The sequence below is a fragment of the Microbulbifer zhoushanensis genome (assembly GCF_021729055.1).
Classification (GTDB): domain Bacteria; phylum Pseudomonadota; class Gammaproteobacteria; order Pseudomonadales; family Cellvibrionaceae; genus Microbulbifer; species Microbulbifer zhoushanensis.
In genome coordinates, this window is record NZ_JAJSAO010000004.1 from 288,358 (window position 1) to 403,700 (window position 115,343).

The window sequence follows — 115,343 nt, forward strand, 5'->3', positions numbered from 1 at the left end:
TATCCAGGGCGCCGGCGCCGCCGAGGCCCTGGTCAATGCCGGCTACAGCGTGGCCATCCTCGAGCAGTCGGGCATTGCCGCGGCCACCTCTTCCCGTTCATCCAAGCTGATTCACGGCGGCCTGCGCTACCTGGAGACCGGGCAGCTGCGGCTGGTGCGGGAATGCCTGCGCGAACGCCAGTGGCTGCTGGACCACAAACCGCACCTGGTCCATATGGTGCCCTTCTACCTGCCGGTCTACCGGCATAGCAAACGCCCCCCGTGGCAGATTCGCCTGGGACTGACGCTATACTCCCTGCTGGCCGGCGTTACCCGCGAGTACGCACGCTTCCGCAAGGTTCCCCGCGATGAGTGGCATACATTACAGGGCCTGGACCAGGAAGACCTGCTGGCGGTCTACCGTTACTTCGATGCCCAGACGGACGACGCCGCCCTGACCCATGAAGTTATCAATTCCGCCCTGCATGGTGGCGCGCGCCTGATCTGCCCCGCCAGCCTGGTGGGGGCGGAGCTTACCGACCACGGGCTGCTGGTGGACTATGTAGCCGATGGGCAGCTCAGCACCCTGCATACCCGTGCCCTGGTGAACTGCAGCGGACCCTGGGTGGCCTCCACCAATGAACGCTGCTCACCGGCGGCGCCCCTGCCGCGACTGGATCTGGTGGCGGGTACCCATATCGAGCTGCCGATTATCCTCGGCGACAGCATCTTTTATGTGGAGGCAGAGGACGGCCGCGCCATTTTCATCATGCCCTGGCGCGGCAGAACCCTGGTAGGTACTACCGAGCGCAGTTATCACGGCGACCCCCGCGACGTCGGCCCCACCGTGGAGGAGGAGCGCTACCTGCTCCACACGCTGCAGCGTTACTTCCCGCGCACCCGCAACCTGTTACTGAGCGATATCTGCGATAGCTGGGCTGGCCTGCGGGTGCTGCCGCAAACCGAGGCCAGTCCGTTTTCGCGCACCCGTGAGGTATTGATCACCGGAAATGACAGCCGCCACCCGCGCATTCTCGCCGTGGCCGGCGGCAAGCTGACCAGCTACCGTGCCACCGCACGCAAGATCCTGCGCAAACTGCAGCCGACCCTGGATGGCGGGCCCGGTGGCGGCGGGCCACTGCGAGCAGTCAATGACCCCCTCGGCGCCTCCGAGAAGGAACGCAACCTCTGAACAGCTGCCCGGGCGACCGGTTTATGGATTGGCGTCCCCATCCCCTATAATGCGCCGTTTTACTACGCCACAAACCGACACGCTGTTTTATGTCCGCAAGCTTTACCCACCGCTTCTGTACCGCGCCCCTGCTCGACTGGAGCGATCGCCACTGCCGCTATATGTGGCGGCTGCTGAGCAAGCGCGCGGTGGTGTACAGCGAAATGGTCACCACCGGGGCCATCATCCACGGCGACCAGCCCCGTCACCTGCAGTTTGACCCGGCAGAGCAGCCGGTGGCCCTGCAGCTGGGTGGCAGTGACCCGGCGGAGCTGGCCCAGTGCGCACGCATAGCCGAAGAGTGGGGCTATGACGAAATCAACCTGAACTGCGGCTGCCCCAGCGACCGGGTGCAATCCGGCCGTTTCGGCGCCTGCCTGATGGCGGAGCCGGAAGTGGTGGCCGAGGGCCTGGCAGCCATGCGTGCGGCAGTATCGGTACCGGTAACGGTCAAGCACCGCATCGGCATCGACGATATGGAGGAATACTCCGGCCTGACCCGCTTTGTAGAGGCCCAGGCGGCGGTGGGGGTCACTACCTTTATCGTCCATGCCCGCAAGGCATGGCTGAAGGGCCTGAGCCCGAAGGAGAACCGCGAGATACCGCCGCTCAAGCACGAGATGGTCTACCAGTTGAAGCGGGACTACCCGCAACTGGAGATCGTCCTCAATGGCGGTATCAACACCATCGACGAGTGCCTGGAGCACCTGCAGCATGTGGACGGTGTAATGCTGGGCCGCGCCGCCTACCAGACCCCCAACCTGCTGGCGGAGGTGGACAGCGCACTGTTCGGGGAAGCACCCGGTCCCGGTCCGGTGGAAGTGGTGCAGCAGATGCTGCCCTATATCGAGCGCGAACTCACCGCCGGCCACCGGCTCAATCATATTACCCGCCACATGCTGGGCCTGTTCCAGGGGTTGCCGGGGGCCAGGCGCTTCCGCCGCCACCTGAGCGAGAACGCCCACAAGAAAGGGGCGGGGGTGGACGTGGTGGAACAGGCCCTGTCTCTGGTCACCCAGGCCGCCTGAGTAGCATCGGGCGCGGCGACGGGGGTTGCCGAGCGCACCTTTCCCTTCCATGATGGTAATCCGCTTTTTTACGTGCCGGGCGTCAATGGATACGGACACCGGGAGCAGCGGCAGCAGGAACCAGGTACAGGAATCAGGTAATTCAGGGAGCCCCGTCATGAACAAGCTCGAACAACTCAGGCAACGCAGCCAGGTGGTGGCCGATACCGGCGACATCGAGGCCATCCGCCGCTACCGTCCCCACGATGCCACCACCAATCCCTCGCTACTGTACAAGGCGGCACAACTGCCGCAGTACCAGGGCTATATCGATGAGGCCCTGCAATGGGCGGACCGCCAAACCGGCGATCGGGAAAAGCTCGCGGCGATGAAACTGGCGGTCAGCGTCGGCCGGGAGATCCTGGACCTGGTGCCCGGCGTGGTCTCCACCGAGGTGGATGCGCGCCTGTCGTTCGATACCCGCGCGTCGGTGGAATACGCACGCCGCCTGATCGCCCTATACGAGCAGGCCGGCGTGGAGCGCGAACGGGTGCTGATCAAGGTCGCCTCCACCTGGGAGGGCATTGCCGCCGCGTCGGTGCTGGAGCGCGAGGGCATCCACTGCAACCTCACCCTGCTGTTCAGTTTCGCCCAGGCGGTAGCCTGCGCCGAAGCCGGTGTCACGCTGATTTCCCCGTTTGTCGGGCGCATCCTGGACTGGCACAAGGCCAAAAGCGGGCTTGAGCACATCCCCGCCGACGAGGATCCCGGGGTGGCATCAGTGCGCAGCATCTACCATTACTACAAGTCGCGGGGCTACCAGACGGTGGTGATGGGTGCCAGCTTCCGCAACACCGGGGAGATCGAGGCGCTAGCCGGCTGCGACCGGCTCACTATCAGCCCACAGCTGCTCGATGAACTGGAACAGGACAACGGCGAGTTGGCCGCCGGCCTGGAGGCCGGTACTGCGGGCGAGGCGCGCCCGGCTGAGCCACTGAACGAAGCGGAATTCCGTTTCCAGCTGAACAGTGATGCCATGGCCACCGAGAAACTGGCCGACGGTATCCGCAATTTCGTACACGACCAGGAGCAACTGGAAGCCATGCTGGCCCGGCAGGTGACCACGGGAGAGAAAAACCGGAATGCTGCGACAAATACGTAAACTCTTCGAGCAGATCGGCAGCGGCGAGGATGTCGAGGTCAACAATGACCGGGATGTGCGCATGATCAGCGCCGCACTGCTGGCCGAGGTGGCCACCGTGGACCAGAAGCTGGACGATCGCGAGCAGGCGACACTGGTGCGCCTGCTGCAGGAGCACTACCGGCTCGATGAGGCGGAGGCAACTGAGATGGTCGAGCACGCCCTGTCCCACCGCGAGCAGGCGACCTCCCTGTATGAGTTCACCCAGGTGGTAAACGACCAGTTTGATGAACGCAACAAGTACCTGCTGGTACGCCAGATGTGGGAAGTGGCGTTTTCCGACGATGTGATCGAGGCATTCGAGGAGCACCTGATCCGACGCGTGGCGGAGCTTATCTACCTGCCCCACGGGCTTTTCACCCGCGCGCGGGCCGAGGCCCGGGAAATGCGCCGCGGGGAGGCCTGACCCCGCTACAACCTACCGCCCGCCGATGCCGATGCCGGTCGCGGCCAGCGGCCGCTCCTGCGGCAATCGCCGCGGTGAAGGGGGATGGGCCGGGCGAACAAAAGGTTCGCCCCTACAACCGGTTTCCATAACCCCTTCCCCTGTAAGAGCGGCCCATGGCCGCGAATGCGGTGAGTGCCGGCATGATGCTAATGGGCCAGAGCCGGGCGAACACAAAGCTCACCCCTACAACCGGTTTCCACAACCCTCGCCCCCGTAGGAGCGGCCGCTGGCCGCGAATTTGGGGATCTAAACAGTTTTTGGGCTGGGGGGAGGCGATTAAGAAGGGGAACGGTATCAGTGCATGCGCGCCGAGGGCTTGCGCGTCGGTTCGCACTCGCGCTCCAGGGTATGCACCAGGTCGCGGAAGGTTTCCGCGTTCTGTTCATTCAGGCTCATCAGCACCCGGTGGGCTTCCAGCACTTTCTCACGCGCCGCGCATTCGTCGGGTGTATTGCACTGGAGGGGCTGGGGGTTACTGCCGTAATCGCGCTGCTCGTCGCTGACCTCGATCAGCGCATCGAATCCCATGGCATCGAGGAGGTGGCGAATGCCCGGATCGGCGCTCAGCGCCAGCGGCTTCTCGCAGCCCCGCTCCAGGGCACGGATCGCGACCTTGGCCATCAGGCCGAGGGTGGTGCTGTCGACACCCCTGGCGCCATGCAGGTCGAACACCACATCATTGAAATCATCGTGTGAGAACATCTTGTCGATGAAGGTATCGAAAGATGTGCACAGATTCAGTCGCACGTCGCCAACCAGCTTGATGACGTAAACACCCTCGTGGGCGCCGACCATAATTTGCCCGGACTGCATAGCAACCTCTGGCACGCCGGTCAGGAGACACAAAACAACTGTTCCGGCGGCGAAAGTTTATCGACAGAGCACCGGTGGCAACGCTTTTTCATCGCGCTGCAACCACAGTGCAACTTTGATGCATAAATCGAGCGGAGCTTACTCCTGCGTACAGGCACTGACAAGCTTTGGCCGCCAGCATCACGGACTTACCGGTCACAGCAGGCCGGGCTGGCAGGCTTCAGCCCTGGCGGACTGTCAGTATAGTGACGTCGTCGGGCAGTTCCTCGGACGTATCCACGTGCAGGGCCGCACACAGGGAATCCAGGTCACCCCGGCTCTCGTCTATCTTCTGCAACAGTTGTGCCTCCCGCTGCAGCAGGTCCCCCTGCAACAGCTCCAGCACGCCGTCGGAGCAGGCCACCAGCCGCCAGCTGGTCGGCAGGCTGGCATGCAGCACCTGCCAGTTGCCCTGCTCGAACAGGCCCAGGGGCCGTCCCTTACCCGGCAACCACTCTGCCCCGGAGGATGTTACCAGGGCGGGCATCGGCACCTGCCCGGCCACCGCGTAATGCAGCTGGCGTGCCCGGCTGTCCACCACCCCCACGAACATGCTGGCATGCTTGTCGAGCCGCGTGGAGAGCAACTCGCGATTGATCAGCTGGAGGATATCGATGAGATCGGAATCCAGGGATTCCAGGCTGGAAAAGAGTGGCCGCTCACGCAGCAGGTGCATGATGCTGTGCTTGATCAGGGCCGTGACCAGTGCGGATGACACCCCGTGCCCGGAGACATCCACCAGGTAAAAGGCCACAAAGCGCTCGCCGAACAGGCCGTAGTCAATGAAATCGCCACTCAGGTAGAGGGAGGGCACCAGCCGGTAGGCGGCCTCGATATTACCCGGGTACTGAAACGGGGTGCGGGGCAACAGGTGTTGCTGCAACAGCCGCCCTGCCTCCTGGTCCCGCTGCAGCACCTCCACGTGTTCGTGCAGCTCGCGATTGCGCTCCTCGAGCTGCTCCCGGTATTCGCGATTCTGTCGCTCCAGGGCCTCGGACTCAGTGATGCGGGTTACCGCATGCTGGATTACCGCCTCGTCCTCGATGGGCTTCAGGAGGTAATCACTGGCCCCGAGGCGCAGGGCCTCGACCACGTCACTGACCCCACTGTTGGAGGCGATTACCACTACTGCGGCATCGGGGGCCCGGTGCTTGATTTTGCGCAGGACTTCCAGGCCGCCCATATCCGGGAGATGCAGGTCGGTGACGACCAGGCGGTAGAGCCCGGGGGCAAACCGACTGATGCCCTCCAGGCCGGTTTCCGCCGCATCCACCTCAAAGCCCAGGCGCGCGAGGCTGCGCCGCACGAATTCGCGCGACACCCCGTCGGACTCAATCAGTAACAGACGCTGGCGGTCAGGCATGAATCTGGGAGGTTCAGCGTCCCCCACTGGTTGGATTTAACTGTCGAAGACATCGGCTTCGGTTGCGGCATCGCCACTGCTCCCGGTGGTACCGCTCTCTGAATCAGGCGCAGGTGCGACCGGCTGCTCGTCGGCGCCGGCATCCTCACCGCCATCACCGAAGGGATCACCGCCAAAAGGATCACTCTCACCGGTGGCAGTATCGGCGTCAGCCTCAGCACCACCGCCAAACGGGTCATCATCTCCGCCGAACGAATCAGCATCATCGCCGAAATCGTCTTCAACATCACCGTCCCGGATCAGGAAGTCACGGCGCTGCAGGTAGGCGTCGCGCAACAACACATAGCGGTCTCCCTGCAGGAGTGATTCGGTCTTCAGCAGGCTGGCACGGGTCTGGATAAGGTCGGTAAACTGGAGGCTATAGCGCGTCTGGCTGTGGTCAATGTAATTCAGGGGATCGGTATAGTAATCCACTGCCATACCCGGCACGCCTCGCACCGTCGAGGGGCCAAAGAATGGCAGCACCAGGTAAGGACCGGAAGGCACGCCCCAGACTGCCAGGGTCTGGTCGAAGTCCTCGCCGTCAGTGGGTTCCAGGCCCACATGCTCGGCGACATCGAACAGCCCGGCCACGCCAACAGTGGAGTTGATCAGGAAGCGGCCGGCACCGTTACCCGCCTCGCCCCACTTCCACTGCAGCACGCTGTTGAAGGAATTGGTGATTTCGAACAGGTTGCCGAAAAAGTTGCTGACACCATGCTGCATGAAAATAGGGGTTACCTGGCGATAGGTTACCGCCATCGGCTTCAAGACCCAGCGATCCGCGGTGTCATTGAAACGGAACACGGCCCGGTTGAATCCCTCCCACGGATCGCGCTCGCCCGGCTCCTCACCCTCTTCACTGGAGAACTCTTCCGCCGGGTCAAAGCCGTACTCATCCTCGAGGCTATAATCACCTGAGTCGCCTGTTTCCTCCGCTGCGGGACTGCTGCCCTCCCCGCCTTCGGCAAAGGGATCGGCGTCGTCCGGGTCGGCTGCCCCTGCATCGGGGGCAGGGGACTCGGCGGGAGGGGAAGCGGGTGCCGGACCTGAGGTCTCACTACCGGACTCGGCTGCCCCGCCCTGCGGCTGCTCTGCAACCGGGGCCGCGCCGCCGTCTGCGAAGGGGTCTTCCTGGGCTGCCTGCACCAGCATTGGGCTGGCTGCCAGCAATGTTGCCAGCAACCATGGTGATTTTACTGTGCGTCCAAGCAAGCCACTGCTCCTCGTTATAGGTTCACCCTGAAGTTGCGCGAATTCTACCGCCCCCCGGGAATGCGGGCCACCCTTGGCAGCATAGCACCTGCCCCCGCTACGGTTTCGGTCAAAGATAAGGCAGTATCGGGCAAGCGCCAGGGACACCCTGCCCGGGCTATCGACGGGGCTCCAGCCCCGCGATCACTCCGGCCTGCAGCAGCTGCTGCAACAGGGACTGGCCGAAATCCACCACCGCCCCGGTGTCCCCGTGGTTCATTTCCACGGCGAGGTCTTCGAGCAGTGCCCGGCCGGTTTGGTTCCCCGCCTGCGCCAATTGCAATAATCGCGCGGTTACTGCGTTGATTTCCATGAAGCCCACCTCATCTTCGCGATTGCGATAAACCAGCAGGAAAGTGGGGTTGTCCGGTGGTTCACTGGGCTGGAAGGTGGGGCCGATCATATGCACGGGAAAGCGGTAACTGAGGCTCCAGGCGACCGGGGAGACCACCGGCACCTGCGCCAGCACATCACCCTCGAGCTCAAGCCCCGGTGGGGGCTCCGCCGGATTCACGTCCAGCGCCAGCTCGACCCACTCGTAATGCGCCAGCTCCAGCAGGAAGGGCGGGTCAGACTCCTGCGCAACGTGCTCTTCCTGCAGGTACTGCAGGAATTCCTCACTGATCTGCAGGAAGTAGGGACTCCGAGAGGCGTGCCGGTGGACGAACTCCCGCACCATCGTGTGCCACGCGTCGTCAGTGTAGATACTGCGCAGCACCGGGAACCCGCTGGCGATAAAGGATTCGATATTGTTGTAAATAAGGTCACGGTAAATGGCCATGCGGCGGTCTTCGATATCCGCCGGAGGCTCGTTGACCAACGGGTTGCGCAGATGCGCCGCGAACTGACGCTGCTCACGGGCAAAATGTGCTTCGTGCGGGCCGCGGCCAGCCCCTCCGGGGCGTTTTTCATCGCTGCGCATAAACCACCTCACCAGGCGAGCCGGCAATGCCCCGGGCGCCGGAAGCAGTTTTGGCCGCACGGGCCTGGAGTTCGCGGACATGCGCCACCTCTCCCACCAGCTCCGGCAGTGGCGGGATATTGAAGTCCCGCTCCAGTAATGTGGGGAAAACGCCAAAATGGGCGTAGGCCTGCTCCAGTAGCTCCCACACCGGGTCGATTACCGGCGCACCGTGCGTGTCTACCTTGAGATCATCCGCCTCGTTGAAATGGCCGGCCACATGCGCATAGCGGATACGCTCGGCAGGCAGCCCGCGCAGGAACTCTGCCGGGTCGTAGCTGTGATTGATGGCATTCACGTAGATATTGTTGACGTCCAGCAGCAGGTCGCAGTCGGCCTCCTCGAGGACGGCATTGAGGAATTCCAGCTCGGTCATTTCCCGGGCCGGTGCCGCGTAATAGGAGACATTCTCCATCGCGATTCGCTGTTCGAGCACATCCTGCACCCGGCGGATACGTCCGGCCACATAGTGCACGGCGTCCTCGGTAAAGGGGATCGGTAGCAGGTCGTAGAGGTGACCGTGGTCGGAGCAGTAGCTGAGGTGCTCGCTGTAGCAGCGGATACCGTGCTCGCGGATAAACTGCCTGACGGATCTCACCAGCTCCAGGTCCAGCGGGGACGGTGAGCCGATGGACAATGAGAGACCGTGAATCACAAACGGGTAACGCTCAGTGTACTCGCGGAACCAGCGGCCATAACGACCGCCAACATTTATCCAGTTCTCCGGCGCCACCTCCAGGAAGTCCACCGCACTGGCAGGCATATCCTCTCCCATCATGGAGCGGCGCAACCCCAGCCCGGCACCCCGGACGGGATATTCAACGGTCTTGGTCGTATTCATGTTCTTACTTCTGCTGTCGCCAGCAGTGAGAGTGGCAGGGGAGGGCTATACCCCACCCCCGCCTGGGAACAATGCGGAGATTAGCCGCCGCACTTACCCTCACCACATTTACCTTCCTTTTTCTTGCCTTCTTCGCCGCACTTCCCTTCGCCGCACTTACCTTCTTTTTTCTTGCCTTCTTCGCCGCACTTACCTTCGCCGCACTTACCTTCTTTTTTCTTGCCTTCTTCGCCGCACTTACCTTCTTTGTTCTTCTCGTCACCGTGCTCACTCAGCATGGCCAGGTTGTAACCGGAAGAAAGCTCTTCAGCGGCGAATGGGTTGGCATTGCCAACGCCCGCAGAAACGTTCATGGACGCCGAGGCGATAAACGCCGCACCTACTGCGGCAGCAAGCGGCAGATTCTTCTTAGTCATAACAACTCTCCTTTTAATACCCTAACTTGTAGCAGTTTACGCCGACGGCGCTTTGCCGGCCGCCTGCCGGGATTATAACCACCAATCCCATCGGACGGTCACGCATTGAGACCAGCCGTATCCCATCAGCGTTCAACACATCCGGGTACGTTTTCCTGCGTCTCGTGGATTCAGTCGCGCCATACTGCTGTTTATTACACACGTGAGCACGCTATTTCCAGCTGCCGTGTGCGCCAGGGCAGGTTTCCCCGGCAAACGCGGTCACATCCGGGCGATCAAGCGGGGTTAGCCGGGAACGGGAGCAGGGAAGAACAGATAAAGAAAAGCCGGTCCGCGCACTGCACGCAGCGGACCGGCCACCGGAATCCCGGTTTAGCGGATGGACAGTACATGAAAAAGAACCCACGGAAGCCGCGTGCCCACGATTGAGAGCGGCCACCCTCCCTGGCTAGCACGCTCTCAGGACCCCGACGGCCGTTTCCGTCACCCCTGTATACGCCGGTCAGAGCGAGATGGATTGATCGATTTCACTCCAGAGCTTGTTCAGTCGCTTGCTGGATACCGGCAACAGTGTTTTCAGCGACTGGGCGAACAGGGAGACGCGGAATTCCTCCAGCATCCAGCGATACCGGGCCAGCTGCGGCTCCGCGGCCACGATGCGTGGCGAGTGCTTCTCGACCTGCGCCAGGAACGGTTCGGCGGCCTTGTGCCACTCCGCCTGCAGGCGCCGGTCGCGATTGGGGTCCAGCGCGGCCTTTTCCAGCCGCAGTTCGATGCCCTTGAGGTAGCGGGGATACTGGCGCAACCACTCCAGCGGGGTATCAAACAGGCAGCCGCGATAGAACAATCGCTGCAACTGCTGCTGGATATCACCCACCGCCATCGCCACCGCCAGGTTTTTCTGTTGCTTGATCTGCTTGCGCAGGGGCACCAGCTGGCCCAGCGCCTTCACCAGCAGGTCGGCAATTTCCTGCGCCACCCCCACCAACTCGCCGCTGCGCTCCAGTGCCTCCAGGAAGCCCGCCTCGGTGCGGGGCCATTCCTCGCCGGGCCAGAACAATTCACGCGCCGCTGCCATCAGGATATCGTCGGCCACCTCTTCGCGGCGTCCCAGGTCGGCCGCGCTGAGGCCCAGCTCCTTGCCGCGCAGCAGTTCCTTGCGCAGGTACTTGACCGGCTCGGGCAGGTGCAGCAGCGCCAGGCGGCAGGTGCCGGCCCGGGACAATCGCCAGGCCTCGCGGGGATTGTCGAGCAATTTCAGGGATACGCTGTCACGCTCTTCCACCAGCGCCGGGTAGGCACGCACCTTCAGGCCGCCCTGCTCCAGGGTGTGGGTTTCTGGCAGGTCGCCGAAGTCCCAGCGGGTAATTCCGTCACGCTCGAAGTCATCCCCGGCGGTGGCCAGTTCGCGCTGTACCCGGTCCCTGTAACGCGCCTGCAGGGTGGGCAGGTCACGGTCCTGGTCGATCAGCTCGCCGTCCTCATCCAGCACCTGGATGTTGAAACGGTAGAAATCCTCCAGCGACTGCTCGGCAGACTCCCAGGCCTCGGCTGGCAGTTCAATGGTCGTCTGGCGGTGCAACTCATGCGCCAGTGCCTGCCACAGGGGTGTGTCACCGGCCTGCATCCTCAACAACGCGCGATCGACGGCGGCGGGCACAGGTACAAAGTACTTGCGCCACTGCTTGGGCAGCGCCTTCACCAGCGCGATACATTTGTCCCGCAGCAGCCCCGGCACCAGCCAGCTCAGCCGCGCCGCCGGCACCTGGTGCAGGGCGCCCACCGGCACCTGCACACTGACACCGTCATCCGCGGCACCGGGCTCAAAGTGATAGCCGAGCGGGAACTCGATTCCCCCCGCGCGCAGTTGATCCGGGAACTGCGCCTCTCCCACATGATCGGCGCTCTGCTGCATAAGGAGTTCGCGGGGGATAAACAGGAGTTCGGGGTCCTCTTCCTCCGCCTTCTTACGCCAGTGCTCAAAGCCGGCCAGGTTGACGATTTCCGCCGGGAGACGCTCATCGAAGAACTGGAACACCACTTCGTCGTCCACCAGGATGTCCCGGCGCCGCGACTTGGCCTCCAGGTCTCCCAGCTCCTCCAGCAATTCCAGGTAGTGACGGAAGAAGCGGCCCCGGCCACGGCGGTTTTTGTCGTAGCGCTGCTCCACCAGTGCCTGGCGGATAAAAACCTCGCGCGCGGTCTGTGGGTCAAGTTTGCCGTAATGGATCCGGCGTTTTTCCACCAGCACCAGGCCGTACAGCGAAATCTTCTCGTAGGCCATCACCTGTCCGGCGCGGGTGTCGTAGTGCGGCTCAAAATAGTGGCGCTTCACCAGGTGCTCGGCTGCCGCCAGCACCCAGTCGGGCTCTATCTTGGCCACCGTATGGGCGAACAGGCGGCTGGTCTCCAGCAGTTGCCCGGACACCACCCAGCGCGGTGGTTTCTTGTACTGGCCGGAGCCCGGGAAAATGTGGAAGCGCCGGTTGCGACAGCCAATGAATTCCTTGTTCTCGTCGCGCACGCCGATATTGCCCAGCATCCCCGGCAGGATTGCCCGGTGCACGGCCTCGTAGGTGGCGGGCTCGCGATTCTCCTTCAGTTTCAGCTCGCGGCTGGCCACTCGCAGCTGGTGGTGGATATCCCGCCACTCGCGCATGCGCAGCCACGACAGGAAGTTCTTCTGGCACCACTTGCGCAGCTGGTTCTGGCTGAGTTCCTGCCGCTGTGCCTCGAAGCCGTCCCACAACTGTACGAAGGACAGGAAATCGGATTTCTCATGGCGCCACTGCCGGTGCTTCTCGTCTGCAGCCTGGCGTTTTTCCGCCGGCCGCTCCCGCGGGTCCTGCACCGCCAGCGCGCTGACGATCACCATCAGTTCGCGCAGGCAGCCCTGCTCGCCCGCCGCCAGCAGCATGCGGCCCAGCTGCGGGTCCAGCGGCAGGCGCGACAATGCCCGACCGAGCGGCTTTACCCGCCCGCGGCTGTCCACCGCCTGCAGCTCCTCCAGCAGTTTGTAGCCGTCGTTGATCAGGCGCGCATCGGGCGGGTCGACAAAGGGAAAGTTGTGGATATCGCCGATGCGCATCTGCAGCATCTGCAGGATTACCGCCGCCAGGTTGGTACGCAGGATCTCGGCATCGGTGAATTCAGGCCGCTGCTCAAAATCACGCTCTTCATACAGGCGCACACAGACACCGGCACTCACCCGGCCACAGCGGCCGGCACGCTGGTTGGCGCTGGCCTGGGAGATGGCCTCCACCGGCAGGCGCTGGATCTTGCTGCGGTAGCTGTAGCGGCTGATACGCGCCGTCCCCGGATCGATCACATAGCGGATGCCAGGCACGGTAATGGAAGTCTCTGCCACGTTGGTGGCCAGCACGATGCGGCGGCCCTTGTGCCCGTGAAAGACCCGGTTCTGCTCGGCAAGGCTCAGGCGCGCATACAGCGGCAGTACTTCCAGCTGGGGAATATGGGCATCCCGCAGCGCCCTGGCACACTCGCGGATTTCCCGTTCGCCGCTCATGAACACCAGGATATCGCCACCACGGCGACTGCTGCCCTTCTCGTCGTGCAGCAGCTCCTCCACCGCCGCAATCACCTGCTCGGACAGATCGGCGTCGCTGTCCGCTGGTGGCCGGTAATGAATCTCCACCGGATAGGTGCGACCGGACACCTCGATGATCGGTGCATCATCAAAATGTTGTGAAAACTTCTCCAGGTCGATGGTGGCGGAAGTGATGATCAGCTTCAGGTCCGGCCGTTTCGGCAGGATGGTCTTGAGGTAGCCCAGCAGGAAATCGATATTGAGGCTGCGCTCGTGGGCCTCGTCGATGATCAGGGTGTCGTACTTGTTCAGCAGCGGATCCCGCTGGATTTCCGCCAGCAGGATACCGTCGGTCATCAACTTGACGTGGGTGTGCTCGTCACTGTGATCGGTAAAGCGCACCTGGTAGCCCACCGAGTGCCCCAGCGGTTGCTGTAGCTCCTCGGCGATACGGTTGGCCACGGTGCGCGCGGCGATGCGCCGCGGCTGGGTATGGCCGATCTGTCCGTAAACGCCGCGGCCGAGTTCCAGGCAGATCTTGGGCAGCTGGGTGGTCTTGCCGGAGCCAGTCTCACCGGCCACCACCACCACCTGGTTTTCCGCAATCAACTTGGCGATCTCTTCGCGCCGCGCCACCACCGGCAGCTCTTCCGGCCAGCTGACAGTAGGCAGCTTGTCCCGCCGGGCGGCCGCCAGCGCCCGGGATGCCCCCAGATCTCTCTCCAGCTGGGCCAGCATCCGGTCCGCCGGCTTGCCCTCCCGCAGCCGCCGGCGCGCGCTGTCCAGGCCCTTGCGCAGGCGATGGCGATCGCGCCCCATGCACTCGGCGACGCGGGGCTCGAACTCTTCGCTCAGGACTTTCAGGGCGGCGGTGTCTTCGGTGTGACTCATAATCCGGGGACTGACTGCAAACGGGCGATTATACCTGCTGGGCCGTGACAGACTAAATGACCGGCGCGAGCCCACCGAAGACAAGCAGGTCCACGCACCTGCGCCAGGATACGGCGGGCGACGGTCTGAGCGGTCAGGACGACCGCGAAGACCAGCAGGTGAATGCGGCACAGGGATGTGCCGCCCGCCGGCAAAGCCGGCGCGAGCCCGACGGAGACAAGCAGGTCCACGCACCTGCGCCAGGATACGGCGGGCGACGGTCTGAGCGGTCAGGACGACCGCGAAGACCAGCAGGTGAATGCGGCACAGGGATGTGCCGCCCGCCGGCAAAGCCGGCGCGAGCCCGACGGAGACAAGCAGGTCCACGCACCTGCGCCAGGATACGGCGGGCGACGGTCTGAGCGGTCAGGACGACCGCGAAGACCAGTAGGTAAAAAATGGCGCTGAACTATACTCAAGGCAACACCGTCCCCGGATACCCAGTCCGGGCGACACCTTTTCCTATGCCCGGGACTTGCCAGAGGTACCTTCATGCAAGATCTCAAGCCAAAACCGCCCTCCTCCGCCGGGGAGATGCTCGGCCACCCCAAGGGGCTGTTCCTGCTGTTCGGCACCGAGATGTGGGAACGGCTCAGCTATTACGGCATGCGCGGTATCTTCGTCTTTTACCTGACTTCCGCTGCCGCCGCGGCGGCCTTTGGCTGGGAACAGCTGTCAGATACCGAACTGCAGTCCCAGGCCCTGAGTTACCTGGGCTGGTACGCGATGCTGGTGTACCTGACACCGATCATCGGCGGCTGGATGGCGGACAACAAATGGGGCCAGCGCCGCTGCATCATGTTTGGCGGCACGCTGATGATGCTGGGCCAGTTCGCCCTGGGTTTCCCCCATGGCTGGCTGCCGGACGGCACCGAGATCTATATGCTCTGGCTGGGCCTGGCCCTGCTGATCGTGGGCAACGGCTTCTTCAAGCCGAATATCTCCACCATGGTGGGTGACCTCTACGACGAGGGTGACCACCGGCGCGATACCGCTTTCACCATTTTCTATATGGGGATCAACCTGGGCTCGATCCTCGGCTACCTGGTAATCGGCTGGATCGGCGAGAAGGTGAATTACCAGCTGGCGTTCTTCACTGCCGGTATCGGCATGTTGCTGGGCCTGTTGCTGCAGATGTTCCAGGCAAAAAAATTCCTCGGGGATATCGGCGTAGAGCCCTCGGCCAAGCTGGGACTGAAGCAGGACACGGTCGACAAGCACAAACCACTGACGCCGGAAGAGCGCGATCGCATCAAGGTGATACTGATCCTGGGTGTATTCACGGTAATCTTCTGGGCCGGCTTCGAGCAGGCGGCGGGCTCTATGAACCTGTTCGCCAAGTACAACACCGACCTGAACGTGATGGGCTTCGAGATCCCGGCCAGCTGGCTGCAGATGGTGAACCCGCTGTTTATCATTATCCTGGCGCCGGTAATGGCCAGCCTGTGGGTGGGACTCGGGGCGCGCGAGCCCAGCTCCCCGGCCAAGTTCAGTATGGGCCTGGTGTTCCTGGGGCTGGGCTTTGTCTCCATGTGCGGCGCGGCGCTGCAGATCGGCGATTCCGAAACCATCAAGGCGAGCATCTGGTGGCTGGTATTCGCCTATATCTTCCACACCATCGGTGAGCTGAGCCTGTCACCGATCGGCCTCTCCATGGTCACCAAACTATCACCACTGCGCTACCTGTCACTGATGATGGGGCTGTGGTTCGCCTTTATTGGCGTGGCCAACAAGGGCGCCGCTGAAATCGGTAAGCTGGTGGGGGAATCGGGCCCACTGGCCACCTTCGGCGGCGTCGCCATTGCCGCGATTGCAGCGGGGATCATCCTGTTCCTGATCCGCAACCGACTGGTGGACTGGATGCACGGCGCCGAGGAGGAGCACACGAAAATTGGCCCCACCACCCAGGAAGAGATCGGCATCACCGCCGACCACGAGGGGGCGCCTCGGCGGCACTTCAAGGAATGATTTGAGGGGATTGCCGGGCCGCTCCCCTGCAGGAGCGTCCCATGGCCGCGATGGACTGTACGGGCCCGGGTTCAACGCCCCTTGACCAGGCGCCCGATAGCACGGTCCAGGCCCTCCAGGGTCATGGGAAACATGCGCCCTTCCACCAGCTGCCGGGTCATGCCGATACTGGGTGTGTATTGCCAGTATTCCTCACCCACCGGGTTAAGCCATACCAGGTTGCTCCAGGTATCCGTCACCCGCTCCATCCAGGCAGCACCGGGCTCCTCGTTCATGTGCTCGACACTGCCGTAGCGGTGGGTGATCTCATACGGCGCCATGGAGGCATCGCCGACAAAGATCACCTTATAGTCATTGCCGTAGGTGCGCAGCACCTCGAGCAGCGGTGTGGTCTCCTGGTAGCGGCGCTGGTTGTCCTTCCACACATGCTCGTAAATGAAGTTGTGGAAATAGAAATACTCCAGGTGCTTGAACTCCGAGCGACAGGCCGAGAACAGCTCCTCGCAGGATTTCACGTAGGGATCCATGGAGCCGCCCACATCAAAGAAGATCAGCACCTTGATGGCGTTGTGGCGCTCCGGCACCATCTTGATGTCCAGCAGGCCGGCATTGCGGGCCGTGGAGGAAATGGTGTCATCCAGGTCCAGCTCCTCGGCGGCGCCGGTACGGGCGAACTTGCGCAGCTTGCGCAAAGCCACCTGGATGTTGCGGGTGCCCAGGGACACGCTGTCATCCAGGTTGCGGAACTGGCGCTTCTGCCACACCTTGGCCGCCGACCGGTTGCGGCTGTTGCCGCCCACCCGGACACCCTCGGGATTATAACCACTGTTGCCAAACGGGCTGGTACCGCCGGTACCGATCCATTTGTTGCCACCACTGTGGCGCTCTTTCTGTTCCTCGAGGCGCTTCTGGAACTCTTCCAGCAGCTTTTCCAACCCACCCAGGCTCTCGATTTTTGCCTTTTCTTCCTCGCTCAGCTGCTTGAGGAACTCGGCCCGCACCCACTCTTCCGGAATCATCTGTTCCAGCAGGTCATCCAGGGTTTCCAGGTCCTGGAAATAGGCATCGAAGGCCCGGTCGAACTTGTCGAAATGCTTTTCGTCTTTCACCAGGCAGGTGCGCGCGAGGAAATAGAATTCCTCCAGGTCGGCAAACACCAGCCGCTGCTGGAGCGCTTCCAGCAGGGCCAGCAGCTCGGTGATGGACGCCGGCAGTTTATAGCGGCGCAGGTTGAGGAAAAATCCAATCAGCATGGGAAAGCGTCAACTCAGCGGTTTTCGCGGCGCGCCATAAAGGCGAGGCGCTCGAGCATATGCACATCCTGCTCGTTCTTCAGCAGTGCGCCATAAAGCGGCGGGATGGCGCTGGTGCTGTCGCGGTTCTTGAGTACTTCCTCGGGGATGTCGTCGGCCATCAATAGCTTCAGCCAGTCGATCAGCTCGGAAGTGGAGGGCTTTTTCTTCAGGCCCGGGACCTCACGCAGCTGGAAAAAGATATCCATTGCCTCTTTCACCAGCTGCTGCTTGATGTCCGGGTAATGCACATCGACGATCCGGTGCATGGTATCCCGGTCCGGGAAGCTGATGTAGTGGAAGAAGCAGCGGCGCAGGAAAGCGTCGGGCAGCTCTTTTTCATTGTTGGAAGTGATAATCACGATCGGGCGCTGTTTCGCGCGGACAGTTTCGCCGGTCTCGTAGACAAAGAACTCCATCCGATCCAGTTCCACCAGCAGGTCATTGGGAAACTCGATATCGGCCTTGTCGATTTCGTCGATCAGCAGCACCACGCGCTCGTCGGAGTCGAATGCCTCCCAAAGTTTGCCGCGCTTGATGTAGTTGGCGATGTCGTGCACCCGGTCCACCCCCAGCTGGGAGTCCCGCAACCGCGACACAGCATCGTACTCGTACAGGCCCTGCTGGGCCTTGGTGGTCGATTTGATATGCCACTGGATCAGTTTCAGGCCCAGGCTCTGCGCCACCTCCTCTGCCAGCAGGGTCTTGCCGGTACCCGGCTCGCCCTTGATCAGCAGGGGGCGCTGCAGGGTGACCGCTGCGTTCACCGCCAGTTGCAGGTCGTCGGTGGCGACGTAATTGTCGGTGCCGGTAAATTTCATGGTGACTCCCATCGCGAAAAAACAGAGATGGGCAGCATGGTAAGGGATGGCAACGGGAGATCAATGACAATTCAGCATGGATCGCTTGCCCGGACTTCGCAGTATCCGGGCGGTGGGTTCAGGAATGGACGGTCACTCGCCCACACGCTCATCGGCAACGGCCTGGGCACTGCGCCGGCGTACCACCTGGCGGCCCTTGTCGGTGATATACCAGCGGATACCCAGGTGGCTGTGGATCTTGCCCACCATCTCCAGCACCAGCAGGCTGTTCAGGGCCCGGGCAGCGGAGTTGGTCTCCATGCCCCCCTCCTGCACCATGCCGCCCAGGGAGCGGAACACGCACTCGCCGGTGTTGAGCAGTTTCAGCACATGCAGGGCGTTCTCGTCTAGCTTGCGGATCTCGTTGAAATCCAGGGTCGGCCCCTGGTCGGGGTCGCCCTCGATCTCATGCTCCAGCAGCGGCATCATCTCCAGCTGCATGGCGCGCAATTCCTGCTCGAGGTTCTCCACCCGGGCCCGAGCGATACTGGCGTCCCGCAGCTGGCGGCGCGCGGCGTTGAACACGAACATGCGTGAGGCGATGGCCGCAAGCAGGCAGTAGCCGGTAAACAGCAACAGGCGCGACGGATCCCCCTGGATCTCGATCAGCAGGTCGCTCTGGGTAAACTTGAGGAAGATGGGCACCATCAATGCGCCGCACAGGCCCATGATCAGGCAGCGCGCCAGGCCGGCCGGGTCCTCCTCGGTGAACAGCATCTGGTAGTAATTCACCAGGCCACCGAGAATACCGGAGACCAGCATGACAGCACTCAGAATTAGCAGATGATCGAGCATCCGGGTTCCTCTGCCGGGCAGGGCCGGAAACCCCTGTACTCCCGCAGGCCCGGGAGGCTGTATGGAAGGGGGTGGATTCCCGGGTACCAGGCCACATTCTTGTAGTCACCGGGCCCCGCTTCGCTGCGGGGCCAGCCCTATAGATATAGCAGCTGTCCGCCGGGCGCGGACAGCACCAAGAGGAATTACGCGCCTTTGCTCGACCGGGCGCAGCCAGGCGGTACTGTCACTGGTTGCTGTAGTAGGGATCGTCCTCAAACTCGCGGCGCTTTTCCCGGCGGTGGCGCAGGATCAACGTCACCAGCCCCCACAGGGACACCAGTGCCAGCGCTCCGCCGGTGGCGAACACCAGGTTGGCGGTCACTTCCGGGGCCGGCCCCTCCTCCTCGAACAGCAGCTGGTAGGCAAACATCGGCAGTACCGGCAGCGGCGCCGAGTCCGGCGTGCGGCCGACGGTGGGAACCAGCAGCGCGGCAGCCGCCACCAGCAGCAGGGCGCGCCGCGGCCAGGACCAGCGCCAATTGCGCATAAACCACCAGCCCGCCAGTAACAGTACCAGGGTCCCGCCTGCGTAAATCATCCAGGCAATTCGAAACTCTTCCGCCATAGTGTCCAGTTCTTGGTTATGTTGTTCTAAACGGGATCGTCACCCACCCAGGTGACGATATGTTCCTCGAAGTCATCCGGGTGCACCAGCTCCTCGCTGATTACACAGCCGCGCACCGAGATACCGGCCTCGTGCACCGATTCGGCACGGCCCGATACCAGGGGATGCCAGTCTTCCAGCGGGCGCCCCTCCGACAGGGCGCGGTAGGCACAGGTGCGCGGCAGCCAGTGGAAATCCGCCAGGTCGCTGGCGCGCAACTGGATACAGTCCGGCACCCGCTGCTTGCGATTCGGGTAGTCGCCACACTGGCAACTGTGCGTATCCAGCAGGCGGCAGGCGATGCTGGTGCTGTAAATCTCGCCGGTCTCCTCGTCCTCGAGCCGGTGCAGGCAGCAGCGCCCGCAGCCATCGCAGAGCGACTCCCACTCGCTGTCGCTCATCTGCTCGAGCGACTTGCGCTGCCAGAAGGGTTGCCCGCTCACGGCTCAGCGCTGCAACTTGCTGTTCTGCGCCGAGATCGCACGCATCTCATCATCGACCACCGGCGGCATCTGCAGGTAGAAACCGCGCTCGCGGATCTCTTCCAGCACCCGCGCCGCGTCGGCCCGCGCCAGTGGCTTTTCCGGCGTGAGCAGCAGGGTCACCACATGCTCGGGCTTGCCGAACAGCTGCAGCAGCTTTTCCGGCACCCGCGCGATCCCCTCACGCTTCTCCACGTAAAGATACATTTCCTCTTCCCGCGGGCTGCGGTAAATATCACAAACTGTCTTCACTCTGGTACTTACCCTACTTTCTCGCCACGCAGCGCCCGCAACTCCTGCAACAGGGGCTGACCAATGACATCGCTGCGCCAACCTTCCAGGCGTCCCTCGAGAGAGGGCCTGTCAGCCTGCACCAGCGTTTCCAGTTCTTTCTTGCGCACCAGGATCTCTGCCGGCAGGTGGTACTCCTCGGCCACCTCCCGCACCCGGCGACGCAACTGCTTGAGGCATTCACCCTCGCGCCGGTCCAGCGGGCGGGGCAATGCCGGCGGGACGTCATCACGCCCGGCTGCGCGCTCGATGACCTGCAGCAGGATATCGCCATATTCCCGCAACGTCTTGCCCTCGAGCCCCGGCTGCGCCATGGCGGCGGCATGCGCCGGCAGCTGCTCGGCCAGGTTCATGCAAATGCTCTCTTTCAGCAGGTGGTTGCGCGGCATATCCCGCAGGCGGGCCTCGCGCTCGCGCCAGGCGCAGAGATCCTGCAGGGCGGCCAGCTGCGAGCCGCGCAGGCGCCAGGCACCCTTCACGCGCTGGTAATAGAGTTCCGGCGGCTGCGGGTTGCGCGCCGCGCGGACCAGCGCCGCGCAGTCCTCCTGCAACCACTCTAGCCGCCCCTGCTCCTGCAGGCGTTTCCGCAACAGCGCGTAAACCGGCGGCAGCCAGGCAACATCCAGGGCGGCATAGTTCTTTTGGGCCTCGCTCAGGGGGCGCTGCAGCCAGTCGGAACGGGTTTCACTCTTGGGCAGCTCCACGTTCAGGAGCTCGTTGACCGTAGCGGCATAGCCCAGCCCCGCGGCCATACCGGTCATGGCCGCAGCAACCTGGGTATCGAATATCGGCTCGGGTATCGCCCCCAGTAACCGCTCGAGGGTTTCCAGGTCTTCACTGCAGGAGTGCATGATCTTCGTGACACGGCTATCCAGCACCAGCTCGCGCAGCGGTTCCAGGTCATCGATCGCCAGGTTGTCGATCAGGTAGGCATGCTCACCATCCCCCACCTGGACCAGTGCCGGCTGTGGATAGAAGGTGCGGCTGCGCATAAATTCGGTGTCGAGTGCCACGGCTTTCTGCCCGCGCCACTTTTCACACAGCTGCGCCAGCTGCGCGCTGTCATCCACCCAGACGGGTGTGGTGTCCACATTCAGCATCGGGACCTCAGTTACCGGAGAAAAACGCCGTACGGCTGTTGAAAGCGTGTGCGAGGGTGCCGCCATCGATGTATTCCAGCTCACCGCCGATAGGTACACCGTGGGCAATGCGGGTGACCGCTATACCCCGGTCCCGTGCCCGCTCGGCAATAAACTGGGCCGTGGCCTCGCCCTCGACGGTAGGGTTGGTGGCGACGATCAGCTCCTGCACCGGCTCGCGGTCGAGCCGCTGCTCCAGCAGGTCGATGCCCAGGTCCGCCGGGCCCACGCCATCGATGGGGGAGAGGTGGCCGTGCAGGACGAAGTAGCGCCCGTGGTAGTTGCCCGCCTGCTCGATTGCGAGCACATCGGCCGGGGTCTCCACCACGCACAGCGAACTGTCATCGCGCCGGGTGCTGGCACAGAGGGCACAGCGTTCCTGCTCGGTGAGGGTACGGCACTGCGTGCAGCGCCCGACCTTCTCCACCGCCTGTTCCAGGGTCCGCGCCAACAGGCCGGCCGCATCCCGGTCACGCTCCAGCAGGTACATGGCCATGCGCTGGGCAGACTTGGGGCCGACACCGGGCAGGCAACGCAGTGCGCGGATCAGCTCTTCAATCAGGGGACTAAACATAAGTGCCGCAGGCCATCAAAAGGGGAACTTGAAGCCTTCCGGCAGGTTCATACCAGAGGCCAGGCCACCCAGCTGCTCTTTCTGCAGTTTCTGCGCCTGCTCTTCCGCCCGGCGCACCGCGTCGTTCACGGCCGCTGCCAGCAGGTCCTCGAGCATCTCTTTGTCTTCACCCATCAGGTCGGGATCGATCTCGACCCCGGTGCAGTCGTGGCGACCGTTCATGGTGACTTTCACCATCCCGGCTCCGGCCTCGCCGACCACGCGCAGCTCGTTGAGCTGCTCCTGCATCTTCTGCATTTTCTCCTGCATGTCGGCCTGCATTTTCTGGGCCTGCTGCATCAAATCGCCCAAACCTTTCATTGTCTCACTCACTCTCTTTCAGATATTCGACCGACTCGGCCACCAGTTCGGCGCCGAGTTCTTCCTGCAGTTCCCGCACCAGCGGGTCCTGCGCCAGGGCGTCGCGGGCCGCTGCCGCGCGCGCCTCGCGAGTGGCCTGCACCAGTCGCGCAGGGGTGGTGCCATGTACCTGGCCCACCTGGATATGCACATTGACCGGCTGCTGAACAAAGTCACCGATGACATCCGCCAGGCGACGCTGGTGCACCTCGTCATACAGACTGCTGTAGGACTCATCGAGGGTAAAAGACAGTATATTGTCCTGCCGCCCCACCAGTTCCAGGTGCATGGCAATTGAATGCAGTATGCCGGTAATCCCCAGCTGCGGGTACAGCGCCGGCCAGTTACCCGGAGTCAGGGCTTCCAGGCGGGCCCGCGGCGCGGCCGGTGCGGGCTCCGGTTCCGGTGCCGCCGGCTGCGCCTCAACCCCGGCCACCGGGGTGGATTCCACCGCGGCTACCTGCTGGCGCAACTGCTCGCGCAACGCCGCGCGCTGCTCCGTCGCGCCGCCCGCCGCTGCGGCCCCTGAATCGTGGCCATCCTGGACGGGCCCACCAGGGCCGGCCTGTCCCGCCGCCGGGGCTGGCTGGGGATTTCCGGCTGGCCCGGGGGGCTCTGCCCGCTGAGGGCTCCCTACCCGCTGAGGGCTCTCCACCCGCTGAGGGCTCTCCACCCGCTGAGGGCTCTCAACCGGCTGAGGGCTCTCGACCGGCTGATGATTATCCGCCCGCTGGGTACTGTTTATATTGCCTCGCTGGGGATTCCCCACACTCCCGGGCTGGTGGCTCTCCATCTCCTGGGGCTGATGGCTCTCCATCCCATGGGGCTGATGGCTCTCTACGCCCACAGGCTGCTGGCTCTGCATAGCCGCAGGCTGGGGACCCTGCGTGGCTACGCGCTGAGGGCTCTCTACCGGCCCGGGCTGCGGGACTTCCTCCCAGGGCGGTGTGCTGTCAGTAGCGGCGGCCGCTTCAGGTACAGGCGCGGGTGGAGTGCTCGCCGCTTGAGGGAAAGCGCCAGCCGGCTGCGGGCCGCTGCTGGCCTGCTGCGCAGGAGTAGCCGGGCTGGAAGGCTCTTCCGCCCAGGTGGGCCCTGCATGATCGGGCGCACCAGCGGGCATGGACGCTGTTCCGGGAGCCGCGGTTTCGGGTTGCGTTTGTACGGGAGAAGTGCCGGCTTCAGCCGGCGCCGGGTCCTGTTGCGGCTTTTTTACGCCGGGATCTCCCGCAGCGGGCTGGTTGCCGGCATCCGCTTCCAGCCGGGCGCTGGGAATATCCGCCACGCCCTGGGGCCGGAAAGCCAGCATCCGCAGTAGGGCCATCTCGAATCCACTGCGCGGGTCTGGCGCCAGCGGCAGGTCCCGCCGGGCAAGCAGGGCCATCTGGTAATACAGCTGTACGTTTTCAGGGGCCAGTCGCGCGGCATGCTGCTGCAGGCGCTCCCCGTCCCCCAGGGTGTTGTCCACCGACTGCGGCAGGACCTGGGCCACAGCGATACGGTGCAGGTTGTTGGCCAGTTCCGCCAGGGCGGCGCTGTAGTCAGGCGCCTGCCCGGCGAGTTCCTCTACCGCCGCGAACAGGGCCGGGGCACTCTCATCGGCCAGGGCTTCCAGCAGCTTCCATACCAGCCCGGTATCGATGCTGCCCAGCATGGCGCGGACCTCGGCCTCGGCCACCTTGCCGCCGCCAAAGGCGATTGCCTGATCGGTCAGGCTCATGGCATCGCGCATACTACCATCCGCAGCACGCCCGAGGTGCCACAGGGCCCCCTGCTCGAACGGCACCATTTCCTGCTCAAGCACGAAACGCAGGTGCTCCACCACCCGCTCGGGGCTCATGTTCTTGAGGTTAAACTGCAAACAGCGCGACAGGACAGTCACCGGCAGTTTCTGCGGATCGGTGGTAGCCAGCAGGAATTTGACGTGGGGCGGGGGCTCCTCCAGCGTCTTCAACAGGGCGTTGAATGAGCTGTTGGAAAGCATATGTACCTCGTCGATCAGGTACACCTTGTAGCGGCCCCGGGTGGGAGCGTACTGCACATTCTCCAGCAGCTCGCGGGTGTCCTCCACCTTGGTGCGCGAAGCCGCATCCACTTCAATCAGGTCGACAAAGCGGCCCTCGGCGATTTCCGTACAGGCCGCGCACTGGCCGCAGGGCTCGGAGCTGACCCCGCTTTCACAGTTCAGGCACTTGGCCAGGATGCGGGCAATGGTGGTCTTGCCCACCCCCCGGGTACCGGCGAACAGGTAGGCATGGTGCAGCCGACCGTTATCCAGGGCGTTGATCAGGGCCTGCAGCACGTGCTCCTGCCCCACCATCTCCCGGAACAACCGCGGCCGCCACTTGCGAGCCAGTACTTGATAACTCATCCGCTCTCCAGCGCTCCCGGCGCCCTGTGAATTCATTCGGTCTACGCGCCCACGGCGCGGGCCCCATTATAACGGGATCACCGCCAAGTAATAGCGTCGCCACGCCGTGGCCAACCGGATGTCCCGGGCAGGGGCAGGGATTTCCCCCGGCCCCCTCGTCGCCGGGGAGAGGCCTGTGATATAACTGTGCGCCAGCTCGCAACACAACAAAATCACAACGAGCGCAGTCAGGAATCCCACTTATCGATGAATAAAAGTCGGAAAACGCTTCTCGAAAAGCTGTTTGCCGAACACGGCCAGGCGCTGGTGCGCTTTGTGACTAGGATCGTCAGGAATACTGAGGATGCCGAGGACATTGCCCAGCACGCCTACCTGCGCCTGCAAAAGCTCAGCGACGAGAAAGAGCTGGATAACCCCCGGGCGTACCTCTACCAGATCGCCAACAACCTGGCTGTAGACCAGCTGCGCCGTGGCCGCCTGCACATGGACTATGTCAGCCAGCAGACTCCGGCCGAGGGGGAAGCACTGCCTGACGACCACGCCGATCACCAGTCCCCGGAACGGGTCCTTGCCGCCCGACAGCAACTGCAGTCCATCTACGAGGCAATGGACAGCCTGCCACTGAAATGCCGGCAGGCGTTCCTGCTGCACCGCACGCGCGGACTCTCTTATAACGAGATTGCCAGGGAAATGAATACCTCGGTGAGCAGCGTCGAAAAGTACATCCTCCAGGCACTCAAGGCCTGCCGTCGCAAAGTCACCCCACCCTGACAGCAGCCTGCACCCGGGCGACTACACTTTTCCCCGCCCCTGCAACAGTACATCCGGGAAACTGTCAGGGAACCTTCACGATCCACCGTTAACATGCGCCAGCCAGCAGATTTGCGGGGATTTGACCGGCAACAGTGGAGGGCGTTCACGAGAAAAAGTTCTCTCCACGCTGCCCCGGAGGGGCTAGCCGAGACCTGGCGCACAACGTTTGTGCGCAGTGCGCTAATTTTTTTACAAAAACTCTTGAGGGATCCCCCTGGTCGGTCGTCTCATCTCAAGAGCTGGTCATCTGAACACAAAAAACAGGCCCAGCAGCACAGAAAACGCTAATATTGAGCGCAACTGCTAACAGTTATTGCGCGAAGCAGCGCCCAGGCGCGGAAAAACGCGCCAACAGTGCACATTATCGATAGAATGCGCCGTTTTGGGGCGCCCGGCAAGGCGCCCGGCTTCAGCGACGCAAACCGCCAACAGGCATAACAGGATTTGGACTTAAACAGGTTAAACAGTGGTGAACTCAGCGGGCGGACAGATCAATCCCAGCGAAGAGCAGCTCGACCAGGCATGTGCCTGGATCGCGCGCCTGCGCTCGGACGCCGTTTCCGCGGCCGACCGGCGCGAGTTTGCCAGCTGGATCGGCGGCTCTGCGGCTAATCGCCGGGCCTTCGATGAAATGTCCGGTCTCTGGGGCGACCTTGGTGCTCTCGGCCATATGCCGATCGACCAGCTGTTTCCGGAAAGCCTGCCCACGGTATCGACCCGCCCGGCCCCGGAAGGTCGCCGCAAAGCCAGCGCGGACAACGGTGGCTGGGGATGGGCGCAGTGGCTCAGCGGTGGTGGCCTGGTCGCGGCCTGCCTGGTGGTGACCCTCTGGGTCGGCAACCAGTGGCTGGCCGAGGACGCCGTGAACCAGCAGGTGTACACCACTGTGGTTGGCGAAACCCGAACCGTAACCCTGACTGACGGCACCCGGGTGCAACTGAATACCAACTCTGAACTCCAGGTAAGCTACAGCCGCGAAGAGCGCCGCACCACCCTGTTGCGCGGCGAGGCGTTCTTCGATGTAGAGCGCCAGACCGCACGCCCGTTTACCGTGGCAGCCGGCAAGGCGAAGATCCGCGTACTGGGCACAGAATTCAATGTTGAGCGCAACCCGGACAATACCCGGGTTTCCGTCACCGGCGGGGTGGTCTCGGTGAGCGAGTCCAGCAGCGCCAGCGGCCTGCGTCCCGAGTCCGTCAAACTGGTAAAAAACCAGAAAGTCAGTGTTTCGGGCAGCGGCCTGGGCCAGGTAAGCGCAACTTCCGCCGACGAGGCCCTGGACTGGACCCGCGGCGTGCTGGTGTTTGACCGAACCCCCCTGGAAGAGGCTCTCGAGGAGCTGAATCGTTACCTGCCAATACCCGCTGCGGCCGACGCCAGCGTGCGTGAGCGCAAGCTATCCGGCACTTTCGAGCTGTCCGACCCCGATAACACCCTGAAAGCCATAGCCGCGGCCCTGGACCTCCAGGAGGATCGCAGCAATCCAGACCTGACTCTCTTGTCTCCCAAGCCTAACTAAGTTATAAAACTGCCCGGGCGGACAAATATTAAACAGCCTCCCCGCTGAGTCCCGCCGTTCACCGATAAATCCAGATAAGAAACAGCGGCATATCCGGCCAGGCCGGCCGCCGTTGGTGCGAAACGGGCAAGCAGATTGATTAGACGGCTCTGGGCCACACTGTCACTGGCGACTCTTGCAGCGCTTCCGGCGTCTGCTGGTGCTGCCTGCCCGACTTCCGGGATCCAGCTACCCGCCGGCAAGCTCTCCAGTGCCCTGATCACCCTGGGCCAGCAATGTAAGATTTCCGTGCTGGTGCACGCTTCTGCAGTAAACGGCTATACGGTGCCGAAGCAGGAGCTCCCTGCGAAAGATGGGGATTTCGTCGCGGCACTGGAGCAGCTACTGGGCGGCTCCCCCTTCGATTACCGCCGTATCGGCCCGGCGGCCGTGGCCGTGGTGGCACGGGCAGCGCCGGTCGAGCAGTCCTCCGGCGACCAGCCACCATCGCCCACGGAGGAGATTACGGTAACCGGTCGCAGCCTCACCGGCACCCACTTGCGGCACAAGCGGCTGAGCAGCTACGCCCCCATCGATATCCTTGCGCAGCCGGAGCTCGAGATCACCGGCGCACAGACGATTTCAGAACTGCTGAAATTCCTGCCGGCGGTTTCCGGCAACTCCACCAGCACCTCGGTCAGTAACGGCGGCGATGGCACCGCCAATGTAACCCTGCGCGGACTGCCCGCCAGCAACACGCTGGTGCTGATCAATGGCCGGCGGATTGTGAGCAACGGCTTTGGCGGTGAGACCGCCGACCTGAACACCATCCCCCTCTCTGCCGTGGACCGGATTGAAATCCTGAAAGATGGCGCCTCCGCTGTTTATGGCTCAGACGCCATCGCCGGCGTAGTCAATATCATCCTGCGCCGCGACTTCGAGGGCCTGTCGCTCAACACCTATTACGGCGCCGCCGAGCAGGGCGACCAGGAGACCACATCGAACCACCTGACCTGGGGCCAGGCATTCGAGAACGGCCACCTGATGTTCAGCCTCGCCCATTACCAGCAGGGCGAACTGAAAAGCCGTGATCGTATACTGTCCGCCACTGCGGACAACCGTGACCGGGGCGGCACAGACTTGCGCTCGGCAGCCTCGCCCAACGGTTTTATCGGCCTCGCTGGTGGGAATATCGTCACCACCACCAGTGATGGTGAATATCGCCAGTGGACCCAGGAAGATCGCTACGATTACAGTGAGTTCACCACCGCAGTAGTGCCATCTGAGCGCTGGTCCGCTTATACCGCAGGGGAGCTGGTCCTGCAGGACAACAGCACCCTGTTCGCCGAAATCATGGGCGTACAGACCCAGGCCGAAACGGTTTTTGCCCCGACGCCCGTTTTCACCCGCTTCGATAATGGCGACCTGGAAATCAGCGCCGACAATATTTACAACCCGTTCGGTGAACCTCTTACCGATGTGCGCAAACGGGTACTGGAGCTGGGCCCGCGCGAGCAGGAGAACCGCACCGACACCTGGCGGGCGAACACCGGCCTCAAGGGCTCCTGGGACAGCTGGCAGTGGGAACTGGCCGTAGGGCTTCACTACACCAGGGCCGAGGAATCCCTCAGCAACCTGATTGACCCCCAGCGCCTGTCCGCCGGACTCAAGGGGGCGAGCTGCACTGACAACCAGGATTGTGTTCCGGTCAACCTCCTGGGCCCCAGCGGCAGCATCGACGGCAGCCAACTGGACTTCATCCGCGCGCAAAGCCGCGTTACCGGTGAAACCGAAATGATGTCGCTGACCTACATCACCGACGGCATCCTCGCCAGTTACAACCAGGGCGACATCCCTGCCGCCGCGGGTATAGAACTTCGCAGCGAAGCCATTGATTTCCGCTCCAGCGATGCCGGCGGGCTGTCAAAAATTGGCGGCATCGCCGCCGGTGCCGCCGAGGGCAGCCGCTTGGTGGCCGAGGCATTTACCGAAATATCGGTTCCGCTGCTGCACGAGCAACTCTGGTTTGATGCTGCCCTGCGGGTATCTGATTACAACGATTTTGGCAGCACTGCCAACCCTAAAATGGCGCTGCGCTGGAAGGCCATTCCATCCCTGATGATCCGCGGCACCTATGCCACCGGTTTTCGCGCGCCCAATCTTGTGGATATGAACCAGACCGGTTACCAGAGCCAGGAGTTCCTTTTCGATCCCTGCAGCCGGGCGGACGCAGACACCCTGCCCGGCTGTACCGGCGTGTCTGACAGTTCGCGCATCCAGTTCCTGACCGAGTTCGGCGGCAACAGTGAGCTGCAGCCTGAGACCTCCGACAACCGCACCATCGGTATCGTCTGGACACCGGAAGTCGTGGAGGGCTTCGCTGCGACACTCGACCTGTTCGACATCCGCCAGAATGATGTTATCGATACCAGCCCGCAGTACCTGATCGACCAGAACGCCAATCGGGGCCTGTTCACGAACCGGGTGCTGCGCGACGCGCAGGGGGATATCACCAAGATCATCGCCACCCGCCTCAATATCGGGGCGCGCGAGGTCCGCGGACTCGACCTGGCCCTGCGTTATGAAAAGTCCTCCGAGAAACTCGGCCAGTTGCGCTGGTCGTTCAACGCCAGCCACCTGCAACGGTACCTGAACCAGGCCGCCCCCGGGGCGGAAACCGAGGACCTCACCGGGACTTTCGTGGATCCCGCCAGCGGTGGCGCCGGCTCCCTTCCAGAATGGAAAGCCAACACCGGCATCTACTGGAAACGCAAGCGCTGGGAAGGCGGCTATACCATCCATTACGTGGATGCGCTGGAGGAAACCTTTACCCGCGGTACCACTGCTGTAACACGAAAGATCGACAGCTGGACCAGCCACGACATGCAGGTGGCCTATGCGGTGCCGCGCGGTTTCCGCGTGGCGCTGGGAATTGACAACCTTTTCGACCGCGCCCCGCCTTTTGCCGCCACCGCCTTCAACGATAATCACGACGGTCGCACCTACGACCTGAGCGGTCGTTACTGGTATACCACCCTCTCCTACAGCCTGTAATGGCACCCAACCGGGTCATCCTCAAATGATGAACCTGCGGCCTTAAATCCTGCCTGTGGCATTTTATTTATCGATCTGCCGCGCCTTCGGCGTACGAATGTTCGAAGCAAACTTTCCATGTAGAAAAAATGTTCTAGTGTTTTAGCAAGCCTCTGTTGATAGAAGTTTGCAGTTGTCATGGAGGGCACTGCCGAATTCGGCGTTTAGAACCGGTATCAGGAGAGGTATACCATGGACAGATCCCGTCTATCCCGGGCAATCAAGGGCGCAATCGCAGCCACCGCCGTATCTACAAGCTTTTTTGCCACTTTGTCGTTTGCTCAGGAAGTGGAGGAAGTTGTCGTTACCGGTACACGCATCCAGCGTGCCACCGATGCCACCAGCGCCACCCCAATCAGCGTTTTCGACGCCGCGGCACTGGAAGCATCCGGCCAGACAACGCTGGAGGATTTCCTGCAGGAAGTTCCATCAATGACCGGCGGCCAGCTGGGCTCCTCGGTCAACAACGGCAACCCCGGCCTCGCCACTGTTTCATTGCGCGGCCTGGGCTCTTCCCGGACACTGATCCTGCTGAACGGTCGGCGCCTCAGCTCATCCGGCCCCTCCACCGGCGTGGTGGACCTGAATACCATCCCCACCACTGCGATCGAACGCGTGGAAATCCTGCGGGATGGTGCATCCACCATCTACGGTTCTGACGCCATCGCCGGCGTGGTCAACATCATCACCAAAAAGAATTTCGAGGGCGCAGAAGCGTTTTTTGATGCGGGCACCTCCCAGGAAAACGATGGCCAGGAATACCTTGCCGCCTGGACGTTTGGCGCGGCCTCGGAAGACGGCGATGGCAACGTAATGCTGAACATCCAGTACACGCGGCGCCATGATATTTTCCAGGGCGACCGCAAGTTCTCCGATTGCCCGCTGTTTGAGAGCGGCGGCTCAGTGCTTTGCGGTGGCAGCAGCTATACCGTGCCCCCCCGGTTCTTCAGTGAGAGCTTCCCCGGCGGCCCCATCCTCGATGCCAATACCGGACAGATCCGGCCCTTTAACCCGGCCGGGGACGCGTTCAACTACGCGGAAGTCAGTTACCTGATTACCCCGCAGGAAGTGGTTACCTTCTACGGTTTCGGTGACAAGGAACTTTGGGACTGGGAAAACTTCACAACGTTTGGCACCTTCGGCGAGCTCCTCTATGCGAACCGGCAATCTGACCAGCTACTGGCCCCGGAAGGCACCTTCTTCCAGCCCACGGCGCCGGCCACCAACCCCGGCAACCCAACCGGAGAGGACGCCATCATCCTCCGCCGGCTGGTGGAAACCGGCGGACGCTCTTTCAACCAGGACCTGAGCATGTGGCGGGGCGTGGTTGGTTTCGACGGCGAAATCTGCAATGAGTGGACCTGGGATATTTCCTACAACTACGCCCGCTGGGTCGACTCGCAGATCGATCGCGGCCGCTCTAACCCGGGACGCTTTACCACCCTTCTGGATCCGGCCCTCTGTGCGGCCGACGAGGACTGCGCTGCGGCGGTGGACGAAGCCGGGGTAACCGCCTGGGACCCCTTCCGGCCGGGCACCTTTACCCAACCGCTGCAGGACTACGCACTGGTGGTCAATTCGCCGGTGGAAAAAGCCACCCTCAACAGCCTGCAGGCCAACCTGGTCGGCGACTTCTATGACTGGTCGATCCCCTGGGCCAGCGAGGCCCCCGCCTGGGCCGTGGGCTATGAGCGGCGCCGGGAGCGCACCGAAGTCACCGTCGACGGCGCCGCGTCACTGGGACAGATCTACTTTGTCAGTGGTGTGGACTGGGGCGGCGCATATGACGTGGATGAATTCTACGGTGAGGTGCGCCTGCCCATTATGGACGGCCGTGACTGGGTAGACCTGCTGGCGGCCGAACTGTCGTTCCGCTACTCCGATTATGACACCATCGGCAGCGACACCACCTGGGCCGGTGTACTCGAATATGCGCCCATAGAGCAGCTCCGCTTCCGCGGCACCTATGCCGAGGGCTTCCGCGCGCCGGGCCTCGATGACCTGTTCCTCCCTCCGACGCAGTCGGCAGAAACCTATACCGACCCCTGTGTGAACTGGGGCGGCAGCAATAACGCCAACGTGCGGGCGAACTGCGCCGCCGATGGTTTGCCCCCCACTTTCGAGCTGGGCAACTCCCAGGCAACCGGTCTCTTTGGTGGTAATGAGGACCTGAAAGCGGAGGAATCTGAGAGCTGGACCCTGGGTATCGTATGGACGCCGACCTTCGTCGAGGATCTGAGTTTCTCCGTCGACTACTTCGATATCTCGGTGGACAACGCTATCGGCACGTTCAACACCAATACCATCGTCAGCAACTGCTACACCAGCCCGAACTTCAGCTCGCCCTCCTGTGACCTGATCACCGGCGCCGGTGCCGTGGGCCTGTCCTCGCTACCCACCAGCCCCCGTCGCGACCAGAGCGGCACCATTGCCGGCCAGCTGTTGAATGCCCAGAACATCTCGACCTTCGAGACCTCGGGTGTCGATTTGGGTGCTGAGTACAGCCAGGACCTGGGCCCGGGTGTCTTTACCTTTACCGGTAATGCCACCTGGCTGGACGAGTGGAAGTTCCAGGCCAGTGAGTTTGAGCCGGAGGTAGACCTGGCGGGTTACTACGGGGTTGACCCGGTCACCACCCGGATCGCAGCCTTCCCGGAATGGAAGTTGTACACCAGCTTCGGTTACGAGTATGACTGTTGGTCCACCAATGTGATCGTACGCATGGAAGGTGCGGTCGATGATATCGACCCGCGGGACGTTGACCTGGCCACCCGGGTGGACGAAACCTGGTATACCGACTTCAACTTCCGTTACTTCCGCTGGGAGAACGTGACCCTGTCCGGCGGTATCCGCAATGTCTGGAACCAGCAGCCGCCCTATGTCACCAACTACGATGACATGAACACGCTGCCGCTCAACTACGACACCGTGGGCCGCTTCTTCTATGGCCGCGTAGCTTTCTCCTTCTGACATGCCCCTCCTGCCCCGCCCAAAAGGGCGGGGCAGCCTTCCTCCCTTCGCCACAACCCCCCTTACCTGTCCTAACGATATTTATGATCATAATTTGATCATCATGTCTATTTGTTGTTCGCGACCCTACGTCCCCAAGCTGTCATTAAGCTTTTTCGGGAAAAAAATGAATTTTTTTTGAGGGGTCTGGCGTATGGATCGTCTTAATCAACGTTGGGAGAGAGGTGGCCACTTGGGGGTAGCCACTTCTACAAATCGCCTTCACAGGCAGAAGTACACATAAATCCAACGATTTAAGAGAGGATGTACAATGAAAAAGAACCTCCTGTCCGCCGCTGTGAAAGGGGCCATTGGCCTGACCGCAGCCGCAGTTATGGTTCCTGTAATGCCCGCCTTTGCCCAGAGTGGCGACGCCGCCCTGGTAGAAGAGGTTGTAGTAACTGGCTCACGCATCAAGCGCACAAATTTTGACCAGTCCGCCCAGGTTGTCAGCATGGATCGCACTGACATCGAGGCCACTGGCAGCCTGATGATTTCCGATACCCTGCGCGCAACTCCGCTGAACTCCCTGGGTTCTTTCAACGAGCGCTCCGGTAGCTCCGCACAGTCCAACGCTACCGTTGACCTGCGCGGCCTGGGTTCCCAGCGCAGCCTGGTAATGATCAACGGCCGCCGCATGCCGGGTTCCCCGAACCTGGGCGCTGCTTCCGTTAACCTGAACATGATTCCGATGACCGCCGTTGAGCGCATCGATATCCTGGCCGACGGCGCCTCCGCTGTATACGGTTCCGACGCCGTTGCCGGCGTTGTCAACATGGTAATGCGTGAAAACTTCGAAGGCCTGGAATTCACCACCCGCCGCGGTGAGCGTTCCAATGATGACGGCATCGAGGAATCCTTCGGCTTTATCTCCGGCATCACCAGCGATCGCGGTAACGTGACTTTCGCTGCCGAGTACAACCGTCGTGACCCGATCTTCGACGCCGACCGCGAGTACACCGCTGCCTGGATCCGCGACAATGGCGACGGCCGCCTGGACGCCTACCTGGATACCGATGGCTACTCCTACTACGGCAAGACCATCGAGATCTACGATCCGAACACCGAGTACTACGACATCCAGGCTGCGACCAGCTGCTCCAGCGACTCCACTTTCATGGAGACCGGTGCGGCCGCCTTCGGTGAAGCTGACGGCACCCTGTGTACCTACCCGTACGCCAACATCTCCGCCAACAAGGCCGAGCTGAGCCGCGTCAACACCTTCCTGAGCGCCAACTACGATATTTCCGAGAACGTTGAGTTCTTCTCCAATATCCTGTTCTCCAAGGTAGATTCCTTCGGCCGCTACGCGCCGCCGGCTGCCCCGTGGAACGACATGCCGGCTGACTACGCCGACGTACCGTTCGACGTCGACAGCCTGCTGGCCGACGGCTCAATCACCGAAGACTACGAAGTGAACGGTTACTACCGCTGGACCAACATCGGCCCGCGCGACAACTACGTGACCGACACCCAGTACGACTTCACTGCCGGCTTCCGTGGCGACCTGCCCAACGGCATGAGCTACGAGACCTACGCACAGAAAGGCCGCTACGAGTCCAAGGAAAATGGTAAGTACTACCTGTCTTACCCGGGCCTGGACTACGTCCTGAACAACGGCATCGATCCGTTCTCCCCGGAAGGTGCGGCCGCCATGAAGGCCACCACCTCCCAGGACAACTTCACTGCCCTGTCCAAGGTCTACGGCCACCTGCAGTTTGACGCTGGTGACTGGTTCGGCGCAGGCGAGACCATCGTCCTGAGTGGTGCCGAAGCCTACAAAATCGAGTACGCCAACCAGTACGATGCCGCCTCCGAGGCCGGCCTGGTGGGCGGTAGCTCCGGCAACTCCGCTGCCGGTGAGCGCGACGTAGCTGCGGTATTCGCCGAGGCCATCATCCCGGTTACCGACCAGATCGAGATGAACGCTGCCGTTCGTTACGATGACTACAGCGACTTCGGTTCCAATGTGGCACCGTCCCTGTCAGCCACCTACAACGTGACCGACACCCTGAGCCTGCGTGCCCGCGCCGGTAAAGGCTTCCGCGCACCGGCCCTGGACGAGCTGTACGGCCCGTCTGCCTTCTCTGCAGAAGACGCCACTGATCCTGATTCCGGCCTGTCGCGCCAGTGGGACACCTACTACTCCACCAACGAAGACCTGGATGCGGAAACCTCCACGTCCCTGTCTATCGGCGGTAACTGGGAGTTCGTCAGTGGGTGGACCCTGGATGTGGGCGTCTGGAATGTAGAAGTTGAAGACGTGATCCTGCAGCCGTCTGCTCAGGAAATCTTCTGGGCTCGCGCTGGCGGTGTCGATCTGGACCCGTCTACCGGGATCTACATTAGTGGTACTGGCGCCCAGACCGAAGTATTCTCCCAGACCACCAACGCGGGTATCCTGGACGTCTCTGGTGTCGACGTGAAGCTGGACGGTGGCTTTGACACCGAGTTCGGTATGATTACCGTGGGCGGCCTGGTAAGCCAGCAGCTGTCTTACGAGAAAGACGCTTACTACCTGGGCCCGGTTCAGGACGTATCCACCTTCAACCTGTACCCGGATATGCGCGGCCAGTTCATGCTGGGCTGGAGCATGGGCATGCATGCAGTTGACCTGACTATGGACTACATCGCCGCTCATGATGAGTTCACTCAGGTCTCTGGTAGCGGCGCCCTGTCCAAGACCGGCGAGGACCTGGACGACTGGACTACCCTGAACCTGTCCTACCGTCTGGACACCGAGTCTCTCGGCTCCATCAAGGTTGGCGCACGTAACCTGACCAACGAAGATCCGGTACTGGATAAAGATGGCAAGTACGCGCGTGACCACTACAACCTGTATGATGGCACCGGTCGCATGGTTTACGCCGAGTACACCATGAGCTTCTAAGAAGCGACAAAATTCTTGAGGTAACTCGAGAAAAGGAAAGGGCCAACTCTGTTGGCCCTTTTTTTTGGTTAAGAGGTAATCAATGGCTGATCAATGGGATCAATTCTGGCGCCAGGGCTTTATCACCACATTTGGTGGCGCCATGGAAAGCAACTATATCGGTGAGCTGCGCCAGCTGTGGGAATCGCTGTTTGCGACCATGAAGCCGGGCAGCCAGGTACTGGATCTCGCCACAGGCAATGGGGCACTGGCATGCATCGCGGTGGAGACATTCCGGGATAAGGGCATCGATGCCCGGGTGGTCGCTGCCGACAAGGCCGTGATCCCTGCACAGATCAGCGCGCCCAGGCCGATCCTGGCCCTGCGCGAGTGCGTTTCCTTTCACAGCAATATGCCCTGCGAACAACTGGCATTCGCCGACGCCAGCTTTGACCTGGTGACCTCCCAGTACGGTATCGAATACAGCGACTGGCAGTACTCCCTGCCCGAGGTGTACCGAGTATTGAAACCTGGCATGAGTGCTCACTTCGTCTGCCATACGACAGATTCCTCACTACTGGAAAACTCCAGGCGTGAAATTGGCATCTACAAGTCTGCGCTTCAGCAGTACCAGATTTTCGACGCGGCCATGGAATTCTGTAAAAACTTTTCGCACAGTGCCCCCAAACAAGCGGCTGACAGATCACAAGAGCTGAACCGGGTCATCAACGGGTTTCGGGAGGTCCATGGCGGTGACGAGCTCGGCAGTATTCTGATTGCTGACATCTCAAACCACTTGAAACAACTGAAAACCGCACCCGCGCAAAAGATCACCGACGAGCTTGAAGGCAGGAAAAGTGAATATGATTCAGCATTGCGACGGCTCATGGACATGGAGTCGGCGGCCCTGGCTGAAACGGATTTCGATATCATAAAAGACCTCGCCTACAAAGCCGGCTTTTCCTCGTTTGAAGAACAGCAAATTTTCCAACAGGGAAAAAAGCTCGGAACCCACCTGCACCTCACCCGCTAAGGCTTCGACAGGGAGGATACAGATTGCGCCCCGACGAAAAATCGGTACCGGCGAATCCGCGGCACAAAATCTTAAATGACACAAAATAATTTATCGGCACGAAAGACAGGAAAGGGATGATATGCACCCACTTTCTGGCAGCCAAAACAGAAGGCAACCCCGCCCCTTAACAGTCACCACTCATGCTGACGGGTGGCTGTACCCATACCGGCGCAAACCGAATAGTAATTCGGTAAAAATCAGGATGGCGTAAAAAACTTCTTTCTGTCATTTCGATTCACTCAATCCTGACACTGCAAACTCCCCCACCTGCCAGAAAATACCGGTCAATTATTTTTAACCTGTCGTTAATGCATATTTAACAGCACTTTACAGTCAATTCTCTTTGAGGCTACGTAATTCCTGCACGTCATACTCTTGTTGGGAGGGAAGCGGCCGCTTGGGGGTAGCCGCTTCTGCATCGCCATTTCTGGCAAACACCAATAAATCCAACGATCAAGAGAGGATTTACAATGAAAAAGAACCTCCTGTCCGTCGCTGTAAAGGGAGCCATTGGCTTCACTGCAGCCGCAGTCATGGTTCCCGCGATGCCTGCCTTTGCGCAGGATGACGCAACTGTCGTGGAAGAAGTTGTCGTCACCGGTTCGCGGATCAAGCGCTCCGATCTCGAGTCCGTAACGCCGCTGACTTCCATCGGCGCCGAGGAATTCAAGATCTCCGGTAACCTGAACGTAGAGCAGAAGCTCGCTGAACTGCCGCAGACCCTGCCCAGCTTCGGTCCCAGCTCCAACAACCCGGGTGACGGTACTGCCCGTGTCGACCTGCGCGGTCTCGGTTCCAGCCGCACTGTAGTGCTGGTTAACGGTCGCCGCTACATCCCGGCCACCCAGACCGGTGTGGTCGACCTGAACACCATCCCGGGCACCCTGATCAAGAGCGTTGACGTGGTAACCGGTGGTGCTTCCGCCGTATACGGTTCCGACGCCCTGGCCGGTGTTGTCAACTTCCAGATGATTGACGACTTCGAAGGCGTCCAGATCACTTCCCTGCACGACGTCACCGCTGATGGCGACGGCGCCAAAAACAACATCGACCTGACAATCGGCGGCAACTTCGCTGATGGCCGTGGTAATGCCACCGTCTACGCGTCCTGGTCTGACCGTGAAGCTGTTTTCCAGGGCGACCGCGATTTCACCAATGTCGCACTGGGCGAGAGCGACACCAACGGTGACGGCTTCGCCGACACGCTGGTACCGGGCGGCTCTTCTGGTGTTCCCGGCACAAATGTTTTTGACACCGGCACCACTTTTAATGCCGATGGCACATCTCGCGCATTCACGCGCCCGGATGACCTTTTCAACTACGCGCCTGACAACTACCTGCAGCTGCCGCAGGAGCGTTTCCTGATCTCCTCCTTCACGCACTACGATATCAACGACAAGGTTACCGCTTACGGCGAGATGGCCTTCTCCCATAACGAAGTGCCCCAGGAGCTGGCTCCGACCCCGGCGTTCACTACCATTTCTGTGAACCCGAACACGCCGTTCTTTGACGCTGCCTACCAGCAGACCCTGCAGCAGATGAACATCGACGCAGGCCTGGATCCCAGCACTCCGGTTGACCTGTTCGTCGGTCGCCGCATGGTTGAAAACGGCTCCCGTCAGTCCCTGGACACCCGCGATGCCTTCCGCGTACTGGCAGGCTTCCGTGGTGACATCAACGAGGACTGGTCATTTGACACCTACTACAGCCTCGCCAATCTGGAAAACACCAACCTGCTGAATAACGACGTAGCAGCTTCCCGTTTCCGCCAGGCGATTCTTGTGAACGATGCCGGTACTGCGTGTCAGGACACTTCCAACGGTTGTGTGCCGCTGAACATCTGGGGCCCGGGTAACATCTCCCAGGAAGCTATCGACTTCATCAATGTCGGCGCTACCAACAAGACCAGCATCACCCAGGAAGTAATGTCCGCAAGCCTGTCAGGCGTGCTGGCTACTATCCCGACTGCCGACGAGCCCGTCGCAGTTGTGTTCGGCCTGGAACATCGTGATGACGAGTCAACCTACCGTCCGGACTCCTTCCTGTCCTCTGGCGACGTACTGGGCTTTAACGCAGGTAAAGAAACCGTTGGTGGCTACAGCGCCAGCGAGGTCTTCTCCGAGGTAAACGTACCTCTGATCGCCGGCAAGCCGGGTGTAGAAAGCCTGAACGTCTGGGCTGCAGCGCGTTACTCTGACTACTCCAACATCGGCGGTGTAAGTTCATACGCTACTGCACTGAACTACGCTCCGATCGAAATGGTGAAGTTCCGCGCTGGCTTCCAGCAGGCTGTACGTGCGCCGAACGTCTCCGAGCTGTTCCTGGGCGAATCCAACGGCTTCCCGCCGGCTGACGACCCCTGTGCCGCAGGCAAAGGCAGCAGCTCAACCGATACCGCCCTGTGTGAAGCCACTGGCGCTGTCGCAGGATCCTTCGCCCAGGCTAACACCCAGATCGAAGGTATCTTCGGTGGTAACCCGGACCTGCAGGAAGAGACCTCCAACACCGTTACCTTTGGTGCGGTTGTCCAGCCGATGGATGGCCTGGATATCGCTGTTGACTACTACAACATCGAAATCGAAGACGCCATTGACGTACTGGGCGGCGGTGTGAGCAATACCCTGAATCTCTGCTACAACGAGATCAAGGATATTAACTCTGAGTACTGCCAGGCCATTACTCGTCGCGCTGACGGCAACGTCGATTTTGTCCGTGCCTTGAATGCCAACATTGGTAAAATCGAGACCACCGGCGTCGACTTCAACGTCAACTATGGCACTGACCTCGACTTTGGCTTTGACGGTGGCTCCTACCTGACAGTTGCTTTCAACAGCACCTACCTGATGGACTTCGATGTCACTCCGGTTGCTGACCAGCCTGACCAAGTCAACGAGTGTGCTGGTTTCTACGGCACCACCTGTGGCTCTCCGCGTCAGGACTTCAACTGGAACAGCCGTATCACCTGGAGCAGCGGTCCTCTGACCCTGTCCGCACTGGTACGCTACATCGGCGCGACTGATGATGATGCTCTGTCCACCAATACCGGGCCGAACACCATCGAAGTTACCAACGGCAACATTGAAGACCTGATGGATGCAGGCTCTTCGTTCGACAGCATCGCTGTTGGCGACGTCGTTACCAACCCGTTTGATGCGCGCAACCAGCTGGTAGTGGAGTCTCTGGACGAGCAGTACTACCTCGACCTCACTGTCGGCTATGCATTCAACGAGAACCTGGACTTGAACCTCGGCATCAAGAACGCCCTGGACACCGAGCCCAACGCTCTCGGCGATGCACAGGAGCAGGCGAATACCTTCCCGTCGACTTACGACATGTTGGGACCGCGCTACTTCCTGAGCGCCAGCTACAAGTTTGACTAAGTCTGGCTTGTAAGCTCTAGAGGTAAGGAAACGGCGGGCTTTGCCCGCCGTTTCTCTTTTACGCCCCATATGGTATTGATGTACGCCATGAAGACGATCAAAGCCAATCCCCAGACCCTCAGCCAGCTCTACCAGCTGATCAACAGCAACCAGGCCGCACGCGCCCTGCCCCTCCTGGACCAGCTGGCGATACGGAACCCGCGTGATACTAACGTCCTGCACCTGACAGCCCTGGCCCATGCGGCAATGGCAGATCACCAACGGGCCATTGCGAGCTTTGAGCGAGCCCTGGAGATTGATTTTCGCCAACCTGAAGTGCACAACAACTTTGCCAACTTCCTGAAAAGTACCGGGGATATAGCGAGGGCCCGGCAGCATTACCAGCATGCCACCGAATCAGCCCCGCGCTTTGAGGACGGCTGGCGCAATCTCGCTATTCTCGAGTACGAACAGGGCAACCTCGAGGATGCCCAGCGGCTCGCCCGTAAAGCCGATGAACTGGCGCCAAAGCGACCGGCCACCCTGACACTACTGGGTAATATCGAGCGCAAACGTGAACACCACGACGCGGCACTGGGTTACTTTGACAGCGCCCTGTCAGTGAAGCCGGAACACCTGACCGCGCTGTACGGCAAGGCCCAGGTCTATTCAGCACTCGAACAGGGTGAACGCGCCCTGCCGCTACTGGAAAAGGCTCTGCAGCTACAACCACGCTCCCCGGAGATTCGGTACAGCCGGGCAATGGCTCTGCTCAGCCAGAACCAATACTCCCGGGCAGAGGAAGCGCTGTCCGAGCTTCTCACCGACACCCCCCTGTACCTTGATGCACACCGCACCCTGAACGAAATTTTCTGGCAACAGGGCAAGCACTCGGAATTTGGCCAGAGCTACCGAAAAATTCCCACTCAACTGCGGTCGGATATCCGCGTCGCCATGGCGCAGGTTGAGGACCTCCTGGCAGCTGGACGAGTGGAAGAAGCGGAGCAACAGCTGGAGGCCGGCTGGAAAAGCTCTGATGACCCACGCATCGTTTTCCTGCGCGGGCGCATCACCGAGGCACAGGGTAACAGCAGTGACGCCTTGCCGTTTTTCGAACGCGCTTATACGGGCTTTCCGGAAATCAGCGTCGCCAAACAGTTTTTTATTTCTCTCATACGCGCCTGCCAGTTTGAGCGGGCCGAATCAGAAATCGGCCGCTACCTGCAGCAGTCGCCCGACGATCAACTGCTATGGGCCCTGCGCGGCACCTGCTGGAAGATGCTCGGCGACGATCGTTACCGTTGGCTGACCCGGGATAATGCCTTCATCCAGCCCTTCGAAATCCCAACACCCAGGGGGTTTAGCAGCCGTACCGAGTTTCTTGCCCAACTGCGAGAAACCCTGCTAAGCATGCACAATTTGCGGGCACAACCGCTGAACCAGTCAGTGCGCGCTGGCATCCAGACACCTGGTCGCCTGCTGCACAAACACGACCCGGTGATCCAGGCTCTTCGAAACAGCCTTACCGAAGTGGTCAGTAGCTATATTGCGGGAATGCCCGCAGAGGACGACCACCCGCTAATGCGGCGCAGATCATCGCAATTCCGGTTCTCGGGCTCATGGTCAGTGCTCCTCAGGGGCAGCGGCCACCATGTCAGCCATGTGCATCCGCAGGGCTGGATCAGTTCGGCCTTTTACGTCAGCGTGCCGTCCGCTTCCGAAAATAGAGGCAGCGCCCTCCAGGGAGGGGATATTGTCTTCGGGCAGTCTCCTTACGAACTTGGTGATGCCGACATGGTTGAGGAGCGAATCACTCCGGAAGCGGGTATGCTGGTGCTCTTCCCATCTTTCACCTGGCACGGCACTGTGCCACTGCCAGCAACGGAAAAGGGGGAACGGCTTACGGCGCCCTTCGACGCTGTTCCCGCCTGAATGCAGCGGCATCCGTTGCTCCATCGCGGCCCGGCAGAGTAGCTTCATTCGTTTTATCGGGCACTGGGGCTACCGCGCCTTAGCCACCCGGTGATAGAGAAGCGGCTGCCCCCGGCAAATGGTGTCACATAGGAGACTGAATGCTTACGTGGCACCCGGAAAACGTTGATGGCATTGAAAGCCGGTACCAGGCTGTGTGCAACAGAGTCATCCTCATTGAAGATATGGAAAATCCCACCCCAGTCCGACTGCCAGTTCCTGGTCAGGTTAATCACGTAGGCCGCCACGCGATTCTTGCCCTGTACATTGTCATCATGTTCGCGGAGGAAGTGGCCCCGCTCATAGCTGGTGGCCTGGACATCGGCAAAGCTGATCGAATCATCCCCCACCAGCCGGCGCATGGAGCCCAGGAAGGCACTGCTGTTCACCAGCTCATAAATACTGTTCAGTGCGTTACCCGGTAATAAGTTTTGTGTATAGATATCGTATACGGGGATCGTCTTGTAGAAATACTGGAAACCCACCTCAGCCTGGGCCCAGACGACCTCCGAAAGCGTCTCCTTCTGCTGTGACGTCCAACCGGCGTAGTCGCGGTAACTGAGGTCCACATGCTCCCCACCCTTGTTGAAGGCCAGGTTCCATTCGGGCTGGTCGGCCAGCAGTCTGTACAGGGCTTCAGCGGATGATCCCTGTAGGAAATCCGGCACCTGTACAACACCCTCGGTGGCAAATGCAGACCGGTATGGCTCAATGTCCAGGGATGTTGAGATGTGATACATTGCTAGGCCCCGTATGAAAATAATTACCGGGATCAAAAACCAGAAAAAACCTTTCCCGGAAACGGATCTGTCCGGCGAAACAGTAGCTGAAAACGTCGTCCATTGTAGCAGAGAAGCCCTAACGGCATGAATCAACCCGACCCGTTTACCATCGCCAGCCAGGCTGTCCACAACGGTGAACCGAGCCGGGCCTGTAAGATCCTCGAGTCAGGCATCAACCACGGCCAGGTCCCGGCGGAGCGCATGGTTCAGGCACGGCAGATGTTGGCGGAACTCTATATTGAGCAGCGGCAGTTCGGCGCAGCCAGGCAACAGCTCCAGGCATTGGACAAGCTGGTCCCGGGCCACTTGCCGGGCCGGATACTGGCAGCCCATATCGCACGACTCGAGGGCCATGCCAGCGAGGCGAACCGCCTGCTAACATCGCTCGCCACCGCTGCGGAGGCCAGCCAGGCCCAGCTCAGGTTCATCGCCGCGGAATTTGTAGCCCTTGGCGCCTATCAGCAGGTGATACAAACCCTGCAGCGGGTGGAGCCAATGGATGCACAGAGCTTTTATCACCTGGGCTTGTCCCACTTCAGGCTCGGGAACATCGGCAAGGCCCTGCCAATTTACCGACGGCTATTCGCCAGCATCCCGGACAACCCAGCCATTGCCCGGGAGCTGTCCCTCGTTGCGGCCGCTTTCCGCGAGTACAGCACGGCTGTTGAGGCATTTACCCGCTATATGAAACTGATCGAGCCCGATGCCAGCGATTTTGTAAAGTTCGCAGACCTGCAATTGATGAATCACAATGTGACAGCCAGCCGTGAACTGCTCGATGAGGCAATCGCCCTGGGTGAGGACTCTGCGGACAGCCGGCTACTGGAAGCGAAGATTGCAAGACTGAGCGCAGATTATGGCGCCGCACTGGAACGGGCAAAGGCTGCCATTGAGCTGGACCCGGCCTCGGGTACTGCCTGGAGCATCATCGCCGAGCTTAGCGACAGAGCCAGTGTTGACAGTGCCCTGACCAATAGACTTTCCGGTGCCATCACCGGTACCGGAATGACGCCCCACGACCTCGAGCTGGCGCAGTTCGCACTGGCCGAGCTCCAGGCCAAAAGCGGCGATTTCGAAGCCGCCTACGGCCAGATCCAATGCGCTAATAACACCAAGGAAAAGTTATTGCGGGATACCGGCATGACCTATAGCCGGGAGTCCACCGAGGCTCTGTTAGGAATCGCCCGGCGGAGCTTTTCCGGGACACGGGTCCCGAAAGTGTCAAGCAGCCAATGCAGCCCCATTTTCATTGTTGGCATGCCGCGCTCCGGCACAACGGTCATCCACCGCTTGCTTGACGCCTGCGGTGAACTACAGTGTCTTGGCGAAAGCGAGGCCCTGCCCTTCGTGTATGCACAACTGCAGCAACGGCTGGGCCAAATTCCGGAAGCGCTGGCTCCAGAGCTGGGTGAGGCGGACTGGGACCAACTGGCTTCGAATTACCTGCAACGGGCGGGTGCGGGCGACAGGGACGTGGTCGACAAGATGCCCCATAACTTCCTGTATGTGGGTATGATCCTGTCGATATTTCCCCGCGCACGCATCGTGCAGTTACGGCGAAACCCCTTCGACGTCTGCATGTCCATCCTGGCCAAACCATTCCCGGAGGGCCACAGCTATGCCTGCAATGTCCGTGACCTTGCCCACTTTTACCATCACTCACAAAAATTAATGGACTTCTGGTCGCAGACCTTTCCGCAGCAGGTATACGACCTGGACTTTGATCGCTTCCTGGAACACCCCGAAAATTTCGCGCGAAGTCTTTTCGGGTTTCTAGGGTATGCGTGGGATAACGATTACCTTCAGGCCAGGCCAGTTTCATCCCAGGCTTTCACTTTCAGTGAGCTACAGGTCCGCAAGCCAATCAGCAAGTCCGGGACCAGCAAGTGGCAGCCATACCGGGAGGTTGCCAGTGACCTGGTGCAGGCACTGGAAGACGAGTCCGTCAATTCCAGCGGCGGAAACCAGTAACAGGTAAGAGGGGACAACTGAAAAAATGGCCTATCAGCTCAATACAAACCTGGACACCGGGCACTGGGCGGCAGAATACCGTCACGACCTGCGCTGTCGCGTGAAAGACTTACTGGCCCCTCCGGCAGCAGCTGACATTGCGCAGTTACTCACCCATCATGCCAGGTTTCGCCAGGCCCACATCGCCAACGGGGAATACCGTGAAATTTCCCGGGAGGAGTTTTCCGCACTTCCTCCAGCTGCGCGACAACAGCTGGTGCGGGAAGTGTATGACATGGCTAGCCGTGGCGTGGGCTTCTGGTATGGACGCCAGGGGCTCGACAGTAATACTGCTGCACCCCTGGACAAGCTTGTCTCCTGGCTAAACAGCGAGCCCCTACTGGAGCAGGTGCGGGAAATAACCGGCATCCAGGAACTGGCCTCCACCTCCGCACAAGCGACGTCTTTTTCTCCCGGTGATTTCCTCACCCGGCACCGGGATGACGTCACCAGCGAGGGCCGACGGGTGGCATTCGTCCTGAACCTGACTGAGCACTGGCATCCTGACTGGGGCGGCTTGCTACAGTTTTTTGAGGATAGTGGCGCCACGCGGGAGGCATGGTCACCAGAGTTCAACAGCCTGTGCCTGTTTGACGTCAAGCATGTGCACTCCGTAACCACGGTCGCACCATTCGCGCCCAGAGTGCGCCTGGCAATCAGCGGCTGGTTCCATGACCGGAAGCACAACTGAACGCCCGACTGCTACGGACCTGTGAACTTTCGGGGTTAATGCGGCGCGCCTTCAAGGAAGCCACGCCTTCGACCGCACTCTTCTGCGATCCCTGGCGGCGAAGCCCTGCAGAATGGCCAATACTTGTCTACAATGCGCCGCTTCACGAAGTGCCGCGCCTCTTCTGCCAGTCGGGTGCCGGACCATTCAATCGTGCGTAACTCACCCAACTGCACGCAACCATCGATGAAGAGATGTTATGGATACTTTTACCGCTTTCCTGACCCTGCTGTTCGTCATGGACCCCCTGGGGAATATCCCGGTGTTCCTGGCAGCGCTCAAGAACGTACCCCAGCGACGGCAGCTTTACGTGATAATGCGCGAACTCATCTTCGCTCTGATTGTACTGCTGGTATTCCTGTATGGCGGTCGGTTTATCCTCGCCTGGCTCGGTCTCTCCCAGGAGGCAATCCGTATTGCAGGCGCGATCATTCTCTTCCTGATCGCAATTCGCATGGTGTTCCCCATAGAGGGCGGCATCATGGGCGAGCGTCTCGAGGGGGAGCCCTTCTTTGTGCCCCTGGCGGTCCCGCTGGTAGCCGGCCCCTCTACAATGGCAATCCTGATGCTGATGACCAACAGTGAAGGCGAACGGCTGATGGGCTGGACACTGGCATTACTCGGGGCCTGGGGTGTATCAGCAGTTATTCTGCTGGCCTCCGCACCACTGGCAAAACTCCTTGGCGGCCGGGGGTTGATTGCAGTGGAGCGGTTGATGGGCATGGTACTGGTTATGCTCGCCGTGCAGTTATTCCTCGATGGGATGAAGCAAAGCCTTGCGTGACCACTGAAAACGCAAACAAACGGCTACTTTGCCCACACATTTCCCAGGGTTGTCGGAAACGGCAACTCTGGCCCACCCGAAAGCTCACTTTTTAGTCGATTCGACAAACCGATTTCCTCCCCGAAAAAACGAATTGAACATCCTAATAAAATAATATTTCCTAGATAAAAATAACAATTGTGTAGATTTTGTAATATACACATCCCTCTGAGAAGTTTATTTTTCAACCTTTCTGGTTAACTTGCAATCAACCCGACCTTGTTCCGCCCCCTTCGCTCTTAGTCAGGTAAGTTCCATTAATCATTTTGATACATTAAAGTCAGCTCGCGCATTTAAGGCACGAACCGCGCAAGGTGCACTTCTTACCTTGTAGCGCAATAAAAGCCGCCTCCGAGCGCGGCGGCAATAACGGCAAGCAGTCCTCACTGTACGGGGTGCCGTTTTGATCAATCGCCTCATGAGGCTGAATCACTATAAATCCAACGATTCAAAAGAGGATTTACAATGAAAAAGAACCTCCTGTCCGTCGCTGTAAAGGGAGCCATCGGCTTCACTGCAGCCGCAGTAATGGTTCCCGTTATGCCCGCCTTTGCCCAGAGTGGAGACGCCACCCTGGTCGAAGAGCTTGTTGTGACTGGCTCGCGCATCAAGCGCACAAACTTTGACCAGTCCGCCCAGGTTGTCAGCATGGACCGCGCCGATATCGAAGCATCCGGCAGCCTGATGATCTCCGACACCCTGCGCGCTACCCCGCTGAACTCCCTGGGTTCTTTCAATGAGCGCTCCGGCAGCTCCGCACAGTCCAACGCTACCGTTGACCTGCGTGGCCTGGGCTCCCAGCGCAGCCTGGTCATGGTCAACGGTCGCCGCCTGCCGGGTTCCCCGAACCTGGGCGCCGCTTCCGTCAACCTGAACATGATCCCGATGACTGCCGTTGAGCGCATCGATATCCTGGCCGATGGCGCCTCCGCGGTATACGGCTCCGACGCTGTTGCCGGCGTGGTCAACCTGGTCATGCGCGAAAACTTCGAGGGCCTGGAGTTTACTGCCCGCCGCGGTGAGCGCTCCAACGACGACGGCATCGAGGAATCCTTTGGCTTCGTTTCCGGTATCACCAGTGATCGCGGTAATGTGACCTTCTCCGCCGAGTACAACCGTCGCGACCCGATCTTCGACGCCGACCGCGACTACACCGCTGCCTGGATCCGCGACAACGGCGACGGCCGCCTCGACTCCTACCTGGACACCGACGGCTATTCCTACTTCGGTAAGTCCATCGAGATCTACGACCCGAACACCGAGTACTACGACATCCAGGCCGCCAACAGCTGCGGTGGTGATGCATTCCTCGAGACCGGTGCGGGCGCGTTCAATGAGCCCGACGGCACCCTGTGCAACTACAACTACGCAGCGGTTTCCGCCAACAAGGCCGAGCTGAGCCGCGTCAATACCTTCCTGAGCGCCAGCTACGATCTTTCCGAGAACGTCGAGTTCTTCTCCAACATCCTGTTCTCCAAGGTTGACTCTTTCGGCCGTTACGCCCCGCCGGCAGCAGCCTGGAACGATATGCCCGCTGATTACAGCGATGTACCGTTCGACGTGGACTCACTGCTGGCCAACGGCGATATCACTGAAGACTACGAAATCACCGGTTACTACCGCTGGACCAACATCGGCCCGCGCGATAACTTCGTGACCGACACCCAGTACGACTTCACCGCCGGCTTCCGCGGCGACCTGCCCAACGGCATGAGCTACGAGACCTATGCCCAGAAAGGCCGCTACGAGTCCAAGGAAAGTGGTCAGTATTACCTGTCCTACCCGGGACTGGATTACGTCCTGGCCAACGATATCGACCCGTTCACCCCGGAAGGTGCCGCCGCTATGCGCGCCACTACTTCCCAGGACAACTTCACCGACCTGTCAAAGGTCTACGGCCACCTGCAGTTTGACGCTGGTGACTGGTTCGGCGCAGGCGAGACCATTGTCCTGAGTGGTGCCGAGGCATACACCATCGAATATGCCAACCAGTACGACGCCGCCTCCGAGGCCGGCCTGGTAGGCGGTAGCTCCGGCAACTCCGCCGCTGGTGAGCGCGACGTGGCCGCGGTATTCGCCGAGGCCATCATCCCGGTTACCGACCAGATCGAGATGAACGCTGCTGTTCGTTACGATGACTACAGCGATTTCGGATCCAACGTCGCGCCGTCCCTGTCCGCCACCTACATGGTGACTGATACCCTGAGCCTGCGCGCCCGCGCCGGTAAAGGCTTCCGCGCCCCGGCCCTGGATGAGCTATACGGCCCGTCTGCGTTCTCCGCGGAAGACGCTACCAATCCCGAAACCGGCCTGTCCCGTCAGTACAACACCTACTACTCCACCAGCGAAGACCTGGACGCGGAAACCTCCACCTCCCTGTCCGTGGGGGGTAACTGGGAATTCGTGGACGGCTGGAACCTGGACGTAGGTTTCTGGAACGTGGAAGTCGAAGACGTGATCATCCAGCCTTCCGCCCAGAGCATCTTCTACGCCCTGGCTTCCGGTGTTGAGCTGGATCCGTCTACCGGTATTTACACCACCGGCACTGGCGCCCAGCGCGAGTTCTTCTCCCAGACCACCAACGCGGGCATCCTGGATGTTACCGGTGTAGACATCAAGGTTGACGGTGGCTTTGACACCGAGTTCGGCCTGATCTCCCTGGGCGGCCTGGTGAGCCACCAGATGTCCTACGAGACCGACGCCTACTACCAGGGCCCGGTACAGGACATTGCAACTTTCAACCTGTACCCGGACCTGCGCGGCCAGTTTATCCTGGGCTGGAGCATGGGCATGCACGCGGTTGACCTGACCGTTGATTACGTAGCGGCTCACGACGAGTTCACCGATGTCACCGACGCCGGTACCCTGGTCAAGAGCGGCGACGACCTGGACGACTGGACTACCCTGAACCTGTCCTATCGCCTGGACACCGAGTCACTTGGCTCCGTCAAGGTTGGCGCACGCAACCTGACCAACGAAGATCCGGTACTGGACAAGGATGGCAAGTTTGCTCGCGAGCACTACAACCTGTACGACAACACCGGTCGCATGGTTTACGCCGAGTACACCGTAGCGTTCTAAGAAAGCTGCACTATTCTTGAGGTAACTCGAGAAAGGAAAGGGCCAACGTTGTTGGCCCTTTTTTTTTGCAAGCAACTTGAAAAAGCAGCGCCTTCTCTCACTGCAGAAACTTCTTCCGGACAATTAAAAAAGCCCCCTTGCCAAAGCAAGGGGGCTCAAAGTCCTAACTACCTATAGTTTTGTTTCTTAGATCAAGAGTTAGAAGTTATAGCTGACCCCGGCTGTTACATAACGTCCCAGGATGTCGTAGAGACCAATGGCAGTAAATGAGTTCACTCCTGTCGGCGGCTCTTCATCAAAGACATTACGCACAGACAGGCTGGCCCGCAGGTTGTCATTGAACTGGTACCCCACGTAGGCGTTGTTCAGCCAGTACTCAGGAACGACCGGGATATCGCGGGATTCAGCGGTATCGTCATTATCGACATTCGCCTCACCGATATACTGCGTCTGCCAGCTGGCCGTCAGGTTATCCAGGTTGTAGGCCAGGCTGAACTGCCCCTGCCAATCAGAATAACCAATCTCACCGGCATCCACTTCAAGGTCCTTACCAGTTACAGAGAACTGCTGCTCCTTGATATGGAATGCCTTCATGCTCACATCAAAGGAACCCGGAACACTCCAGTTTGCCAGGTCGAAGTTATAGGTCAGGTCAGACTGGACACCACGGAAATTGTAAAAGCCCGCATTGCGGAAGCCAGTGGTGAAACCATTGATCTGGAAATTCTCATCGCGGGTGAAGTTATCACACGCCACATTACCCTGGTCACCGTCATAACAGGCTTCCATCAATACCGTCAGGGATAGCTGTTCAATCGCATCCTCGATATCAATATTGACCCAATCCACAGTCAACTCGAGCCCCTCGGTAAAGCCCGGTGCCCATACAAAGCCCCAGGTTGATGCATCGGCGCGCTCATTCAGCAGATCCGGGTTGCCGCCAGTAAAACCTTCTTTGGTGGCATTGACAATCTCGGACTGGTAAGAGTTGGGATCGTAGGTATAACCGGCTGCCGCCGCTTCGGCTTCACAGTTCGCACGACGCTGGGCGGGATTCTCACCCTGGCCCACATAACGCTCGTCACAGGGGTCGTTAGCCGAGGAGAAAGTTTCGGACAGCGGCAGCAGCGCCTCGGTAACAGCGGGGGCACGGATCGACTCGGTTACGTTACCACGCAGAGTCAGCGCGCCGACAACCGGGATATCGAACATAATCCGGGTACCGACGCTCCAGGTGTCATCATCCCCGGCCTGGGAATGATCCACGTTCCGCCAAGCACCCTCGATTTCCATACCTTCCAGGGTGGGAATCAGGTCTGCCGGGAGAACCGGGATCAACGCTTCGGTATAGAACTCCTTGGTATCGAAGCCACCGGAAAGCGGGGACAGCGCAGCGCTCCGGCCCAGCCCCTGGCGCATGAAGTCATCGGGACGGAAAGCAGAAAACTCATCCCGCATTTCATAACCAAAGCCCATGGACAATGGACCCGCCGGGAGGTCGATCACATCACCGCTGGTATTCAGGCTGATGATCTCCTGCTCGAGATCCCCCCAGGTTACGCCCTGGGTAGTCACATAGCTGATCGCGGCCTGGTCAGTGACGGTACCCATAACATTCAACGGCACACAGTCAGGATCAGCCGAAACACAGACGATATTACCGTTGGCATCGGTGGTTACATCGATTGCCTTTTCGTAGTTCGCCTGCACCAGCTGGGTTCTGCTGGTGGTGGAAGAGGTTTCACCCTTGTTATAGGTAAAGTCCCAGGTCCAGTCCCTTCCCGCCAGGTCCAGGTCACCCTTGAGGCCCAGCACATAGCGGAACATTTCGTTCTCGCCACCGGTCCGGCCACTCTGGGAGAGATCATTCATCCCCTTGTGCAGGTAGAAGGTACCACCGGCAGGAATGCCGTTAGCGGTTAGCAGCTCACGGTCGCGAGCATTCAGGTAGGGGTTGTCAATGGACAGAGGCAAGGCTGCTGAATCACCACCGAAAATACCGGACTGGTAGAACGGCTGGGCGTTGGGGTCGCTGGATTCAGCAGTGTAGTAGTTTATTTCCGCATAGGCCTGGACCCGGTCAGTCAGGTCGTAGTGGCCCATGGTGTTAAAAAGGTTACGCTCAATCGGCGCACGAACTGAATCGTAGTTCTGCAGCAGCAGGCCATCACCACCAATAAAGTTGATGATATTACCGGATGGCTCACCGATATTGATCTGCGTCAGGTGACCATCGGCACCAAAGCCAATCGGGTTACCGTCTTCATCCGTCATGTTAAGGCCAAAGGCGAACAGGGGCAGTCCGCCGGTGGCAGTCGGGATACCCTCCTCGGTCAGAACGGCAATGGAACGGCCTTTATCGAAAATCTTGTCGACGATGCCGTCGTCAGGCCCCTCACTTTCCGGGTTCTCAAAGAAGTAGTAGTAGTCACCGGTAAAAGCACGGTCGTTCATGAGTACGGCATCAGCCTTGTTGTACTCGTAACTTGCCACCACGTTACCACGACCTTCTGCAAAGTTCTGGCCGAAGGTAATGGAGGCCTTGTGGTCACCTGCGTCATTTTCGCCCTGGGCGAAACCACTGGAGAACTCGGTCTCCACGCCTTCAAAATCGTCGCGGAGAATCACGTTAATCGTGCCCGCAATGGCATCAGAACCATAAATGGGGGCGCCGCCTACTGAGACTACGTCAACGCGTTCAATCAACGCCGTCGGCAGGGAGTTGAGATCCACCTGCAGGCCGCCAGTCGCACCAAATGCGGTGGGCGCATTGGCAGCCACCACCCGACGACCGTTTACCAGGGTGAGTGTGCGCTGGGAGCCCAGGCCATAAAAGTCAGCGAAGCTCTGGCCCACGTTATTCGGGTCTGACTCAGCCAGGCTGGTGCCGGACGGCACCATCATGGGCAGGCTGTTCAGGGCATCAGCCACATTGGTATAACCGTTGGCGTCAAAGAAATCCTTATCGAGGCTGGAAGCTGGCTGCATAGTGTCGTAACCGGCACGAGCGATACGTGAGCCCGTTACGTAAACCTCTTCAATCAGCTCGCTTTCCCCGGTTTTCTTCGCGTCAATCTCCTTATTGCTTGCATCGTCCTGGGCCATGACTGGCAGCATCATCGTAGCCGCAGTAAACCCGATGGCAGTCCTGATTGCGCTCGCGAGTATTTTCTTATGCATGGATTCAACCTTCCTGTTTCATTTTTTGTTATGCGGCCAACCTCTATTACAAGCCCCGCCTTCATGGCGGGCACAGTAAAACGGCCGTTTGCATTGAGAGGACGAATGAAACAGGCTGGCCCTCAATTTTTTTTATACTTGTCAGGATATTTTTTTGTCTCGAATAATAAAGTGTCATTATTTATTCATAAACGAGCGCTGACAAACCTGATATAGCCCAGAATTGGGACCCAAGAACCAGTTAGATATTCCCTCCTGCAAACCAAATTTATTTGGTTTTCATATGCAATACTTACCGCATACCCCAGCAGAACCAATCCAGGAGGCGTCAATGAAATTCACCGTTTACTCCAGACTGGCACGACTCTGCTATGGCGCAATATTCATCCTTTTAATTTTCGGTCAGTCAGCCAATGCCGAAATCATATGGAGCTGGGAAGACCAGTTCAGTAACGGAGAAAAGCGCAAGCTCCGGCAATGGGTAGCCCGGACAGTGTCCGGTATAGAGCAACATGTCACGACCTACCCTTTTGATATTCATGTATCTTTTTATCGCCGCGACCAACAGCGCGAGCCAGTCCCCTGGGCCAACACCAGAAGACACGGTATTCAGGGAATAGACTTCCATGTTGACCCTGCGTTTTCACTGGAAGACTTCCTGGACGACTGGACAGCCCCGCACGAGCTCAGTCACCTGTTAATCCCTTACCTGGGGCGTGAACATGCCTGGTTTGCTGAGGGTTTTGCCAGTTATATGCAGTATCAGGTGATGGCAAGCATGAAGCTGATTTCCCCGGAGGAAATGCAGCAGCGCTACCAGTCCAGGATTGAGCGCGCATCGCAGGCATACCAGCGCAGTGGATTTGTTTCCGGCGAACCATTTGCCCGTGCTGCACCCAGGCTGCGCAAAGCAAGGCAATACCCGACGATGTACTGGGGAGGTGCGGTTTATTTTCTTGCCGTGGATCGGGAGCTGCAAAGCAATGGCGAATCCCTGCAGGCGATCCTGCGGGAGTACCTGGCATGCTGCCGGACCAAGGCGCACGATATGGAAGGGCTGGTCAACGAACTGGACCGGATTGCCGGGGAAGCCGTATTCAGCCGTGCGATGGACGTAATGAAAAACCGGGCCGGCTTCCCCAGGTTCGATCACCTGCTGTGAGCTGACAGCCCTGTTACTTTCTAAAAGAAAGGCAATGCGTTCTCGGGGCTGACTCTCTGCCACCAGGAATCGCGCTGTGTGGCTTCCCCTCCCCCACGAAACTCGAATTGCGCTTTACCCCCGGAAATAGCGCGCAACTTCCGCGCATAGGCCTTTTCTGCACCAGGGTTTTCCGCCAACAGGAATGCCTGGGTAAAGTGCTCCCGGGAACCGTTAACATCCCCCAGGCGCAGACTGGTCAGGGCCATGAGAAAGTGGAAACGGTGATCTTCCTCATGCTTCCAGAGGGCTCTTTTAAGCTGGTGATGCGCCTGCTCATACTCTCCCTCTTCATAAGCTGAGCGAGCCTTCTGGTAGAGATAATAGGGATTGCGCTCCCGGTGGTAGCGGGCACTACGGGCATAGGCGTCGGCCAGCTGCGTGCGCCCGCCAGCACGGTAAAGGCGTTCCAGGTTACTGATGGCCACCAGGTGCCCTGCATCCAGCACCAACGCCTGGCGATAGCTGTTCTCCGCCTCGGTCCTCTGCCCCGCGCGGCTATACAGCGCCCCCATGTTCGACCACAGGTCACCACTTCCCGGCTGCAGGTCGATTGCCTTGCGCAGGTGCAGGAAAGCGAGTTCGATGTTGCCCTGCTGCATCAGCTCAATGCCACGGTTGCTGTAATACTGGGCGAAGGCTTCGCGGTCAGTCAGGCGGCGCTGGTCGTAAACCGGGTCATAGGCCTCCAGGTTGAAATCCACGACCCGCCGACCACGCCGGCTTTCCGAAACCATGTTGATATGGCGGTAGACCACGAAGGTCTGGTCTTCCGCGCTGTCCCAGACCGGCGGCACATCCACCTCGTTGAAGTAGGCATCGGCCCCCAGCTCCCGGCTCATCGCCACCATCATCAGGGTAAAGGCGAGGCAATTACCACGCTGCTGGTGGTAGGTATCGCTTGCCGTCAGGGTGCTGTTCGCGTCGTACTGTACGGCGAACTCCTGCTGCTCGAAGGCGCGGATCAGCGCCGCCAGGCGACTGTCCGGACGCGCCCCCGGGGCGATTCCGGACAGGTAATCATGCATTTCAGGGGACAGTGCCAGCAGGTCCTGGTCTGGCAGCCGGCTCGTGCTGACCGGCCGGCCAAGGATGCTCTCTCCGGAGAGGATTCCGGTGATATTTGCAGGCGGCTCGGGCTCTGGCAGGCTGGCACAGCCCGCGAGAGTCACCAGCGCCAGGAGGATCAGTGGGGTTCTCATTGTCATTTTCCCCTGTCAAAAAGCTGTCACACAGCATTTAACACCAAATTTCCCCTGTTTGAATACCCGAATACCAAAATGGGCGGTTTCAATTGCAACGAGTCGCCTGCCTAACAGACTGCTGTTAAACTGCGATGGCTTGTTTTGGAAGTCCCCGTGACACTCGCTGTCCACGCCGCCGGCGCCACAGGATAGCCATTGGTCCCGCGGGGCTGCCGATAACCACTGCAGACTGAGGAGTACCATGCATTCACCAGTAGCTGTCGCAAACGCGACCGGTGCTGACGAGACAGTCGGCTACTACCGGCGGTCCGCATTGGCCAGCTCCCGGATCCTGCCACTCGATAACTGGCAACCGGCCCGGTTTGACACCGGCCCCGGGTCTCACGCCTAAAGCTATAACAACTGGAATTTCAGGTTATGTCGTCCAACACACACCAGAACAGCGATGGCTTTTTCGGCCATCCGAAAGGGCTCTCGACCCTGTTCTTTACCGAAATGTGGGAGCGCATGAGTTATTACGGTATGCGCGCCCTGCTCGTACTGTTCATGACCGCGAGCCTGCAGGAAGAGGGCCTTGCCTTCACCGTGGCAGCCGCAACCGCCATCTACGGCCTGTACACCGGCGCGGTTTACTTCCTGGGTCTTCCGGGAGGCTGGATCGCCGACCGCCTGCTGGGCGGACAGAGAACGGTCTGGTATGGCGGCATCATCATTATGTGTGGCCATATCGTGCTGGCCATCCCCAGCGACAGCACTTTCTTTATTGGCCTGATCCTGGTGGCCTCCGGCACCGGCCTGCTGAAGCCCAACATCAGCGCCCTGGTCGGTCACCTGTACGCCTCCGATGATGTCCGTCGCGACAGCGGCTATGCCCTCTACTACATGGGTATCAATATCGGTTCCGTGCTGGGCTACATGATCTGCGGCTACTTCGGTGAAAAAGTGGGCTGGCACTGGGGCTTCGGTGCTGCCGCTGTGGGTATGGCTGTAGGCCTGATCCAATACCGCAAGACTATCGGCAACCTGGGTGATGCGAGCCTGAAGCCTGAGCATCCCATGACTACCGAGGGTGCCAAGAAGGCCTGGAGCACCATCTGGGCGGTTGTCGCCGCGGTAGTGGTCGTCACAGCCCTGACCATGACCGGCGCCATCACCATCAACCCGGTAGCCGTGGCCCAGTACGTGGCTGTGGCCTTCACCCTGATCTTCTTCGCCTACTATGCCTACATTTACTTCGGTGGTGGCCTGAGCGAGACCGAGAAGAAGCGCATGTGGGCCCTGTTCCTGGTGTGTGTAGCCTCGGCCTGCTTCTGGTCCGGCTTTGAGCAGGCGGGCTCTTCCCTGAACCTGTTTGGCCGTGACTACACCGACCGCATGATCGGCGCCTTCGAGATCCCGGCGTCCTGGTTCCAGAACGTCAACCCGATGTTCATCATCATCCTGTCGCCCTTCTTCGCCGCCCTGTGGATCAACCTGGGCAAGCGCATGATCACACCGTCCTACGGCATGAAGTGCGCCATCGGCCTGATGATCATGGCCAGCGGCTTTATCGTTATGTTCTTTGCCGCCCAGTATGCGGCCGAGGGCCTGAAAGTAGCGCCTTACTGGCTGGTAACCACTTACTTCCTGCATACGGTCGGTGAGCTGTGCCTGAGCCCGGTAGCCCTGAGCGCCGTCAGCAAGCTGTCACCGCGCCGCTTCGCCGGCCAGATGATGGGTGTGTTCGTACTCACCTACTCTATCGGTAACATCATCGCCGGCCTGCTCGCGGGTAATTTCGACCCCAACAACGTCTCCGAACTGCCTAACCTGTACCTGCAGATCGCAGTATTCAGCATCGGCATCGGTGCCGTGATCGCACTGATCAGCCTGAAGTCCAAGAAGTGGGAGGGACACAGCGAGGTATCCCAGCCGGTCGAGCCGGCCGAGACCGCCGCCAGAACCACTTCCTGACCCGGATTCCGGGCAAGGGCGACATTTGCTCGCTCCACACTATCAAGGGCCGCTGGAAACAGCGGCCCTTTTTTATGGCCGGCCTACGACGATGCCCCCCCGGAACGGCATCCCCATCCAGTCCCAGCCCAGCCAGGCTTCGTGGTATTGGGAAGCGGGAAGCCGGTTCGGGCCCCTTTCGACAATGTAGCGGGGAGGCGGTCGAGATGCGCCAACAACGAGGAAGACTGAGATCAAGCGTGGCGAATAGGGCGCAATAAGCACAGCGGATTGCGCCGCCTGGGGCACCTTGTGGCGCGACGGTCGCGGCCAGCGGCCGCTCCTACCTAAGACTGAGGGGAGACTATCATCACCCCAGTAAAAGGGACCGGTTGAGCCAGATAAACCGCAGCCCGATCACGAACAGCAGGCCACCGAAGCAGTTCTTGAGCAGGGGCGGGGATAGCCGGTGGGCCAGCAGCGCACCGAAGCGAGCGAAAATTGCGCTGGCCATAACGATACCCAGGAAGGCCGGCCAGTAGATATAGCCGGTGCTCCAGTCCGGCAGCAGCGGGTCCGACCATCCCTGGACGGCAAAACTGATTGCACCCGCCACCGCGATAGGCAGCCCGCAGGCCGCAGAGGTAGCCACGGCGCGCTGGATCTGCACATGGCAGCGGGACAGGAACGGCACGGTGAGTGAGCCACCACCAATGCCGAAGATCGCCGACGCCCAGCCAATCACACCCCCTGCCCCACTGAGTGCCACGGCCCCCGGCAACTTCCCGCCGTCCTCCGGCAAAGGCACCGAGCGCAGGCCATCCAGCCACATTTTGCAGGCGATGGCCACGGCAAACACGCCGATCAGCATCTGCAGCCAGGCGCCCGGCAAGAGGTGAGCTGTCACACCGCCGAGCCAGGACCCCAGCAGGATGCCCGGCGCCATCAACCGGAAAACCCGCCAGTCCACCGCCCCCTTCAGGTGGTGCGTGCGGATCGAGCTGACAGAGGTGATGACGATAGTGGCCAGGGAGGTGGCCACTGCCATATGGGTAAGGATTTCCGGGGAGAGTTCCTGTGCCGTAAATACCAGCACCAGGGCCGGGACAATGATAAGTCCACCACCGACGCCGAACAGGCCCGCAATGGTGCCGGCCACCGCGCCCACGGCGAGATATACCAGGAGTGTTTCCATTACTGCTCTCCCCCTTGAATTCCTTGTCCCCCGGCTGGCGGCAGCAGCCAGTCACGGCGAGCGAATAATAGCCTTGCCCGGGTGCCTGGATCCAGGCAATGCGGGCGAGCACCAGGTTCGCCCCTACAGCCACCGGTCGTGGTTACCAGAAACGGCAACCAGGTACCTAGCGGTTGATTTCCAGCCAGTCGAAGCCCTGTTGCTGGCAGGCGAAAATACAGTTGTCGACCTGCTCCGCGGGCCCCGACAGCGCAGTCCGCGCCAGCTCGACGGTATTGTTCTTTTCACTGATATGGGCCACCACCAGGTGCTGTAGTTGCTCGTGGCCGACGCGCTGCAGGAACCCAGCCGCCTGCTGGTTGCTGAGGTGGCCGTAGGCTCCGCCGACACGCCGCTTCAGCGAGGGCGGATAGGGACCCTGGGCCAGCATCAGGGGGTCGTGGTTGGCTTCCAGCACCAGGGCATCGCAGCCACTGTAGTGCTCCTCGACATGCGGGGTGACGGTGCCCAGGTCGGTAAGCAGGCCCAGGCTGCGGCCGTCGCGGCGGAACACGAACTGTGCCGCCTCCCGGGCATCGTGTGGCACAGCCACCGGGGTGACCTGGATATCGGCCACCGCGAATGGCTTGTGCCCCTCTATCAGGTGCACCTGTGGCAGCTTGCCAATATCCCTGGCCCGCAGGGTGCCCGGCGTCAGGTAGACGGGGAGCTTGTATTTACGGGCCAGCGGTGCCACCCCGGAGAGGTGGTCGCTGTGCTCATGGGTGACGAGAATCGCCGACAGGTCTGCCGGGGACATGCCGAGCCGCGCCATGCGTCGCTCGGTTTCCTTGATGGTAAAACCACAGTCCACCAACAGGCAGTGGTCGCCACTGGCGACCAGCGTGCCGTTGCCCTTGCTGCCGCTCCCCAGGGAGGCAAAACGAAGAGACGGACCGGCTGACATAAGCCGGGCCCTAAATCAGGTTCTGGCGAATTGCCATCAACAGGTCAGACGCCCGCCCACGCTTGAGGGGCTTGCCACTGGTGTCCCGTACCCGCACTTCCACCGCATCCGGCGTGCTGCGCACGACGACGATATAGCCCGGAATATCCGCACCGGTGGCGCCGCCCAGGCCAGACATGCCGCCGAACAGGGCCGGGTCAGTGGTCGGGTCTACATTGCCCAGCACCTGCGGCAGGGTGACCTTGGACGCTGACTGCGCAAGCTTGTCCTCGTCGTCGGAAGAGCCCCAGGAGAACCAGCCGCCGTCTTCCTCCTCAGTGAGCTCGCGATCCTGATCGAAAGTCACATAGAAAATCCGGCGATCCTCATCTTCGAGATGCAGGCGGTAAGCACCGGAGTTCAGGGCATGGGCGACAGTGGCCCAGGCCCGGTCCATCGACAGGTCCAGGGACAGGAAGGGATCGCGTCGGGCCGGCTCGCGCAGCTGTACCTTGACGCTGCCGCCACCGATGGCCTGTGCCACCAGCGATGCCGCGGCACCGGAAGCCTCTGCGGCGAGAGCCGTGGACATCTCGTCGATCATCCAGCCCTCGCGCTCGGGGCTGGTGGACTGCTCCGGCCAGGCAATTTCGTTGCGCGGGTCATCCCTGGGCAGGGAGTAATGCCGTACATGGATCTCAGTGGTATCCGGCTGCACACCGGATTCCACCCGCAGGCGGTACTTGTCCTTGGTTTCCGGGCTTTCGCGGAAACTGAGCCAGGTGGTCTCCATGATCCCGGCGTTGGCATCGGAACTGGCCAGCTGCAGGCCAGAAGTACGCAAGAAGTAGTGCAGTTGGGGCCAGACCTCTTCCGGGGGCTGGGACACCAGGACCCAGCGCCGGCTACCCAGTTTCTGGATCTTGACCCGGTCCAGGCCGACATTGACCGACAGCGCCTGCGGTCGTGGCACCTCGAACTCGTCCACCTCCACATCACTGCTGCTGATCTGCGGAACCTCGTACAGTTCCTCCTGCTGCTTCGGCGCCACACCCTCGGGCATGCGCAGGGGCGGCAGGCTGTCAGCCATCTGATAGTCATCGCTGCGATCGCGGAAGTAACCGTCGTCGCCGAAAATCCCGCAACCCGAAAGCGCCACGCTGGCGATACACAGCGCAGCTCCGGCAGTCAGTCTTGTCATTATTGGTTCCTATGCATTAAAGCTTGTTACGCCGGCCGCCCGGTGGCCACCGGAGATTGTCCGGGCCCCAGGCTCAGAGTACCCCGGCACTGCGCAGGGCCTCGCGCACAGCGGCGTGGTGTTCCGGTGAGAGCGGCGTCAGGGGCAGGCGAATGCCGCTGTCGATCCGCCCCATTTCCCGCAGGGCCCATTTCACCGGGATCGGGTTCGACTCCAGGAACAGCGCCTTGTGCAGCACCTGGATGCGCTGGTCGATGGCTCGGGCCTTCTCGGCATCGCCCTGCAGCGCCGCCTCGCACACCTGGGACACCGCGGCCGGGGCCACGTTCGCAGTCACACTCACATTGCCATGACCGCCAGCCAGCATCAGGTCGAGCGCCGTGGCATCGTCCCCGGAATAGATGGCGAAATCCTCCGGCAGTATCTCCAGCAGCTCGCGGGCGCGGTCGATGTCGCCCGTGGCCTCCTTGATACCCACGATATTACTTATCGAGGCCAGCCGGCGCACGGTCTCCGGCTTCATATCCACCGCCGTGCGGCCCGGCACATTGTAGAGAATCTGTGGAATCGCCACGGCCTTGGCAATGGCCTTGTAATGCAGGACCAGGCCCTCCTGGGTGGGCTTGTTGTAGTAAGGGGTCACCAGCAGGCAGGCATCGGCACCGCACTTGGCGGCATTCTCGGTCAGCTCAATGGCCTCGGTCACCGAATTGGCGCCAGTACCGGCAATCACCGGAATACGGCCCGCCACCTGGTCCACCACGCGGCGGATGACCTCCAGGTGCTCATTGACACTCAGGGTGGCTGACTCACCGGTGGTGCCCACAGCGACGATCGCGCGGGTGCCCTGCTCGATATGCCACTCCACCAGGTTGTGCAGACTGTCCCAGTCAAGGCCACCGTCTGCATACATCGGGGTGGCCAGGGCCACCATACTGCCGGAAAACATCCTAACTCCTTAAATTCTGCCCCGTTTGCGCGCGGGAAGGGCACCGCAAAGAAACCGGTATGTTACTGATGGCGCCCGGCGGATGCCAGAGCCGGGCGACCGGGGATTAACGGCGCTCGCGGCGCCGCTTCTTCTTGCGCCTGCGAACCCCGTCATAGATGCCGGGCTCTCCCGGCGGGCGTGTCTTGAACCGCCGGTGTACCCACATGTACTGCTCCGGCAGCTCGCGCATGCGCGCTTCCACGAACTGATTGACCAGTGTCGCGTCCCGCAGTTCGTCGCCGGAGGGGATTTCTGCAATCGGCGGATACACTTTGACCGCGTAGCCGGCGCCATTATCCAGCCGCCGGACAATATAGGGCACTACCTGGGCCCGTCCCACCCGCGCAAAGCGCGAAGTGCCCGTGACGGTGGCGGCCGGCTGGCCGAACAGCGGGGCAAACACGCCCTGCTTGATGCCGTAATCCTGGTCCGGTGCATACCAGACTGCCCTTCCGCGCTTCAGTGCCCGCAGCATGCCGCGCACATCCTTGCGCTGGAACACCTCGGAATCCGCACCATGGCGCTCGCGCCCCTTGCGCTGCATATAGTCGTACACCGGGTTCTTGTGCGGCCGGTACATGCCATCCACCGGGTGGCACAGGGACATGAACTGGGCACCGATCTCCAGGGTGGTGAAGTGCATGGCCAGCATCACCACACCCTGCCCCCGCTGCGCGGGTCCCTGCAGGTGCTCCAGCCCCTCGATGGTAAAACGCCGGCGCAGCCAGTCGCTGCTGCGGAACCAGGCCATGCCGGTTTCCATCAGCGCGATACCGTTGGACTCAAAGTTGCGCCTCAGCAGGGAAGCCCGTTCTTCAGCCGACAATTCCGGGAAACACAATGCCAGGTTGCGCTCGGCAATCAGGCGCCGGCTGGGCGCGAGTCGCAGCATCGCGCGGCCCAGCACGCGGCCGCAGGCCAGCTGCCAGCGATAGGGCAGCTGCGCCACCAGGAACCAGAGTCCGAACAGCAGCCAGGTAGGCCAGTAACGCGGGTGCAACAGGGCCGCGCGAAAATGCGGTTTTTCCATGGGTCAGGGAGTGTACTCGCCGCCAGGTGGTAGAAAGCGGCGCATTATAGCGGATAACCGGCGACTGTTGCGCCGCCGGGTGCCGGGAATTCACCCGGATTGCGGGGGCTGCTCCTGGTGCCGCCTGGCGCGCAGCTGGCGCAGGGCATACAGGGCGAGAAAGCCGTACATGCCCATCATCGAAACCATATAGGCGATAGCGGCACCGCTGGCCTCCAGCCCCGGGACCAGTGTCACCAGCAACAGCAACTGGATTACCGCACAGGCAGTGAGGGCCGCGAAGGTAATGCGGTGGTGGCGCTGGTACTTGAGGTAGGTCGGCGCCACCCCCAGCCAGACCGTGGCGGCAGTACTCAGCGCCAGCACGCGGAAGGCGGCCCTTCCCTCCTCCACGAACTGCGGGCGGAACAGGCGCAACAGGTCATCGGTAAACAGGAAGGCGCCCAGCAGGAATACCACCAGCACCGGCACCAGCCACAGCAGCCGCTGGCGCCGGTAGCGGTCGACCCCGGTGTAATCGCCCCGCTCCATCAGGACTGAGAGTTCCCGCGCGTAAACCCGGTTGGTGGCCACTGCCAGCACCGCCGCCACGCCGGCCATCGACATGGCCGCGGCGTATGCCCCCGTGGCCGCGGCAGAGGGCTGCAGCCAGTCCAGCAGTATCACCGCCATATGCGCCACCGCCCCCATGGCCAGGCGATAGAGCCAGAAGGGCATGGCCGCAGCGCGCCACCCGGGCCGCGGCACACCCCGGGCCAGGGCCCGGCGCGGCCCGGACCAGGCACGCTGCACCCGGGCCACCACAGCCAGCAGTGCCACCAGCCATCCCACGCCCCAGCAGGCAATGCCCACCGCGCCGCTCAGGGGCAGCCGGAGCAAAATTGCACCGCCGAGGGCCAGCAGCGCCACCGCCGGGGGCAAGAGCAGGGTCAGGAAGGCCGCCCGCGCACAATCGCCGGTGGCGCTCAGTACCGCGCCCAGGAAACAGACCAGCACCCCCAGCGGCACCCCCGCGCAGGCCAGGTAAACCGCATACAGGGTGCCCGGCGGGAATTCGCGCACATACCGCGCCCAGAGCGCCCCGGCGAGGCCCACCACCAGCGCACCGACGAGAACCCGCCTAAGCGCAAAGACAACGTAATCCGCCGCCAGCTGCCAGTCACCCCGATCGAACTTACCGGGCAGCAATCGCAATGCATACTTGTCCAGCCCCTGCGCGGCAATGGCCACCATCAACAGGAACAGGGCCGCCGCCACCACATAGGCTTCGAAGTCCGCGACAGACAGGTTGCGTGCCATCGCAACGGACAGCGCGAAAATCACCAGCTGGCCGGTTACGCCCACCGTTACCAGCCGTCCAACTTCGGAATAATGTTGGCGCGCGGAACTTTGCAAATCCGAATCCATTCATGACGTGGAACTTAGGGCGACATAATCACGCTGGGGTTCAGGAAAACCGGAATATTTGTGCCAGATTTTAGCCTGAAGGCCGCTCGGCCCGATGCTTCATAATTCTAGAGGAAGGGTTGTCATGCCTGTCAGTCGCAGGGACTTTCTTCGCACCGGAGGCGCCGCCCTACTCTTCCCGGCACTCGGCAGCATGTTCCCGGAACAGGGCCTGGCCGCATCCATCAGGAGAGCCCAGGGCCCGGGCAGCTCCCCATTTGATATCGACGAGGCATTCTCCCGCTTTATGCAGGAACTGGGTCGCAGTCCTGCTGACGGCGGCGGCGAGGTGACCTTTACCGGCCGCGACCCGATTCTGCGCAGCCATTTCCGTATCGGCACCTGTATGGCCCTGCCGGCCATGGCCGCGGCAGTGGGGGCCGCAGCCATCTGGAAACAACGCACCGGTGAGGGCCAGGACCTGAAAGTGGACCTGCGGGAATCCATCTACAACATCAACCCCATCATGACGCTGGTGATGCGCCAGCGCCAGAAGAATGGTGACCTGGCTGCCGATGACCCGGTTGCCAATGGTTTTTCCTTCGTGCCGACCGTGAACGGGCTCTGGTACCAGGCGCCTCTTGGCCCCGGCAACCCGATGTCATTTGTGCCGTTCGAGACCCGAGACGGTCGCTTTATGAATATCACCGGCGTCTACCCGCACCTCTACCATCGCGCCCTCAATCTGCTCGGGGCAGAACCAAACCGGAAGTCTATTGCCGGGGCTGTAAAGCGGCGCGACGGGGAGGAGCTGGAGCAGGCCCTGGCAGACGGCGGCGCGGTAGGTGCAATGCACCGCACTACCGGGGAGTGGCTTGCGCATCCCGAGGGCAAATACCTGGCCGGGCGGCCTCTGATCGAAATTGTTAAGGTCGGTGACTCGGAACCGGAACCTTTCCGTGAAAACCCGGCACAACCCCTCTCCGGCGTCCGCTGCCTGTCTCTCACCCACGTGATCGCGGGGACCTGTGCCGCCCGCACACTGGCCGAACAGGGGGCAGAGGTATTGCATATTGCCCGCGATCAATCTTTCGAGCATGAAATACTGATTACCGACGTTAACGTCGGCATGCGCTCTGCCTGGCTCGACCTGCGGAACCGGGAACAGAACGCAACCTTGACGGGGCTGGTCCCCGGTGCCGATGTCTTTATCGAGGGATTCCGCGGGCGCTCCATCGCCAACCTGGGTTTCAGCGTCGAGAAAGTGGCGGAGAAGCGCCCGGGCATCATCTACCTGTCGCTGCGCGGGTACAGCTGGGACGGCCCTTGGAAAGATAGGGCCGCTTTCGACATGGAGGCGGTGACCGTCACCGGCTACACCATGGCCGAAGGGGGCGGGAAAGCGCCACAGTTCCCCCCTACCCTGGTGCTGAACGATTATATCGCGGGCTACCTGGGCGCCGCCGGTGTCACCGAAGCGCTGCGACGCCGCGCCGAATCCGGTGGCAGTTACCACGTGCGCGTCAGCCTGTCCCGGGCCGCCATGTGGTACCAGAGCCTGGGCATGTTCCCGGACAAGGAATTCGATGCCAGCGCGCCGGAGCACCGTATGCAGGCACCGGAAACGTTAACCGCTGCCTCGTCTTACGGCGAGGTATACCGGCTCGCGCCGCAGGTGAAGTTTTCAAAAACACCGGGGCGGTGGCGCGAGCCGCTGGTGAGCGTCCGCGGCAGCGACCTGCCCCGGTGGCAGGAATGACAGTGCCTGCTCCGGCCCGCCGAATTGCCTTGTGGATATGGTTGCTGCCGGCCTTTGCCAGTGCCCAGGGCACTCCCCCGCCGCCAGGTCCCGACACCGGCTATTACCAGGACAGCACCACCGGTACCTATACAGAGGAGGTGCCAGATCTCCTCGACGGGACCCTGTCAGCCGGCGGTGACCTGGAGGAGATCGATCGCCCCAGGGGCGGGCGTTTTCGCTTTCCCAGCGGCCTGCAGAACTGGCTGCAGCGCAAGGAACGCTGGCGCGAGGAATACGGGTTTTCCATTGGCGGCTCCTACCAGGTCCTGGGGCAGCGCTACTCGGACAGCCTGGTTGATGAAGAGAACTCCGTCGGCCAGAAATTCACCCTGAACCTGGGTCTGGAGCTGGCCAACCGGGGCCAGCCGAATTCACTGGAATTCGATATGGCCATCGAGGACCGACGCCCCCTGGAAACGGAACTGCCGCCGTTGCAGGCGGGTATTGCCGCCGGTTCGATTGTCCCCACCGCCGCCACCTGGGGCGAATTCGACCTGGGCATTACCCAGGCATACCTGCGCCAGGACCTCGCCGACAACCGTTTCCAGTGGACTGTTGGAAAGGTGTTTGCACCGAACTACATCAATGCCTACCCGTTCTTTGATGACAACCGGCAGTTCCTCAGCCAGACGTTTTCTACCAGCCCCACTATTGCATCGCCTTTGCGGGGGTTCGGTGCGGTTGCCGCCGCCTACCCCTATGGCTATGACAACCTGTACTTCCTGGGCGGGGTTTACACAGCCCGCAGTGATGACACCGGTTTTACCGCCGATGATTTCTTCAGTGAGAATGAGCGCTTTTACCATATCCAGGTTGGCCGCAGTGCACTGGCCGGTAGCGGCACCCCTATCCAGGCCCGCGGGCCCATGGATACCGACAACCTCAGCATTGACTTCTGGTACCGCAATTCCCTGGAGGACGGCAGCCCCCGCGCCTATGGAATGGCGTTCAACTGGAACATGCTGATTAATGGGAACCTGATGCCATTTCTGCGCGGTGGCTGGTCAAACGGCTGGTTTGTCGATCGCAACCTGACCGCCGGCGTGGGCTGGCGGCCCTGTGTCGAATATTCAGACCTGTTCGGCATCGGTGTGGGCTGGGCGCGCCCTGACAATGAATTCCTCGACAGCCAGACCACTGCCGAGGTTTTTTACCGTTATCATGTGACACCTCAGTTTGCGATCACGCCCAATGCCCAGGTAATTTTCGATCCCTCCCTGAACCCGGCTGAAGACAGCCTGTGGACAATGGGCCTGCGATTCAGGATCGCCTTCTGAGGTCTATGCCCGTGCCTGAAAAATTCACGGCAACAACGGTTGCGGAAAAGAGTGATTCACGGGCGTACTGCCCGGCGACACTAATGGCCGGCAATGCGTCGCCCGGGCAGGGGCGGCAGGCCCAGCGGATGCCACTGAATCATGCCCGGGCCTTTCTTCGTCAGTGACGCAGCAGCGTATCCAGCTCGTCCACCACTTCACACCAGTCGGAATCGTCCTCAATCGCCTGCTCCAGGAAACGGCGCTGGTTGTCAGACCAGAACGGCGCCCTGGCGAGTTTTTCATCCCCGGAAAGATGATGGCGCGCCAGGAATTCATCGATAGCCGCATCCTCGGACGCGAGTCCCAACTGTGCGAACAGGTCATTGAGGTTGTGATGAGTCGAAGTATCCATTGTTGCTCCGTCGTTGTTGCTCCGTCTGTTGAAGTTCGCGGGCGCCAAAGAAAACGCCACTAGCGATCCCAGCATCGGGAAGTTCCCTGAGTATAGTGCCGTCAGGCCCGCGAAGCCCGGCGCAGCACGGTGTAACTACTGGTCATCTCCGCGCCGGGCACCGGCAGGCTGACACAGTGTGCCATCAAAACTGGTACTCACGTTGACTTGGGTACGGACAGTTTATTTTTCAATACTTTTTGAATTACCGCCCCATTGATTGCGCCAGTCTTGACCCAGCTCACAAATTTGGTCGCCCACTGGTCTCACTTTGACGCTCGGCATCTCCCCGACAGGGGAGTAGACTGATAGTCTCGAAACGCTGTAATAATAAAAATAGTTTTCTCAATAAAAATGCATAAAGAGGCCAGACCTATGGAAAGGTACCAATTCAAGAAAACCCCAATCGCACTCTGCCTGTCGGCACTTGTGTTCAGCGCACCGACACTGGCGCAATCGAACCCGACCAGCGGCGACGCCGATATCGCTGAGCGGGAAATGGAGCTGGTGGAGGTCACCGGCTCCCATATCAAGCGGGCGCAACTGGACGGGCCATCCCCCGTAGCCAGCCTCAATGCCGAGGATATTGCCGCCACCGGTGTCACCGACCTGATCGGCCTTTTTAGCAAGCTGCCCATCTCTGGCCAGGGGACCTTCTCTACCCAGGCCAACAGCAGTGACGATACCGCCAACGGAGGCTCCAGTGTCTCACTGCGTGGGCTGGGTGCCGATTCCACCCTGATCCTCGTTAACGGCCGCCGGGTATCGGTGAGCCCGTTTGCCAAGAATATCGATACCGCGTTTGTGGATATCAACAATATTCCGCTTGCCGCCATCGAGCGCGTCGATGTGCTCAAGGACGGTGCCTCGGCCACTTATGGCTCCGATGCTATCGCCGGCGTAATCAATATTATCCTGCGCGATGATTTCGATGGTGTGGAACTGTCCGGCAAGGTGGGGGGAACCTCCGCCGGCGGCGGCAGTGAGAGCAACCTGAGCATGGTATGGGGTAACGTCACCGAGAACAGCAGCCACACCTTTATCGTGGATTATTTCAACCGTGAGGAAACCCTCTACGCCGACCGGGATTACTCCCGCTCCGCCAACCAGTCGGCGCTGCGCCCGAACGACCCTTTCGCCACGGACTTCCGCAGTTCCTCGGGCATTCCCGGCACCATCGAGCTGGCCTCTGACCCCACGGTGCGCGTGCCGGACACCTTCGGAAACGACGTCTGCGCCCCCGAGGATATCGACGCGGCCAACAACCTGTGCCGTTACGATTACGCGCCGTTTATGAGCATGATCCCTTCCACCGAACGCGTGAGCTTCAATTACCTGGGCCGCTATGATATCTCCGATAGTGTCGAGGCCTTTGCAGAAATCAATGGCCAGAACTCGAAGACCACCGTACAGGGTGCAGGCAGCCCGAGCTTTGAGGAGCTGTTCATGGCGGGGGACAACCCCAACCATCCCTTTGCCGATATGCCCACCAGCCAGTTCTACCAGCAGGACCTGACCATGCGCCGGCGCACGGTGGATATCGGCAATCGCCTCAAGGAGGTTGAATCGGATTACTTCCGCAGTGTTGTCGGGCTGGAGGGAGACCTGGGAGACTGGACCTGGGAGGCGGCCTACAGCTATATCAAGAGTGACGCCGTGGAGCGCGGCGTGGACGGCTACCCGAATGCGCGCCGAACCCAGGAAGCCATCGACAGCGGCCTGTGGGATCCATTTGAGCCCTCCTCCAACTCCGCCGAGGCGCTCGCCTATATCGAGACCACCACTACCCGGGTAGGTAAATCCACCACCCGCTCATATGACGGCCAGGTGTCCGGTCCCATCCTCGCCATGCCCAGCGGCGACCTGATGCTGGCACTGGGGGCCGAGCACCGCCAGGACTCCATCAGTGACAACCCGGATGACCAGTTCCTGCGCGGCGACATCTTCGGTACCGAGGCCACCCAGGCCAACGGCAGCCGGGACAACACCGCTGTTTTCGCCGAACTGGCAGTGCCGGTACTGGATACGCTCGAAGTGCAGGTGGCAGCGCGCCACGAGGACTACAGTGACTTTGGCACCACTACCGATCCCAAGGTCTCCTTCCTGTGGTCGCCAATGGACACCATGTCCTTCCGCGGCTCCTGGGGCACCGCCTTCCGTGCACCGTCGCTGTCACAGCTGGGGCTGGGCCGTACCGATGAGTCCCCCAACCTGGTGGACAGCAGCCGCTGTGAGGCGGTGGGCAATATCAACAAGGCCTGTGAACCGCAGGAATATACCGCGGTATTTTCCGGCAACCCGGACCTGGGCCCGGAAGAGTCGGAGAGCTATAACCTGGGCATGATCGTCAACCTGGACGAAAAGCTGGTAATGACCCTGGATTACTACAACTACGATATCGAGAACATCATCGATTCCGATACCCAATATGTCTTCAGCAATTTCGGTAATGATCCCGGCGTGGTAGTGCGCCGCCCCACCGGCATACCCGGGGATCCCGGCGAGGTGGTGAACATCAATGATTCTTTCCAGAATCTCGGTGACCTGACCACCAACGGTATCGACCTGGACCTGCGCTATAACCTGGACACAGACTACGGCAGCTTCGGCTTCTCCTATGTCCTGAACTATATGCTGGAATACGAGGAACTGCGTCCGGCTGCCGATGGCGGCACCCGCATCAACCGTGAGGCGGGCGACTACGAGCTGCCGGAAATGCGCTGGACCACAGCAGTGGACTGGAGCCGCGACACCATGTCAGCCCGTGTTGCAGTAAACTTTATCGACAGCTTCGCCCAGGATGCGTCGGTTCAGCAGCCCGGGATGGGGGACGTGGACTCCATGACCACCGTGGATACCACCGTGAACTATTTCGGCTTTGACAGCATTACCGTGACCCTGGGCGTCACCAACCTTCTGGATGAGGAACCGCCCATGGACTATTCGGACTTTATGGGCTTCACGCCCAGCGTACACAGTGGCCAGGGGCGCTTTGCCTACCTCTCGTCCACCTATACCTTCTAGACCGGAACCTGGCCCGGCCTGAATACCGGGCAAAAGAAAAATCCCGCCCTGCCCTGAGGCAGTGGCGGGATTTTTTTGTTGGCTTCACCCCGTGGAAACCGGACAGAACTGTATCAGGGTGCGGGATTTGGGTTGTCGGCGTGGACCGCCTCTATCTGTTCCAGCAGGTCCTCAGCGAGCACCAGTTCTGCACTCTCGATATCGCTTCGCAGCTGCGCCATGGTGGTTGCGCCGATAATATTCGAGGTAACAAACGGCTGCCGGTTAACAAATGCCAGCGCCATCTGTGCCGGGTCCAGCCCCGCTTCCTGCGCCAGCGCCACATATTTTTCCGTCGCTGCCACGGCGCGGGGCCCGGTATAGCGCTGGAAGCGCTCGAACAGCGTCAGTCGTGCGCCGTCCGGCTTGCGGCCACCAAGATACTTGCCGGACAGGGCGCCGAAAGCCAGCGGTGAATAGGCCAGCAGCCCGCACTTTTCACGGATCGCCATCTCCGCGCAACCCACCTCAAAGGTACGGTTGAGCAGGTTGTAGGGGTTCTGGATACTGGCGATGCGGGGTTTGCCCGCTGCAGCGGACAACTTCAGGTACTCCATCATTCCCCATGGGGTCTCGTTGGAAATTCCGATATGGCGCACCTTGCCGGCCTTTACCAGTTCTTCCAGGGTATCCAGGGTCTCCGCAATTGCAATGCCGTCGTCATTGCCGTGCTCGTAGCCCAGGCGCCCAAAAAAGTTCGCCTGGCGCTCGGGCCAGTGCACCTGGTACAGGTCGATATAGTCGGTGCGCAGGCGCCGCAGGGACTCGTCACAGGCGGCGAGCACCTGCTCGCGACTGAGGCGCGGCCCGCCACGCACATGCCCCACGCCGGAGTTCGACGCGCCGCGCCCGGTGACCTTACTCGCCAGGACAAAGCTGTCGCGGTTGCCGCGCGCCGCGATCCAGCTGCCGATATATTCCTCCGTGCGCCCGCAGGTTTCGGCGCGCGGCGGCACCGGGTACATCTCGGCGCAGTCGATAAAATTCACCCCGTTGGCGAGTGCGTAGTCCAGCTGTCCGTGGGCCTCGGCTTCGGTATTCTGCTCACCAAATGTCATGGTACCCAGGCAGATTTCACTGACCTGGATATCGGTGGTGCCGAGCTGGCGGTATTCCATGGGAGTGCTCCTGCAGTTTCTCCAAAGGAGTAATTATGCAGGTTCGGGGAGGGTAAATGTAGGAGCGGCCCATGGCCGCGATTACAGCCAGGGAAAAGCGGTAGCGTTAATCGCGGCCAGAGCCAGGATCAGGGAATTGTCCTGATGCTCCAGCGCCGCCTGGGACCAGGGCGAACACAAGGTTCGCCCCTACAGGCCGGGAGGGGGGATTATTTGAAATCCGCTTCCACAACCGGGCTGGTCTCGGAATCGTAATCGACACCCTTGACGCCGAAGCCGAACAGTTTCAGGAAGTCCGCCTGGTAGCCTTTATAGTCGGTCAGGTCGAACAGGTTCTCTTCGGTAACCTCGGGCCACAGCTCCTCGATGCGGGCCTGGGTCTCCGGGCGCAGCTCCTTGTCATCCATGCGATAGCGGTTGTCGCTGTCGAGGCGCGGGCTGTCGCTGTACAGCCCCTCGGTGTACAGGCGGTAAAGCTGCTCGATACAGCCTTCATGAGTCCCCTCTTCCTTCATCACCTGGTAGACCAGCGAGATGTAGAGCGGCATCACCGGGATTGCGGAGCTGGACTGGGTCACCAGGGCCTTGAGCACCGCCACGTGGGCGTCGGCCTGCCCCTTGCCACTGATCTCTTTGGCCGCGCGATCCAGGTCTTCCTTGGCCTTGCCGATGGTGGCGTGGCCGTAGATCGGCCAGGTGAGCTTTTCGCCGATATAGGTGTAGGCCACGGTCTTGCAATCGTCGGCCAGTACGCCTGCGTCCCCCAGGGCCTGCAGCCACAGTTCCCAGTCCTCGCCGCCCATGACCTTGACCGTCGCATCGATCTCTTCCTGGTTGGCGGGTTCCAGGGTGATGTCGGAAATTTCCAGCTTGTCGGTATTCAGGTTGCGGGCGGTGTAGGACTTACCCACCGGCTTCAGTACCGAGGAGTGCAGCTCACCGGTTTTCGGGTCCTTGCGGCGCGGCGAGGCCAGGCTGTAGATCACCAGGTCGACCTTGCCCATGTCCGCCTTGATCATGTCAATCGCCTGGGCCTTTACTTCATCGGAGAAGGCGTCGCCATTGATGCTTTTGGCATACAGCCCCGCCTTGTGGGCCTCTTCCTCGAAGGCGGCGGAGTTGTAGTAGCCGGCAGAGGCGGTGCGCTTTTCGGTCGGCGGTTTCTCGAAGAACACGCCCAGGGTGCCGGCCTTGCAGCCGAATGCGGCGGTGATGCGCGAGGCCAGGCCGTAGCCGGTGGAGGCGCCCACCACCAGCACGTTTTTGGGACCACCCTCGATGGCTGGCTGTGACTTGATATAGTCGATCTGTTCACGCACGTTGGCGGCACAGCCCTGCGGGTGGGCGTTGGTGCAAATAAAGCCACGTACTTTGGGCTGGATAATCATGCCTGAGTCTCTCCCTTCAGCTCTGGGATGCGGGGGCGGCGGGCCCTGTGGCTGCCGCACGCCGGTTATTCTGTTCCGGTAGTTACCGGTCGGGCGCTACGACGCCCGGGTCACGGAGGCGAGTCATTCTATCGGCCTTGCGGTCCCAGTCCATAGCAACCAGCTCTGCCACCGCAACAACCTGTCCAGAATATCCCGATAGCAGGCCAAACTGGCCAAGCCGTCCACCTCCTGTGGCAGCGGCGTCCCGGCGCCTCGCTGCCCTTCCCACACCCCAGGCCCCTGCCGGCTCATGGTGCAACCGTCCGGCCGGCTGCCACCAGGGGATGCATCGGGCCGCGCCAGCTGTCACCCGGTTCCCCGGCAGCGTCGCTACTGCTGTCATCTGCCATTGGCACACTCTGTGCACCATCCGGGGTAAATGGTCCGTGGCCCCTGCACTGGCACCACCGTCACCGACCAGGATTTCACGGGCCCCATCGCCCTACACCAGGCGCAGTGGGACCCACTGGCAGCACCGAGAGGTAAAGAGAGGTAATCATGAAATACTATTCCCGCCACTTCGTAAAACCCGGAGATCTCAATCCCGCACAGCGCCTGTTTGGCGGCCAGCTGCTGGCCTGGATCGACGAGGAAGCGGCCATTTTTGCCGGCTGCCAGATGGGCACCCCGATGGTGGTTACCAAGCTGATGTCGGAAATCAATTTTGTCAGCTCGGCATCCTGTGGCGACGTGGTGGAATTCGGCTTTGAGGTGGTAGGCATCGGCCGCACTTCGCTGACCATCCACTGCGAGGTGCGCAGGAAACAGGACCGGGAACTGATCCTTCAGGTGGACCGTATCGTCTTCGTCGCACTGGACGCCGAGGGCAGGCCCACCCCGCACCGGAAAGCCGGCATGACCGTGGAGCAGGCCCGGCAGGCCACGGAGCGCGAGCAGCGGCTGGCGAGCTGACCAGGCCCGGGGCCCGTGCCGGTCAGCGCGCGGGTCCCCCCACGGGCTTGCCCTGCCGTACCCCGTCGCCCGGGTACAGGGTACCAAACAGCAGGTCCCCGATCGGATAAGTGATATTGAAGTTGTACTGCCCCATCAGGCGCGGGTCGTGGTGCCAGGTATGCAGGCGACGCAGTCGCGCCATTCCCGGCAGGCGCCCGATCCACGCATCTTCACGGGTGTGGTAGGCGAAGTGCAGTAACTCGTAATTCAGGAAGTAGGCCAACACCGTCGCCGCATACAGCCAGCCCACATTGGCGCCTCCCAGCCACGCCACCAGGATGCCCGACGGCACCACCGTCACCAGCAGGAAAAACACCACCAGCACCGGCGGAAAGAGTACCGCATGGAAATCCCGGCTGCCGTCGAAGGCCATGGCGTCACTGTGGAAGAAGCGGTGATGGCGCAGCGTGTGGCGACGGTAGACGCCGGACAACAGTTTCCGGCGCCAGCCCCGGGGCGGGTGGTGCATGGGTCCCCGATGGCCCCAGTATTCCATCAGGTTCACATACACAAACGTCAGGGGCACTGCCAGCCAGGCATACCAGGCCGGAGCCCGCAGCTGCAGCAGGCACAGGATACAGACGGCCACCGTGGCACAAACGGTAAATGCCAGGTGCAGCCAGCCGCTGTAGAGGCGGCCGATATGGCGTTGTCGATAGCGGTGGCGAAAGGAGCGGACCCTGGCCGGCACGGGGGGGTTGGCTGGCCCTGATCGGTGGGGGGAATAAAACTGGCTCATGGCGACCCTCGGCTCCATTTTGCATGCCGGCCCGGGCAACGGCACCGGGCGGGCGGGGTCTGCGCATCAACTACAGCGCGGCGGGTAATGTCAGGTAATCAGCGAAGCAACAATACCGGCTGCCGGGTTTTGAGCAGCATCTTCGCCGTGACGCTGCCCATCAACAGGTCGCGCAGGCGATTGTGGCTGAACGCGCCCATCACGGTCAGGTCGATGTCGTTTTCCTGCTGGTAGGCGGTCAGGGCCTCGACAATGTTCCCCTTCAGGTTACTGGCGGTTACTGCCAGGCCCGCAGCGTCCAGCTGTGCACTGGCTTCGGCCAGCAACGCCTCCGCTTTTTCGGGCTCGCCCACGAACACCAGGTGGCAGGATACACCACGGAACACCGGGCTCTCGGCGACCATCTGCAGCGCCTTGCCGGCAGCCTCGCTACCGTCGTAGGCCAGCATGATGCGCTGTGGCTCGGCGAACTCCCGGTTGACCACCAGGATCGGCCGGTGCAGGGAACGCACCACGTTTTCGAGCTGCGAACCCAGCCCCTGCTCGGAATCGCCATGCTCCTCACCGCGGATGCCGAGGACCAGCACCCGGATGGACTCTTCCAGCTCGATCAGTGATTCCGCCAGGCTGTCGTGGCGCTGGCAGGTTTCCACCTGCTGCACGCCGGCCATGGCGGCGCGCTCACGCGCCGCCTGCAGCATCAGCTTGCCCTGCTGGACCATCAGGCGTGCGCGCTGCTGCTCCAGCGCGGTGAGTTCTTCCAGCAGCTCCTCCTGGCTCCCCAGGCCAATACTGCCGGTCAGGTCAGCCACTGCCGGCACATTGCCGCGCTCGATATTGTGCAGGAGCTTCAGTGGCGCCCCGGTGCGCGACGCAATCCAGGCAGCGTAATCGCACACGGCACTGGTATGGCGGGAACCATCGATGCAGGACAGCACCACCGGCTCGCGCTTCTTTCCGTTAACCTGTTTTTCGTTATTGTTTTCTGGACTCTCGGTCATCAGTGTCCTCCCAGGACCCTCTCGATTTCTTCCGGCTTGTCGTGCACACCAAAGCGGTCGACGATAGTCTCACTGGCTGCATTCAGTCCCACCAGCTCTACCAGGGAGCCCTCCCGGCGGAACTTCACCACGGTCTTGTCCAGTGCGTATACCGCCGAAACATCCCAGAAATGCGCCCGGCTCAGGTCAATGACCACCTTGTCCACCACCTCCCTGAAGTCAAAGGCAGCGACAAACTTGTCAGCAGAGTTGAAGAATACCTGTCCTACCACGCGGTACGTGCGGGTGGAGGACTCTTCATCCAGCTCTGAGGCCACGTACATGAAGTGGCCGACCTTGTTGGCAAAAAACAGGGATGCCAGCAGTACACCGACAAATACACCATATGCCAGGTTGTGCGTCCACACTACCACAATCACGGTCGCCAGCATGACCAGGTTGGTGGAAAGGGGGTGCTCCTTCAGGTTGCGGATGGAGTCCCAGTTAAAGGTACCGATGGACACCATGATCATCACCGCCACCAGTGCCGCCATGGGAATCACCGCCACCAGGTCACTCAGGAACACCACCAGGGTCAGCAGGCCGACACCCGCCACCAGTGTAGACAGCCGCCCGCGACCACCGGATTTCACGTTGATCACCGACTGGCCGATCATCGCGCAACCGGCCATGCCACCCATCATGCCGGTGGCGATATTGGCGACACCCTGGCCCTTGCACTCCCGGTTCTTGTCACTGGGCGTGTCGGTCAGGTCATCCACAATGGTGGCGGTCATCAGGGACTCAAGCAGGCCTACCACTGCCAGCGCGGCGGAATACGGGAAGATGATCTGCAGGGTCTCGAAATTGAGCGGTACTTCCGGCCACAGGAACACCGGCAGCGTATCCGGCAGGTCACCCATGTCACCCACGGTACGGATATCGAGGCCCATATACACCGCCACCGCCGTGAGGGTGAGAATACAGACCAGCGGCGACGGCACCACCTTGCCAATTACCGGGATACGCGGGAACAGGTAAATGATACCCAGGCCAGCCGCGGTCATCGCATACACGTGCCAGGTGACATTGGTCAGCTCCGGCAACTGCGCCATAAAGATAAGGATCGCCAGCGCATTCACGAACCCCGTCACCACGGCCCTGGAGACAAAACTCATCAGGCTGCCCAGTTTCAGGTAGCCGGCGATGATCTGCAGCACCCCGGTCAGCAACGTGGCCGCCAGCAGGTATTGCAGCCCGTGCTCTTTCACCAGGGTCACCATCAGCAGCGCCATGGCACCGGTGGCTGCCGAGATCATCCCCGGGCGTCCGCCCACAAATGCAATCACCACGGCAATACAGAAGGAGGCGTAGAGCCCCACGCGCGGGTCCACCCCGGCGATGATGGAGAAAGCAATGGCCTCGGGGATCAGGGCGAGGGCCACTACCAGGCCCGCGAGTACATCGCGGCGGATATTGCCGAACCAGTCGGCCTTGGTCGAGGAGAGCAGCATAGCAGTCGGGTTCCAGGGCGGAATCGGGTAATCAGTCGGGTTAAAAACTGGTCAAAAAAAGGCCGCGCACTCTACCACGGGCCAGATTCCACATAAAGGCGCGGCGCCCCACGGCACACCTGTCCGGGCCACTCTCCGGCCGGACAGCGGACACTTGCAGCGGACACCTGGCGCCCCGACGACCCACCAGGAAAATCAAAATAATCCTTTCATTTCAATAAGTTACAAAAATGTTCAGACATGGCACAGCCCTTGCTCTAATGGCTTGTGACAGTCATCTGCACCAGCGGATACCGATAACACCGACTGCATCCACAACGGGAATTCATTGCGTCAAAGGCCTGCAGGCACCGGCGCCAACTGACAAAAACCTAGCAAGCAGCGATAAAGGACCAGAACAGAACAATGATAAGAGATACCTCGGGACAGGATATCCAGCTGGACGCCGCCCCCCTCTGGAAACAACCCAAGGCCCTGAAGGCCGCCGGCATCACCCTGCTGGCCATGGCCCTGGTGGGCTGGGGAATCAAGTCCTGGCACGACACCGGCAGCGTGGACGGCATCGTGTCCCTGTCACAGGTCAACGTGGCAGAGGTTCAGCGCGGGGACCTGGTCCGGGACCTTGTGGTCCAGGGTAAGGTGGTGGCCGCCAACAGCCCTACCCTGTTCAGCCCGGCCCAGGGCATCGTCAGGTTTACGGTCAAGGCCGGCGATATCGTCGAGGAGGGCCAGCTACTGGCCCAGGTGGACAGCCCCGAGCTTTCCAACCAGCTGGCCCAGGAGGAGGCCCTGCTGAACAAGCTGACCGTTGAGCTTGAGCGGCAGAAGATCCAGGCCAAGCGCCAACGCCTGGAGAACCAGCAGAAGGCAGACCTGGCAAGTGTCAACCTCGCGGCAGCCAAGCGCGAGGTACGCCGCGCAGAACTCTCCATTGAGAAGCAGATCATCTCCCGCCTCGACTTTGAAAAAGCCATGGACGACCTGGCCCGCGCCGAGCTGGAGTACAAACAGGCGGTACAGAATAGCGGGCTGGAGAAAGAGGCACTGGCCTTTGAGACCCGCACCCTGGAGCTGCAGGTATCGCAGCAGAAGCTGAAGGTCGAAGAGCTCAAGCGCCGCGTCGGAGACCTGCGGATCACCTCACCGGTCGCCGGCACCGTCGGCAGCCTGGCCGTGGCACAGCGCAGTGCCATTCCCCCCAACGCCCCGCTGATGACCGTGGTGGACCTGCGCAGCTTCGAGCTGGAGGCCGCCGTGCCGGAAAACTATGCCGATGACCTGGGCCTGTCCATGTCCGTGGCCATCAACCTGGGCGGCCGCGAAGTGCCCGGTGAAATCACCGCAATCTCCCCGGAAGTCATTAACAACCAGGTGGTAGCCCGGGTGCGCTTTACTGACGGCCAGCCGGAAAAGCTGCGCCAGAACCTGCGCCTCACTGCGCGGATCCTGCTGGAAAACCGCAATGACGTGATCCTGGTCAAGCGCGGTGCCTTCCTCGACCAGACCGGTGGGCGTTACGCATGGAAACTCACCGATGACAACCAGGCCGTTCGGGTTCCGATCCAGATCGGCGCCCTGGGCCTGAACCAGGTGGAGATCATCTCGGGACTGCAGGAAGGTGACCAGATCATCACCTCCGCCACGGAAGAGCTCGACAATGCACAGCTGGTAGCACTGAAACAGTAAACACAGAAGTTTTTGACAATCGATAAATAATGACAAAGGGAATCCCACGATGCTCAAGATGCACAACATCCGCAAAAGCTATCGCACCGATACCATCGAGACCCACGCCCTGCGCGACTTCAGCCTCGAGGTCAACGAGGGGGAGTTTGTCTCGGTAACCGGCCCCAGCGGCTCCGGCAAGACCACCTTCCTGAACATCGCCGGCATGCTGGAAACCCCCACCGGGGGCGAGTACCTGCTGGACGGGGATAATGTCAGTCACCTGAACGATCGCCAGCGCTCACGCCTGCGCAATGAAAAAATCGGTTTTATCTTCCAGGGCTTCAACCTGATTCCCGACCTGAACCTTTTTGACAATATTGATGTGCCGCTGCGCTATCGCGGATTCGACGGCAAGGAACGCCGCCGCCGTATTGAAAAAGTGCTGGAACAGGTAGGCCTGTCCGCCCGCGCCAAACACCTGCCGTCCCAACTCTCCGGCGGCCAGCAGCAGCGTGTGGCCATTGCCCGCGCCCTGGCCGGTGAGCCGCGCTTCCTGCTCGCGGACGAACCTACCGGCAACCTGGATTCCCTGATGGCCCGCCAGGTGATGGAGCTGCTGGAATTTATCAACGAGTGGGGCACCACCATCGTGATGGTGACCCACGACCCGGACCTTGCCCGCCGCGCCCACCGCAACATCCAGATTGTCGATGGCCAGGTTTCCGACCTGCAACGGGCCATGGTACCGGCAGCCGCGGACATCGCATAAGGGGATTGCAGCCATGATCGGATACTACATTTCCCTCGCCGTTCGCAGCCTGCGACGCACTCCTATCCTGAGTGCGCTGATGGTAGCTGCCATTGCCGTCGGTGTAGGCGCAGCCATGACCACACTGACTCTCAACTACATGATGTCCCGCAATGCGCTGGCAGAAAAAAACGATGTTCTCTACGCAGTGCAGCTGGACAGCTGGAGCAGTACCGACACCGTAGAAAATCCCAGCGAAATGCCCTGGCAGGTCACCTACCAGGACGCCGTCGCCCTGCTCCGCTCCGACATCCCCAGCAAACAGGTTGCCATGCATCGCTGGGGTGGCCCCATCACGCTGGAGAATTCAAAAATTCGGCCGTTTATCGCCGATGCCAGGGTTACAAGCCGGGACTTTTTCAGCCTCTTTGATGTGCAGTTTATTTACGGCGGCACCTGGAACAGCGAAGCGGATAAAAACCACACCCAGCAGATCGTGCTGTCCGAGGAAACCAATAACAAGTTGTTCGGCGGTGAAAACAGCGTGGGCCGCAGCGTAAATTTCAACGGTACCCCCTTTACAGTCGTGGGTGTAACCGAGCACTGGCAACCCAGCCCCAAAGTGCACGACCTGAACAACGGCCACTTCAATGACTCAGCCGAGGCGTTTCTGCCATTTGGGCTGCATCGCCAGTTCGAGATCTACCCCTGGGGCAACACCAATGGCTGGAAATCCGAGGAAATCAACAGTTACGAGGACCGACTCAACAGCGACATGGTCTGGATCCAGTACTGGGTACAGCTGGACACCGCGGAGGATGTAGAGCGTTACGGGGATTTCCTCACCGGTTATATCCGCGAGCAAAAAGAGCAGGGGCGCTTCCCCCGGCCACTGAAATACGGTCTCAGTAGCCCTTCCGAGTGGCTGGAGTTGAATGAGGTGGTCGATGGCGATGACCGCATGCTCAGCTGGCTGTCACTGGCCTTCCTGCTGGTGTGCCTGGTGAACGCGGTGGCACTTCTGCTGGCCAAGTTCCTGCGCAAGGCGCCCGAAGCTGGTGTGCGCCGTGCGCTGGGTGCAAGCCGCAAGGCCGTATTCAGCCAGCACCTGGTGGAGAGCGGCTGTGTCGGCCTGGCCGGTGGGCTGGTGGGCATCCTGCTGACCCTGGCCGGCCTGGGCCTGATACGCCAGCTGCAGATGGGCTATATGGACCGTGTCGCGTCGATGGACTGGGCTATGATGCTCGCTGCCATCGGCCTGGCCATCCTGTCCAGCCTGCTGGCGGGCCTGTATCCGGCGTGGCGTATCAGCCGTACCAACCCGTCGATCTACCTGAAGACCCAGTGAAGCCCGCAAGCGCAAAAAGGAAAGAACCATGCTGGAACTGAGACCCATTTTATCGGCGCTGTGGCGCCACAAGATCTCCGCCCTGCTGATTGCCCTGCAGCTGGGCCTGACCCTGGCCATTGTCAGCAATGCGCTGGTGGTGATCGACGAGCGCACCGAGCGTATCTCCCGCCCGACCGGCCTGGCCGTTGAAGACATCAACAAGTTTCACTTTATGGCCATCCCGGAAGACTACGACATGTTCGAGGCGTTCCGGCTCGACCTGGACATGATCCGCGCACTGCCAGGAGTAGCCAGTGCCACCATCAGCAACCATGTCCCCCTGTCCGGCAGTGGCTCCGCAAGCGGTTTCTATACCGAGCCCAACAAGGAGACCGGGGGCACCAGTGCCAACTACTACACCGTGGACGAGCACTTTATCGATGCCATGGGTATGAAACTGGTTGCCGGCCGCGGTTTCTCACCGGAAGAGGTCAAGCAGCTGGGCGCCAGCAGTAGCGAGCGTCCCAAGGTTGCGGTGGTCACGCAGAAATTTGCCGACGACGTATTTCCGGAGGGCAATGCCCTCGGCAAGGCGTTCTTCCTTGGCGGTGAAGACCATCCCATCGAGATCGTCGGTATCGTGGAACGCAACCTGGGTCCCTGGCCGAACTCGTCCCTCGCCGGCCGCGGTGTCTTCTACCCCGCAATCCTGGATCAGTGGTTCTACTATATCGTGCGGGCCGAGCCGGGCCAGCGGGACGCGGTACTCAAATTGGTGGAGGAGAAACTGGCCGAACGCGACCCCAACCGGGTAATCAATTCGGGCACCATGGAAGAAGACAAGGACGAGTACTATGCCGGTGATAATACAATGGTCAAGGTCCTGACCAGTGTTATTATCCTGCTGACGTTTATCGTGGCCTTGGGGATCGTTGGCCTCACGGTTTTCTGGATAACCCAGCGGCAGAAACAGATCGGCGTACGCCGCGCCCTGGGCGCAACCCGCAGTGCCATCAGTCGCTACTTCCTGCTGGAAAACCTGATCATTGCAGTCGCCGGTATCCTGCTGGGGGCGGCGGCGGCACAGGTCTTCAACGGGTTCCTGGCCCGGGAATTCAACCAGCCGGCGCTGCCGCCGATGGTGACACTCGCCTGTGCCCTGTTACTACTGGGTGTCAGCCTGGGAGCGGCCCTGGTACCGGCCCTGCGGGCCGCCAATATCTCACCGGCAACCGCCACTCGCAGTGTGTAAACTGCGGTAAACTATCCTCCCCGGAACGGGCGCTCGCGCCCGTTTTCCATTTGCGGATACGACTGAAAACATGGATAAAGTTCTCGTTATCGATGACAACCCGGGCATCATCTCCGCCCTGGAGCTGTTGCTGTCACTGCACAATATCGAGACCGCCAGCGCGGTTACCCCGCAGGCGGGCCTGCAGCTGTTACGTGAACACGGGGATATCAGCCTGGTGATCCAGGACATGAACTTTACCGCGGACACTACCTCCGGTGAGGAGGGGCGGGAGCTTTTCTTTGCCATTCGCGAGATCGCACCCGACCTGCCGGTGATCCTGCTGACGGCCTGGACCCAGCTGGAGATGGCCGTGGAGCTGGTCAAGGCCGGGGCCGCCGATTATCTCGGCAAACCCTGGGACGACAACAAGCTGGTGGCCACGGTCAAGAACCTGCTGGAGCTGAACGAGCTGCAGCAACAACAACAGCGTGCCAGCCAGCGAGCTCTCAGGGCTCGCGCCCAGCTCGAACAGGATTACGACCTGCAGGGTATCGTGTATCGCAGCGATGCCATGCAAAAGCTGCTGGAGATGGCCGCCCAGGTCGCAGCCGCCGACATCCCGGTGCTGATCACCGGTCCCAACGGCGCCGGCAAGGAGAAAATCGCCGATATTCTGCAAGCCAACTCCTCCCTGCGCGACGGCCCCTACATCAAGGTCAATGTGGGCGCCCTGCCCGAGGAACTGATGGAAGCCGAATTGTTCGGGGCAGAGGCCGGCGCCTACACCGGTGCCGGCAACAAGGTGCGGCAGGGCCGCTTCGAGGCCGCAGACGGCGGCACGCTATTTCTGGATGAAATCGGTGAACTCTCCGCCAGTGGCCAGGTAAAACTGCTGCGAGTACTGCAGACCGGCGAATTCCAGCGCCTGGGTAGCAGCCAGACCCGCCGGGTAAACGTGCGGGTAATCAGCGCCACCAACAGTGACCTGCCACAGCAGATCGCGACCGGCAATTTCCGCCAGGATCTCTTTTACCGCCTGAATGTTATTGAGCTGAAGCTGCCTCCCCTGCGCGAGCGGCCGGAAGACATACTGCCGCTCGCGCGCCGCTTCCTGCAGGAGGCCCCCGGCAATGCCAGGCAATTATCGGCCCCGGCGCAGCAGGCACTGGTTCGTTACGACTGGCCAGGCAATGTACGTGAACTGCAGAACACCATGCAGCGCGCCGCAGTCCTCACCCGCGGAGACAGTGTCGAGGTGGAAACCCTCAACCTGCCCGAGCCCGATACTGCCAGTCGCGTGGACCTGGGTTTCGAACCCAGCCGCGAACTGCTCGAGCAGACCCTCGCCAGCTGCAATGGTGTCATTGCCCAGGCTGCGCGGGAGCTGGGCCTGAGCCGCCAGGCGCTCTACCGGCGGCTCGATAAATATGGGATTCCCTACTGATGGCGCTGAGAATTTCGCTGGAGGGACGGATAGTTGCCAGCTGCCTGCTGGCAGTACTCGTCGCCACGACCGTTCCCTTTGTATTGTTGAGTGCCTTTGAACTCGACCCCGGGCTCGCCTGGGCTGGCGGCCTGCTTCTGGGAGTGGTCGCCGTAATTGCACTGGTGCGGCTGGTGACCGGCCCCCTGGAGCGCGACCTGGTAGCGCTTGAGGGAGGACTATTGAATTTTCGCGACGGGGATTTTTCCATATCCCTCGCCCTCAAGCGCAACGACCAGCTGGGCCAGATCGCAAGACTCTACAACGATGTAAGTGAAATCCTGCGGCGGGAACGTACCCATATCTACCAGCGCGAACTGCTGCTGGATACAGTGATCCAGAGCTCGCCCCACACGCTGCTGCTGGTGGACCAGACCGGTCGTATCATTTACGCCAACACCAGTGCCCGCCACCTGCTTCACTCTGGCAGGCCGATCAATGGCATGAAACTGGCCGACCTGTTGCAGGAGTGCCCTGCAGAGCTGGCGACAGCCATCGAGAGCGGTGAGGATGGCCTGTATAGTTACAGCGATGACGAGGGCGGTCACTCCCAGCATGTCAGCAACAGCGTGTTTGTCCTGAATGCGCAGAAACACCGACTGGTATTGATTCGCGAGATGACGCGGGAACTCACCCGCGCCGAGGTGCAGGTGTGGAAAAAAGTCATTCGCCTGATCAGTCACGAGCTGAACAACTCCCTCGCACCCATTTCCTCCATGGCACACAGCGGCAAGCTACTGGCCACCCAGGAGGGTCAGACAGAAAAGCTTGTTCGGGTGTTCGATACCATTGCGGAACGTTGCCAGCACCTGACCGAATTCACCCAGGGCTATGCGCGCTTCGCAAAACTTCCTGCCCCGAGCCGGGAAGAGGTGAACTGGCAACAGCTCATGGAAAGAGTGGAACCCCTGCAACCATTTTTACTCTGCGGCACGCTGCCCAGCCGGCCGGGGTATTTCGACCCGGTACAGATGGAGCAGGCCCTGCTCAACCTCCTGAAAAACGCAGGCGATGCCGGCAGCCCGCCAGGGGAAACGGAAATTGAGGTGCGCACGGATCGCCAGGGGCAGAGGATCACCGTTCGTGATCGAGGCACAGGCATGGGAGACAAAGTACTGCAGCAGGCACTGCTGCCTTTCTATTCCACCAAGCCCGGCGGCATGGGCCTGGGCCTGGCCCTGTGTCGCGAGATTGTCGAAGCGCACGATGGCACTATTCAGCTGCATAACCGCACCGGCGGTGGCCTGCAGGTAAACCTTTTCCTGCCCTGGCCAGATAATATCGACGCACCTTACTAGAATTTAATTTTACGTCGGTACTAACGTTCATAAAAAATGCGGCAACAAGTAATTTTGTACCTAGTAAGGTTCATCACCCCCACCCTGGGCTTGATAACACTGCATGGTTAGTACTTTTTACCAAGATAGAAAGCCGGTGCTCTTTCCCCGCACCATCCCGCCTTACCATTTATCTGACGATTACCCCAACCTGGTCACGATTTTTATTGCGTCCTTTCGCATCCCGTTCGTCATAAACTCCAGCGGTCAAAAGAATTGACCGCCGGGGCCATGGATGGCTCACGGATTTCGCCCTGCGCAATGCATGCAGTCAGCTTCCGATGAGGTTTTCCCGCCCGAATTCCCAATAGCACTAAAGATAATGAGGAATTTATGTCCAAAACCCACCAGCTATTTTCTGCCGGGGCCCTGGCCCTTGGGCTGATTGCCACCGCCCAGGCCGCTGACCGGCCGGCCCACGGTGGCCCCCTGGATCTCGCCATCGCCAATGAATCCAAATTGATTGAGATGCTGAAAAAATCCGGGCGAATCGATGCGAATGCGAACCTGCCCCAAGCCGAACAGGCCTTGCGGGAATACCTCAGGGAACGTGCCCAACAGGCCACCGAGCAGCGTGGCGCTGGCCTCGCCGGCAATAACTCCAGTGTACTCGCGAACCACAGCGAACACAGCTTCGCGCAAGCACTGCAGAACGGCAACGGCAACAAGCTCGGCCGCGCAAAACAGAAAAAACCGTCCCCGCTGCGCCCGGATGCCTATCATGGCGAGGCCAACAACGCCCGCGTGCTGGCCATCCTGATGGAATTCCCGGACTTCCCCCACAACAGCATCCAGCCCGGGGAGTCAGACATGTACTACCCGGATTACACTCCGGACCACTATGCGGGCCTGCTCTTCTCAGAAAGCGGTTTCACCGGGCCCGCCGGCGAAAACCTCCTCTCGATGCAACAGTTCTACTGGCAGCAATCCGGCAACAGCTACAGCGTTGAGGGCTCAGTCGCCGGCTGGTACATGGCCAGCCAGCCCGCCGCGTTTTACGGCAACAATGCTGACGGCGATGCCAGGGCCCTCGTACGCGAGGCTCTGCTGGCGGCGGCGGCAGACCCGACCGTTAACCTGTCGGAATTTGACAACGAGGATCGCTACGACCTCGACGGCGATGGTAATTACTGGGAGGCCGACGGCCTTGTCGACCATGTAATGATCTTCCACTCTTCCGTTGGCGAGGAAGCCGGCGGCGGCCAGCTGGGCGAGGACGCCATCTGGGCCCACCGCTGGACGCTGGGAGCGGCCCCCTTCCCGATCCCCGGCACCAGTGCCACGGTGGATTACTGGGGCGAGGACATGCCGATGGCGGCTTACGACTACACCATCCAGCCGGCCGATGCCGCGGCCGGGGTGGTGAGCCATGAGTATGGCCACGACCTGGGACTGCCGGATGAGTACGATACCCAGTACACAGGCCGCGGTGAGCCGGTGTCCTCCTGGTCTGTGATGTCGAATGGCAGCTGGGCCGGCGTCATTCCCGGCTCCGAGCCTACGGGCTTCTCCGCCTGGTCGAAGGAGTTCCTGCAAAATAGCATGGGGGGCAACTGGCTGCACGGTGCCACCATCGATCTCGCCGACATCCCCGCTGAGGGCGTGCAGGCACTGCTGGATGAGGCGGTCAGCAAGGGCAGCAACAACGATGCCGTCCGCATCGACCTGCCACAGAAAAAGAAGATTATTACTACTCCCACGAGCGGTGAATATGCCTACTTCAGTGGCAGCGGTAACGGACTGTCCAACTATATGCTGGTACCGCTCGACCTGAGCAACGCCAGCAGTGCCAGTCTCGCCTTCAAGGCATGGTACGACATCGAGAAGGACTGGGATTACGCCTATGTTTCAGTGTTCGATGGCAGCACCGAAATCCCTGTCCCACTGGCGGGTAATATCACCACTGACAGCAGCCCCTACGGACAGAACCCGGGCCACGGTATCACCGGCGCCTCCGGCGGCTGGGTCGATGCCGAGTTTGACCTGAGTGCGTATGCCGGCAAGCAGGTATATCTGCTGCTGAATTACTGGACAGACGGCTACGTCGCCAACCCGGGCTTCTTCGCTGATGACATCCGGGTTAGCGCTGATGACACGACACTGTTGCTCGACGATGCCGAGTCCACCGGCGCCTTCAACCTGGCCGGCTTTACCCGCGACCCGGGCTACAGCCTGCACGAGCACTACTACCTGCTCGAGTGGCGCACGCACCGAGGTGTGGACCAGGGCCTGAAGCACGTGAATGTGGCCGGGGAACTGCTGGAGTTCAACGAGGGACTGCTGATCTGGTATGCGGATACCAGCTACGCGGACAACTGGGTCGGGATCCATCCGGGCAATGGCTTCCTCGGTGTAGTGGACGCAGACCAGCACGTGAATACCTGGAATGACCGCCAGGTGGCCTCGACCCGTTACCAGGTACACGATGCCGCATTCAGTATCGACAAGGCCGCAAAAGAAACCCTGGATCTGCTGTCGGGCTACAACCTGCTGCTGCGGGATAACTTCACCGCGCGTAATCCACTGTTTGACGACAGCAAGGATTACAGCAACAGCCCCATCCCCGATGCGGGTCGCGCGATCAGCACCTATGGGCTCAAGGTCCGCGTCACCTCCCAGAGTGACGACAAGTCCGTGGGCCAGGTTTTACTGTACCGGTAAAGCTTCGCAGAAGCCCTTCCGGGGCGGCACGACCTGTGCCGCCCCACCTTTCCCCTTGAAGAAAAATAAACGCGAGCGATTTGCAATTGCACCGAGTTTCGCAACCAGTGCACGCTGATTACTTGTTACCCCCAACATGAACTAACCTAAAACCGGAACTCCACTTTTACGTCGTCTTTCCGAAGAGGTTATTCGATCATGAGTAATGAAAAGCGGGATATCTCGCGCCGGAAATTCCTCAAGCTCTCGGGCTGCGCCGCCATCCTGCTGCCGGCGGCAATCATCGCCACCGACCGCACCGTTGCCCAGGGCAAGGCGAGCAAAGAAGCGGTGAAATACCAGGATAGTCCCAAGGACGGCCAGAAGTGCAAGGACTGCCAGTTCTGGACCGATCCCAACGCTTGCCAGGTAGTAGAAGGCGAAATCAGCCCCGAAGGCTGGTGCAACCTCTACGTCAAGAAGCAGTAGGCGGGCGCGATCCCGGCCCTCAGGCCGGGATCGGTGTCTCACCCCGGAGCTTGTTCACATCGGCCCGCGGCGGTGCACCAAACATGCGGCTGTATTCGCGGCTGAAGTGTGACGGGCTCTCGTACCCCACCCGGTAGCTGGCCGAGGCGGCTTCCAGCCCCTCCGCCAGCATCAGGCGACGCGCCTCATGCAGGCGGAGCTTCTTCTGGAACTGCAATGGTGACATACGGGTCACCTGCTTGAAGCTGTGGTACAGGGAGGACTCGCTCATATTCGCATGATCCGCGAGCTCGCGGATCCGCAGCGGCTCGGCATAGCGCTCCTGCAATATCCCGATCACCCGCGAGACCCGGCTCGACTGGCTGTCTGCCACCGAGAGCTTGCGCAGGTGCGGGCCCATCTCGCTCATCAGCACACGATACAGCAGTTCCCGGCGCGCCAGTGGCGCGAGGATCGGTGCATCCTCCGGTGATTCCGCGAGGGCCACCAGGCGGCCGAGGGCGTCGAGAATACCCCGATTCATGGTCACAGCCCGCATACCGCAGGAGCTCTCCTCACACTGAAAGCCCGGTTCCAGGGCAGGAGCACGTTCACCGAGTTCAAGCACCAGGTCACTCACTTCATTGGGATCCACATTCAGCCTGATACCGAGGTGAGGGGACTCGGGTGAATCGACTATGGCCTTGCCAGTTACCGGAATATGTACCGAGCAGGCGACAAAATTGAGCGGTCCATACTTGATCTCGCGGTCGCCGAACTGGACCGACTTGCTGCCCTGCACAACAAAGCACATGCTCGGCTCATAAACCGATGAGGTAAAAGAGTGGTCAGTATCGGCACGGAACATGGCCAGGCCATCGAGGGAGGCCTCCAGCATGCCTTCTGTGGGCATCAGCCGCAGCATAGTGGACGCCAGCTGCCTGCGCGCCGGCTCAATGCCCGCGTCGATGACATTCGACTGCGGAAACTGTTTTTGCATGGCTCCCATTGATACTCCTCCGCGGACGACGACAGCCCGTAATTTCAGGGACGCCCAGTATACGTAGTTTTGAGCAACCGGCTTAGAACAATGCAGAATTAGGCAAGCACGAAACAGGAATAAGCAACGGTGTCGTTAATCCTGCAGAAAAAAGGCTGAAAAATTCCTTATTACAGTGCGACTCTGGGTATCACATACCCACGAAGCCCGATGCAACCCAGTAGTTTTACAATATCCCGAAAACAGAATCAGGCAATCACCGGCCAGTAACCGGATACCGCCGCAAAGCCACCCTCCCCTAAGGTTCACAGCCTCCGGAAGTGCCCCCATGCACGGGAAAGCCCCGACCAGCCATGGGAACAAATTCCCCTACTGACCATGACTTCGAGGATGGAAACCCGATATGACCAAGCTCCTGAAACTTGCTTCCGCGCTCCTGCCGGCGGTGGTACTTGCCGCCTGCGGTACAGGTGAACCTGGCGGCCAGCAGGCGCCGCCCCCGGCCGTGGAAGTGGCCGAGGTACTCGAGGAAACCACCACCATCTGGGGCGACTTCACCGGCCGCGTGGCAGCGCCGCAAACTGTGGAGCTCCGCCCCCGGGTCAGCGGCTATATCGAAGAGGTTGCATTTACCGAGGGCGACCTGGTGCTGAAAGGTGACCTGCTGTTCCGGATCGATCCGCGCCCCTATCGCGCCCGGGTTCGCGCTGCCGAGGCGCAGCTGGCACGTGCCAGCAGCGAGCTGGAACTGGCTGACAGCCAGGCCGGGCGTGCCTCACAGCTGCTACAGAGCCGCGCCATCTCGCGGGAGGAGCACGACCGGCGCAAGTCAGCCGCGGCATCCGCCCGGGCCGCCGTCAATGCTGCCCGCGCCGAACTGGAAAATGCAAAGCTTGACCTGGAATACACCAGGGTCACCGCACCGATCAGCGGCCGTGTGAGCCGTGCTTTCATCACCCGCGGAAACCTGGCCAGCGCCGACCAGAGCCTGCTCACCACGCTGGTATCCGTGGATCCGATGTACGTTTATTTCGAGGGCAACCAGGAGGCCCTCGATAGCAACCTGGCCCTGGCCCGGCCCGGGAATGAAACACCCGTGCGCATCGCACTGGGGCACTCCGGGGATTTTTCCCTCAGCGGTAAGCTCAACTTTGTCGACAACCGCCTCAACAGTAATACGGGCACTGTGCAGTTCCGCGCGCAGGTAGCCAATCCAGACGGCGCACTGCGACCCGGGCAATTTGCCCGGGTGCAGATGCCAGTGGAACAGGTCCGGCGGGCCATCCTGGTCAATCGTAAGGCCGTGATGACTGACCAGGACCGACGCTACGTTTACGTGATTGGCAAGGACAACACTGTCGCACGCCGCGATGTGGAGCTGGGACCGCAGCAGGGAGAGCTGGTATTGATCCGCGACGGACTGAAGGATCGCGAGCAAGTGGTGATCAATGGACTGCAGAAAATATTCGCGCCGGGTATGCCGGTAGAGCCGCAACTGGTCGCCATGCGCAGCCAGTCGGCGGAACAGCAGGTCGCCCTGCACTGACCGGATGAGCCACCGGCGCAGAGCCTGCCGGTGGCATTCCCCTCATTCCCACAAGGTGCCAGCTTGTCGGCGGGAATGCCGTATTGACACCCGATGAGCCCGAGAGAGACCGCATGAATTTTTCCCGATTTTTTGTCGATCGACCGATTTTCGCCTCGGTGCTGTCGATCATTATTTTTGTCGTCGGCCTGATCAGTATCCCGATCCTGCCGGTTACCGAATACCCGGAAGTGGTACCGCCCAGCGTGCAGGTAACAGCCCGCTACCCGGGCGCCAACCCCAAAACCATTTCCGAGACTGTCGCCACGCCGCTGGAGGAAGCCATCAACGGCGTGGAGAACATGATTTACATGAAGTCAGTAGCCAGCAGTGACGGCAGCCTGACTCTCAACGTGACCTTCTCGCTGGGCACCGACCCGGACCAGGCCCAGGTGCAGGTGCAGAATCGCGTATCCCAGGCCCTGCCCAGGCTGCCGGAGGATGTGCGTCGCCAGGGCGTCACCACGCAGAAGCAATCGCCCAACCTGATGATGGCGGTGCACCTGATCTCACCGGACAACAGCCTGGATGCCACCTATATCCGCAACTATGCGGTGCTCAACATCCGCGACGAGCTCGCCCGTATCCCGGGTGTCGGCCAGGCCGGGGTATTCGGCTCTGGTGACTACGCCATGCGTATCTGGGTGGACCCACAGAAAGCCGCGTCCGTCGGCGTCACTGCAGCGGATATCGTCGCTGCAGTGCGGGAGCAGAACGTGCAGGTATCCGCAGGCCAGCTCGGTGCCCCGCCCATGCCCATGGATTCCGACTTCCTCATCTCCATCAATGCGCAGGGCCGGCTCGAGAGCGCTGCGGAATTCGGCAATGTAGTGCTGAAGACCGGCGACGATGGCCAGATGACCCTGTTAAGCGACGTCGCGCGTATCGAGCTGGCGTCTTCCCAGGACTCCCTGCGCGCATTGCTCAACGGCCAGCAGGCGGTGGCCATTCCCATTTTCCAGGCGCCAGGCTCCAACTCGCTGGAAGTTTCCAGCGCCGTGCGCGCGACCATGGCCGAGCTGGATGACCGCTTCCCGGAAGGACTTGAATGGGAGGTCGCCTACGATCCCACCGTGTTCGTCAGCACTTCGATCCAGGCGGTTATCCAGACCTTGCTGGAGGCCGTGTTGCTGGTGGTGCTGGTGGTGATCCTGTTCCTGCAGACCTGGCGTGCGTCATTGATTCCCCTGCTGGCAGTGCCGGTTTCCATTGTCGGCACCTTTGCCATGCTGCTGATGCTCGGCTTTACCATCAACACCCTGACCCTGTTTGCCATGGTGCTGGCTATCGGCATCGTGGTGGATGATGCCATTGTGGTGGTGGAAAACGTCGAGCGGAATATCGAGGAGGGACTCAAACCGCTTGCGGCAGCACACCAGGCCATGCGTGAAGTCAGTGGTCCCATTGTTGCCATCAGCCTGGTGCTGTGTGCCGTATTTGTGCCGATGGCATTCCTGGACGGCATTACCGGCCAGTTCTACCGGCAGTTTGCCGTAACCATCGCCATTGCCACGATTATTTCCGCAATCAACTCACTGACCCTGTCGCCGGCGCTGGCGGCAGCGCTGCTCAAACCCCACGGCGCCACGCCCGATGCCCCGGCCCGCCTGATCGAAAGGTTGTTCGGCTGGATCTTCCGCCCGTTCAACCGTTTCTTCCAGCGCAGCTCGGAGGGTTACGAACGGGTCGTCGGCCGCAGCCTTAAGCGTCGCGGTGTGGTTTTCTCCGTGTACGCGCTGCTGCTGGCGGGTACTGTCTTTATGTTCAACCAGGTCCCGGGCGGTTTTATTCCCACCCAGGACAAGACCTACCTGGTGGGCAGCATCCGCCTGCCGGAGGGTGCTTCACTGGACCGCACCGAGGACGTTGCGCGCCGGGTAAGCGAGATTGCGCTGGATACCGAGGGGGTTTCCCACGCGGCCGCTTTTGTGGGATTCAATGCATTGCAGAACACCAATACCCCAAACGTGGGTACCGTGTTCGTGTTGTTCGACGATTTTGCCATACGCGATCGCAGCGCGCCGGAGATTGCCGCGGAGCTGAACGGCAAGCTGGCACAGATCAAGGAAGGCTTCGCCGTTTCCTTTATGCCGCCGCCGATCTTCGGGCTGGGTGCGGGATCCGGCTACTCACTCTATGTCCAGGACCGTGCCGGTGCCGGTTACGGTGAACTACAGGTGGCAACCAACCAGCTGGCCGGCGCACTGAGCCAGGCACCGGGGCTGAGCTACCCGTTCAGCTCCTACCAGGCCAACGTCCCGCAAATGGATGCAGAAGTGGATCGCCTGCAGGCCAAGGCGCAGGGGGTCCGGCTGGACGACCTGTTCGGCACCCTGCAGCTGTACTTCGGTTCGATGTACATCAATGACTTCAACCTGTTCGGCCGCACTTACCAGGTACTGGCCCAGGCGGATGCCCCCTTCCGCGATGAGGCCGGGGACCTGGACCACCTTTACACGCGCAACCGCGACGGGGAGATGGTGCCCCTCAGCACCATGGTCGAGCTGAAGGAGAGCTACGGTCCCGATCCGGTGATCCGCTACAACGGCTACCCGGCTGCAGACCTGATGGGCCAGTCCGACCCGACCCAGCTTTCTTCAGGAGAGGCACTGACCGCAGTGGAACAGATCGCGGCCGGGGTATTGCCGCCGGGCATGCAGGTCGAATGGACCGACCTGAGCTTCCAGCAGGTCAACCAGGGCAACGCCGCCATGGTGGTGTTCCCGCTCGCCGTGCTGCTGGTATTCCTGGTGCTGGCGGCACTTTACGAGAGCTGGATCATGCCGCTGGCTGTGATCCTGATCGTGCCCATGTGCCTGCTTGCCGCATTGTTCGGTGTATGGCTCACCGGTGGTGACAACAATATCTTTGTCCAGGTGGGGCTGGTGGTGTTGATGGGGCTGGCCTGCAAGAACGCCATCCTGATTGTGGAATTTGCCCGCGAGCTGGAGCAGCAGGGCCGCGATACCGTCAGCGCCGCACTGGAAGCCTGCCGCCTGCGGTTGCGCCCGATCATCATGACTTCCGTGGCCTTTATTGCAGGTGTCGTCCCCCTGGTACTGGCCGGTGGCGCCGGTGCCGAGGTGCGCAACGCCATGGGAATCACCGTATTTACCGGCATGATTGGCGTGACCCTGTTCGGCCTGTTCCTCACACCGGTTTTCTATGTGGCTCTGCGCCGGCTCAGTGACCGTGGCGGCAACGGCACGCCACCCCCCAGCAAAAGGGACGCCCCCCTGCCCCAACGTACCCGGGAGCAGGCACAGGAGGAAACCCATGCGTAAATCCGGTCTTGCGGTCAGCGGCCTGATTGCCACCGGCTTTATCGCCGGCTGTGCGGTTGGGCCTGATTATCGTGCCCCGGTCCCCGATGTCGGCGAGACTTTTGCAGCCGGGCAGGGCCGGCAATCATTTAACGCGAGCCAGGAGCAACAATTCTGGCGCGGCTTCGGTGACCCGATGCTGGCAGACCTGGTACGCCAGGGCCTGGATGCCAACCAGGATATCCAGGCAGCGGTCTCGCGCTACCAGCGGGCGGCCGCCCTGCTGCGACTGGCCCGGCGAGAACAGTTGCCGGGAGTGACCGCGGCTGCGTCGGCGGGCGAATCGCAACCCGCGCTGGCAGAAGCCCCGGGAGGACTCCGCAGCGAACGCTATGAAGCCGGTATCGCGCTCGACTGGGAGCTGGACCTGTTCGGCCGGCTCGAGCGAGCCAGCGAGGCCCGCCGCGCCCGGCTGCAGGCAGCCGAAGCCGACCTGGGCGCATTGCAGGTGAGCTTGATCAGCCAGCTGGCTGCCAGTTATTTCGAGCTGCGCGGCCTGCAACAGCAGTTACTGGTAGCCCAGGGGAACGTGGACAACCTGCGTGACTCGCTCGATATTGTCGAGGCGCGGCTGGCGGCAGGTCAGGGTACCGAGCTCGACCGGACCCGTGCACAGGCACAACTGGCACAGACCCGTGCCACCATCCCCGAACTGCAGGGCGCAATCCGCATACGTATGCACCGCATCGCCGTGCTGAGTGGCCAGCAGCCCGACGCGCTCGTTGAAAAGCTGCAACCGGCTGCGGACCTGCCGCGGTCACAACCCGCTATCCCCGCCGGGAGCCCCTCCGACCTGCTGCGCCGGCGCCCGGACGTGCGCGCGGCAGAGCGACGCCTGGCGGCGGCCACTGCCGGCGTGGGTATCGTCACCGCCGACCTGTTCCCCCGCTTTACCCTCGGCGCCCTGCTGGGCTCGGTCGCCGGCGACACGGGTGAACTGTTCTCGGGCCCGGCGGAATCCCGCAACGTCGCCCTCGGTATCGACTGGACGTTCCTGAATACCGGCCGGGTACGCGCCCGCATCGATGCTGCCGGCGCGGACGCCCAGGCAGCGCTGGCCGATTACCGCCAGGCCGTGCTCAACGCCCTGGAGGAAACGGAGAACAGCCTGGTGCAGCATCGGCGCAACCGGGAACGCACGGTGCAGTTGCGTGAAGCCCGGTCGGCGGCACAAAAGGCGGAACAACTGGCCCGGAAACGCTACGAGGAGGGCTTCAACAGTTACTTTGAAGTCCTCGACGCCCAGCGCCAGGCCAATACGGCACGCGACGCGGAAGTCCGCGGACGCACAGAGGAAGTGATATCGATGGTCAACGTGTACCGGGCCCTGGCGGGGGCGCCGGCGCCCGCGGCACACTACGCGCAAGGGCGGGGACAATAACTGGCAGGAAAACGCCCGGGCACAAGCGGGGCCGGCTATACGTCAGCCCCGCCCCTCCCGATCGGGTTTTGCGCGGGGAAATACCAGCACGTACAGGCGGGTAATTGCCGAAAGCGGGATACAGGTTACGATGATCAACAGACTGAGAACCAGGCGCATCAGGTCACTGCCCTCGCGCATTTCCTGCCGGTCTTTCAGGTAAGCGAAGTAACAGTGGCGAGGACCGTCGATGGGCAGGAAAGTGAAATCGATGACCCTTTCCAGCAACCGCCAGTAGGGCCACAACGGCCGCTTGTGGTGGCTGGCGAAATAGCCGACCCGGGCAGAGATGGTCGCATCGGGGTTACCGCCGGCAATCGCGTTGCCGAGCTGGTCGATCGCTACCAGTACCCCACCGATCCAGCTCGGGTTTCGTGACCGCGGTTCTTCCGGACCGGGGACATCAGGTGCCACTGGCCGGCATTCCCTCGAAGAACTCAACGCAGCCGGTTTCCAGTGAATATTCGGCGCCTACAATCAGCAGCCCATCCTGCTCCACCAGGCGCTCCAGGATCGCAGAACCGTGGCGCAACTGGTTCGCCGAGGCACGAATATTGGCGCGCACCGCCCGTGCGGCAAGCTCATCGGGCGCAACATGACTCTCCAGTAACGGCTCCACCGCCGGGCGGATACGATCGACAATGGAATACAGGTTGGGCGAGCGGGTTTCACTGGGCTGGTGCAGCTGGTCGATGGTCGCCGCCACCGCACCGCAGTTGGAGTGCCCCAGCACGACTACCAGGCGCGTGCCGAAGGCTTCCGCCGCGAATTCAATACTGCCGACCTGCGACGGTGCAACCACATTCCCGGCGACCCTGATAACGAAAAGGTCCCCCAGCCCCTGGTCGAAGACCAGCTCGGCCGGCACGCGCGAGTCCGAACACCCGAGGACAATGGTATGGGGCGCCTGACCTTCCAGCAGTTCATTGCGGCGGCCTTCGTCTACCTCCAGTGAACTCTGCGGGGCACCCTCGACATAACGCCGGTTCCCTTCCTGCAGGCGACGCAGGGCCTCATGGGCGGATAACATTTTGCACCTCCAAGCGAAATGGTCTGCTTTGGAGATAGCATATCGGACTGAGGCCCCAAAACGCCCTGCCAGACGTCACGGTTTCCACTATCACCGGGCAATTGACAAATTTACCCCGGCGAAACAATCTCTCGCCCACGACCCGGCGGGGGTCCAATAAACCGGCAGCCCCCGAAATAGCACGGGCAAGAAGATTCAATCGCTCCAGCCTCCAGTACCAGTTATACCGCGCGAACGACTCAAAGTACCTATTTGGACTGGTATAGATGCGCGTGGTAAGAGGGCTCCAGCACGAATGGGGAATAGGGACCCGCGCACCAGTCGCCGGTATCCAGCTGGTAACAGTGCGGGGCAGCCTCCAGGCACTGGCCCAGCGGCCCCACCAGCGGATCACTGGCCAGGCAATAGCGCGGGAACGCGGGCATCTCCTCTACCGGCACCGAGCGGTAACCATAAACCTGCGGTGTACCGCGCAGGTCACCCCAGAAACCGTCGAAACTGGTACCGGCACAACCCGGAAGCACCAGGCTGAGCGCGACGATACCGGGAATTTTATTTCTCATAGACAATGCACCGTTTGCCACCGGAAATATCGAAACACTGTGCCGTTGGCGGACAGATGGACCCCTGGGCCAGCTCTTCGGCATCACCGGGGCATGAACCATAGTTGCTGCGTGGCTCGGCATTGGTCGGTGCCGGCGCACGATACTCGGCCGCACGGGGAACCGGCTGGCTATAGGGATAGACAACGTCGTCACGGGGGTCGGTACTACCACAACCGCCCAGTAGCGCAGCAGCAAATACGGATACAGCTAGCGTTCTAACCTGCATGAACCTGAACCTCCAACATTGCAGCAGGACCACTGACGGGCAACGACGCCTGCACAGTCCCGCTGTGATTTTCCTGAACATCGTCCATGCATGTATTTCGCGGCTGTCCCGAGCCGGCTTCCGGGCAATTGCGTCCCGCCAGGCAAAAAGTTGCCAAGTATATCCCTGCGCTCAGTAAACCCGCATTATCGGGAAAAACCAACAGGGCGACCCTACTTTCCGCAGCTCCGACTCGGTCGAGCACTGCCGGCTGCTGGCGGGAGGCAGGTAAGTATTGGGCATGTAGTGCCCCACCTCGACGAAATTTGCACTGGGCCGGACATCGTCCGGGTTGAAGTAAAAGGGGTCATCGCGATCACCGGATTCGACCGGAACAAAGATACAACCCTGCAGGGCCGCTGCCAGTGTCACAGACAGAGCGTACATCCCTATGCGCTTCATTTCCGAATACCTCTGATTTTCGAACGGCGCTTTCCGCTGTTACACCCTCAGTTTAGCTGGCGTATGTTTGGGCTCGCGCCACAGGGGGCAAGATTTGCGCGGGATTCAACGTAAGGAGGTATACAACGCTGGCAGTCAACGCAAGTTACGGACAATGGCCAACAGGTTGAACGTGCAGGAGAGGGAAGGAATGGAGAGGAGAGAAAATAGAAAGCAGGGACAAAGGCAACCGGCACGACATGTGCCGGTTGCCCGAGGCCGGTTGCCCGGCCTCGGGTAGTAGTGGAAAACGACGCCGTTACAGCAGCAGGCGCCGCACGTCCGCGAGGACGCTGACCATATAGGTGAGGAAGCGACCGGCGTCACCGCCGTTTACCGCACGGTGGTCATACGACAGCGCCACTGGCAGCATCTTGCGCGGGACAAACTCCGAGCCATTCCAGACCGGTTTCACACTCAGCTTGGAAACACCCAGGATCCCCACTTCCGGAGAGTTGACGATCGGGGTGAAACCACTGCCACCAATTGCGCCCAGGCTGGAAATCGTGAAGCAGGCGCCCTGCATATCCTTCGGCTTGAGCTTGCCGTCGCGTGCCGCAGCGGCCATGGCACTGGCCTCTTCCGCCAGCTCATACAGTCCCTTTTTGTCCACATCGCGGATGACCGGCACCATCAGGCCTTTCGGCGTATCAACAGCCATACCGATATGCACATAGTCCTTGCGCACAATATGTTCGCCATCATTATGCAGCGACACGTTGAAACTCGGCTCGGCACGCAACGCGGCTGCCGCCGCTTTCAGGAGGAACGGCACCGGCGTGAGCTTCACCCCGCGCTTTTCGGCCTCCGCCTTCATGGACTTGCGGAAGTCCTCCAGCTCGGTGATATCGGCATCGTCGAACTGCGTTACGTGCGGCACATTGAGCCAGTTACGGGACATGTTCGCCGCAGTGAGCTTGTGGATCTTGCTCATCGGCTCGGTGGTAACCGGGCCAAACTGGGAGAAGTCGATCTCCGGCATCTTGGCCACGCCCAGGCCACCGCCAACACCCACGGCACCGCTCTCGGCCTTTTTCACCTGCTCCTTGATATAGGCATTCAGGTCATCCTTGGTAACACGGTTGCGGGGTCCGCTCGGTTTTACCTTGGTCAGGGTAACACCCAGCTCGCGCGCCAGCTTGCGCACCGCCGGACCGGCGTACACTTCCGCCGAAACAGTCAGGTCCCGGTGCAGGGCGTGGTCTTTCTGCGGTGCTGCAGGCGGCTCGGAGGTAGCACCAGATTCTTCCGCCGGCGCAGCAGGGGCGGACTCTTTGGCCGGGGCTTTCTTCTCCACCTTCTTTTCAGGCTTGGCGCCGGACGGCGCGCCGCCGGAAACCACCTTCATCACACCCAGCTTATCGCCGGTAGAAACCTTGTCGCCTTCCTTGACGTCGATGGAGACTACGGTGCCGGCGAAGGGAGCCGGCACGTCCATGGAGGCCTTGTCACCCTCCACCACGATCAGGGAATCGCCCTCTTCCACCTCGTCACCGGCCTGGGCTGTGATTTCAATCACGTCCACGGCATCGGCGCCACCAAGGTCTGGAACCGTGACGGTTTCTTCCTTCTCTTCTCCGGCCCCTGCTGACGCTTCACCGGGCTCTTCACCGGCTTCCTCATCCGCTTCGGAGGGCGATTCTTCGGTGGCTTCTTCAGACGGTTCCGCGCCCTCCTCGCCACTCTCGCCTTCGGCCTCGGTTTCCATTTCACCGATCACATCGCCCTCGGAGACCTTGTCGCCCTCGGACACAGAGATGCTGGTGATCTTGCCGGCGTAGGGCGCCGGCACATCCATGGAGGCCTTGTCGCCCTCCACCACAATCAGTGAATCCTCTTCCGCAACGGTGTCCCCCACTGCTACGGAAATTTCAATCACGTCTACCTGATCGGCACCGCCGAGATCAGGCACTTTAATGACTTGTTTTGCCATGTTTCTGCCTTCCTTATCCAGCGAGCCTTAGACGAGACGCGGGTTTACTTTTTCCGCGTCGACATTCAGTTTCTTGATCGCATCAGCAACCTCACTGGCCTCAATCACACCCTGCTTGGCGAGCGCCGTCAGCGCGGCGATGGTCACATAGTTACGGTCGACTTCGAAGAAGCGGCGCAGCTGCTCGCGGCTATCACTGCGACCAAAGCCGTCTGTGCCCAGGGCAACCATGTCGCCGTCGATAAACTCGCGCAGGGGCTCGACGTAGGCGCGGATGTAGTCGGTGGAAATGACCACCGGCGTCTTGTTGCCTTCGAACTGCTCACTGACCCACGCTTTGCGCGGTTCCTCGGTCGGGTGCAGCATGTTCCAGCGCGCCACATCCTGTCCCTCACGGGCCGCTTCAGTGGCAGAAGTCAGGTTCCATACGTCAGACGTAACGCCAAACTGGTCGGCGAGGATATCGGCCGCGGCCAACACCTCACGCAGGATAGAACCAGCACCCACCAGCTGTACGTGCTTCTTGGCCGCCTTGCCTTTGCCGGCCTTGCGGGAATTGCCTTCCAGCTTGTAGATACCGCGGATGATGCCTTCCTCGACATCCTGCGGCATTTCCGGCTGCAGGTAGTTTTCGTTCTCGATGGTGACGTAGTAGAAGAGGTTCTTCTGCTCTTCATACATCTCTTTCAGGCCATGGCGCAGGATCACAGCCAGGTCGTAACCGTAGGCCGGGTCATAGCTCTTGCAATTCGGGATGGTGGCGGACAGCACGTGGCTGTGGCCGTCCTGGTGCTGCAGGCCCTCACCGTTCAGGGTGGTGCGGCCGGCGGTGGCGCCGATCAGGAAGCCGCGCGCCTGCATATCGCCGGCAGCCCAGGCCAGGTCGCCGATACGCTGGAAACCGAACATCGAGTAGTAGATGTAGAAGGGCACCATCGGCACGCCGTGGTTGCTGTAGGCAGTGGCCAGGGCCATCCACGCGGACATGGCACCGGCCTCGTTGATGCCCTCTTCCAGCACCTGGCCCTTCTTGTCTTCCTTGTAATACATGATCTGGCCATGGTCCACCGGGGTGTATTTCTGCCCCTGGGAGGAGTAGATACCCAGCTGCCGGAACAGGCCCTCCATACCGAAGGTACGCGCCTCGTCCGGCACGATGGGAGCCACGTTCTGCCCCATCTTCTTGTCTTTCACCAGCGCCGACAGCGCGCGCACGAACGCCATGGTGGTGGAAATCTCGCGATCCCCGGAGCCCTTGGTCAGCGCGCTGAAGACATCCAGTTCAGGAATTTCCAGCTTCGCCACCTCAGTACTACGAGACGGAACCGGCCCACCCAGCGACTTGCGACGCTCGGCCATATACTTCATTTCCGGACTGTCCGGAGACGGACGGTAGTACGGAACTTCCTCGATTTCCTTGTCGGTGATCGGGATCGCGAAGCGGTCGCGGAAGCGCTTGAGCGCCTCGGTGTCCATCTTCTTGACGTTGTGGGTATCCATCGCCGCTTCACCGGCGGCACCCAGGCCATAGCCCTTCACGGTCTGCGCCAGGATCACGGTGGGCTTGCCCTTGCTGGCCATGGCTTCCGCGTAGGCTGCGTAGACCTTGTAGGGGTCATGGCCACCGCGGTTCAGCTTCATGATCTCGTCGTCGGAGAGATCCTTGACCATCTCCAGCAGCTCGGGGTACTTGCCGAAGAAGTGCTCGCGAGTGTAAGCACCGCCGTTGGCCTTGAAGTTCTGCATTTCGCCGTCGACGGTCTCGTCCATGACTTTCTGCAGCAGGCCCTTGTCGTCTTTCTCCAGCAGCGGATCCCACAGGCGGCCCCACAGCACCTTGATTACATTCCAGCCGGCACCGCGGAAGACACCCTCGAGTTCCTGCACGATCTTGCCGTTACCGCGCACCGGGCCGTCAAGGCGCTGCAGGTTACAGTTGACCACGAACACCAGGTTTTCCAGGTTCTCGCGGCCGGCCATGGAAATGGCGCCCAGGGTTTCCGGCTCATCGCACTCGCCATCGCCCAGGAATGCCCAGACCTTGCGATCACCGCGCGGCGACAGGCCGCGCGCGGACAGGTAACGCATGATGTGCGCCTGGTAGATTGCCTGGATCGGGCCCAGGCCCATGGAGACGGTGGGGAACTGCCAGTACTCAGGCATCAGCCACGGATGCGGGTAGGAGGACAGGCCGTTGCCGTTCACTTCGCGACGAAAATTGTCCAGCTGCTCCTCGTCGAAGCGGCCTTCCAGGTAAGAACGGGCATAGATACCCGGGGCACTGTGGCCCTGGAAGAAAATCAGGTCGCCGCGTTCCTCGCCCTCATTACCGCGGAAGAAGTAATTGAAGCCGACGTCATACAATGTGGCGGCAGAGGAGAAGCTCGCGATATGGCCGCCCAGGCTGTCGCTGTTGGAGTTGGCGCGAACCACCATCGCCAGCGCGTTCCAGCGGATCAGCGAGCGGATCCGGCGCTCCATGAACAGGTCGCCCGGCATACGCTTCTCGGCGCTGGGCGGGATGGTGTTGCGGTACGGCGTGGTGATGGCCGCCGGCAGTTTCACCCCCACATCGGTGGCGCGATCGGAGAGCTGCTTCAGGATGAACGCTGCGCGCTCCTTGCCGCTGTAGCGGATTACCGCCTGCAGCGCATCCAGCCATTCCTGCGTTTCCTGGTTGTCGTTTTCTTCGTGCATCAAGTGCTCCTCGGCGATTTATGCGACGTCGAGTCGGTATCTGTTCTTTCTCAGGTAATTTCCTGGCAATCAGGCGCAATCGGGCAAAGTACCTTGCGGGAAGAAAATTGCTTCCTTTTTTCAGCAATTGCGCCAATTCACCGCCAACGCTGGCGGAAATGCAGAGTCTTGGGAGTCTCTAAACAAGTCCATGATCTCTCTGGCTTTCAGGCATGTTCGCAATCAGGGCGCGGTCACGATGGCGGGCTGGTTGCCCGTCAAGGGACTGCAACGCCGGGTGCGTGCATGCCTGAATGCCCCAAAGGGCGGTCCCTGAAGAATACACCTGCTGCGTTGCAGCGCTTGTAAAGGACCCTGCCATTCACTGCGCACTGCGCCTTGCATCTGCATCCTTCAGGGACCGCAGAGAGGTTATGAACTTGTGCAGAGCTTCCCCAGTATTATCCACTTCTGCAGCGGCAATCGAGGATGATCCTGCGCCAGCCTGCCGGCAAACATGTCTTTTTTCGATTGTGAAGCGGCTCCCCGGGCGGCGGCTTTCTGTGGCCAGCCGGTCAATCGGGAGCCGGAGCGCGGGGGATTGTAGTATTACTACAAGAATTTTTCCAGATAGGACATTTAGTAACAATTAAAACCAATTTCTAAAACAATTCTGCTCTAAATTGGCGCATTAGCGGAGGATATTGCGGCAAAAAAGCGGAAATCAATTACAAAATGCAGTCCAAACTTGTCATTTGAGTCACACCTCCGGCGCCCTGCCGGCGCCGAGATATTCCGCATAGACCACGAAACGCAGCGGCCCGCCGGCGGCCAGCGCATTGAACGGGTAACAGGTTACCAGCAACAGGCCGGGGCCCGCGAAAACCGGCATCAGCTCCCGCCGACTGTCCACCACCCGGGTTTCAGTAACCCGGTAGCGGTGCCAGCGTCCGTGCCGGCCCTGCAGGGACACCCCGGTGCCGGCCCGCAGCGACTGCAGGGACCGGAAATGGGTATCCCGGTGCGCCGCTATGACCGTGGTGCGCCCGGGATCGCCCGGCTCCCCGGAGCCCTCCACCAGCCCGGGACCGAAAGCCAGTGCCTGGCCGCTGCTTCCCGCCATTACCGGCAGGGCACGCGCCTCGCCCAGGCGCAGGCGCGCCACCGGCCAGGTATCCGCCCAGGGCCAGGGCCGGACGGGCTCACCCTGCCGCAGCTGCTCCTCCCAGGCATCGTCGATCAGGTGGTGGGCCAGCCGGGCCTTGGCCAGCAGCCAGGCGGCGTCCCCCAGCTGCCAGGCACCGGCAAGCAGTAACGACATCACCAGCAGGGCCCGCAGCATCAGCCGGCCCTCACCAACTGCCGCTCCAGTGACAGCCGCGCGCGCCGCGGGTCGGGCAGGCGCCGGCGCAACCAGCGCCGCAACCACCGGCCAGTCGCGGCGCGCGAACGCCGCCAGGTACTGCTCCGCGGCCGGCCCCCCCATCCCAGGCCGGCGCCCAGGCCGAGCAGACCCAGTGCCGCCAGCAGCTGGGCATAGACCCCGGTAGCCGTGGGTGGATAGCTCTGGCGCTGCAGCACCTGCCCGCGCGCCACGGCATTGGGCACTGGGCTCTCGGCCAGCTCCTCACCTTCCGGGCGCACGGGCGCCTCCTCGACCGCGACGAAACTGGTGTAAGGACTGACCAACTGGAACGCCAGCGCCAGCTCTAGGATTTCACTGCGCAGCGTCTTCCCTGCAGCGCTGCTTTTCCCCACGGCGCGCTGTCGGTCCCGCAGCGCCTCGATCCGGCTGCGCGCCCAGAGGCTGCCCAGCCCTTCCGCATCCCTGCCGGGGGTAAGCGCCAACTCACGATGGAACTGCCGGCCCGCGAGGCGGCCGCTCACCATCAGCTTGCCCCGCAGGGCCGATCCCCGCACCCGGGCCACCAGCCGCAGCGGCTCGCCCCGGTACAGGTCGGGCATCTTCTTGGGATAGGCATCCACGTGCAGGCCTTGCGGCCAGGTAACCTGCAGGTCGGTAACCAGCGGATTCTCCAACTTGGCGAACAGCGACTGCATCCGTGCGCTGACCTCACCGATATCCCCGATGGTGATCGACGCCCCCCGGCCAATCTGCGCCGCCTTGCGCATGAAATAACTGTTGGGGGCCGAGCCGATACCGACGGTAAACAGGCGGGCATCCCCCAGCGATTGGCGCACCAGCTCGACCAGGGCAGCCTCATTGCCCACCGCGCCGTCGGTAATAAAAACCACCTGCCGCACGAGGGTCTCGTCCCCGGGCAGCTGCTGGCCGAACGCCTTGCGCAGGGCCGGCGCCATTTCCGTGCCGCCACGTGCCTGCAATGCTTCCACCTGTGACCGCGCCAGGCGCAGGTTATCGGTAGTGGCAGCTACCGGCCGGGGGAACACCGGGCGGGTGATGCTGTTGAATTCGATGATATTGAAGCGGTCCCCGGGCTGCAGGCGGGACAGCGCCAGCAACAGGCTATCGCGCGCCTGGCGAATGGAAGAGCCACCCATGGAGCCGGAAGTATCGATTACGTAAACCACTTCCCGGGGCAGCCGACGGGTTTTACCGGACAGGTCCGGCGGCAACAACAGCAATTGCAGGTAAGTGCCCGCACGGTCCGCGCCGCCCTCGCCGACCGCACCTTCCTCCGGCGCGCCGGCGTCATCCGCGACCACACCGGTAAAAAGTGCGGCCCGGGGCAGGGCCGACTGGCGCGGGCGCCAGCGCAACACAAAATCCCGGTCCATCACCGCATCCCCGCCGCGCAGCGATACGGAATAGGCGCCACCGCCAACCTGCTTAAAATCGATATCGTGGTAGGGGCCGTGGATATCCGCCAGGGGCAGGCCAGCCTCCAGATCCATCTCGATGGCGATTCGATGACTGCCGCTGTCCGTCAGTTCTGCCGCCGGCTGCATAAATGGGCTGATCTTGTGCGCATCCGGCACCTGGTCGGTGGGCAGCGCCCAGCCATTGCCATCCAGCTGCAACTCCTTCACTGCCTCGTCCGGGGCATCGGCCCGGCCCGGAATATAACGCGGCGTCAGGGTCGTGGGCAGCCGCAGGCTGAAGCTGCCACTGTCGAAACCCACCGGCATCAGGAACCGCACGCTCACACGGACTTTTTCCCCGGGAGCAATATTGGCCACCCGGTTGGTAAACAGGTTCGGGCGCTGCTGCTCCAGCAGCGCCGCCCGCTTTCCCGCCGCCCGGGCCTCCCGGTAGATTCGCTCCGCCTGCTGGCGCTCCCTGACCCTGCCCACAATCCGGCGCTCGCCCACACGGATTTCCAGTCCGTTGACAGCTGCCTGCGGTGGCAGCGGGAAAACATAAACCGCCTCCTGCCAGCGGCCTGTGGCGTTCTCGAACACCTGTTCCAGCTCCACCTCCGCCAGCAGGCCGCGCACCCGCAACTCTGCGCGGCTGTTCAGGTGCAGTGCGGGCTGGTATCTACCCTGCCCGGTGGCCTTGAACAGCAGGTCGCCACTGCCGGCCTGCTCCAGGGACACCTCCCGGGTGACTGTGTCCCCGGGCACATTCGCCCTACTCCCAGCTGCGCCCACCACCACCGCCAGGGCGGTAACCAGTAACAGCAGCCAGCGGCCACGCCGGTCACTGCGGTAGCGGCGCCGGTAATACTCCTCTGTGGGCAACACCACCAGTTCGCGCGGTATCCGCTGTCCGGAAAAAATTGTCCTGTCCACGGCCATCCCTCCATTTCATTTTCTCTATGGAGGTCATTACAACGGGGCAACCGGGCAATCAGGGGGCCGCCATATGGCGGAGAGGGGGAGAATTATGGCGAATTGTGGCAGGCGGCAAGTTACGTGATTCCCGCCATAAAAAAACCGGCGCAAGCGCCGGTTTTTTACTGCCAGGATCCTTTCGGCTCAGTCGACCAGGCCGTACTGGTCGCGGAGGATATCGATCAGCTCCGCCCGCGGATTGTCGGACAGCTCCAGCTTCTTGCCGATGATTTTCTCGGCAATTCCCACGTAGGTGGCAGACACATCCATCAGCATGGACTCCGGCAGCTCGTTGTCACGAGCCAGCGCCTGGCGCTCGTCCATGCGCTCCTTGTTCAGCAGGATATCCGGGTCCGGGAAGTAATCCAGCAGGGCCTGGCGGAAGCCCTCCTTGGAGTTCTCGACGATCTTGCCCTGGCGATACTGCTCACCGTCCCAGATGCGCGAGGAATCGGGCGTGCCCACCTCGTCCATGTAGATCAGTTTTTCCTTGCCGTCGGCATCGGTCACGTAACCGAACTCGAACTTGGTGTCGACAAAGATCTGGTCGAGCTTGGCCAGCTCGGCAGAGATCATGTCAAAGCCTTCTTTCAGCAGTTTCTCGTAGAGGTCGATATCCTCTTCGCTGCGGAAATTGAATGCCTCGACATTGTCCTCGATATTCTTGCGGGTGATGTTCACATCGTCCGCTTCCGGTACCCCCGGAATGCCCTTGAGCACGCCCTTGGTGGACGGGGTGATCAACAGCTCCGGCAGTTTCTGGTCCTTCTGCAGGCCATCCGGAATTTCGATACCACAGAACTCACGCTCGCCCTTGGCGTAGGCACGCCACATGGAACCGGTGATGTACTGCCGGGCGATGGCCTCGATCATGACCGGGCGCGCCTTTTGCACGATCCACACCAGCGGATGCGGGATATCCAGGATATGGCTGTCTGCCAGGCCGTTCTCGCGGAACAACCGGAACCAGTGGTTGGAAATCGCGTTCAGCGCCGCACCCTTGCCCGGCACACCGCGCATGCCACCCTCTCCTTTCCAGATGCAGTCGAAGGCGGAGATACGGTCGGAGATCACCATGACCGCCAGCGGAGCATCCGGGGCTACCGGGTAGCCTTTCTCCTCGATCAGGCGGCGGCTGTCCTCTTCAGTCAGCCAGTAAACCGAGCGGACCTTGCCGCTGTGGATGGGTTTGTCGGTGCGGATCGGCAGATCATCATTGACCGCCAGTACTTTATCAGCAAGGCTCATGGATCTTTCCTATTACCTGTGCGGGTGGGCAAAAATAAAGCGCGGGATTCTAACAAAAGTCCGCGCCGCGCACAGCTCCCCTGTGCGCGGGACCTTCTTCCTGATTTGAATGATAGAGAGCGAACCGGCCCGTAACTCCCTGCTAAACATAGGGTTAATTCGTGGTGTCGGCAGTCTCTTCCTCTTCAGCCTCTTCCCTCGCCTGCCACTCGGCCTGGTGTTCCGAAGTGGGCCAGGCATTCATAATCGCCTTGGCCAGGGTCGCGAGCGGGATGGCAAAGAAAACACCCCAGAAACCCCAGATACCACCGAATACCAGCACCGCCATGATAATGGCCACCGGGTGCAGGTTGACCGCCTCGGAAAAAAGCAGGGGCACCAGCACGTTGCCATCCAGTAACTGGATAATGCCGTAAGCCAGCATGAGGTAGAGGAACTCGCTACTGAGCCCCCACTGGAACAGGCCGATCGCCGCCACCGGGATGGTGACCACTGCGGCACCGATGTATGGGATCAGTACACTCAGGCCCACGGCCACTGCCAGCAACAGCGCATAGTTGACCCCCAGGATCAGGAAGGCGATATAGCTGACCACGGCAACAATACCGATCTCGATCACCTTGCCGCGGACATAGTTGGCCACCTGCTCATTCATCTCGTACCAGATCTGGCGCAACATCGGCCGGCGACTGGGCAGGAATGAGGCGCACCAGTTGACCAGCCGATCGGAGTCCTTGAGGAAAAAGAACACCAGGATCGGCACCACCACCGCGTAGATCAGGATACCGGCAAGAATCGGCAGGTTGGCGATGGAGAAGGTCAGCAGGGTCTGGCCAAGGGTGCCCAGCTCACTGCCAAGCGTATTGAAGACCTCCTGGATCTGCGCTGCAGATACCAGGGTGGGAAAACGCTCCGGCAACAGCAGCAATAGCTGCTGTCCCTGCTCCACCATATTGGGCAGCTCGGCAAACAGGCGCACCAGCTGGCGCCAGATAATCGGCAGGACGATAAACCCCAGCGCCGCGATGATTCCCACCAGCACCGTACAGGCGGTAGTCACCGCCGCCCAGTGGGGTGCGCCCCACGACTTGAGACGCTGCACCATGCCCTGCATCAGGAAAGCGATGATCAGCGCCGCCAGCACCGGTGCCAGCACCTGGCCCAGGGTCGCCAGCAGGACCAGGGCGCCCAGGAGCAGCAAAACCAGCAGGACCACTTCCTCCTGGCTGAAATAGCGGTTTACCCAATTGCGTACGATGGTCAGCATAGAATCTCTTCAGTCAGCGTTCGGCTCCCCGTGGCCCAGCGCACCGGCCCGCAGCCAGTAATGGAACTCCCCATGCCCGCGCTCGGCTTTCAGGAGAGGGCGACCGCTCAGCTCGGCAAAACTGTGGAAATCGCGCCAGGAGCCGGGATCTGTCGCCAGCACGCACAACAGCGTGCCCGCCGGCTGCTCCCGCAGGGCCCGGCGCATGGCCAGCAAGGGCTGCGGACACGGCAGACCGCGGGCATCCACGGTCACTGCCGGCTCGCCCTGCAGGGCATTGTCCCGCGCGCGGTCTGTGTTCATCTGCTCTCTGGCCACCAATTTCAGCGGGGCGCAGTATAACGCGGTTTAGCTGCCGAAATCCGTGCGCGATCACCCCCGCCGGACGCTGGACCCTGCAGTCTGTGAATAACCCATCGGTCATTTATAGTGGAAACGAGAACCATTCGTCGTCTGACTGGTCAAAACCTCGACAGTTCAACCAAGTTACGTATAGAGTTGGACCAGTATGAGGCGCAATCAAGCGGGCAGTATTCATCCATGACCGAGTTCTCCCTCCCCCAGTATCGATCCCGACCGCCATGCCAACACCGGGCCAGGCCGCGCTCGCTGTGGCAGCGCCTGTGCGCCCTGGCGGCACCGCTGGGCCTGGGTCTCTTGCTGGGTAGCGCGCCGCTGGCCGCCACCGCACAGGACGACCAGATCCGCCTGCCCCAGCTGGGCGATGCCAGCAGCGGGGTGGTATCACGGGGGCGGGAGAAGGAGCTCGGGCAAATGTGGCTGCGCATGTTCCGCAGCCAGGTCCGCACCTCCAATGACGCACTCCTGCAGCAGTATGTGGAAAATACGCTGCAAGGCCTGGCAGAGCATGCCCCCCTGGAAGACAAGTCGCTGGACGTGGTAGTAGTCAGAAACGAGACCATGAATGCCTTTGCAGTTCCGGGCGGCGTGGTCGGCGTGCATACCGGCCTGTTCCTGTTCGCAGAAAACGAAGACCAGTTCGCCTCGGTGCTGGCGCACGAGCTTGCCCACCTGAGCCAGCGCCACTATGCCCGTACACTCGAGGCCAAGCGCAACAGTACCCTGCCCACCCTCGCTGGAATGCTGGGCGCGCTGGTACTCGCAGCCACCGCCGGTGGCGATGCCGGCCTGGCCGCCATGACCGCCACCCAGGCGGCCGCACTGGACAGCCAGCTGCGCTTCTCACGCCAGAATGAACAGGAAGCGGACCGTGTGGGCATCGAGACCCTGGCCAAGGCGGGTATGGACCCCGAAGCGGCCGGGGAAATGTTCGAGCAGATGCTCAAGGCCACCCGTTACTACCGCCGCCCACCCGAATTCCTGCTCACCCACCCGGTCACGGAAAAGCGGATCGCCGACGCCAAGTTGCGCGCCAGTCGCATGCCGGATGTGCGCAGCGGTGACAGCCGCGAATACCACCTGATGCGCGCCCGCATCCGCGTGGCCGCCGAGCCCACACCGCAACAGGCGGTGAAGCGCTTCCAGGCGGAACTGCGCGGTATCAACGACAACGAGGACGCCGCACGCTACGGCCTGGCACTGGCCCAGACTGCCGCAGGCAAGCCGGACAACGCCCTCGAGACCCTGCAACCGCTGCTGGACCGGGAGCCGGACAAGGCGGCGTTCGTTCTCGCCCGGGCCGATATCGATATGGCCCGCCAGGCCTACGATAGTGCCACCCGCCGACTGGAGAGCGCCCTGCGGCGCAACCCCGGTGACCACGCCCTGACCATGGGCCTGGCCAACGCACACTTCAAGGCCGGCAACTACCTGGCGGCCGAGCGGATCCTCGAGAAGCACAGCCGCACCCGCAAGAAGGACCCGTCAGTCTGGTACCTGCTGGCGGAAACCCACGGCCTTGCCGGGGATATCGTCGGCGTGCACGAGGCGCGCGCCGAGTACTACATCCTCAATGGCGTTTTCGACAAGGCACTGCAGCACCTCCGCCACGGCATGCGCCTGGCCAAGAACAACTACCAGACCCACGCGATCCTGGAGCAGCGCTTCAAGGATGTGGTGGGCATGCAGCAGAAAGCCAAGGAACTCTAGGGCCCGCCTCTCTCCGCTGCTTCGGCAGGGCGCGCGGCGCAGATAGACCTTCCGGGCGCACACAAGGTGCGCCCCTGTCAGACTTGTTTTATCGCCCCACCCGGCCCCAGATCCCGTAGGGGCGCACCTTGTGTGCGCCCCGCATTGTATCCGCGCATCTTCATCCCCTGCGCTGATGTGGCACAGGCAGGCACCTATCGGAGTCCATCGATTACAGGGGGCACAGGCCGGGGCCAGATAAGGCACGGGATTGCCCCGTGCCAGGAGACGGGCTCAGTCGAGGGGTTTGCGGAAATCCAGCATGCGCTGCAGGGGTTTCATCGCGCGCTTGCCCAGCTCGGGATCCACCAGGATCTCGTTATCGCCACGCTCCAGCACCCCGCACAGGTTTTCCAGCGAATTCATCGCCATCCACGGGCAATTGGCGCAGCTGCGGCAGGTGGCGCCAGCACCCGCAGTGGGAGCCACGATCAGCTCCTTGCCCGGGCACTCTTTCTGCATCTTGTAGAAAATGCCCTGGTCGGTGGCGACGATAAAACGCTTCTCGGGGCGGGTCCTGGCCGCGTTGATGATCTGTGAGGTGGAGCCCACCACATCTGCCAGCTCCACCACTGCCGCGGGTGATTCCGGGTGCACCAGCACTACCGCGTCGGGGTACAGTGCTTTCAGGTCGGCCACACCCTTGGCCTTGAACTCCTCGTGCACGATACAGGAGCCATTCCACAACAGGACATCGGCACCGGTCTCGCGCTGGACGTAACTGCCCAGGTGCTTGTCCGGGGCCCACAGGATCTTCTCGCCCTGCTCGTCCAGGTGCTCGACCACATCCAGGGCGATACTGGAAGTCACCACCCAGTCCGCGCGGGCCTTCACGGCAGCGGAGGTATTGGCATAGACCACCACGGTCCGGTCGGGGTGGGCATCACAGAATGCGGAGAATTCTTCTGGCGGGCAGCCCAGGTCGAGCGAGCAGGTGGCCTCCAGGGTCGGCATCAGCACCCGCTTGTTGGGCGTGAGGATCTTGGCCGTTTCCCCCATGAACTTTACCCCGGCGACGATCAGCGTATCCGCCTGGTGCTCGGCGCCGAACCGGGCCATTTCCAGTGAATCGGAGACACAGCCACCGGTCTCTTCCGCCAGGGCCTGGATCAGCGGATCAGTGTAGTAATGCGCCACCAGCACGGCATTCTGCTCCTTCAGCAGGCGCTTGATGCGCTCGCGCCACAACTCCAGCTCCTCCTCGCTGTACTGGTGCACAGCCGGTTCGGCCAGGTGCGCCTGCACCACGGAACGGGAATCGATAGTCTGGGTGGAGAGGGGTTTCTGACTCATAGACACCTTCGAGCGGCGATAAACCGCGCATTATAGCGGTCCGCGACCGGGCCTTCCGACCGCGCAAGTCCATTTTAACGTATCCTGCGCCGCGTCCAGCCCGGCCGGGGCAAGGGGGGGCAGATACACAAAGGGCCGCCGTGCGGCAGCCCCCTGTCAAGATGGTGGGTCGTGCTGGATTAACCGTTGCGGCCTCAAAGGCCTTAACGGCCCGCCTTGCGGGCTTCGTCGCTGCGCTCCTCGTTGCTGGCGCCCCTTCGCGCGCGCCAGTCGAACCGGAGTTCTCATCCAGCAGAACCAACAACGCGGCACCCCGTCGGGGTGCCGCTTTTGTATGGTGGGTCGTGCTGGATTCGAACCAGCGACCAATTGGTTAAAAGCCAACTGCTCTACCAACTGAGCTAACGACCCCGAAAGTGGTGCGTATCTTACTGATCTGTTGCAAAAAAACAAATCTTTATCGCCGCGCCGGCTGCCGTGGATGGCGTGCTCGAAGGGCAATAAAAAAGGGCCGCCTGTCGGCGGCCCTTCGCAATATGGTGGGTCGTGCTGGATTCGAACCAGCGACCAATTGGTTAAAAGCCAACTGCTCTACCAACTGAGCTAACGACCCTTAATTTCCCTTACCGAGCGATGCCTCGATGTGAGGAGCTGCGTATCTTACTGATCTATTTCCGAAACACAAGACCCGACAGAAAAAAATTGTAGGGAATTGAACAGCTTACGCGCTCCACGCCACCAGTGGGGATCAGCGCTCAGTGGCTCGCGTAGACTGTCGGGTCGTCCAGGCCCGCCTCCGCAAACCCGGCGGCCCGCAGGCGACAGCTGTCACACTTGCCACAGGCACCGCCATCAGGCTGCGCCTGGTAGCAGGATACAGTCAAACTGTAGTCAACCCCCAGCCCGGTTCCGACCCGGACGATATCTGCCTTGGTCATTTGCATCAGGGGCGCGTGGATGTGCAGCCTGTGACCCTCGACACCGGCCCGGGTCGCCAGGTTGGCCATTTTCTCGAAGGCCTCGATATATTCAGGCCGGCAATCGGGATAGCCCGAGTAATCCACCGCATTGACGCCGACAAAGATATCCTGCGCCCCCAGGACCTCCGCCCAGCCCAGGGCGATCGACAGGAACACGGTATTACGGGCCGGCACATAGGTCACGGGAATACCGCCGGTCTCTTCCTCCGGCACATCGATCCCCTCATCGGTCAGCGCGGAACCACCGATCGTCCTCAGGTCCAGGGCCACCACCTTGTGTTCACGGGCACCCAGGTCGGCGGCCACACGCTGCGCCGCCTGCAGCTCGGCCTGGTGGCGCTGGCCATAGTCAAAGCCCAGCGCATAACATTCGTAGCCCTCTTCGCGGGCCATGGCCAGCACTGTGGCAGAATCCAGGCCGCCGGATAGCAAAACCACCGCTTTCTTTGCTGTCATCTCTTCCTCTCTTCCACGCGGGAGTCCCGGCACACTGGCCCCCGCCTACAACTCAGACGCCCGGGATATCGCCCCACAGGATCTTGTGCAGCTGTACCTGCATGCGCACCGGCAGGCCGTCCTCCAGGATCCATTCCGCCAACTGCCGCGCCGGCAACTGCTCGTAGCTCGGCGAGAAAAGCACTTCTCCCACCCGCTCCGGCAAACGGTACTGGTCCAGGGTAAATTTTGCCCAGTCGTAATCCGTCCGGTCACAGATGACAAACTTGACCTGGTCATTGCCGGTGAGGACATCGATATTGGCCATGCGGTTTCGATGCTGCTCTCCGGAAGCGGGTGTCTTGAGGTCCACCACCCGCGATACTCGCGAGTCCACGTCCTCTACCGGCATCGCACCGCTGGTTTCCAGCGAGACCCGGTAGCCGGCATCACACAGTGCAGTCAGCAGGGGCAGGCAGTTGGGCTGCGCCAGGGGTTCACCACCGGTGACACACACATGCCGCGCCGGATGGTCCTGAACCCGCTGCAGGATCTCTGCCAGGCTCATGCGCTCACCGCCATAAAAGGCGTATTCCGAATCACAGTAGGTACAGCGCAGCGGACAGCCGGTTAACCGCACGAATACGGTCGGCAACCCCGCGTCACGGGCCTCGCCCTGCAGGGAGTAAAAGATCTCACTGATCCGCAGTGACTCGTTGGAAAGATCAGTCATACACTCTCGTCTTTCGACCAGCCGGCCACCCGCGGGCTGCCAGCAACCGGCAGGCTGTCATTTACCCACCCCTGAAATAAGAAACGCCCGGGCGGCGAACCGTCCGGGCGCGGAATCATAGAACTTTTGTGGTCAAAAAACCAGCGACCACAACCCCCGGGCCCGGCCTTGCAGGCGGCCCGGAAGAGCTATCAGAGATTTTCTTGCAGGTACTTCTTCGCCAGCTTGGCAGCACGGGCATCGCTGGCAGCAACCTGCTCAAGCAACTCCCTGGCCTGCTGGTCATCACCCAACTGGTGGTACACCGTACCCAGCTTGTAACGGCCATCCCATACCTTGTTGGACTCGGGGTAACCATCCAGCAGCGCGGTAAACCATTCCCGCGCCTTCTCCAGGTTACCCTGGACCAACGCGATTTCACCCAGCCAGTAGTTGGCATTGGGGGCGTACTTGCCGTTGGGGTAATCCTCCAGCAGCTTCTCGAATTCGACACTGGCGGCGTCGAACTTACCCTCACGGGCGAGACCGAAACTGGACTGGTAGCGCTCCCGCTCATCGTCACTGGCGGCCGGACTACCGGTATCCGCCGGGCGGCTGGCATCACCACCGGACTTAGCGTCATCGCCTGCTGCCGGAGGCTGCTCCGCCGGCGCGGCGCCAGACAGGCGTGCAATGCGCCGATCCAGGTCCATATAGTCCTCGGTGCGCTGCTGCTTGAGACGCTTTACCTCGTGGCGCAACTCCTCCACAGCGCCGCGCAGCTCGGAGACTTCCTGCTGCAA

84 protein-coding genes and 2 tRNA genes (2 of these 86 only partly in view) are annotated in these 115,343 nt (G+C 61.2%); 35 read left to right on the forward strand and 51 right to left on the reverse strand.

Annotated features, from left to right (window positions below; translation table 11 throughout):
• From LVD10_RS09920 to LVD10_RS09935, 4 genes are all read left to right on the forward strand, one after another.
• Positions 1-1,171: the 3' portion of a glycerol-3-phosphate dehydrogenase/oxidase gene (locus tag LVD10_RS09920; RefSeq protein WP_232941215.1), read on the forward strand. It extends 38 nt beyond the left edge of the window; only the last 1,171 of its 1,209 coding nucleotides appear in the window; the start codon falls outside the window, past its left edge; it ends in the stop codon at positions 1,169-1,171.
• 89 nt (positions 1,172-1,260) lie between these two features.
• Entirely contained in the window at positions 1,261-2,238 is a 978-nt protein-coding gene (gene dusA / locus LVD10_RS09925) for a tRNA dihydrouridine(20/20a) synthase DusA (RefSeq protein WP_237063492.1), read from the forward strand.
• A gap of 157 nt (positions 2,239-2,395) precedes the next feature.
• Positions 2,396-3,379, forward strand: a complete 984-nt coding sequence (gene tal / locus LVD10_RS09930) for a transaldolase (RefSeq protein WP_232941213.1) — start codon at positions 2,396-2,398, stop codon at positions 3,377-3,379.
• On the forward strand, positions 3,360-3,824 hold the full coding sequence (locus LVD10_RS09935) for a tellurite resistance TerB family protein (protein WP_232941212.1): 465 nt from the start codon (positions 3,360-3,362) through the stop codon (positions 3,822-3,824). The genes tal and LVD10_RS09935 overlap by 20 nt, the downstream gene beginning before the upstream one ends.
• Positions 3,825-4,160: 336 nt before the next feature.
• Here the strand turns inward: LVD10_RS09935 and LVD10_RS09940 are convergent, their stop codons facing one another.
• The 7 genes from LVD10_RS09940 to hrpA all read right to left on the reverse strand — a co-directional run bounded on the left by LVD10_RS09940 (position 4,161) and on the right by hrpA (position 14,030).
• Positions 4,161-4,679, reverse strand: coding sequence for an STAS domain-containing protein (locus LVD10_RS09940; protein ID WP_232941211.1), 519 nt, complete (start codon positions 4,677-4,679; stop codon positions 4,161-4,163).
• A 220-nt stretch (positions 4,680-4,899) separates the two neighbouring features.
• The gene (locus LVD10_RS09945) at positions 4,900-6,081 is read right to left on the reverse strand and encodes a PP2C family protein-serine/threonine phosphatase (RefSeq protein WP_232941210.1); all 1,182 of its coding nucleotides are present in this window, start codon (positions 6,079-6,081) and stop codon (positions 4,900-4,902) included.
• 36 nt (positions 6,082-6,117) lie between these two features.
• On the reverse strand, positions 6,118-7,335 hold the full coding sequence (locus LVD10_RS09950) for an MlaA family lipoprotein (protein WP_237063494.1): 1,218 nt from the start codon (positions 7,333-7,335) through the stop codon (positions 6,118-6,120).
• A gap of 157 nt (positions 7,336-7,492) precedes the next feature.
• Positions 7,493-8,296, reverse strand: a complete 804-nt coding sequence (locus LVD10_RS09955; RefSeq protein WP_237063496.1) for an HvfC family RiPP maturation protein — start codon at positions 8,294-8,296, stop codon at positions 7,493-7,495.
• Positions 8,283-9,176, reverse strand: a complete 894-nt coding sequence (locus LVD10_RS09960; RefSeq protein ID WP_237063498.1) for an HvfB family MNIO-type RiPP peptide maturase — start codon at positions 9,174-9,176, stop codon at positions 8,283-8,285. The genes LVD10_RS09955 and LVD10_RS09960 overlap by 14 nt, the downstream gene beginning before the upstream one ends.
• Positions 9,177-9,256: 80 nt before the next feature.
• Positions 9,257-9,592 (reverse strand): HvfA family oxazolone/thioamide-modified RiPP metallophore, encoded by a 336-nt coding sequence (locus tag LVD10_RS09965; RefSeq protein WP_232941206.1) that lies wholly within the window; start codon positions 9,590-9,592, stop codon positions 9,257-9,259.
• Positions 9,593-10,094: 502 nt separating this feature from the next.
• Positions 10,095-14,030 (reverse strand): ATP-dependent RNA helicase HrpA, encoded by a 3,936-nt coding sequence (gene hrpA, locus LVD10_RS09970; RefSeq protein ID WP_237063500.1) that lies wholly within the window; start codon positions 14,028-14,030, stop codon positions 10,095-10,097.
• A gap of 531 nt (positions 14,031-14,561) precedes the next feature.
• Between hrpA and LVD10_RS09975 the strand changes: the two genes are divergently transcribed.
• A complete protein-coding gene (locus LVD10_RS09975) occupies positions 14,562-16,037 on the forward strand; it encodes a peptide MFS transporter (RefSeq protein WP_232941204.1) in 1,476 nt (491 codons plus the stop codon).
• A 71-nt stretch (positions 16,038-16,108) separates the two neighbouring features.
• On the opposite strand, the gene LVD10_RS09980 is transcribed toward LVD10_RS09975, so the two are convergent.
• The 10 genes from LVD10_RS09980 to dnaX form a co-directional block, all read right to left on the reverse strand.
• Entirely contained in the window at positions 16,109-17,290 is a 1,182-nt protein-coding gene (locus LVD10_RS09980) for a vWA domain-containing protein (RefSeq protein WP_232941203.1), read from the reverse strand.
• A 14-nt stretch (positions 17,291-17,304) separates the two neighbouring features.
• On the reverse strand, positions 17,305-18,150 hold the full coding sequence (locus LVD10_RS09985) for an AAA family ATPase (protein ID WP_232941202.1): 846 nt from the start codon (positions 18,148-18,150) through the stop codon (positions 17,305-17,307).
• Between the two features lie 132 nt (positions 18,151-18,282).
• A complete protein-coding gene (locus tag LVD10_RS09990; RefSeq protein ID WP_232941201.1) occupies positions 18,283-18,984 on the reverse strand; it encodes a YEATS-associated helix-containing protein in 702 nt (233 codons plus the stop codon).
• Between the two features lie 226 nt (positions 18,985-19,210).
• On the reverse strand, positions 19,211-19,591 hold the full coding sequence (locus LVD10_RS09995) for a hypothetical protein (protein WP_232941200.1): 381 nt from the start codon (positions 19,589-19,591) through the stop codon (positions 19,211-19,213).
• A gap of 26 nt (positions 19,592-19,617) precedes the next feature.
• Positions 19,618-20,073: a YcgN family cysteine cluster protein gene (locus LVD10_RS10000; RefSeq protein ID WP_237063502.1), complete on the reverse strand. Its 456-nt coding sequence runs from the start codon at positions 20,071-20,073 to the stop codon at positions 19,618-19,620.
• Between the two features lie 3 nt (positions 20,074-20,076).
• On the reverse strand, positions 20,077-20,364 hold the full coding sequence (locus LVD10_RS10005; protein WP_232941198.1) for a YcgL domain-containing protein: 288 nt from the start codon (positions 20,362-20,364) through the stop codon (positions 20,077-20,079).
• An 8-nt stretch (positions 20,365-20,372) separates the two neighbouring features.
• On the reverse strand, positions 20,373-21,503 hold the full coding sequence (gene rnd, locus LVD10_RS10010) for a ribonuclease D (protein ID WP_237063504.1): 1,131 nt from the start codon (positions 21,501-21,503) through the stop codon (positions 20,373-20,375).
• Between the two features lie 7 nt (positions 21,504-21,510).
• Positions 21,511-22,116 carry a recombination mediator RecR gene (recR, locus tag LVD10_RS10015; RefSeq protein WP_232941196.1) on the reverse strand — a complete coding sequence of 202 codons (606 nt, stop codon included), beginning with the start codon at positions 22,114-22,116 and terminating at the stop codon, positions 21,511-21,513.
• 15 nt (positions 22,117-22,131) lie between these two features.
• Complete coding sequence (locus LVD10_RS10020) at positions 22,132-22,476, reverse strand: YbaB/EbfC family nucleoid-associated protein (protein ID WP_232941195.1); 345 nt, start codon at positions 22,474-22,476, stop codon at positions 22,132-22,134.
• Between the two features lie 4 nt (positions 22,477-22,480).
• Positions 22,481-24,883: a DNA polymerase III subunit gamma/tau gene (gene dnaX, locus LVD10_RS10025; protein ID WP_237063505.1), complete on the reverse strand. Its 2,403-nt coding sequence runs from the start codon at positions 24,881-24,883 to the stop codon at positions 22,481-22,483.
• 246 nt (positions 24,884-25,129) lie between these two features.
• Here dnaX and LVD10_RS10030 point away from each other — a divergent pair, with 246 nt between their 5' ends.
• The 8 genes from LVD10_RS10030 to LVD10_RS10065 all read left to right on the forward strand — a co-directional run bounded on the left by LVD10_RS10030 (position 25,130) and on the right by LVD10_RS10065 (position 42,531).
• Positions 25,130-25,654, forward strand: coding sequence for an RNA polymerase sigma factor (locus LVD10_RS10030; protein WP_232941193.1), 525 nt, complete (start codon positions 25,130-25,132; stop codon positions 25,652-25,654).
• 511 nt (positions 25,655-26,165) lie between these two features.
• Positions 26,166-27,215, forward strand: coding sequence for a FecR family protein (locus tag LVD10_RS10035; protein WP_232941192.1), 1,050 nt, complete (start codon positions 26,166-26,168; stop codon positions 27,213-27,215).
• A 135-nt stretch (positions 27,216-27,350) separates the two neighbouring features.
• Complete coding sequence (locus LVD10_RS10040; protein WP_232941191.1) at positions 27,351-30,248, forward strand: TonB-dependent receptor; 2,898 nt, start codon at positions 27,351-27,353, stop codon at positions 30,246-30,248.
• A 231-nt stretch (positions 30,249-30,479) separates the two neighbouring features.
• Positions 30,480-33,257 carry a TonB-dependent receptor plug domain-containing protein gene (locus tag LVD10_RS10045; protein WP_232941190.1) on the forward strand — a complete coding sequence of 926 codons (2,778 nt, stop codon included), beginning with the start codon at positions 30,480-30,482 and terminating at the stop codon, positions 33,255-33,257.
• Positions 33,258-33,567: 310 nt separating this feature from the next.
• Positions 33,568-36,186 (forward strand): TonB-dependent receptor plug domain-containing protein, encoded by a 2,619-nt coding sequence (locus LVD10_RS10050; protein WP_237063507.1) that lies wholly within the window; start codon positions 33,568-33,570, stop codon positions 36,184-36,186.
• A 142-nt stretch (positions 36,187-36,328) separates the two neighbouring features.
• Entirely contained in the window at positions 36,329-37,198 is an 870-nt protein-coding gene (locus LVD10_RS10055) for a class I SAM-dependent methyltransferase (RefSeq protein WP_237063509.1), read from the forward strand.
• 512 nt (positions 37,199-37,710) lie between these two features.
• Complete coding sequence (locus LVD10_RS10060) at positions 37,711-40,620, forward strand: TonB-dependent receptor domain-containing protein (RefSeq protein WP_237063511.1); 2,910 nt, start codon at positions 37,711-37,713, stop codon at positions 40,618-40,620.
• A gap of 87 nt (positions 40,621-40,707) precedes the next feature.
• Positions 40,708-42,531, forward strand: coding sequence for a tetratricopeptide repeat protein (locus LVD10_RS10065; RefSeq protein ID WP_237063514.1), 1,824 nt, complete (start codon positions 40,708-40,710; stop codon positions 42,529-42,531).
• A 53-nt stretch (positions 42,532-42,584) separates the two neighbouring features.
• Here the strand turns inward: LVD10_RS10065 and LVD10_RS10070 are convergent, their stop codons facing one another.
• A complete protein-coding gene (locus LVD10_RS10070) occupies positions 42,585-43,310 on the reverse strand; it encodes a 2OG-Fe(II) oxygenase (protein WP_232941185.1) in 726 nt (241 codons plus the stop codon).
• 126 nt (positions 43,311-43,436) lie between these two features.
• On the opposite strand from LVD10_RS10070, the gene LVD10_RS10075 reads away from it, so the two are divergent.
• The 4 genes from LVD10_RS10075 (at position 43,437) to LVD10_RS10090 (ending at position 49,996) form a co-directional block, all read left to right on the forward strand.
• Complete coding sequence (locus tag LVD10_RS10075) at positions 43,437-45,323, forward strand: tetratricopeptide repeat-containing sulfotransferase family protein (protein WP_237063516.1); 1,887 nt, start codon at positions 43,437-43,439, stop codon at positions 45,321-45,323.
• A 25-nt stretch (positions 45,324-45,348) separates the two neighbouring features.
• Positions 45,349-46,053, forward strand: a complete 705-nt coding sequence (locus tag LVD10_RS10080; RefSeq protein WP_237063518.1) for a 2OG-Fe(II) oxygenase family protein — start codon at positions 45,349-45,351, stop codon at positions 46,051-46,053.
• 238 nt (positions 46,054-46,291) lie between these two features.
• Positions 46,292-46,876 (forward strand): MarC family protein, encoded by a 585-nt coding sequence (locus tag LVD10_RS10085; protein WP_232941182.1) that lies wholly within the window; start codon positions 46,292-46,294, stop codon positions 46,874-46,876.
• Between the two features lie 504 nt (positions 46,877-47,380).
• The gene (locus tag LVD10_RS10090; protein WP_232941181.1) at positions 47,381-49,996 is read left to right on the forward strand and encodes a TonB-dependent receptor plug domain-containing protein; all 2,616 of its coding nucleotides are present in this window, start codon (positions 47,381-47,383) and stop codon (positions 49,994-49,996) included.
• 198 nt (positions 49,997-50,194) lie between these two features.
• On the opposite strand, the gene LVD10_RS10095 is transcribed toward LVD10_RS10090, so the two are convergent.
• A complete protein-coding gene (locus LVD10_RS10095) occupies positions 50,195-53,176 on the reverse strand; it encodes a TonB-dependent receptor domain-containing protein (protein WP_232941180.1) in 2,982 nt (993 codons plus the stop codon).
• Positions 53,177-53,507: 331 nt separating this feature from the next.
• Here LVD10_RS10095 and LVD10_RS10100 point away from each other — a divergent pair, with 331 nt between their 5' ends.
• Entirely contained in the window at positions 53,508-54,338 is an 831-nt protein-coding gene (locus LVD10_RS10100) for a M61 family metallopeptidase (protein WP_232941179.1), read from the forward strand.
• Positions 54,339-54,358: 20 nt separating this feature from the next.
• On the opposite strand, the gene LVD10_RS10105 is transcribed toward LVD10_RS10100, so the two are convergent.
• Entirely contained in the window at positions 54,359-55,579 is a 1,221-nt protein-coding gene (locus tag LVD10_RS10105; protein WP_232941178.1) for a CDC27 family protein, read from the reverse strand.
• A gap of 420 nt (positions 55,580-55,999) precedes the next feature.
• On the opposite strand from LVD10_RS10105, the gene LVD10_RS10110 reads away from it, so the two are divergent.
• Complete coding sequence (locus LVD10_RS10110) at positions 56,000-57,535, forward strand: peptide MFS transporter (protein ID WP_232941177.1); 1,536 nt, start codon at positions 56,000-56,002, stop codon at positions 57,533-57,535.
• Positions 57,536-57,884: 349 nt separating this feature from the next.
• Here the strand turns inward: LVD10_RS10110 and LVD10_RS10115 are convergent, their stop codons facing one another.
• From LVD10_RS10115 to LVD10_RS10140, 6 genes are all read right to left on the reverse strand, one after another.
• Positions 57,885-58,709: a sulfite exporter TauE/SafE family protein gene (locus tag LVD10_RS10115; RefSeq protein ID WP_232941176.1), complete on the reverse strand. Its 825-nt coding sequence runs from the start codon at positions 58,707-58,709 to the stop codon at positions 57,885-57,887.
• A gap of 166 nt (positions 58,710-58,875) precedes the next feature.
• A complete protein-coding gene (locus LVD10_RS10120; RefSeq protein WP_232941175.1) occupies positions 58,876-59,655 on the reverse strand; it encodes an MBL fold metallo-hydrolase in 780 nt (259 codons plus the stop codon).
• 10 nt (positions 59,656-59,665) lie between these two features.
• On the reverse strand, positions 59,666-60,835 hold the full coding sequence (locus LVD10_RS10125; RefSeq protein ID WP_232941174.1) for an NlpB/DapX family lipoprotein: 1,170 nt from the start codon (positions 60,833-60,835) through the stop codon (positions 59,666-59,668).
• Between the two features lie 73 nt (positions 60,836-60,908).
• Complete coding sequence (dapA, locus tag LVD10_RS10130; protein ID WP_232941173.1) at positions 60,909-61,784, reverse strand: 4-hydroxy-tetrahydrodipicolinate synthase; 876 nt, start codon at positions 61,782-61,784, stop codon at positions 60,909-60,911.
• A 106-nt stretch (positions 61,785-61,890) separates the two neighbouring features.
• Complete coding sequence (lpxL, locus tag LVD10_RS10135) at positions 61,891-62,856, reverse strand: LpxL/LpxP family Kdo(2)-lipid IV(A) lauroyl/palmitoleoyl acyltransferase (RefSeq protein WP_232941172.1); 966 nt, start codon at positions 62,854-62,856, stop codon at positions 61,891-61,893.
• Positions 62,857-62,946: 90 nt separating this feature from the next.
• Positions 62,947-64,251 (reverse strand): lipopolysaccharide biosynthesis protein, encoded by a 1,305-nt coding sequence (locus LVD10_RS10140; RefSeq protein ID WP_237063520.1) that lies wholly within the window; start codon positions 64,249-64,251, stop codon positions 62,947-62,949.
• A 136-nt stretch (positions 64,252-64,387) separates the two neighbouring features.
• Between LVD10_RS10140 and LVD10_RS10145 the strand changes: the two genes are divergently transcribed.
• A complete protein-coding gene (locus LVD10_RS10145; protein ID WP_237063522.1) occupies positions 64,388-66,001 on the forward strand; it encodes a CoA transferase in 1,614 nt (537 codons plus the stop codon).
• The gene (locus LVD10_RS10150; RefSeq protein ID WP_237063524.1) at positions 65,998-67,320 is read left to right on the forward strand and encodes a carbohydrate porin; all 1,323 of its coding nucleotides are present in this window, start codon (positions 65,998-66,000) and stop codon (positions 67,318-67,320) included. Before LVD10_RS10145 ends, LVD10_RS10150 begins: the two co-directional genes overlap by 4 nt.
• Before the next feature lie 160 nt (positions 67,321-67,480).
• On the opposite strand, the gene LVD10_RS10155 is transcribed toward LVD10_RS10150, so the two are convergent.
• Positions 67,481-67,714, reverse strand: a complete 234-nt coding sequence (locus LVD10_RS10155) for a DUF2789 domain-containing protein (protein WP_232941168.1) — start codon at positions 67,712-67,714, stop codon at positions 67,481-67,483.
• 414 nt (positions 67,715-68,128) lie between these two features.
• Between LVD10_RS10155 and LVD10_RS10160 the strand changes: the two genes are divergently transcribed.
• A complete protein-coding gene (locus tag LVD10_RS10160) occupies positions 68,129-70,777 on the forward strand; it encodes a TonB-dependent receptor plug domain-containing protein (RefSeq protein ID WP_232941167.1) in 2,649 nt (882 codons plus the stop codon).
• Between the two features lie 113 nt (positions 70,778-70,890).
• On the opposite strand, the gene LVD10_RS10165 is transcribed toward LVD10_RS10160, so the two are convergent.
• Together LVD10_RS10165 and fabV are read right to left on the reverse strand one after the other, a co-directional pair.
• Entirely contained in the window at positions 70,891-71,934 is a 1,044-nt protein-coding gene (locus tag LVD10_RS10165; protein WP_237063526.1) for an NADP(H)-dependent aldo-keto reductase, read from the reverse strand.
• 209 nt (positions 71,935-72,143) lie between these two features.
• Entirely contained in the window at positions 72,144-73,322 is a 1,179-nt protein-coding gene (gene fabV, locus LVD10_RS10170) for an enoyl-ACP reductase FabV (protein ID WP_232941165.1), read from the reverse strand.
• Between the two features lie 540 nt (positions 73,323-73,862).
• Between fabV and LVD10_RS10175 the strand changes: the two genes are divergently transcribed.
• Entirely contained in the window at positions 73,863-74,276 is a 414-nt protein-coding gene (locus LVD10_RS10175) for an acyl-CoA thioesterase (protein ID WP_232941164.1), read from the forward strand.
• A 22-nt stretch (positions 74,277-74,298) separates the two neighbouring features.
• Here the strand turns inward: LVD10_RS10175 and LVD10_RS10180 are convergent, their stop codons facing one another.
• The 3 genes from LVD10_RS10180 to LVD10_RS10190 form a co-directional block, all read right to left on the reverse strand.
• On the reverse strand, positions 74,299-75,057 hold the full coding sequence (locus LVD10_RS10180; protein WP_232941162.1) for a sterol desaturase family protein: 759 nt from the start codon (positions 75,055-75,057) through the stop codon (positions 74,299-74,301).
• Positions 75,058-75,155: 98 nt separating this feature from the next.
• The gene (locus LVD10_RS10185) at positions 75,156-76,058 is read right to left on the reverse strand and encodes a universal stress protein (RefSeq protein WP_232941160.1); all 903 of its coding nucleotides are present in this window, start codon (positions 76,056-76,058) and stop codon (positions 75,156-75,158) included.
• Complete coding sequence (locus LVD10_RS10190; protein WP_370636671.1) at positions 76,058-77,551, reverse strand: SulP family inorganic anion transporter; 1,494 nt, start codon at positions 77,549-77,551, stop codon at positions 76,058-76,060. The genes LVD10_RS10185 and LVD10_RS10190 overlap by 1 nt, the downstream gene beginning before the upstream one ends.
• A 405-nt stretch (positions 77,552-77,956) precedes the next feature.
• Between LVD10_RS10190 and LVD10_RS10195 the strand changes: the two genes are divergently transcribed.
• From LVD10_RS10195 to LVD10_RS10230, 8 genes are all read left to right on the forward strand, one after another.
• Entirely contained in the window at positions 77,957-79,237 is a 1,281-nt protein-coding gene (locus LVD10_RS10195) for an efflux RND transporter periplasmic adaptor subunit (protein WP_232941158.1), read from the forward strand.
• A gap of 49 nt (positions 79,238-79,286) precedes the next feature.
• On the forward strand, positions 79,287-79,988 hold the full coding sequence (locus LVD10_RS10200; RefSeq protein WP_232941156.1) for an ABC transporter ATP-binding protein: 702 nt from the start codon (positions 79,287-79,289) through the stop codon (positions 79,986-79,988).
• Positions 79,989-80,001: 13 nt separating this feature from the next.
• Positions 80,002-81,315 carry an ABC transporter permease gene (locus LVD10_RS10205; RefSeq protein WP_237063528.1) on the forward strand — a complete coding sequence of 438 codons (1,314 nt, stop codon included), beginning with the start codon at positions 80,002-80,004 and terminating at the stop codon, positions 81,313-81,315.
• A 28-nt stretch (positions 81,316-81,343) separates the two neighbouring features.
• Complete coding sequence (locus LVD10_RS10210) at positions 81,344-82,549, forward strand: ABC transporter permease (protein ID WP_232941153.1); 1,206 nt, start codon at positions 81,344-81,346, stop codon at positions 82,547-82,549.
• A gap of 70 nt (positions 82,550-82,619) precedes the next feature.
• Positions 82,620-83,975 carry a sigma-54-dependent transcriptional regulator gene (locus LVD10_RS10215; RefSeq protein WP_237063530.1) on the forward strand — a complete coding sequence of 452 codons (1,356 nt, stop codon included), beginning with the start codon at positions 82,620-82,622 and terminating at the stop codon, positions 83,973-83,975.
• Positions 83,975-85,312 (forward strand): sensor histidine kinase, encoded by a 1,338-nt coding sequence (locus tag LVD10_RS10220; protein ID WP_237063532.1) that lies wholly within the window; start codon positions 83,975-83,977, stop codon positions 85,310-85,312. The genes LVD10_RS10215 and LVD10_RS10220 overlap by 1 nt, the downstream gene beginning before the upstream one ends.
• Positions 85,313-85,684: 372 nt before the next feature.
• Complete coding sequence (locus LVD10_RS10225; RefSeq protein ID WP_237063535.1) at positions 85,685-88,012, forward strand: immune inhibitor A domain-containing protein; 2,328 nt, start codon at positions 85,685-85,687, stop codon at positions 88,010-88,012.
• A 198-nt stretch (positions 88,013-88,210) separates the two neighbouring features.
• Positions 88,211-88,480: a high-potential iron-sulfur protein gene (locus LVD10_RS10230; protein ID WP_232941148.1), complete on the forward strand. Its 270-nt coding sequence runs from the start codon at positions 88,211-88,213 to the stop codon at positions 88,478-88,480.
• A 19-nt stretch (positions 88,481-88,499) separates the two neighbouring features.
• Here the strand turns inward: LVD10_RS10230 and LVD10_RS10235 are convergent, their stop codons facing one another.
• Positions 88,500-89,459, reverse strand: a complete 960-nt coding sequence (locus tag LVD10_RS10235; protein WP_232941146.1) for an AraC family transcriptional regulator — start codon at positions 89,457-89,459, stop codon at positions 88,500-88,502.
• A gap of 403 nt (positions 89,460-89,862) precedes the next feature.
• Between LVD10_RS10235 and LVD10_RS10240 the strand changes: the two genes are divergently transcribed.
• The 3 genes from LVD10_RS10240 to LVD10_RS10250 all read left to right on the forward strand — a co-directional run bounded on the left by LVD10_RS10240 (position 89,863) and on the right by LVD10_RS10250 (position 95,748).
• Positions 89,863-91,005: an efflux RND transporter periplasmic adaptor subunit gene (locus LVD10_RS10240; RefSeq protein WP_237063538.1), complete on the forward strand. Its 1,143-nt coding sequence runs from the start codon at positions 89,863-89,865 to the stop codon at positions 91,003-91,005.
• 113 nt (positions 91,006-91,118) lie between these two features.
• Positions 91,119-94,328: an efflux RND transporter permease subunit gene (locus LVD10_RS10245; protein WP_237063540.1), complete on the forward strand. Its 3,210-nt coding sequence runs from the start codon at positions 91,119-91,121 to the stop codon at positions 94,326-94,328.
• Positions 94,321-95,748, forward strand: a complete 1,428-nt coding sequence (locus tag LVD10_RS10250) for an efflux transporter outer membrane subunit (RefSeq protein ID WP_237063542.1) — start codon at positions 94,321-94,323, stop codon at positions 95,746-95,748. The genes LVD10_RS10245 and LVD10_RS10250 overlap by 8 nt, the downstream gene beginning before the upstream one ends.
• A 42-nt stretch (positions 95,749-95,790) precedes the next feature.
• Here the strand turns inward: LVD10_RS10250 and LVD10_RS10255 are convergent, their stop codons facing one another.
• The 12 genes from LVD10_RS10255 to LVD10_RS10310 form a co-directional block, all read right to left on the reverse strand.
• On the reverse strand, positions 95,791-96,201 hold the full coding sequence (locus tag LVD10_RS10255; protein WP_232941138.1) for a hypothetical protein: 411 nt from the start codon (positions 96,199-96,201) through the stop codon (positions 95,791-95,793).
• Positions 96,191-96,817, reverse strand: a complete 627-nt coding sequence (locus LVD10_RS10260) for a carbonic anhydrase (protein WP_232941134.1) — start codon at positions 96,815-96,817, stop codon at positions 96,191-96,193. Before LVD10_RS10260 ends, LVD10_RS10255 begins: the two co-directional genes overlap by 11 nt.
• Before the next feature lie 248 nt (positions 96,818-97,065).
• Entirely contained in the window at positions 97,066-97,380 is a 315-nt protein-coding gene (locus LVD10_RS10265; protein WP_232941133.1) for a hypothetical protein, read from the reverse strand.
• Positions 97,370-97,648, reverse strand: coding sequence for a hypothetical protein (locus LVD10_RS10270; protein ID WP_232941132.1), 279 nt, complete (start codon positions 97,646-97,648; stop codon positions 97,370-97,372). The genes LVD10_RS10265 and LVD10_RS10270 overlap by 11 nt, the downstream gene beginning before the upstream one ends.
• Positions 97,649-97,819: 171 nt before the next feature.
• Complete coding sequence (locus tag LVD10_RS10275; protein ID WP_232941130.1) at positions 97,820-98,089, reverse strand: hypothetical protein; 270 nt, start codon at positions 98,087-98,089, stop codon at positions 97,820-97,822.
• 298 nt (positions 98,090-98,387) lie between these two features.
• Positions 98,388-100,061 carry a dihydrolipoyllysine-residue acetyltransferase gene (gene aceF / locus LVD10_RS10280; protein ID WP_237063544.1) on the reverse strand — a complete coding sequence of 558 codons (1,674 nt, stop codon included), beginning with the start codon at positions 100,059-100,061 and terminating at the stop codon, positions 98,388-98,390.
• 27 nt (positions 100,062-100,088) lie between these two features.
• The gene (gene aceE, locus LVD10_RS10285; protein WP_232941127.1) at positions 100,089-102,758 is read right to left on the reverse strand and encodes a pyruvate dehydrogenase (acetyl-transferring), homodimeric type; all 2,670 of its coding nucleotides are present in this window, start codon (positions 102,756-102,758) and stop codon (positions 100,089-100,091) included.
• Positions 102,759-103,497: 739 nt separating this feature from the next.
• Positions 103,498-104,079 carry a class GN sortase gene (locus LVD10_RS10290; protein WP_232941125.1) on the reverse strand — a complete coding sequence of 194 codons (582 nt, stop codon included), beginning with the start codon at positions 104,077-104,079 and terminating at the stop codon, positions 103,498-103,500.
• Positions 104,079-106,454: a marine proteobacterial sortase target protein gene (locus LVD10_RS10295; protein WP_237063546.1), complete on the reverse strand. Its 2,376-nt coding sequence runs from the start codon at positions 106,452-106,454 to the stop codon at positions 104,079-104,081. Before LVD10_RS10295 ends, LVD10_RS10290 begins: the two co-directional genes overlap by 1 nt.
• A gap of 186 nt (positions 106,455-106,640) precedes the next feature.
• On the reverse strand, positions 106,641-107,744 hold the full coding sequence (locus tag LVD10_RS10300; RefSeq protein ID WP_232941123.1) for a phosphoribosylaminoimidazolesuccinocarboxamide synthase: 1,104 nt from the start codon (positions 107,742-107,744) through the stop codon (positions 106,641-106,643).
• Positions 107,745-107,898: 154 nt separating this feature from the next.
• Positions 107,899-109,011 (reverse strand): AI-2E family transporter, encoded by a 1,113-nt coding sequence (locus LVD10_RS10305; RefSeq protein ID WP_232941122.1) that lies wholly within the window; start codon positions 109,009-109,011, stop codon positions 107,899-107,901.
• A 9-nt stretch (positions 109,012-109,020) separates the two neighbouring features.
• The gene (locus LVD10_RS10310; protein WP_237063548.1) at positions 109,021-109,314 is read right to left on the reverse strand and encodes a sulfurtransferase TusA family protein; all 294 of its coding nucleotides are present in this window, start codon (positions 109,312-109,314) and stop codon (positions 109,021-109,023) included.
• A gap of 237 nt (positions 109,315-109,551) precedes the next feature.
• Here LVD10_RS10310 and LVD10_RS10315 point away from each other — a divergent pair, with 237 nt between their 5' ends.
• Positions 109,552-111,081 carry a M48 family metalloprotease gene (locus tag LVD10_RS10315; protein WP_237063550.1) on the forward strand — a complete coding sequence of 510 codons (1,530 nt, stop codon included), beginning with the start codon at positions 109,552-109,554 and terminating at the stop codon, positions 111,079-111,081.
• A 273-nt stretch (positions 111,082-111,354) separates the two neighbouring features.
• Here LVD10_RS10315 and nadA read toward each other — a convergent pair whose 3' ends face one another.
• The 6 genes from nadA to LVD10_RS10345 form a co-directional block, all read right to left on the reverse strand.
• Positions 111,355-112,413 (reverse strand): quinolinate synthase NadA, encoded by a 1,059-nt coding sequence (gene nadA, locus LVD10_RS10320; RefSeq protein WP_232941118.1) that lies wholly within the window; start codon positions 112,411-112,413, stop codon positions 111,355-111,357.
• A 335-nt stretch (positions 112,414-112,748) separates the two neighbouring features.
• A tRNA-Lys gene (locus LVD10_RS10325) sits at positions 112,749-112,824 on the reverse strand.
• A gap of 126 nt (positions 112,825-112,950) precedes the next feature.
• A tRNA-Lys gene (locus LVD10_RS10330) sits at positions 112,951-113,026 on the reverse strand.
• 142 nt (positions 113,027-113,168) lie between these two features.
• Positions 113,169-113,849, reverse strand: a complete 681-nt coding sequence (queC, locus tag LVD10_RS10335; protein WP_232941117.1) for a 7-cyano-7-deazaguanine synthase QueC — start codon at positions 113,847-113,849, stop codon at positions 113,169-113,171.
• Positions 113,850-113,901: 52 nt separating this feature from the next.
• On the reverse strand, positions 113,902-114,561 hold the full coding sequence (gene queE, locus LVD10_RS10340) for a 7-carboxy-7-deazaguanine synthase QueE (RefSeq protein ID WP_232941115.1): 660 nt from the start codon (positions 114,559-114,561) through the stop codon (positions 113,902-113,904).
• Positions 114,562-114,752: 191 nt separating this feature from the next.
• Positions 114,753-115,343: the 3' portion of a YbgF trimerization domain-containing protein gene (locus LVD10_RS10345; RefSeq protein WP_232941113.1), read on the reverse strand. 189 nt of this gene lie beyond the right edge of the window; 591 of the gene's 780 nt are visible here — the last part of the coding sequence; its start codon lies off the right edge, out of view — the gene reads right to left on this strand; its stop codon occupies positions 114,753-114,755.

Excerpts from the sequence above, each read along its gene's own strand:
- fabV (WP_232941165.1), bottom strand. The coding sequence starts at position 73,322 with ATGATTATCCAGCCCAAAGTACGTGGCTTTATTTGCACCAACGCCCAC.
- LVD10_RS10240 (WP_237063538.1), top strand. The coding sequence starts at position 89,863 with ATGACCAAGCTCCTGAAACTTGCTTCCGCGCTCCTGCCGGCGGTGGTA.
- LVD10_RS10165 (WP_237063526.1), bottom strand. The coding sequence starts at position 71,934 with ATGGAATACCGCCAGCTCGGCACCACCGATATCCAGGTCAGTGAAATC.
- LVD10_RS10110 (WP_232941177.1), top strand. The coding sequence starts at position 56,000 with ATGTCGTCCAACACACACCAGAACAGCGATGGCTTTTTCGGCCATCCG.
- LVD10_RS10145 (WP_237063522.1), top strand. The coding sequence starts at position 64,388 with ATGCCTGTCAGTCGCAGGGACTTTCTTCGCACCGGAGGCGCCGCCCTA.
- aceE (WP_232941127.1), bottom strand. The coding sequence starts at position 102,758 with ATGCACGAAGAAAACGACAACCAGGAAACGCAGGAATGGCTGGATGCG.
- LVD10_RS10260 (WP_232941134.1), bottom strand. The coding sequence starts at position 96,817 with ATGTTATCCGCCCATGAGGCCCTGCGTCGCCTGCAGGAAGGGAACCGG.
- LVD10_RS10115 (WP_232941176.1), bottom strand. The coding sequence starts at position 58,709 with ATGGAAACACTCCTGGTATATCTCGCCGTGGGCGCGGTGGCCGGCACC.
- LVD10_RS09995 (WP_232941200.1), bottom strand. The coding sequence starts at position 19,591 with ATGGCGGAAGAGTTTCGAATTGCCTGGATGATTTACGCAGGCGGGACC.
- LVD10_RS10265 (WP_232941133.1), bottom strand. The coding sequence starts at position 97,380 with ATGAGAAATAAAATTCCCGGTATCGTCGCGCTCAGCCTGGTGCTTCCG.
- hrpA (WP_237063500.1), bottom strand. The coding sequence starts at position 14,030 with ATGAGTCACACCGAAGACACCGCCGCCCTGAAAGTCCTGAGCGAAGAG.
- dapA (WP_232941173.1), bottom strand. The coding sequence starts at position 61,784 with ATGTTTTCCGGCAGTATGGTGGCCCTGGCCACCCCGATGTATGCAGAC.
- LVD10_RS10230 (WP_232941148.1), top strand. The coding sequence starts at position 88,211 with ATGAGTAATGAAAAGCGGGATATCTCGCGCCGGAAATTCCTCAAGCTC.
- dusA (WP_237063492.1), top strand. The coding sequence starts at position 1,261 with ATGTCCGCAAGCTTTACCCACCGCTTCTGTACCGCGCCCCTGCTCGAC.
- LVD10_RS10075 (WP_237063516.1), top strand. The coding sequence starts at position 43,437 with ATGAATCAACCCGACCCGTTTACCATCGCCAGCCAGGCTGTCCACAAC.
- LVD10_RS10215 (WP_237063530.1), top strand. The coding sequence starts at position 82,620 with ATGGATAAAGTTCTCGTTATCGATGACAACCCGGGCATCATCTCCGCC.
- LVD10_RS10070 (WP_232941185.1), bottom strand. The coding sequence starts at position 43,310 with ATGTATCACATCTCAACATCCCTGGACATTGAGCCATACCGGTCTGCA.
- LVD10_RS10175 (WP_232941164.1), top strand. The coding sequence starts at position 73,863 with ATGAAATACTATTCCCGCCACTTCGTAAAACCCGGAGATCTCAATCCC.
- LVD10_RS09945 (WP_232941210.1), bottom strand. The coding sequence starts at position 6,081 with ATGCCTGACCGCCAGCGTCTGTTACTGATTGAGTCCGACGGGGTGTCG.
- lpxL (WP_232941172.1), bottom strand. The coding sequence starts at position 62,856 with ATGGAAAAACCGCATTTTCGCGCGGCCCTGTTGCACCCGCGTTACTGG.
- LVD10_RS09965 (WP_232941206.1), bottom strand. The coding sequence starts at position 9,592 with ATGACTAAGAAGAATCTGCCGCTTGCTGCCGCAGTAGGTGCGGCGTTT.
- LVD10_RS10060 (WP_237063511.1), top strand. The coding sequence starts at position 37,711 with ATGAAAAAGAACCTCCTGTCCGTCGCTGTAAAGGGAGCCATTGGCTTC.
- LVD10_RS10190 (WP_370636671.1), bottom strand. The coding sequence starts at position 77,551 with ATGCTGCTCTCCTCGACCAAGGCCGACTGGTTCGGCAATATCCGCCGC.
- queC (WP_232941117.1), bottom strand. The coding sequence starts at position 113,849 with ATGACAGCAAAGAAAGCGGTGGTTTTGCTATCCGGCGGCCTGGATTCT.
- LVD10_RS10310 (WP_237063548.1), bottom strand. The coding sequence starts at position 109,314 with ATGAACACAGACCGCGCGCGGGACAATGCCCTGCAGGGCGAGCCGGCA.
- LVD10_RS10315 (WP_237063550.1), top strand. The coding sequence starts at position 109,552 with ATGACCGAGTTCTCCCTCCCCCAGTATCGATCCCGACCGCCATGCCAA.
- LVD10_RS10205 (WP_237063528.1), top strand. The coding sequence starts at position 80,002 with ATGATCGGATACTACATTTCCCTCGCCGTTCGCAGCCTGCGACGCACT.
- LVD10_RS10065 (WP_237063514.1), top strand. The coding sequence starts at position 40,708 with ATGAAGACGATCAAAGCCAATCCCCAGACCCTCAGCCAGCTCTACCAG.
- LVD10_RS10185 (WP_232941160.1), bottom strand. The coding sequence starts at position 76,058 with ATGACCGAGAGTCCAGAAAACAATAACGAAAAACAGGTTAACGGAAAG.
- LVD10_RS10300 (WP_232941123.1), bottom strand. The coding sequence starts at position 107,744 with ATGAGCCTTGCTGATAAAGTACTGGCGGTCAATGATGATCTGCCGATC.
- LVD10_RS09980 (WP_232941203.1), bottom strand. The coding sequence starts at position 17,290 with ATGCTGATTGGATTTTTCCTCAACCTGCGCCGCTATAAACTGCCGGCG.
- LVD10_RS10080 (WP_237063518.1), top strand. The coding sequence starts at position 45,349 with ATGGCCTATCAGCTCAATACAAACCTGGACACCGGGCACTGGGCGGCA.
- LVD10_RS10305 (WP_232941122.1), bottom strand. The coding sequence starts at position 109,011 with ATGCTGACCATCGTACGCAATTGGGTAAACCGCTATTTCAGCCAGGAG.
- LVD10_RS09975 (WP_232941204.1), top strand. The coding sequence starts at position 14,562 with ATGCAAGATCTCAAGCCAAAACCGCCCTCCTCCGCCGGGGAGATGCTC.
- LVD10_RS10045 (WP_232941190.1), top strand. The coding sequence starts at position 30,480 with ATGGACAGATCCCGTCTATCCCGGGCAATCAAGGGCGCAATCGCAGCC.
- LVD10_RS09985 (WP_232941202.1), bottom strand. The coding sequence starts at position 18,150 with ATGAAATTTACCGGCACCGACAATTACGTCGCCACCGACGACCTGCAA.
- LVD10_RS09955 (WP_237063496.1), bottom strand. The coding sequence starts at position 8,296 with ATGCGCAGCGATGAAAAACGCCCCGGAGGGGCTGGCCGCGGCCCGCAC.
- LVD10_RS10100 (WP_232941179.1), top strand. The coding sequence starts at position 53,508 with ATGAAATTCACCGTTTACTCCAGACTGGCACGACTCTGCTATGGCGCA.
- LVD10_RS10160 (WP_232941167.1), top strand. The coding sequence starts at position 68,129 with ATGGAAAGGTACCAATTCAAGAAAACCCCAATCGCACTCTGCCTGTCG.
- LVD10_RS09935 (WP_232941212.1), top strand. The coding sequence starts at position 3,360 with ATGCTGCGACAAATACGTAAACTCTTCGAGCAGATCGGCAGCGGCGAG.
- dnaX (WP_237063505.1), bottom strand. The coding sequence starts at position 24,883 with ATGAGTTATCAAGTACTGGCTCGCAAGTGGCGGCCGCGGTTGTTCCGG.
- LVD10_RS10020 (WP_232941195.1), bottom strand. The coding sequence starts at position 22,476 with ATGAAAGGTTTGGGCGATTTGATGCAGCAGGCCCAGAAAATGCAGGCC.
- LVD10_RS09940 (WP_232941211.1), bottom strand. The coding sequence starts at position 4,679 with ATGCAGTCCGGGCAAATTATGGTCGGCGCCCACGAGGGTGTTTACGTC.
- LVD10_RS10155 (WP_232941168.1), bottom strand. The coding sequence starts at position 67,714 with ATGGATACTTCGACTCATCACAACCTCAATGACCTGTTCGCACAGTTG.
- LVD10_RS10120 (WP_232941175.1), bottom strand. The coding sequence starts at position 59,655 with ATGTCAGCCGGTCCGTCTCTTCGTTTTGCCTCCCTGGGGAGCGGCAGC.
- LVD10_RS10105 (WP_232941178.1), bottom strand. The coding sequence starts at position 55,579 with ATGAGAACCCCACTGATCCTCCTGGCGCTGGTGACTCTCGCGGGCTGT.
- tal (WP_232941213.1), top strand. The coding sequence starts at position 2,396 with ATGAACAAGCTCGAACAACTCAGGCAACGCAGCCAGGTGGTGGCCGAT.
- LVD10_RS10125 (WP_232941174.1), bottom strand. The coding sequence starts at position 60,835 with ATGACAAGACTGACTGCCGGAGCTGCGCTGTGTATCGCCAGCGTGGCG.
- LVD10_RS10090 (WP_232941181.1), top strand. The coding sequence starts at position 47,381 with ATGAAAAAGAACCTCCTGTCCGTCGCTGTAAAGGGAGCCATCGGCTTC.
- LVD10_RS09960 (WP_237063498.1), bottom strand. The coding sequence starts at position 9,176 with ATGAATACGACCAAGACCGTTGAATATCCCGTCCGGGGTGCCGGGCTG.
- LVD10_RS10245 (WP_237063540.1), top strand. The coding sequence starts at position 91,119 with ATGAATTTTTCCCGATTTTTTGTCGATCGACCGATTTTCGCCTCGGTG.
- LVD10_RS10180 (WP_232941162.1), bottom strand. The coding sequence starts at position 75,057 with ATGAGCCAGTTTTATTCCCCCCACCGATCAGGGCCAGCCAACCCCCCC.
- queE (WP_232941115.1), bottom strand. The coding sequence starts at position 114,561 with ATGACTGATCTTTCCAACGAGTCACTGCGGATCAGTGAGATCTTTTAC.
- LVD10_RS10270 (WP_232941132.1), bottom strand. The coding sequence starts at position 97,648 with ATGCAGGTTAGAACGCTAGCTGTATCCGTATTTGCTGCTGCGCTACTG.
- LVD10_RS10195 (WP_232941158.1), top strand. The coding sequence starts at position 77,957 with ATGATAAGAGATACCTCGGGACAGGATATCCAGCTGGACGCCGCCCCC.
- LVD10_RS10275 (WP_232941130.1), bottom strand. The coding sequence starts at position 98,089 with ATGAAGCGCATAGGGATGTACGCTCTGTCTGTGACACTGGCAGCGGCC.
- LVD10_RS10290 (WP_232941125.1), bottom strand. The coding sequence starts at position 104,079 with ATGCTGCGGGCCCTGCTGGTGATGTCGTTACTGCTTGCCGGTGCCTGG.
- LVD10_RS10050 (WP_237063507.1), top strand. The coding sequence starts at position 33,568 with ATGAAAAAGAACCTCCTGTCCGCCGCTGTGAAAGGGGCCATTGGCCTG.
- LVD10_RS09990 (WP_232941201.1), bottom strand. The coding sequence starts at position 18,984 with ATGCTCGATCATCTGCTAATTCTGAGTGCTGTCATGCTGGTCTCCGGT.
- aceF (WP_237063544.1), bottom strand. The coding sequence starts at position 100,061 with ATGGCAAAACAAGTCATTAAAGTGCCTGATCTCGGCGGTGCCGATCAG.
- LVD10_RS10055 (WP_237063509.1), top strand. The coding sequence starts at position 36,329 with ATGGAAAGCAACTATATCGGTGAGCTGCGCCAGCTGTGGGAATCGCTG.
- LVD10_RS10030 (WP_232941193.1), top strand. The coding sequence starts at position 25,130 with ATGAATAAAAGTCGGAAAACGCTTCTCGAAAAGCTGTTTGCCGAACAC.
- LVD10_RS10225 (WP_237063535.1), top strand. The coding sequence starts at position 85,685 with ATGTCCAAAACCCACCAGCTATTTTCTGCCGGGGCCCTGGCCCTTGGG.
- LVD10_RS10200 (WP_232941156.1), top strand. The coding sequence starts at position 79,287 with ATGCTCAAGATGCACAACATCCGCAAAAGCTATCGCACCGATACCATC.
- nadA (WP_232941118.1), bottom strand. The coding sequence starts at position 112,413 with ATGAGTCAGAAACCCCTCTCCACCCAGACTATCGATTCCCGTTCCGTG.
- LVD10_RS10235 (WP_232941146.1), bottom strand. The coding sequence starts at position 89,459 with ATGCAAAAACAGTTTCCGCAGTCGAATGTCATCGACGCGGGCATTGAG.
- LVD10_RS10220 (WP_237063532.1), top strand. The coding sequence starts at position 83,975 with ATGGCGCTGAGAATTTCGCTGGAGGGACGGATAGTTGCCAGCTGCCTG.
- rnd (WP_237063504.1), bottom strand. The coding sequence starts at position 21,503 with ATGCTGAATGTGGACACCACACCCGTCTGGGTGGATGACAGCGCGCAG.
- LVD10_RS10150 (WP_237063524.1), top strand. The coding sequence starts at position 65,998 with ATGACAGTGCCTGCTCCGGCCCGCCGAATTGCCTTGTGGATATGGTTG.
- LVD10_RS10210 (WP_232941153.1), top strand. The coding sequence starts at position 81,344 with ATGCTGGAACTGAGACCCATTTTATCGGCGCTGTGGCGCCACAAGATC.
- recR (WP_232941196.1), bottom strand. The coding sequence starts at position 22,116 with ATGTTTAGTCCCCTGATTGAAGAGCTGATCCGCGCACTGCGTTGCCTG.
- LVD10_RS10095 (WP_232941180.1), bottom strand. The coding sequence starts at position 53,176 with ATGCATAAGAAAATACTCGCGAGCGCAATCAGGACTGCCATCGGGTTT.
- LVD10_RS10085 (WP_232941182.1), top strand. The coding sequence starts at position 46,292 with ATGGATACTTTTACCGCTTTCCTGACCCTGCTGTTCGTCATGGACCCC.
- LVD10_RS10250 (WP_237063542.1), top strand. The coding sequence starts at position 94,321 with ATGCGTAAATCCGGTCTTGCGGTCAGCGGCCTGATTGCCACCGGCTTT.